Origin of the sequence: Rothia sp. HMSC065C03 (assembly GCF_001837295.1) — a bacterium.
Classification (GTDB): domain Bacteria; phylum Actinomycetota; class Actinomycetes; order Actinomycetales; family Micrococcaceae; genus Rothia.
Window position 1 is genome coordinate 141450 of sequence record NZ_KV831978.1, and the last position, 92136, is coordinate 233585.

Annotated in this window: 77 protein-coding genes, 3 tRNA genes and 1 pseudogene; 61 read left to right on the top strand and 20 right to left on the bottom strand. The window is 60.4% G+C overall.

What is annotated here, in order from left to right:
• Positions 1–130: 130 nt before the first annotated feature.
• A complete protein-coding gene (gene pta, locus HMPREF2605_RS00795) occupies positions 131–2221 on the bottom strand; it encodes a phosphate acetyltransferase (RefSeq protein WP_070846663.1) in 2091 nt (696 codons plus the stop codon).
• Between the two features lie 192 nt (positions 2222–2413).
• Entirely contained in the window at positions 2414–3037 is a 624-nt protein-coding gene (locus HMPREF2605_RS00800; RefSeq protein WP_070846664.1) for a GNAT family N-acetyltransferase, read from the bottom strand.
• A 92-nt stretch (positions 3038–3129) separates the two neighbouring features.
• On the opposite strand from HMPREF2605_RS00800, the gene HMPREF2605_RS00805 reads away from it, so the two are divergent.
• The 4 genes from HMPREF2605_RS00805 (at position 3130) to HMPREF2605_RS00820 (ending at position 7745) form a co-directional block, all read left to right on the top strand.
• Positions 3130–4026, top strand: a complete 897-nt coding sequence (locus tag HMPREF2605_RS00805) for a spermidine synthase (RefSeq protein ID WP_053090236.1) — start codon at positions 3130–3132, stop codon at positions 4024–4026.
• A 170-nt stretch (positions 4027–4196) separates the two neighbouring features.
• Complete coding sequence (gene pheA / locus HMPREF2605_RS00810) at positions 4197–5144, top strand: prephenate dehydratase (RefSeq protein ID WP_070846665.1); 948 nt, start codon at positions 4197–4199, stop codon at positions 5142–5144.
• Between the two features lie 104 nt (positions 5145–5248).
• A complete protein-coding gene (gene serS, locus HMPREF2605_RS00815) occupies positions 5249–6556 on the top strand; it encodes a serine--tRNA ligase (RefSeq protein ID WP_070846666.1) in 1308 nt (435 codons plus the stop codon).
• Positions 6557–6656: 100 nt separating this feature from the next.
• The gene (locus HMPREF2605_RS00820) at positions 6657–7745 is read left to right on the top strand and encodes a diacylglycerol/lipid kinase family protein (protein ID WP_070846667.1); all 1089 of its coding nucleotides are present in this window, start codon (positions 6657–6659) and stop codon (positions 7743–7745) included.
• Positions 7746–7834: 89 nt separating this feature from the next.
• Here the strand turns inward: HMPREF2605_RS00820 and HMPREF2605_RS09605 are convergent, their stop codons facing one another.
• Positions 7835–8656: a DUF8175 domain-containg protein gene (locus tag HMPREF2605_RS09605; RefSeq protein WP_246828143.1), complete on the bottom strand. Its 822-nt coding sequence runs from the start codon at positions 8654–8656 to the stop codon at positions 7835–7837.
• Positions 8657–9207: 551 nt separating this feature from the next.
• On the opposite strand from HMPREF2605_RS09605, the gene HMPREF2605_RS00830 reads away from it, so the two are divergent.
• The 11 genes from HMPREF2605_RS00830 (at position 9208) to HMPREF2605_RS00880 (ending at position 25141) form a co-directional block, all read left to right on the top strand.
• Positions 9208–10896 (top strand): RNA-guided endonuclease InsQ/TnpB family protein, encoded by a 1689-nt coding sequence (locus tag HMPREF2605_RS00830; RefSeq protein ID WP_070846669.1) that lies wholly within the window; start codon positions 9208–9210, stop codon positions 10894–10896.
• Between the two features lie 737 nt (positions 10897–11633).
• Positions 11634–12770 (top strand): acetate/propionate family kinase, encoded by a 1137-nt coding sequence (locus HMPREF2605_RS00835; protein WP_070542457.1) that lies wholly within the window; start codon positions 11634–11636, stop codon positions 12768–12770.
• Positions 12771–13009: 239 nt separating this feature from the next.
• The gene (locus HMPREF2605_RS00840) at positions 13010–14659 is read left to right on the top strand and encodes a M48 family metallopeptidase (protein WP_070846670.1); all 1650 of its coding nucleotides are present in this window, start codon (positions 13010–13012) and stop codon (positions 14657–14659) included.
• Between the two features lie 223 nt (positions 14660–14882).
• Positions 14883–15881, top strand: coding sequence for a bile acid:sodium symporter family protein (locus HMPREF2605_RS00845; protein ID WP_012902746.1), 999 nt, complete (start codon positions 14883–14885; stop codon positions 15879–15881).
• A 589-nt stretch (positions 15882–16470) separates the two neighbouring features.
• The gene (locus tag HMPREF2605_RS00850; RefSeq protein ID WP_070604924.1) at positions 16471–17817 is read left to right on the top strand and encodes a glycosyl hydrolase family 28-related protein; all 1347 of its coding nucleotides are present in this window, start codon (positions 16471–16473) and stop codon (positions 17815–17817) included.
• Between the two features lie 417 nt (positions 17818–18234).
• Positions 18235–19563 carry a glycosyl hydrolase family 28-related protein gene (locus HMPREF2605_RS00855; RefSeq protein ID WP_070846671.1) on the top strand — a complete coding sequence of 443 codons (1329 nt, stop codon included), beginning with the start codon at positions 18235–18237 and terminating at the stop codon, positions 19561–19563.
• Positions 19564–20063: 500 nt separating this feature from the next.
• Positions 20064–20876: an S-layer homology domain-containing protein gene (locus HMPREF2605_RS00860; RefSeq protein ID WP_070846672.1), complete on the top strand. Its 813-nt coding sequence runs from the start codon at positions 20064–20066 to the stop codon at positions 20874–20876.
• A 242-nt stretch (positions 20877–21118) separates the two neighbouring features.
• Entirely contained in the window at positions 21119–21919 is an 801-nt protein-coding gene (locus HMPREF2605_RS00865) for an exodeoxyribonuclease III (protein ID WP_049337791.1), read from the top strand.
• A 322-nt stretch (positions 21920–22241) separates the two neighbouring features.
• A complete protein-coding gene (locus tag HMPREF2605_RS00870; protein WP_070630068.1) occupies positions 22242–23204 on the top strand; it encodes a metal ABC transporter substrate-binding protein in 963 nt (320 codons plus the stop codon).
• A gap of 227 nt (positions 23205–23431) precedes the next feature.
• Entirely contained in the window at positions 23432–24256 is an 825-nt protein-coding gene (locus HMPREF2605_RS00875) for a metal ABC transporter ATP-binding protein (RefSeq protein ID WP_049346251.1), read from the top strand.
• A complete protein-coding gene (locus tag HMPREF2605_RS00880) occupies positions 24257–25141 on the top strand; it encodes a metal ABC transporter permease (RefSeq protein ID WP_070846673.1) in 885 nt (294 codons plus the stop codon).
• 160 nt (positions 25142–25301) lie between these two features.
• Here the strand turns inward: HMPREF2605_RS00880 and HMPREF2605_RS00885 are convergent, their stop codons facing one another.
• The 5 genes from HMPREF2605_RS00885 to dacB form a co-directional block, all read right to left on the bottom strand.
• The gene (locus HMPREF2605_RS00885; RefSeq protein ID WP_005504316.1) at positions 25302–26033 is read right to left on the bottom strand and encodes a metal-dependent transcriptional regulator; all 732 of its coding nucleotides are present in this window, start codon (positions 26031–26033) and stop codon (positions 25302–25304) included.
• A 195-nt stretch (positions 26034–26228) separates the two neighbouring features.
• Positions 26229–26849: a hypothetical protein gene (locus HMPREF2605_RS00890; protein WP_005507641.1), complete on the bottom strand. Its 621-nt coding sequence runs from the start codon at positions 26847–26849 to the stop codon at positions 26229–26231.
• A 241-nt stretch (positions 26850–27090) separates the two neighbouring features.
• Positions 27091–28332 carry an MFS transporter gene (locus HMPREF2605_RS00895; protein WP_070593038.1) on the bottom strand — a complete coding sequence of 414 codons (1242 nt, stop codon included), beginning with the start codon at positions 28330–28332 and terminating at the stop codon, positions 27091–27093.
• A 494-nt stretch (positions 28333–28826) separates the two neighbouring features.
• A complete protein-coding gene (locus HMPREF2605_RS00900; RefSeq protein WP_070846674.1) occupies positions 28827–31925 on the bottom strand; it encodes a DEAD/DEAH box helicase in 3099 nt (1032 codons plus the stop codon).
• 207 nt (positions 31926–32132) lie between these two features.
• Positions 32133–33713, bottom strand: a complete 1581-nt coding sequence (dacB, locus tag HMPREF2605_RS00905; RefSeq protein ID WP_070846675.1) for a D-alanyl-D-alanine carboxypeptidase/D-alanyl-D-alanine endopeptidase — start codon at positions 33711–33713, stop codon at positions 32133–32135.
• Between the two features lie 331 nt (positions 33714–34044).
• Between dacB and ppa the strand changes: the two genes are divergently transcribed.
• The 8 genes from ppa (at position 34045) to HMPREF2605_RS00945 (ending at position 42458) form a co-directional block, all read left to right on the top strand.
• Positions 34045–34530, top strand: coding sequence for an inorganic diphosphatase (ppa, locus tag HMPREF2605_RS00910; RefSeq protein ID WP_005504328.1), 486 nt, complete (start codon positions 34045–34047; stop codon positions 34528–34530).
• A 233-nt stretch (positions 34531–34763) separates the two neighbouring features.
• Complete coding sequence (locus HMPREF2605_RS00915) at positions 34764–35591, top strand: S-layer homology domain-containing protein (protein WP_049346262.1); 828 nt, start codon at positions 34764–34766, stop codon at positions 35589–35591.
• 261 nt (positions 35592–35852) lie between these two features.
• Positions 35853–36077 (top strand): helix-turn-helix domain-containing protein, encoded by a 225-nt coding sequence (locus tag HMPREF2605_RS00920; protein WP_049326751.1) that lies wholly within the window; start codon positions 35853–35855, stop codon positions 36075–36077.
• 32 nt (positions 36078–36109) lie between these two features.
• Positions 36110–37243, top strand: coding sequence for a tRNA lysidine(34) synthetase TilS (gene tilS / locus HMPREF2605_RS00925; RefSeq protein ID WP_070846676.1), 1134 nt, complete (start codon positions 36110–36112; stop codon positions 37241–37243).
• A gap of 197 nt (positions 37244–37440) precedes the next feature.
• Complete coding sequence (hpt, locus tag HMPREF2605_RS00930; RefSeq protein ID WP_005504342.1) at positions 37441–37992, top strand: hypoxanthine phosphoribosyltransferase; 552 nt, start codon at positions 37441–37443, stop codon at positions 37990–37992.
• Positions 37993–38288: 296 nt separating this feature from the next.
• Positions 38289–40463, top strand: coding sequence for an ATP-dependent zinc metalloprotease FtsH (ftsH, locus tag HMPREF2605_RS00935; RefSeq protein ID WP_070688723.1), 2175 nt, complete (start codon positions 38289–38291; stop codon positions 40461–40463).
• Positions 40450–41034, top strand: coding sequence for a GTP cyclohydrolase I FolE (folE, locus tag HMPREF2605_RS00940; RefSeq protein WP_005504347.1), 585 nt, complete (start codon positions 40450–40452; stop codon positions 41032–41034). The genes ftsH and folE overlap by 14 nt, the downstream gene beginning before the upstream one ends.
• Positions 41035–41492: 458 nt before the next feature.
• Positions 41493–42458, top strand: coding sequence for an Abi family protein (locus HMPREF2605_RS00945; protein ID WP_070846677.1), 966 nt, complete (start codon positions 41493–41495; stop codon positions 42456–42458).
• 161 nt (positions 42459–42619) lie between these two features.
• On the opposite strand, the gene HMPREF2605_RS00950 is transcribed toward HMPREF2605_RS00945, so the two are convergent.
• Complete coding sequence (locus HMPREF2605_RS00950) at positions 42620–42826, bottom strand: hypothetical protein (RefSeq protein WP_070674399.1); 207 nt, start codon at positions 42824–42826, stop codon at positions 42620–42622.
• A 217-nt stretch (positions 42827–43043) separates the two neighbouring features.
• Here HMPREF2605_RS00950 and folP point away from each other — a divergent pair, with 217 nt between their 5' ends.
• From folP to HMPREF2605_RS01005, 11 genes are all read left to right on the top strand, one after another.
• Positions 43044–44003 carry a dihydropteroate synthase gene (gene folP, locus HMPREF2605_RS00955; protein WP_070846678.1) on the top strand — a complete coding sequence of 320 codons (960 nt, stop codon included), beginning with the start codon at positions 43044–43046 and terminating at the stop codon, positions 44001–44003.
• 42 nt (positions 44004–44045) lie between these two features.
• Positions 44046–44447 carry a dihydroneopterin aldolase gene (gene folB, locus HMPREF2605_RS00960; RefSeq protein ID WP_070846679.1) on the top strand — a complete coding sequence of 134 codons (402 nt, stop codon included), beginning with the start codon at positions 44046–44048 and terminating at the stop codon, positions 44445–44447.
• The gene (gene folK / locus HMPREF2605_RS00965) at positions 44447–45067 is read left to right on the top strand and encodes a 2-amino-4-hydroxy-6-hydroxymethyldihydropteridine diphosphokinase (protein WP_070846680.1); all 621 of its coding nucleotides are present in this window, start codon (positions 44447–44449) and stop codon (positions 45065–45067) included. Before folB ends, folK begins: the two co-directional genes overlap by 1 nt.
• A 45-nt stretch (positions 45068–45112) precedes the next feature.
• Complete coding sequence (locus HMPREF2605_RS00970) at positions 45113–45631, top strand: DUF3180 domain-containing protein (RefSeq protein ID WP_005507616.1); 519 nt, start codon at positions 45113–45115, stop codon at positions 45629–45631.
• The gene (locus HMPREF2605_RS00975) at positions 45618–46430 is read left to right on the top strand and encodes a PH domain-containing protein (protein WP_070846681.1); all 813 of its coding nucleotides are present in this window, start codon (positions 45618–45620) and stop codon (positions 46428–46430) included. The genes HMPREF2605_RS00970 and HMPREF2605_RS00975 overlap by 14 nt, the downstream gene beginning before the upstream one ends.
• Positions 46430–48304 (top strand): PH domain-containing protein, encoded by a 1875-nt coding sequence (locus HMPREF2605_RS00980; RefSeq protein ID WP_070630059.1) that lies wholly within the window; start codon positions 46430–46432, stop codon positions 48302–48304. The genes HMPREF2605_RS00975 and HMPREF2605_RS00980 overlap by 1 nt, the downstream gene beginning before the upstream one ends.
• Positions 48305–48432: 128 nt before the next feature.
• Complete coding sequence (locus HMPREF2605_RS00985; RefSeq protein WP_070846682.1) at positions 48433–49395, top strand: Rossmann-like and DUF2520 domain-containing protein; 963 nt, start codon at positions 48433–48435, stop codon at positions 49393–49395.
• Positions 49392–50339 (top strand): pantoate--beta-alanine ligase, encoded by a 948-nt coding sequence (gene panC, locus HMPREF2605_RS00990; protein ID WP_070846683.1) that lies wholly within the window; start codon positions 49392–49394, stop codon positions 50337–50339. Before HMPREF2605_RS00985 ends, panC begins: the two co-directional genes overlap by 4 nt.
• 52 nt (positions 50340–50391) lie before the next feature.
• Positions 50392–51975, top strand: a complete 1584-nt coding sequence (lysS, locus tag HMPREF2605_RS00995; protein ID WP_083324832.1) for a lysine--tRNA ligase — start codon at positions 50392–50394, stop codon at positions 51973–51975.
• Positions 51976–52659: 684 nt separating this feature from the next.
• Positions 52660–53013, top strand: coding sequence for a histone-like nucleoid-structuring protein Lsr2 (locus HMPREF2605_RS01000; RefSeq protein WP_070846685.1), 354 nt, complete (start codon positions 52660–52662; stop codon positions 53011–53013).
• A gap of 1020 nt (positions 53014–54033) precedes the next feature.
• A complete protein-coding gene (locus HMPREF2605_RS01005; RefSeq protein WP_012902781.1) occupies positions 54034–56604 on the top strand; it encodes an ATP-dependent Clp protease ATP-binding subunit in 2571 nt (856 codons plus the stop codon).
• A 156-nt stretch (positions 56605–56760) separates the two neighbouring features.
• Here the strand turns inward: HMPREF2605_RS01005 and HMPREF2605_RS01010 are convergent, their stop codons facing one another.
• Entirely contained in the window at positions 56761–57801 is a 1041-nt protein-coding gene (locus tag HMPREF2605_RS01010; protein WP_012902782.1) for an HhH-GPD family protein, read from the bottom strand.
• A 92-nt stretch (positions 57802–57893) separates the two neighbouring features.
• On the opposite strand from HMPREF2605_RS01010, the gene HMPREF2605_RS01015 reads away from it, so the two are divergent.
• Entirely contained in the window at positions 57894–58685 is a 792-nt protein-coding gene (locus HMPREF2605_RS01015; RefSeq protein ID WP_070846686.1) for a hypothetical protein, read from the top strand.
• Positions 58686–58809: 124 nt separating this feature from the next.
• Here HMPREF2605_RS01015 and HMPREF2605_RS01020 read toward each other — a convergent pair whose 3' ends face one another.
• Positions 58810–59049: a phosphoglycerol transferase gene (locus HMPREF2605_RS01020; RefSeq protein WP_070633657.1), complete on the bottom strand. Its 240-nt coding sequence runs from the start codon at positions 59047–59049 to the stop codon at positions 58810–58812.
• Positions 59050–59148: 99 nt separating this feature from the next.
• The gene (gene disA, locus HMPREF2605_RS01025) at positions 59149–60225 is read right to left on the bottom strand and encodes a DNA integrity scanning diadenylate cyclase DisA (RefSeq protein ID WP_012902785.1); all 1077 of its coding nucleotides are present in this window, start codon (positions 60223–60225) and stop codon (positions 59149–59151) included.
• A 208-nt stretch (positions 60226–60433) separates the two neighbouring features.
• On the opposite strand from disA, the gene radA reads away from it, so the two are divergent.
• Positions 60434–61864 carry a DNA repair protein RadA gene (gene radA / locus HMPREF2605_RS01030; protein WP_070846687.1) on the top strand — a complete coding sequence of 477 codons (1431 nt, stop codon included), beginning with the start codon at positions 60434–60436 and terminating at the stop codon, positions 61862–61864.
• A 131-nt stretch (positions 61865–61995) separates the two neighbouring features.
• Here the strand turns inward: radA and HMPREF2605_RS01035 are convergent, their stop codons facing one another.
• From HMPREF2605_RS01035 to HMPREF2605_RS01060, 6 genes are all read right to left on the bottom strand, one after another.
• A complete protein-coding gene (locus HMPREF2605_RS01035; RefSeq protein WP_070846688.1) occupies positions 61996–63324 on the bottom strand; it encodes an FUSC family protein in 1329 nt (442 codons plus the stop codon).
• Positions 63325–63467: 143 nt separating this feature from the next.
• A complete protein-coding gene (locus HMPREF2605_RS01040; RefSeq protein WP_070846689.1) occupies positions 63468–65228 on the bottom strand; it encodes a polysaccharide pyruvyl transferase family protein in 1761 nt (586 codons plus the stop codon).
• A 2-nt stretch (positions 65229–65230) separates the two neighbouring features.
• A complete protein-coding gene (locus HMPREF2605_RS01045; protein WP_070846690.1) occupies positions 65231–66313 on the bottom strand; it encodes a glycosyltransferase family 2 protein in 1083 nt (360 codons plus the stop codon).
• A 142-nt stretch (positions 66314–66455) separates the two neighbouring features.
• Positions 66456–67490, bottom strand: coding sequence for an inorganic phosphate transporter (locus HMPREF2605_RS01050; protein ID WP_049337765.1), 1035 nt, complete (start codon positions 67488–67490; stop codon positions 66456–66458).
• Entirely contained in the window at positions 67490–68107 is a 618-nt protein-coding gene (locus HMPREF2605_RS01055; RefSeq protein ID WP_005504391.1) for a hypothetical protein, read from the bottom strand. The genes HMPREF2605_RS01050 and HMPREF2605_RS01055 overlap by 1 nt, the downstream gene beginning before the upstream one ends.
• Positions 68108–68503: 396 nt before the next feature.
• Positions 68504–69277, bottom strand: coding sequence for a histone acetyltransferase (locus HMPREF2605_RS01060; protein WP_083324833.1), 774 nt, complete (start codon positions 69275–69277; stop codon positions 68504–68506).
• Positions 69278–69364: 87 nt separating this feature from the next.
• Here HMPREF2605_RS01060 and HMPREF2605_RS01065 point away from each other — a divergent pair.
• The 11 genes from HMPREF2605_RS01065 to HMPREF2605_RS01110 all read left to right on the top strand — a co-directional run bounded on the left by HMPREF2605_RS01065 (position 69365) and on the right by HMPREF2605_RS01110 (position 77446).
• A tRNA-Lys gene (locus HMPREF2605_RS01065) sits at positions 69365–69437 on the top strand.
• A gap of 169 nt (positions 69438–69606) precedes the next feature.
• Complete coding sequence (locus HMPREF2605_RS01070; RefSeq protein ID WP_005504395.1) at positions 69607–70116, top strand: asparaginase domain-containing protein; 510 nt, start codon at positions 69607–69609, stop codon at positions 70114–70116.
• Between the two features lies 1 nt (position 70117).
• Positions 70118–70792, top strand: a complete 675-nt coding sequence (locus tag HMPREF2605_RS01075; RefSeq protein ID WP_070846692.1) for an amino acid transporter — start codon at positions 70118–70120, stop codon at positions 70790–70792.
• A 135-nt stretch (positions 70793–70927) separates the two neighbouring features.
• On the top strand, positions 70928–71731 hold the full coding sequence (locus tag HMPREF2605_RS01080) for an organic solvent tolerance protein OstA (protein WP_070846693.1): 804 nt from the start codon (positions 70928–70930) through the stop codon (positions 71729–71731).
• Positions 71732–71839: 108 nt separating this feature from the next.
• Positions 71840–72433, top strand: coding sequence for a flagellar type III secretion system protein FlhB (locus HMPREF2605_RS01085; RefSeq protein ID WP_070846694.1), 594 nt, complete (start codon positions 71840–71842; stop codon positions 72431–72433).
• A gap of 107 nt (positions 72434–72540) precedes the next feature.
• A complete protein-coding gene (locus HMPREF2605_RS01090; RefSeq protein WP_246828145.1) occupies positions 72541–73776 on the top strand; it encodes a hypothetical protein in 1236 nt (411 codons plus the stop codon).
• Between the two features lie 104 nt (positions 73777–73880).
• Entirely contained in the window at positions 73881–74228 is a 348-nt protein-coding gene (locus tag HMPREF2605_RS09610; protein WP_246828146.1) for a hypothetical protein, read from the top strand.
• Between the two features lie 91 nt (positions 74229–74319).
• The gene (locus tag HMPREF2605_RS01095) at positions 74320–75135 is read left to right on the top strand and encodes a multidrug ABC transporter permease (protein ID WP_246828147.1); all 816 of its coding nucleotides are present in this window, start codon (positions 74320–74322) and stop codon (positions 75133–75135) included.
• A gap of 9 nt (positions 75136–75144) precedes the next feature.
• Positions 75145–75675: a hypothetical protein gene (locus HMPREF2605_RS01100; RefSeq protein ID WP_141762258.1), complete on the top strand. Its 531-nt coding sequence runs from the start codon at positions 75145–75147 to the stop codon at positions 75673–75675.
• A 382-nt stretch (positions 75676–76057) separates the two neighbouring features.
• On the top strand, positions 76058–76711 hold the full coding sequence (locus tag HMPREF2605_RS01105; RefSeq protein ID WP_246828148.1) for a hypothetical protein: 654 nt from the start codon (positions 76058–76060) through the stop codon (positions 76709–76711).
• A gap of 132 nt (positions 76712–76843) precedes the next feature.
• Positions 76844–77446 carry a hypothetical protein gene (locus HMPREF2605_RS01110; protein WP_070615383.1) on the top strand — a complete coding sequence of 201 codons (603 nt, stop codon included), beginning with the start codon at positions 76844–76846 and terminating at the stop codon, positions 77444–77446.
• A gap of 132 nt (positions 77447–77578) precedes the next feature.
• Here HMPREF2605_RS01110 and HMPREF2605_RS01115 read toward each other — a convergent pair whose 3' ends face one another.
• Positions 77579–78235: a DedA family protein gene (locus HMPREF2605_RS01115; protein WP_005507588.1), complete on the bottom strand. Its 657-nt coding sequence runs from the start codon at positions 78233–78235 to the stop codon at positions 77579–77581.
• 337 nt (positions 78236–78572) lie between these two features.
• Here HMPREF2605_RS01115 and HMPREF2605_RS01120 point away from each other — a divergent pair.
• The 9 genes and pseudogenes from HMPREF2605_RS01120 (at position 78573) to HMPREF2605_RS01160 (ending at position 88767) form a co-directional block, all read left to right on the top strand.
• A pseudogene (locus HMPREF2605_RS01120) lies at positions 78573–80746 on the top strand (RecQ family ATP-dependent DNA helicase).
• 41 nt (positions 80747–80787) lie between these two features.
• A complete protein-coding gene (locus HMPREF2605_RS01125; RefSeq protein ID WP_049352318.1) occupies positions 80788–81315 on the top strand; it encodes a nucleoside deaminase in 528 nt (175 codons plus the stop codon).
• Positions 81316–81615: 300 nt separating this feature from the next.
• Entirely contained in the window at positions 81616–82350 is a 735-nt protein-coding gene (locus tag HMPREF2605_RS01130; protein ID WP_070846698.1) for an ABC transporter ATP-binding protein, read from the top strand.
• A gap of 2 nt (positions 82351–82352) precedes the next feature.
• Positions 82353–84959 (top strand): YhgE/Pip domain-containing protein, encoded by a 2607-nt coding sequence (locus HMPREF2605_RS01135; protein ID WP_070846699.1) that lies wholly within the window; start codon positions 82353–82355, stop codon positions 84957–84959.
• Positions 84960–85039: 80 nt separating this feature from the next.
• Complete coding sequence (locus tag HMPREF2605_RS01140) at positions 85040–85660, top strand: TetR/AcrR family transcriptional regulator (RefSeq protein ID WP_005504416.1); 621 nt, start codon at positions 85040–85042, stop codon at positions 85658–85660.
• Between the two features lie 167 nt (positions 85661–85827).
• Positions 85828–85914, top strand: a tRNA-Ser gene (locus HMPREF2605_RS01145).
• 185 nt (positions 85915–86099) lie between these two features.
• Positions 86100–86738, top strand: coding sequence for a uracil phosphoribosyltransferase (gene upp, locus HMPREF2605_RS01150; protein WP_005504417.1), 639 nt, complete (start codon positions 86100–86102; stop codon positions 86736–86738).
• Between the two features lie 579 nt (positions 86739–87317).
• Entirely contained in the window at positions 87318–88070 is a 753-nt protein-coding gene (locus HMPREF2605_RS01155) for a winged helix-turn-helix domain-containing protein (protein ID WP_070846700.1), read from the top strand.
• A gap of 151 nt (positions 88071–88221) precedes the next feature.
• Positions 88222–88767, top strand: a complete 546-nt coding sequence (locus tag HMPREF2605_RS01160; protein WP_070846701.1) for a SixA phosphatase family protein — start codon at positions 88222–88224, stop codon at positions 88765–88767.
• Positions 88768–88831: 64 nt separating this feature from the next.
• Here HMPREF2605_RS01160 and HMPREF2605_RS01165 read toward each other — a convergent pair.
• Positions 88832–88923 (bottom strand) — tRNA-Ser (locus HMPREF2605_RS01165).
• Positions 88924–89181: 258 nt separating this feature from the next.
• Between HMPREF2605_RS01165 and HMPREF2605_RS01170 the strand changes: the two genes are divergently transcribed.
• The 5 genes from HMPREF2605_RS01170 to HMPREF2605_RS09455 form a co-directional block, all read left to right on the top strand.
• Positions 89182–89619, top strand: coding sequence for a hypothetical protein (locus HMPREF2605_RS01170; protein ID WP_070846702.1), 438 nt, complete (start codon positions 89182–89184; stop codon positions 89617–89619).
• Between the two features lie 271 nt (positions 89620–89890).
• Entirely contained in the window at positions 89891–90250 is a 360-nt protein-coding gene (locus tag HMPREF2605_RS01175; protein WP_070593200.1) for a DUF4190 domain-containing protein, read from the top strand.
• 222 nt (positions 90251–90472) lie between these two features.
• Positions 90473–91093: a DUF4190 domain-containing protein gene (locus tag HMPREF2605_RS09700; protein ID WP_070846703.1), complete on the top strand. Its 621-nt coding sequence runs from the start codon at positions 90473–90475 to the stop codon at positions 91091–91093.
• 172 nt (positions 91094–91265) lie between these two features.
• Positions 91266–91700: a DUF4190 domain-containing protein gene (locus HMPREF2605_RS01185; protein ID WP_070846704.1), complete on the top strand. Its 435-nt coding sequence runs from the start codon at positions 91266–91268 to the stop codon at positions 91698–91700.
• An 83-nt stretch (positions 91701–91783) separates the two neighbouring features.
• On the top strand, positions 91784–92136 hold a 353-nt coding region (locus HMPREF2605_RS09455), incomplete at its 3' end, for a hypothetical protein (RefSeq protein ID WP_371441066.1).

The window sequence follows — 92136 nt, forward strand, 5'->3', positions numbered from 1 at the left end:
TTCGAAACACATGTGGCTTCTCGGCGCATAATTCTCGGCGCATAAAACAGCACAAAAAACCGCCCCGTCCACTGCCCCCACACGGGGGTGCAGCGGCCGGGGCGGCCTCATTCAGCGGTCAAAAACCGGCTTACAGGCTCTGTGCCTGAATTGCGGTAATCGCAACGGTGTTGATGATGTCCTCAACGGTGGTACCGCGCGACAGGTCGTTCACGGGCTTACGCAGACCCTGCAGAACCGGGCCCACAGCGGCAGCACCCGAAGACTGCTGAACAGCCTTGTAGGTGTTGTTACCGGTGTTCAGGTCGGGGAAGACGAACACGGTAGCCTGACCGGCAACCTCGCTGCCGGGCAGCTTGGTCGACGCAATGGACATGTTCGATGCAGCGTCGTACTGGATCGGGCCCTCAACCGCGAAGTCGGGGTTCGATGCGCGCACGAGCTCGGTTGCCTCACGCACAACGTCCACATCTGCGCCAGCGCCGGAGGTGCCGGTCGAGTAGGACAGCATAGCAACCTTCGGCTCCACACCGAACTGGCGTGCAGTCTCCGCGGATGCCTTCGCAATGTCGGCGAGCTGCTCTGCGTTGGGGTTCGGGTTCACTGCGCAGTCGCCGTAGACCAGAACGCGGTCTTCCATCAGCATGAGGAAGACGGAGGAGACGATCTTGGTGCCGGGGCGGGTCTTGATGAACTCGAGCGAGGGGCGGATGGTGTTCGCGGTGGTGTTCACAGCACCGGAAACCATGCCGTCGGCGATGCCCTTGTAAACGAGCATGGTGCCGAAGTACGAGGGGTCGGTCATGCGCTCGCGGGCAGCCTCAATGGTGACGCCCTTGTGTGCACGCAGCTCAGCGTAGGTTGCTGCGAAGTCCTCGGAGTACTCATTGTTCTCGATGTCGATGATGCGGATCGAGCTGGGCAGCTCAATACCCTCAGCCTGGCAGATCTCTGCGATCTTGGCGGGGTTGCCGAGCAGGATCAGGTCGCAGAAGTCGCGGCGTGCAATGATTTCGGATGCACGCAGGATTCGCACGTCGTAACCCTCGGGCAGGACCACGGAGCGGCGGTTTGCGCGTGCGGTCTCGATGAGGTTGTGCAGGAAGCGCAGCGGGGTCATGGATGCGGGGCGCTCAATTTCGAGGCGTGCGAGCAGTTCGTCCTTGTTGACGTGCTCGTCCCAGCCGCCCATTGCTGCTGCGAGCTTGCGCTGGTGGCCGCTTTCGAGGGTGCCGCGGACGCGGGAGACTGCGCGTGCAGACTTGAAGGTGTCCTTGGTGGTGGACAGCACGGGGAACGGTGCGTTGTCGATGAGGGAGCCGACTGCGGTGTTCTTGCCGGGCAGTGCGTCCAGGCCGCCGGTGAGCAGCACGCCGGAGGGTGCGGGGAAGGTCGGTGCCAGTGCGGATGCGAGGGTTGCTGCAACGATGTCTGCACGGTCGCCGGGGACGATGACGAAGTCGCCGTCAACGAACTGGTTGAGGAAGTTGGAGACGTTCATTGCTGCGACCTTGATGCCGTGGATGTCGCGGCCGAGGTCTTCCGCCTTGATGCCTTCGGTGTCGAGCTTGAGGGCTTCGGCAACTTCACCGACGGTGGGTGCGTTCAGTTCGGGGATTTCGGGCAGCACGTAGACGGGCAGGTTTGCGTCGCCGCGCTTGACGGAGTTTTCGATCTCGTCGCGCAGTTCGGGTTCTGCGCGGCCGACGATGATTGCGAGCAGGTCTGCCTTGGAGGCGAGCAGTTCGGTGCGTGCCACGTCGACTGCGGTGACTGCTTCTTCGACGGTTGCTTCCTGCGCGCCGACGATTGCGACGACGGGCAGGCCGAGGTCACGGGCGATCTGGACGTTCAGGTCGAATTCGACTGAGAGCGCGTTGGCGGGCAGGTAGACGCCGTCGACGATTACGACGTCGCTGTTTGCTGCGACCTTTTCGTAAGCGGAGACTGCGCGTGCGGAGATTTCTTCGGTGTCGCCTTCTGCGATGAGTGCGAGTGCGTCGGTCATGGAGACTGCGCCGCCGACCTGCTCTTCGGTCAGGCCGAAGTGTTCACGGATGAGGCGTGCCATGGGGTCGTCGGAGATGGTTGCGCCGTCGAAGACGGGGCGGAAGAAGCCGACGCGGTCTGCGCGCTTGATGAGGGAGTCTGCTAGACCCAGGGCTACGAGGGACTTGCCCGAGTTCTGGGACATAGCGGAGAGGTAAAGACCGGTGGTCATTGTTTTACTGTCCTTCTATGCGATGTTCGGCGCTGGGTCCCGCGGTTGCGCAGGGGTGTATGTGCTCCTGTGCGCGGGTGCGTCGAGCTTATAGGTCTCTTATATCTTAAGGCGTTGTGGGGGTGGTGCCTAACAGGGTGTGCGGTGCGCTGCGTCATGTGGGCGGGCTGTTTCCCTGTTGTGGTGTGCCGTTTAGGGGTTGAGGATGCGCGTGTATCGTACGCTGCGTCCGGGTTCCCAGGAGCCGCGTGCTTGGAAGTACACGCCTTCGTTGCGGTAGCCGAGCCGCTCGTAGAAGGAGAGCGCTCGTTCGTTTTCTGCCATGACCCACAGGTAGGAGTTTTCGTCCGGGTAGATGACGGACTCGTAGAGTGCCTGACCGAGGCCGGTGCCGTGCATGTGGTTGAGGGTGTACAGGTGCGCGAGTTTACGGGTGCCTGCAGGCAGTTCGGGGAGGGACTCGGCGCGTTCGAGTTCCCAGGAGGAGGGCTCACACAGGGAGAGCGCCAGGCCGACCGGCTTATCCCAGTCGATGCGTACGCCGATGGAGCAGGAGAGCCCGCCGTCGGGGGTCCAGCCGGGCACCTCATAGGCGAAGAAGCCGCGCACGGTGGGGGAGGAGAGGTGGCGGTGGAAGTCTTCGAGGTATTCGTTGCGTTCGGCGCGGTGGCGGGCGGTGAAGCTTTCCCCGAGCGCGTCGAAGTAGATCGGGTCGTAGGTTTGCTCCATGCAGTCCAGCTGCAGGTTGACGTATTTTTCGGCGTCGGTCGGTTCAATTGGTGCGAGCGCATAGCGGCCCTGACATACAAATCCCATGGGTTCTAGTCTACTCAGCCAGCCGCTGTGGAGGCGGTTCCTTGCGGGTGCGTACGCTAGGGGCGTGAGGGCTGTCGGCTAGTCTAGTGGGTATGGCGAAAAAGAGCAGGGCACCCAAGAAGTCCCAAAAGGCGCAGAAAGCCCAGAAGCAGCAGAAGAACCGTATCGACGATACCGAGAGCACCCCCGTGCAGGGTGCCGCCGCTGGCGTGTACCCGATTTCTACGGGTGAGGCGGAGCTGGTCCCCGACGGCTACCATGCTGACGGCTGGCTGCTGCTCATTAATGGTGTGCAGTCTTCCCACGTGATTGTGGGTGAGCCTCGCCAGCTGGATTTTGAGTACATGCGCTGGATTGCCGCGGTCGTTTCCTCGCATGTGGAGGAGCACCTGGACGCCGCGAAGCTGCGCATCACCCACCTGGGCGGCGGCGCGTGCTCGATGGCGCGCTATTTCGCTGACCTGTACCCGACCAGCCGCAACACGGTCGTTGAGCTGGATGCCAAGCTCGCCGAGTATGTGCGCGCCTGGTTCGACATCCCCAAGGCACCGCGCGTGAAGATTCGCGTGGGTGAGGCGGGCGCCGTCACCGCGACCTTCGCGCCCGCATCCCGCGACGTGCTGATTCGTGACGTATTCGCCGGGGACACCACGCCCGAGGCGCTCACCACCGTCGAGTTCACCCGCACCGTCGCCGAGTCGCTGGCACCCGGTGGCCTGTACATCCTCAATTGCGGTGACGGGCCGGCGCTGACCGGTGCCCGCGCGGAGGCGTCCGCCCTGCTTGAGGTGTTCGAATACGTGTGCATTGTGGCGGATTCGGCAATGTTGAAGGGCCGCCGCCGCGGCAACGTCATTATTGCTGGCTCGCACGCGCCCCTGCCCGAGGCTGGTTCCGTGCAGGCTGCCGCTATCGCCCGTGAGCTTATGGGTGGAGGCGTGCCCGCGCAGTACTGGGACACCGCGCGGGTACGCCAGTTCGTGAGGTAGCGGTTTCAGCTGTTGCCTGGGTTTTCGGTGGTGGCTTAGGTCTTTCAGTAATGACCTAAGTTTTTCGACCATAGGTTAGTGACTTTGGTGGGGTCTTTTAACTACCGCCAAAGACCGTAACCTATCACCGAATTCGGCGCCCCCTCCACAGCAGACGCTACTATAGTGGCATGCGATACACCTACCTTGGCCCCTCCGGCACCTTCACCGAATCCGCCCTGTTGAGCGTCCCCGGCGCATCCGACGCCGAACGGATCCCCGCCACCAGCGTGCCCGACGCGCTCGCACGCCTGAACGCGGGCGAGGCGGACGCCGCCATGGTGCCCATCGAAAACTCCGTGGAGGGCGGCGTGAGCGCCACCCTGGACGCTATCGCAGCCAGCGAGGGTGTACGCATTATCCGCGAGGTGCTCGTGCCGATCCGCTTCGTGCTGGTCGCCGCGAAGCCCATCAGCATTGAAGACGTCAAGACCATCTCCACCCACTCGCACGCCTGGGCGCAGGTGCGCGGCTGGGCGCAGGAGAACGTACCCACCGCCGCCTACCTGCCCGGCTCCTCCACCGCCGCGGCGGCTGTCGGCCTGCTCGAAGAGGGCTGCACCTACGATGCGGCAATCTGCTCCCCGGCGCTGCTGAACTACCACCCGGAACTGCACGTACTGCAGGACAACATCGGCGACAACAAGAACGCCGTGACCCGCTTCGTGCTGCTCTCCCGCACCGCCGACATCCCCGAACCGACCGGCTCCGATAAGACCACCCTGACCGTGCCGCTGCCCGCCAACCGCGCCGGCGCCCTGCTCGAACTGCTCGAACAGTTCTCAGTGCGTGGCGTGAACCTCTCCCGCATCGAATCGCGCCCCACCGGCGAAGGCATGGGCTCCTACTCGTTCAGCATCGACGCCGACGGCCACATCTACGAGGCGCGCATGCGCGACGCCCTGCGCGGCCTGCACCGCGTCTCCCCGACGCTGAAATTCCTCGGCTCCTACCCGCGCGCCGACCACGAAAACACCGAAGTCGACGCCATCCACTCCGACGGCTCCTTCGACGCCGCACACGAATGGGTTGAGTCGCTCTTCCCGAACGGTCGCCCCGCACAGCTGCAGCGCCACTAACGGCACCACCAGCCGCCCCGCCGCTAGACACCCCCGCACCTACCCGCGCCCCACCAGCGCAAACCCCGCCCACAACCCACCGTAAGATTAGGTAGGATAAAACAGTGATTGATATTAACCTCCTCCGCGAAAACCCCGACATCTTCCGCGCCTCCCAGCGAGCACGCGGCAAGGACGAAACCCACGTCGACCGCATCCTCGAAGCCGACACCGCACGCCGCGCACTCATCGGCGAATACGAGACCCTGCGCGCCGAACAGAACGCCTTCGGCAAGACCGTCGCAAAGGCACCCAAGGAAGAAAAGCCCGCCCTCGTCGCACAGGCGAAGGAACTCGCAGCCCGCGTCAACGAAGCAAAGGCAGCCTCCGAAGCGAAAACCGCCGAATACGAGGAACTGATCAGCAGCATCGAAAACCTCATCATCGACGGCGTACCCGTCGGCGGCGAAGACGACTACGTGGTCGTCAAGGAAGTCGGCACCCCCCGCGACTTCACCACCGAAGGCTTCGAACCGCGCGACCACCTCGAAATCGGCGAACTCGTCGACGGCATCGACATGGCACGCGGCGCGAAGGTCTCCGGCGCACGCTTCTACTTCCTCAAGGGCCAGGTAGCACGCCTCGAACAGGCACTCATGTGGATGGCGCTCGACCTCGCAACCGAGCACGGCTTCACCATGATGACCACCCCCACCCTGGTACGCCCCGAAATCATGAACGGCACCGGCTTCAACGTCAAGCACGACGACGAAATCTACCGCCTCGAACGCGACGACCTGTACCTGGTCGGCACCTCCGAGGTGGCGCTCGCCGGCTACCACACCGACGAAATTCTCGACTTCGAGAAGGGTGCGAAGAAGTACCTGGGCTGGTCCTCCTGCTACCGCCGCGAGGCAGGCTCCGCAGGTAAGGACACCCGCGGCATCATTCGCGTGCACCAGTTCAACAAGGCTGAAATGTTCGTCTACTGCCCCGTCGAGCAGGCAGAAGAGATGCACGCAAAGCTGCTGTCCCTCGAAGAGGAAATGCTGCAGCGCTGCGGCCTCGCATACCGCGTGATTGACACCGCCGCAGGCGACCTGGGCACCTCCGCAGCCCGCAAGTTCGACTGCGAGGCGTGGGTCCCCACCCAGGGCACCTACCGCGAGCTGACCTCCACCTCAAACTGCACCACCTACCAGGCGCGCCGCCTGAACATCCGCGAGCGCACCCCGGACACCGTGGACGAGGCAGGCAACGTGCGTAAGGGCCGCACCCGCTCCGTAGCGACCCTGAACGGCACCCTGGCGACGACTCGCTGGGTGGTTGCCATCCTGGAGACTCACCAGCAGGCTGACGGCTCTGTACGTATTCCTGAGGCTCTTCGCCCGTACATGGGTGGCGCCGAGGTCATCCCGGCTATCGCTGAATAAGGGAAACCCCGCCCGCTGAGTAATCTCATAACCAGCTGAAAAACCCGCTCACCGCGTAAACGGTGGGCGGGTTTTTGCGTATCCCGGTAGTCTAAGAACTATGCCTCTTTACCGTAAACTCCTTGGTGTTTCTGCGGCGGCGGCTCTGACCGCCTCCGTCACTCGTGCCCGCCGTGAAGCGCGCCGACGCGCTATCGAACTGGGCGCGCCCTTCGGCGTTCTGCCGACCCTGCCCACCGGTGAGGCGCAGCGCGTGGGCGTGGTGTACAACCCGAGTAAGCCCGGCGCCGCGGCGGCTATTGAGATTCTGGAACGTACCCTCGCGGCGAACGGCCACCCGCAGCCGCTGGTGCGCACCACCCGCGTGGACGAGCCCGGCTCTGAGGCGGCCCGCGAGCTAATCGCTGAGGGTGTTGACCTGCTGATCGCTGCCGGTGGTGACGGTACGGTGCGTGCTGTGGCGGCGGCGCTGGCGCATCATGAGGGGCGTAAGCCGCGCCTGGGTATTCTGCCGATGGGTACCGGTAACCTGCTGGCGCGTAACCTGTATATTCCAGTGAGTGACGTGGCGGCGTGCGTGAATATTGCGCTCAACGGTGCAGGTCAGAGTGTTGATGCGATTGAGATGACGACGACGAGCACCCCCGGCGAAGAAACCGAACACACGTTCTTTGTGATGAGTGGTGCAGGCTTTGACGCGCTTGTCATGAATGATACGAACGAGGAGATTAAGGCGAAGTTCGGCTGGGTTGCGTACGTGCAATCCGGCATGAAGCATATGCTGGGCAGGTCGCATCCGGTGCGTATTAGCGTGGACGGTGGGGAACCTCGTACTCTGCCGATGCGGTCGGTGCTGATCGCGAATTGTGGCCGCCTGCAGGGCGGTATTCGCCTGGCGGATATGACGGATGTGCACGACGGTAATCTTGAGGTGATTGTGGCGTCGCCGCGTGATTTGGTGGAGTGGGGTCTGCTGATGGCTAAGGTTACGCGCCGCACGATTTTGGGTTCGCCGCGCATTGAGCTGCCGGTGATTCGCCACCTGGTGGGGTCTGAGGTGGTGTTGGAGTTCCCGGATGGTGCGCAGCCTGTTGAGGTGGATGGTGACCCGGCGCCGTCGGCGTACCGTATTAGTGCGCGGGTGCTGCCTGCTGCCGTGGAGGTGGCGGTCCACCCGGACGTGCTCTAGCGGGCTAAACGTATAAACGCGGTGGGGCGCGACCTGTTGAAAGGTCGTGCCCCACCGCGCATAGTATGGCGTGATACGCAGTATCTGTACTAGCTCTTCTTAAAACCCCATGCTGCGTATTGATCCAGACCGATGGGAACGTAGTGAGCAGGTTCTTCAGTTGCGATTGAAGCTTTCATTTCTGGTTCTTCAGAATCAAGGCGCCAATCGCCCTCTTCCCAAACCATGCGGACAGGAACCCAACCAACGTTGCGTGAGCCCCCAGGTTTCTGAGCAATGATGTAAACCCTCACAATTGCGCGGTCTGCAGAGTATTCCTGGATGCTGTAGCCGTAGATAGCTACGCCACCCTCAATATGTTCGTCTTCCTTATCGGGCGCCCACGGGTCACCCTGACTTACAAGGCGGTTGGAAAGCATTGTCTTACGTTCTGCTGAGGATACTTCGTGGCTTCCAAGAAGGACTGTGGTATTCATTGCTGCGAAGGCTGCACCCGCTGGGGTATGCGCAAAACACTGGCCAAGACGACCCTGACGTTCATGCGGACCCAAGGAGATAGAAGTAGGGTAGTGGATACCCGTCTTAGTCTCTAACCAGCGATAATCGACCGGAACGTCCGCTGAAAGTTCTTTTCCTTGCGGGACTTTTACGTTGCAGATAGCACGCCCTTGGACGGTTACGTTTATCGTGGGAGCAGCGGATACTTCGGAGGTGAAGGATGCCGTGCTAGAAACTGACGGGGCAGTGACGGTTGCAGGGGGTTCGGCTACTGAGGAGGTAGAACCTGCGGCAGTAGTAGATTCTTTTCCTCGCGGAATCAGCACGATGACCAGTACAACGAGGAGGGCGACGACGGCTGCTGCCAGTCCGAAAGCCCAGCGGGGGATAGTTACTCCGCCCTTGTTCTCCATAACAATCTCCAAAATACGTAGACCCCGCGTCGGGGCGCGACAAACCCACCCCCAGCAGGAGGGCAGAGATTGAATGAGTGATGAGAAACTATGTAGCGCCGCAGGAGAAGCATCTGAGCCAGAACACAACATCGAGGACTGCAAGACGCAAAAACACGGCGGCACGTGGTTATCGGTGTTAGAAGTAACCCTATCATGCCGGTGGGTGCCCTGCGGATGCCCGCCAGTGAACTGCCACTATGTGACCTGGATTATGAAAAAAATCGCCGATTTTTTCACTATTTCCTGAAAATCAGAGGGGATAGTGAAAAAATTGGCGATTTTTTACACTATTTTTCTAGCCGTCCGCCCCGGCGCAGTCCTCGCCTCTAAAGGCTGCGACTCGGCAAAAATCCCACGTATCGGTTCTGTGGCTGTAGGGAAATTTATTTTCAAAATATTCTCGGGTACCCCAAAATACCCCCTTATCTTGTCAGGGGTATCCCCTATGGTCGTTACAAGAGATTTTCAAACAGGTTATCTCTATAGCTCGTAGAAGAGGAGGAAAGGCCATGGCTGAGAAAACCAGCACCGACGATGGTGCCCTGTACCGTGCCTACAAATTCCGCCTCGACCCCAATCAGGCACAAAAAGCTAAGCTGACGCAGTGTGTAGGTGCAGCACGCTACACGTACAACCTCTTCACTGACCATAACCGTAAGGTTTCTCGCGCCTGTGCAGAATACGTGGATACCCGCATTTCTGAAGGTGCTACCGAGGCTACTGCTAAGGCTGAGCTTGATGACATAAAAGAAGAGAACCCTGCTTATAAGTACATCGGTCATTTTGAATACGGAAAGCGATACCTAACCCCTGAGAGACAGCGTCATGAAGCTATCGCTCAGGCTATTGCTGACGGTGCTGACCCCGCCGTGGTCTGGCCTGAAACTGAACGGTCTTCTGAGCCCTGGATGCACACCATCGACCGACGTGTTCTAGTCTCTGGGATAAAGAATGCCCATGCAGCGTGGGGCAACTATTTTGAATCCCTCAAAGGGCTGCGTGCTGGTCCCCGAATGGGTGTCCCACGTTTCAAACGTAAGGGCATCAGCCACGACTCTTTTACCGTCGACCGTGACCCGCGTAAGAACGAGGTCGGAGCTTACGGCACCCCCTACAAGCAGGGCGAGCCTGAGTACGTGCGCCGTAAGGCACAGCTCAAGCGCCGTAGCATTACAACCACCCCGACTATTGAGGACTACCGCCATGTGCGCCTCTCGCACCTGGGTGTTATTCGTACTCATAACACTACGAAGCCTCTGGTGAAGGCCGTGCGTGCTGGAGCTGATGTCAAGTCCTACACTGTCTCCCGTGCTGCTGACCGGTGGTACGTCTCCATCCTTGTTAAGCTGTCCCGTACCCCGATGGCCCCTACCCGTGCTCAGCGTGCTGCCGGTGCCGTCGGTGTAGACCTGGGCGTACGCTACCTCGCCGCACTCTCTGACGAGCAGGCACCGCAGCGCTTCGCACAGTACCCCGCCCTGGAATTCACCGGTGACGGTACCCCCACCCTGGCTAATCCCCGCTGGGCTCGTGCTGCGGAGAAGCGCTTGGTGCGCCTGCAGCGTGCCCTCGCGCGCGCTCAGAAGGGCTCTAACCGTCGTGCCCGTATTGTGCAGCAGATTGCACGGCACCACCACCTGGTGGCTTTGCGCCGTGAGTCCGGTCTGCATCAGGTTTCTAAGCGCCTGACCACCGGGTACACCCTCATCGGGCTTGAAGACTTGGCTGTGGCGGGTATGACCGCCTCAGCTGCCGGTACCGTTGAGGCACCTGGTAAGCGTGTGCGCCAGAAGGCCGGGCTCAACCGGTCTATCCTGGATGCCGCTTTTGGTACGCTGCGCCGCCAGCTGGAATACAAGGCCAGCTGGTACGGCTCACAGGTACAAATTATTGACCGCTTCTTTGCATCCTCTCAGACGTGTAGCGCCTGCGGAGCACGAGCGAAAACCAAGCTCGGACTCCACGTGCGTGTCTTTGAGTGCGCGGCCTGCGGTGTGCGGATTGATCGTGACGTGAACGCGGCACGTAATATCCGTGCGGAGGCCGTGCGGATGCATGAGACGCAACTCGCCCCCGGCACGGGGGAGAGTCTAAATGGACGCGGAGTTGCTGACTCTGATGCCGCTGTTTCGGTGGTGTTGGGGGATGCGGCGTTGGATGCGTCAAGGCCAGCCGCCACGGGCGGCGGGTCACCGTAGACGAGTAATCGTCTACTCATCCCTTTTATATATGTGTATACGTGTGGAAACTGAATATTTTTAGGCTTTTCTCGGGTATTGCGACTTGCGGCTGAGTGTATTCCCCGTATGCGCGGGGATGAGCCCTGAATCAGTCCCGTACGCAGTGCGTAGGCGTTGTTTTCCCCGTATACGCGGGGGTGAGCTCCGTCCTCACCCTTGGATCCCTGAAGGGCGGCGGCGTTCCCCGTATACGCGGGGGTGAGCTCAGCCCGGAACTTCTGCACAGTGCCCCTGCAACGCGTTCCCCGTATACGCGGGGGTGAGCTCGGCCGCCTGGGCAGGTACCTGCTGGTGACCCAGCGTTCCCCCGTATGTGCGGGGTGAGCCCAGCTAGAAATGCTCTGGATGCTGGAGCGTGCGGCGTTCCCCGTATGCGCGGGGATGAGCCTCAGGCACACCCATTCCGTGAAGGTAACGGTCAGTGTTCCCTGCGTGAGCGGGGATAAATAGAGGGGTGCCGGGCTGCGCGCTCTTTATTCTGCATGCTTGCAGAAAGGAACTGGCGTGTGCCCAATTGCCTGTCCTCCAGGTAGGTTCTATGCCCCCACCAACCCCGCGCCTCCTGCCCCCGATAATGCCCTGATACCGCCCGCGATAAAAACCCCCGTTAAAAACACAGCCGGGGCCGTCTCGCACGCAGGCTCGAAAAGTGCGAGAATGGAGCAGAAAAGAAAACTACGAAAGAAGATACTTTCATGCTTATTCTCGTTGTGAACGCCGGTTCTTCCTCCCTGAAGTACCAGGTGCGTGACACCTCCCTGCCCGAGGCAGAGCAGATGCTGACCTCCGGCCTCGTCGAAAACATCGGCACCGACGTGCCCAACCACGAAGTCGCATTCGACATCATGTCCGAGAAGCTCGAGCCCGTCCTGGCAGGCCGTGAGCTGCAGGCAGTCGGCCACCGCGTGGTGCAGGGTGCAGAGAAGTTCACCCACCCCGCCCTGCTCACCGAGGAAGTTGTCCAGCAGATCGACGACCTCTCCCCGCTGGCACCGCTGCACAACCCCGCACACGCTCAGGGCATGCGCGCAGCAATGCACAAGTGGCCCTCCCTGCCGCAGGTTGCTATCTTCGACACCGCGTTCCACTCCACCATGCCCGAAGAAGCATGGCGCTACGCAATCCCCTACGACCTGGCTGACAAGTACAGCATCCGCCGCTACGGCTTCCACGGCACCAGCCACGAGTACGTCTCCCACGTTGCAGCTGACATGCTCGGCATTGCACGCGACGAGTTCAACGGCATCGTTGCTCACCTCGGTAACGGCGCGTCCGTGACCGCTGTGAAGGGCGGCAAGTCCGTCGACACCTCCATGGGCTACACCCCGCTGGCTGGCCTGATCATGGGTACCCGCTCCGGCGACATCGACCCCTCGGCACTGACCACCATCCTGATTCGTGAGGGCATTGACGGTGAACGCCTGGACACCATCCTGAACAAGGAGTCCGGCCTGCTCGCACTGGCTGGCTCCAACGACATGCGTAAGGTCGTTGAGGCTGCACAGTCCGGCGACGAGCGTGCACAGCTCGCACTGGACATGACCTCCTACCGCCTGATGAAGTACATTGGCGGCTACAACCTGGTTGTTGGCGGCGCGCAGGCACTGATCTTCACCGCTGGTATCGGCGAGAACTCCGGCGACTTCCGCAAGCTGGTCCTGGACCGCCTCGGCGCACTGGGCATCAAGTACAACGAGGAGGAGAACGCTAAGCGTTCCCCCGAGCCGCGCGTGATTTCCACCGAGGATTCCGCTATCAAGGTGCTGGTCATCCCCACCAACGAGGAGAAGGCTATCGCTGAGGCTACCGAGGAACTCGTCAAGAGTCTCTAAGCCCCACGCACCCCGCCGTGTAGGCGGCTCAGCGTAAAGTAATCCGCCGCGGCACCCGTCCTGTACGGGTGTTGCGGCGGATTACTTTATGCCCGCGAGGCGGCGCGCTCCTTACGCTGTGGCGTGCTGTAGCGTCGCGAATGGGCATTCTGTGAGAAAAAGCGCATTCACATTCACTAGTAAGTGCCCAAAAACGATAGAGTGGAATCAGATAACACTCGATACGAAGCGGACGAGACATGACTCAACCCCCTGAAAACCACCAGCAGCCCGGCGGACAGTTCAACGCCCAGCCCGGCCAGCAGGCATTCCGTGCCCCCGGTGAGCCCCTCCCGCAGGACCTCTCCGCCGGCTGGCTCCCCGAAGACGAGCGCCAGAAGCCGGTCAGCCCCCTGCCCCAGCCGAAGCTCTTCGCCTACCAGTCGATGCTGCCGCCGAAGGTGCTGCACGCGCTGCGTCACCCCTCCGAAATTCCGTGGCTGGTCGCCGCCTACGCGGTCACCGCGGTCGGCTACATTGTGCTGTTCATGGCGCTGGCTGACCTGTTCAGCTCGATGATGCGTTACGTCTTCAGCTCAACCGGTGAAGGCTCGGTTCGAGTACCTTCCGGCAGCACCTCCGCAAGCCTGGAAGACCTGATTTTCCAGACGGTTGGTCTGCTCATCCTGGGCCCGATTGCCATCTTCATTGTTCGTGCAATCTACTACGCGCAGCAGCGTGTTCGCGGTGTGCGCATCACCCCGACCCAGTTCCCTGAGGCGTACCAGATGCTCGCCGAAGCAGCGGAGGCGGCGGGCCTGCGCCGCGTGCCGGACGCGTACGTCATCCTCGGTAACGGCGTGATGAACGCTTTCGCGGCAGGTCACGGCTTCCGCCGCTACATCTGCCTGTACTCTGACCTGTTCGAGATCGGTGGTAAGTCCCGTGACCCGGAGGCGCTGCGCTTCATCATTGGCCACGAGGTGGGCCACATCGCCGCAGGTCACGTCGGTTATTTCCGTCTGATTTTCACCACGCTGTTCAACCAGATTCCGGTGCTGTCGAGTGCGCTGTCCCGCTCGCAGGAGTACACCGCCGACAACTTCGGCTACCGCTTCTGCCCCGAGGGCGCTGAGGGCGCTATCAAGGTGCTTGCGGCAGGTAAGTACCTGAACAAGCAGGTCAACTTCGATGAGCTTGCCGACCGTGCCGTGACCGACCGCGGCCTTGCCGTCTGGTACGTGAACCTCCTGGCAAGCCACCCCATCCTCACCTGGCGTGCGCATGCGCTGCGTGACCGCACCCAGCCCGGCCGCCTGTTCTGGCGCCCGACTGAGAACCCGGTCAAGGACGCCGCACCGCGCGTTCCTGTCCTGATTCCGGCGGCGGAGCCGGTGCACATGTGGCCCGACCCGATTCAGTCCACCGAGTTCATGCGTGAACACCAGGATGTTTGGGCAGACCACACCCTGGAAACCGTGGATGTGTACTCCAAGCCCGAGAACGCCCCCGAGTTCGACGCGAACTCTACGCTGTTCGCTGGCTGGCTCACCGAGCAGGCTCGTGCCTTCCACGGCCAGCGTTGGGATGCGTACGCTGCCGCCGGTGGCGTGCCGGCACCGGGCGCTCCCGGTGGCCCGCAGATGCCCGCACCGGGTCAGCCTGCGCCTAATCAGCCTGCCTACGGTCAGCAGCCCGGCTTCGGTCAGCCTGCCGCAGGCCAGAACAGTGCAACCCAGAACGGTGCAGGCCAGCCCGCACCTGAGCAGCCCTCTAATGGCCAGCCTAACGGCCAGTCTTCTAACGGCCAGCCTGCTCCCGAGCAGTATGGCTACGGCCAGTACGGCAACAACTCCTCTGAGGGTGGCTCGTACGGTCAGGGTTACGGCTTCGACGGCGATAAGAAGTAGCCAGTATCCGCCCGGGTGCGCTCTAAGCGCCCGCCTGAGCCGCACAGCTCAATAACCTTCACGAACCCGTCGGGGTGCCTGAGGCGCCCCGACGGGTTCTGCCGTTAACCGCCTCCTCACAGGCTCGTAGTCGGTTGCTACAGCCGCACATAACCTTCAACACCCCGCCTACAGCTGAGATGCACCCGGCACCCCCGACCCTTCACACAGACACAGGTCTAGAATGGACAGCATGCTCTCATCCCTTCGCTCTATCAAACTTGACCCGCTGCTGACCATGCTCATTAGCGCGGTTATCCTCGCAATTATTGTGCCGGCGCGCGGCGACTTCGCCGACTGGTTCAGCACCGGAACGAAGTTCGCGGTCGCCCTGCTGTTCTACCTGTACGGCGCTCGCCTCTCCACCGCGGAGGCTATTCGCGGCCTGACCCACTGGCGTCTGCACCTGATGATTCTGAGCTGCACGTTCGTGCTGTTCCCCCTGGTCGGTTTGGCGCTTTCACCGCTACGTCTTGTGCTCGGTGATGGGTTGTACATGGGCATTCTGTTCTTGACCTTTGTGCCCTCGACCGTGCAGGCGTCGATTGCGTTCACCTCGATTGCCGGCGGTAACGTGGCGGCGGCGATTGTGAGCGCCTCGCTCTCTTCGATTGTGGGTGTGGTGGCGACCCCGCTGCTCGCCATGATGCTGATGAACACGGGCCATATTGAGTTCTCCGGAACGGTCTTCCTGGACATTGCCATTCAGCTGTTCCTGCCGTTTGTGCTCGGTCAGCTGACGCGCCGCTGGGTGGGGGAGTTCGCCAAGAAGCCGACCACCAAGTGGTTGGATAAGTTCTCGGTCATGATGATTGTGTATTCGGCGTTCTCTGCCTCGGTGGTGCAGGGTGTGTGGACGCGCGTGGCGTGGTGGCAGATTGTGCTGCTGGTCGTGCTCATGGCGATTATTGTGGTGTTCATGCTGTGGCTGACCGACCAGCTGGCTAAGCGCCTGGGGTTCAACCGTGCCGACCGCATTACGATTCAGTTCTGCGGTTCGAAGAAGTCGCTGGCGGCTGGCCTGCCGATGGCGATCATTATTTTTGGTGCGGGCTCGCTGGGTCTGATGATGCTGCCAATCATGATTTTCCATCAGGTTCAGTTGATGATTTGTACCTGGCTTGCGGGCCGCTATGCGCGCTTGGATGTGGTGGGTGCCGCCTCCGCGAAGGAAGTTCAGTAGGGGCTTGAACCCTATCTGCCGGGGTGCTCGGCGGGTGCTATTGGGGGCCTCTGAGCCTGTGAGATAAGCCTCTGATGAGGGGTTTTAATGGGTTCTTTGGGACTGGATGACCTGTCTATGAAGTGATATAGCGCGCATTCATCGAAAAACTCTCTGACTAGTGCATATGCGTGCAAAATGTGGTATTAGTACTGGTCAGTTGGTTTTCTGTGGGTTATATGCACTCTATTGCATCAAAGTGACCGGCGAGACAATCAACACTATCGGGTGTTGAGCGGCGAAAAAGCCCCAATTTTGCCCTAGAATATTTTGTCGATGGGTTAGACAGATTTGCATCCTGTATGCAAGAATTTATGACTCATGTGGGAATGGTTGAGATTCACTCCCTCACACCGCCCACGAGCATTGATGCAGCGGATTCACTCCCCGCCCGCATCCCGCACCGGAAGAGACTCACTCACTCAACCGGAAGGAAGCTCAAAACCATTTATTCACTCAAACACAACTGGATACACTCAGCTTAATGACGCGCTTAGATTCCATCTATGCGCTAATCGCTGTCTGTATCCGCCAAGAAAGAGGACACTCCATGGCTACCATCATGAGCGTGAACGTATGCGATTCCAAGTACAACGCTGACCCCACCGGCGTACGAGACTCCACTAGTGCTATCCAGAAGGCTATCGATGATGTTGCTGCGCAGGGCGGCGGCTCCGTGGAGATTCCCGGCGGCATGTACCGCGTCTCCTACCCCTTCATCGAAATGAAGCACCGCGTCGAGATTTTCGGCCACGGTCAGGCAACCCGAATCGTCGCTTTCACTGACAAGAGCATCCCGTCGTCCAAGAATGGTAGCTACGAATGCACCGGCGTTTTCCACACCGGTAGCTACACCACCCCCATGAGCGGTGGCACCAACCAGAACAAGCCCATGCGTATGGGCGTGCGTGACCTGTTCATCCGCACCAACAAGTACAACCTGCCGCTGGATTCTAAGAGCAACCAGATTTTCCTGGAGAAGCACACCCAGCCCGTCGACAACGTTGCAGGCGTCATCTTCCACACCCGCATTGCGGACGCTAACCCCGGTGAGCCGGACGCAGTGCCCACCCTGTCCAACATCGAAATCTGGGACACCGCCATTGGCGTTGCGATCCTGGGCCTGGACGACCAGGGCATGAAGATTGACAAGCTGCGCATCCGCCAGACCCTGCGCCAGGGCCTGCTGGTCGGCAAGCCTGTCGGCCACCCGCTGCGCCCCCGCGAGGGTGACACCCCCGGCGCGGCAGATAACAAGTTCTCCATGATTGACGTCTCTGACGCAAACATGAGCTTCGGCACCTACGCGGGTATCGAGATTTACACTTCTCAGTCCAAGTTTGAGGCGTCCACCAGCTGGTTCAACAAGCGCAACCAGGGTAAGAACGCCCTGTACGAGGTGAAGACTCGCCACGTGGGCGCAGGCTGGTTCATTCAGGGCACCCGTAACATGTTCATTGGCTGCACCGCCCAGGAGAACGCCGGTCACGGCTGGCTCGTGGAGTGGGGCAACAACCAGTTCATTGGCTGCCTGGGTGAGTCCTCCAGCTTCCAGGACGCTGTTACTGGCGCTGCTCGAGGTGACGAGGCGGCGAACTGGTACATTGGCCGTAACGCACGCGGTAGCCGCTTCGTGGCTCCTCGTTCGCACAACCCTTACAGCTGGGCGAAGGCTTCCCTGTACGGTTTCTACATTGAGAACAACATTCGCGATATGCACATTACGACTGCGTCTGCGAAGGATGACCGTATTGGTGAGAACAACATGGTCGGCCGCCGTGTTCACGTGACCGGCGCTATGGGCGATAACGTGCTCATTGAGGTGGATCATATTCGCCACGCGACTTTCGCGCCGAAGCAGCTGGAGAAGCGCGGCAACGGCGTGTTCATGGGCTAACCCTCACGGGTTAGGTCCTGCGAGCTGAGGCTCGTGATCACAAAATCTTAAAACGCATACGTCTGAGGGGCGGGGAGTAATCCCCGCCCCTCGGCGTTTAACCCGCACCCAAAACAGCCGAAAAACTGTAGAAAAACGGGGTAGGGGAGCAGGCATCACAGTGCCCGGTCATCGCCTCCACACGCCCAATGCGGTACCCTTGAGCAGGGAGGCAGGTCTGCCGGTGCACAGACTCGCACACGCCAACACATCCGCAGAAATGCGCCCAACACACCGCACCACACAAACTCAACACTGCACCCACGCAGCACCGTATTCACCGCTGCCGTATTCACTTACAGCCGTATTCACTCAATTCACTCACCCGCGCCGCCTTCAGCACCGAACGCGGTACCCATCGAAAGAATTGAGCCCCTCATGCCCGATACGCCCATGAGCATCAACGCCATCAACTACGGCGCAGACCCCACCGGTGCCAAAGACTCCACCGCAGCCATCCAGAAAGCCGTCGACGCTGTCGCCGCACGCGGCGGCGGATCCGTAGAACTGCCCCGCGGCATCTACCGCGTCTCCTACCCCTTCATCGACATCAAGCACCGCGTCGAAATCTTCGGCTACGGCTCCTCAACCGTCGTCATCGCGCACTCCGACCGCGCCATCCCCACCACCACCAACGGCCACATCGAATACACCGGCGTGTTCCACGTCGGCAGCTACACCACCCCCGTCTACGGCAACTACAACGCCAACAAGCCCATGCGCATGGGCGTACGCAACCTGCACATCCGCACCAACGCCGCAAACACCCCCATCAGCAGCTACCCGCTCGATGCGCACACCGCCCCGCTGAATAACGTCGCCGGCGTCATCTTCCACACCCACCTGACCGGCGACATGCTCAACGAACCGGACATCGTGCCCGTTATCGCCGGTGTGGAAGTCTGGGACACCGCCATCGGCGTTGCCGTGCTCGGCCTGGACGACCAGGGCATGAAAATTGACGACGTGACCATCCGCCGCACCCTCAACCAGGGCCTGCTGCTCGGCAAGCCCGCCGGTCACCCCCGCCGCCCCAACGAAGGCCAGAACTCCGGCGCGGCAGACAACAAGCTGCGCGGCGTAGACGTTGCCGAAGCGAACCTCAGCGGCGGCTCCTACGCCGGTATCGAGGTGTACGCGGCGCAGGCTAAGTTCGAGAACTGCTCCAGCAACAGCAACCACCGCACCAGCAATAAGTACGCCCTCTACGAGCCCGCCACCCGCCACGCCGGCGCAGGCTGGATTGTGCAGGGTGAACGCAACATGTTCATCGGCTGCACCGCACGCTCCAACGCGGGTCACGGCTGGATCGTTGAGTGGGCGCACAACGTCTTCATCGGATGCGAAGCGGAAGGCTCCAGCTGGGCTGGCACCGTCAGCGGTGCCGCAGGTGCCGACGAGGCCGCCAACTGGTACATCAGCCGTAACGCGCGCGGTACCCGCATGGTCGCGCCCGTCTCCTACAACCCGCCGGAGAAGCCCGCCTCCCTGTACGGCTTCTACATTGAAAACAAGATTTACGACCTGCGCATCACTGAAGGTACCGCCAAGGACGACCGCATCGGTGAGGGTAATATGCTCGGCCGCCGCGTGTACATCACCGGCGAGATTGGCGCGAACGTGGTCATTGAGGTTGAGGAACTGCGCCACTCCACCTCGCCCGCCGGTCAGCTCACCAAGGAAGCTTATAACGTGATGCGCGGCTAGTAGAGGCTGACGGTCGCTACTAGACACGCCCGAACCGGTTCGGGACTTTCCTGTGAATCGCGGGGGAGGTGCGTGTGCCCTAGTGGGTGCGTTATACCGCTATATATCAGCTAAAAATCAAAGCAGCTGTGAATGGAATACATACCATTCGCAGCTGCTTTGTCATTTAGAACAATGTTTAATTTTTAGTTGATAAAAGTCTCAATTAAATATTGAATAAAATATCAATATGTACTTTAAACTTTCTATGGCGGTGTAAAACAGTCCATTCACTGTGCACCACCATAGCCGTGCGACAGCATGCGCAACACGCACATCATTGGTACACATCAAAACCGCGTATCGCCGCACGTCAGCTCCTATTCATTGCCGCTTCTCACTATTCCTCAACGACCACTACCCTTCCCCTTTTCTTATTCGCTCCATTGGCGACCCCGCGGTCGACCCAAAAATCGGTTCCTTCCGGCCGGTTCCCAACCACAATTACATAAGGACAGCCCATGCTTCCGGTTATCTCCCGAGTCCTCACACCCACCACTCGCGCACGCCGCACCTTCGCTCTCACCCTCGCCCTCGCCCTCGGTGCCCTGCCCGTAGGCACCTCCGCCATCGCCTCCCACCAGGCTGTAGCTCACGCCGCCGAACCTGCCGCAGCCAACGGCCTCATCAAACTTCACCAGCCCAAGGACGACCCCAGTTACGTTGAATGCGTCGCCAACTTCCTCGGCACCATGAGCGCCACCCCCGGCGTGTGGGCGGTCTGCCACGGCTACCTCGACAGCGAAGAATACACCGTCACCCGCCGCCACAGCAGCGCAACTGTCACCCGCGGCCAGCTCGTACGCATGCTCTACCGTATGGCAGGATCCCCGACCGTCAAGGACCTCCCGAAAACCTCGCCCTACAAGGACGTGCCCACCACCGACCCCAACTATGCTGCGTACATTTGGGCAGCGGATGCGGGCATCACCTCCGGCTGGGATGACGGGCTCTTCCACCCGGACGATTACGCCACCCGCCACACCCTCGCCGCGTTCCTGTATCGTGCCGCAGGTAGCCCCGATGGTGCCGCACGCCTGCGCCAGATTCGCCGTCCGCTACGTGCCGAAGTCAAGAAGACTGAGCAGTTCAAGGCTGAAAACCGCTGGGCAGCCCGCACGCTCGGCGCCTACCCCGAAGTGGACCGCGACGGTGACGGCGTGGCAGACGTGGTGAACCCTGCCAGCCCCCTGTACTTCTCCGATGCCCTGTACATGCTCAAGGCGTACGGTGATAAGGGCCTGAAGGTTGTGGGCACTCCCGCCGTTGACTAGGAAGCCGTTGACTAGGAAGCCGTTGACTAGGGGTAATACCGACTAGATGCAGTGCTGACTAGATGCAGTGCTGACTAGCGCATATATTCACCGCCCGCCGGTGCGACCCGAAGGTTGCGCAGGCGGGCGGTGCTCTGTTCCGGGTGCTGTGCTGTTCTGGCAGGTTGCGAGCGCCCGTGCCGCCGCGCAATCGCTTCCGTGCAATGAAAGGTGCATGCTCTGCACCCGCTAAGCTAGAAGGCATGAAGATTGCCACCTGGAACATCAACTCAATCCGCGCCCGTGAGAACCGCGTCGAAGACTGGCTCGACGAACACGACGTTGACGTGCTCGCCCTGCAAGAAACCAAAACCAAGGACGAAACCTTCCCCTTCGACCTCTTCGAATTCATGGGCTACGAGGTTGCGCACTTCGGCCTAAATCAGTGGAATGGCGTGGCAATCGCCTCCCGAGTTGGCCTCGAAGACGTGCAGCGCGGCTTCGATAATCAGCCGCACTTCGGTAAGACCGGCGAGCCCGAGGTGCTGGAGGCGCGCGCGATCGGTGCGACCTGCGGCGGCGTGCGCGTCTGGAGCCTCTACGTGCCCAACGGCCGCGGCCTGACCGACCCGCATATGGACTATAAGCTCCACTGGATGGAGGCGCTGTGCCAGAACGTGCACAACGAACTGGCTGCTAACCCGCAGTCGCAGCTTGCCCTGGTCGGTGACTGGAACGTCGCCCCCGAGGATGCCGACGTGTGGGATATAGACTACTTCCTGCGCAACGAAATGACCCACGTTTCCGAACCCGAACGCCGCGCCTTCGCCGCCCTACTCGAAGAGGGCATGGTGGACGTAGTACGCCCGCACACTCCGGGCGAGTACACCTACTGGGACTACCAGGCGGGCCGCTTCACCAAGGATGAGGGCATGCGCATTGACTTTCAGCTGTTCTCGCCCGCGCTCGCCGCACGCGTGGAACGTGCCTGGATCGATAAGGTGGAACGCGCCGGTGAAGGCGCAAGCGACCACACGCCGGTCGTGGTTGAGATTGCCGACTAATCCGAGCGTATAGCTTGCCGTAGAACCGCGTGCAGTAAGGAGGCGGGGGAGGGGTCCCCGCCTCCTTGCTGTATATGCCGGTGCTTCTGTCCTGTGTTTCTGCGCGCCTGCTCCTGGGTTTCTGCCAATATTTCGGGGTTTTCTGTGTGGCTTAGTTGAAAAGTTCGGCTAGCCGAACTATTGTTAAATTCCGCCCGGGACGACAGGCAAAAGCGCATTATGATGCCTGCGCAGACACAACCGTGTCCCTAGCGTCCCGGCGCGGCAAACTCCACACATCAACCACATACTCAAACCCGTGACTTCCAATGAAGGATACCTCATGAACGCTTTCACCCCCGCAGGCAGCAACGCACGCCGCCTCGTCCAGGCGCTCTGCGCCGCCCTCGCACTCACCCTGCTACTCGTGCTCACCGGCTGCGGTAGCACCTCCAGCACCACCGAAGGCGCTAAGAGCAGCAGCGGTAAGAAGACCGTGCTCACCACCTTCACCGTGCTCGCAGACATCGCCCGCAACGTGGCAGGCGACGACCTGAACGTTGAATCCCTCACCAAGCCCGGTGCAGAGATCCACGAGTACGAGCCCACCCCCTCCGACCTGAAGAAGGCGCACGCCGCCGACCTGGTGCTCGACAACGGCCTGAACCTCGAATCCTGGTTCGCGAAGTTCGTTGAAGAATCCCACGCTAAGCACGTGACCGTCTCCGAGGGGGTCACGCCCATCTCCATTACCGAGGACGCCTACGCGGGCAAGCCCAACCCCCACGCCTGGATGAGCCCCAGCAACGTACAGAAGTACGTGGACGTGATGATTCGCGAATTTAGTGCTCTCGACCCGAGCCACGCCGCCGACTACAAGACCCGCGGCGAAGCCTACAAGAAGCAGCTGCAGGGCGTGCGTGACGAGCTCGTCAAGGAAATCTCCACCCTGCCCGAGAACCAGCGCGCACTGGTCACCTGCGAAGGCGCCTTCTCCTACCTGGCGGCAGACGCGGGCCTGAAGGAAAAGTACATTTGGGCGGTCAACTCCGAACAGCAGGCGACCCCCTCGCAGATTTCCTCCGCGATCGACTACGTGCGCGAGAACCAGGTGCCCGCCGTGTTCTGCGAATCCACCGTCTCTGACAACCCGATGCGCCAGGTCGCAGACGCCACCGGCGCACGATTCGGCGGCGTGCTCTACGTGGACTCGCTCTCCGAGGCGAACGGCCCCGTGCCCACCTACCTGGACATGATCCGCTACGACGCACGCACCATCGTTGCGGGCCTCAAGGGCAACTCCTAAACCCGGCATAAACCCGGGCTAAACCAGGGTCAAATCCGACCTCGAAAACCCCGGGTAAACCCCAAACCCCCGATAGGATAGGAGGGGCGGTCGCCTTCTTGGCTTCGCTCCTCCCACGCCGTTAACACTCACTCACACAGCACCCGCCCACACGGCACCCACTCAGCAACACGCAAGCAAGTACACCCGCCCCACGCATACGGTGACCACCAGAAAGAACACAAGGAATGAGCACTCTTCTCAGCTGCGAAAATGTGCACGTGAACTACGGGCCAGTCCGCGCCCTCACCGGCGCATCCTTCACCCTGGACACCGGGCGTATCTGCGGCCTGATCGGCATGAACGGCTCCGGCAAATCCACCCTCTTCAAAGCCATCATGGGGGTCGTGCCCATGCACGCCGGTAGCATCACTCTCGACGGGCAGCCCGTCGGCGGTAACCGTGGCAGCCGCGGCAAGAACGCGCACCACCACCGCGCCGGACTCGTCAGCTACGTGCCGCAGAGCGAAGAAATCGACTGGACCTTCCCCATCTCCGTGCGCGAGGTCGTCAGCATGGGACGCTACCGCAACCTCGGCATCACCCGCCGCCTGCGTGCCGCAGACCGTGCCGCCGTGGATGAGGCACTCGCCCGCGTGGAACTGACCGACCTTGCCGACCGTCAGATTGGGGCGCTCTCGGGCGGTCAGCGTAAGCGCGCCTTCGTGGCACGCGCTATCGCCCAGGGCGCCCAGCTGCTGCTGCTGGATGAGCCTTTCGCCGGCGTGGACAAGCGCAGCGAGGCGATGCTCATTCAGGTCATCGAACAGCTGCGTGACGAGGGCGCGACCGTGCTGGTTTCCACGCACGACTTGGCGAGCCTGCGCCAGTTCGCCGACGAGGCGCTACTGCTACGCGGCGATATTCTGATGCACGACACCCCCGAGAAGGTGCTCGCCCCCGAGAACCTGGTGCGTGCCTTCGGCATGGAAGTGGACGCCGGCGCGTCGGTCGCTACCGGCGCTGCTACCTCCGGCACTACTACGATCAGCTCTGTGGAAGGGAAGAACTAAATGGACATCCTCAACTTTCTGGTGGAGCCGCTGACCCTGCCCTTCATGCTCCGCGCATTCGTGGTCACCGTGCTTGCCGCCGCCGTCTGCGCTCTGCTCTCCTGCTGGCTCGTGCTGCTCGGCTGGTCACTTATGGGGGATGCCATTTCGCACGCGGTGCTACCCGGTGTGGTGCTCGCCTATATTTTTGGTGCGCCCTTCGCAGTGGGTGCGGTGGTTGCCGCCCTCGTGGCGGTAACTCTTATCGGCGGGGTGCGGCGCAGCGGCCGCGTGCGCGAGGACGCCGCGATCGGCATCGTGTTCACGACCATGTTTGCGTTCGGTCTGGTGCTGATTTCGGTTACGCCGTCGAATACCGACCTGAACCATATTCTCTTCGGTAACGTGCTGGGCGTGTCCTGGTCGGACGTCTGGCAGGTCGCCATCCTCGCGGTGATTGTTGCCGCCGTGCTGCTGGTCAAGCGCCGCGACTTCGTGCTGTACGCCTTCGACCCGGGCTTTGCGCAGGCGGTGGGGTTGCGTCCGCGTCTGCTCGGCGCGCTGCTGCTCATTATGCTGGCGCTAACCTCCGTGGTGGCGCTGCAGATCGTGGGTGTGGTGCTGGTCGTGGCGATGCTCGTCATCCCCGGCTCCACCGCGCGCCTCATCACGGACCGGTTCGTGCCGATGCTCGCGGTGAGCGTGGGAGTCTCCCTGGTGGGCACGCTGACCGGCTTGTACGCCAGCTACTACGCGGACGTATCCCCCGGTGGTGCCGTGGTCGTCACGCAGGGCATACTGTTCGCCCTGGCGTACGTATTCGCCCCGCGCTACGGTCTGCTGGGCAGGATGCGCGCCCGCCGACTCAGCACTGCCGCAACGAAAACTGAGCCGGTAGCTTCCTAAGAAAGCCCACTGAGTACGCTCACCACATATAGCAATAGGCGGAAAGTCCCACCGTGGGGCTTTCCGCCTATTGCTGTCTTTTGAAGGTTAGGGGCGCGTACCCGCCCGGATTTCCGGGCTAGAAGTCCGCCTCTACCGCCCTGTATCTACCGCCCTGTACCTAGCGCACCGTGCGGGACACGAACAGGGAGGCGGTCGCCTCCGCACCCAACGGAATAATGGTGCCGCCGGGCTTCACCGCACCGGCCGCGTCCGTCTCGTGCAGGTTGCCGGAACCGGCACCGACCACGCTCACGTTCACCGCCTCCGAGAAGGGCGCACCCTCCTCAATGTGCAGGCGCACGCCGGGCACAAAACCGTGGCCCTGCAGGTAACGCAGCAGGCGCGGGTCGTCATCGTTAATGCGTTCGAGCACGACTGTTTCGCCGGGTTCGCACTGGCTCAGCGGCACGGTCTGCGGAAAACTAATGTGCCCCGAAGAGTCCGGAATCGGGTCGCCGTGCGGGTCGCGGGTCGGGTGCCCCAGCAGGGTGTCGATGCGGTCCACCATGAAGTCGGATACCGCGTGCTCCAGAACCTCCGCCTCGTCGTGCACACGGTCCCAGGTGTAGCCGAGCGTCTCCACGAGGAACGTCTCAATGAGGCGGTGGCGGCGGATCATCGCCAGCGCGTAGGAGCGGCCGGTTTCAGTGAGCTCAATAGCGCCGTAGGGCTGATGCTCGATCAGGTCGGCGGCGGCGAGGCGCTTGAGGCCGTCAGATACCGAAGAAATGCGCAGGCCCATGCGTTCTGCCAGGGCGGATGCGGTGGCAGGGGTTTTGGTCCATTCTTCGAGGCTCCAGATTTCCTTGAGGTAGTTCTGGGTGCTGACGGAAAGTTCTGAAAGAGGCATAAAGATAAGTCTACCTTTTCTCTGGTTTTGCCCGCCGAGTTGCAGGGTATTCAGCGCGGGCTTAAAAAGCGTCCCGCCCGGATAGTTCACCCCTGGCAGGGGGTGGCCATCACGGGCGGGATCAGGTGTTCGGTTCCGCGCTGGCAGGTATGAGAAGCTGGCAGGCGCGAAAGAATGAGGGATGCGCGGTGGCGGTTAGGTGGCGCGGCGGCGCGAACGGTCAATACGGGTCAGCAGTTCGATGAGCGCACCGCGTGCCGCCTGCTCCTCGTGCCAGAGGGAGCGGACGAGGGTGCGGCTGACCGCCTGGGTGGTGATGCCGAGCGCGGTTGCGGCGGCCTTCTGCTGGCCGCGCACGCCGGGTACAAGCAGGTTTACTACGCGCCATTCGGCGTCGGTGCGGTCGGCGCATACGCGGTAGAGCAGGCGTGCGGAGCCTGCGGCGAGGTCGGCGAGGTGGCGGTTGTCGGCGCTGACGCTGATGCAGCGTACGGGTGCGCCTCCCTGTGCTTCTTCGACGGCGAGGCGTGAGAATTCGAGGGCGTCGCCGGTGCAGTCGGTGGTGCTGACGGCGCCGAGTGCGCCTGCGAATCGGGGGATGTTGAGCTCGCCGATTCCGATGCCGACCCAGAAGCCGTTATCGCGCGCGGCAATGAGCGCCGCGTGGAGTGCGTCGCTGGCGCGGTCGAAGGCGCCCTGAATTTCGTCAGGGTATGTCTGGGCGAAGGCAACACGCGGGTTGAGCTTTGCGAGTTCGTCCGACAGTGCAGTGAGTGAGTGCTGTGCGGAACGTTGAATAAAGGTTAGAACGAACACCTTCCTATTATGCCGTAAAACCTTCAACAAGCGGCGTAAGGTTCGCCGTAATACCGGCAACATTTAAACCCCTAAAAATGCGCATTGATAAGGGGAATTATCGTGAGTATGCACTGTGTGCAGAAATCCTCGAAAGGACGTAGAACACCCCCGAAAGGAAAATAATTTTCATGCAAGTGCACGTTGAATTATTCGCTTTCGGGGGCGTTGAGTGGAGTTGATAGACGGGGCTACCGCGGAACTACTGTGCGTTCGTTACCTGCGAGATATGCGGCAGCTGACGCAGTGGCTTCTGGAATACCATCACCACCAGCGACAGGAAAATGAACACCGCGTAGAACAGCGCCGTGTACGTAATACCCCAATCAACAATGAGGAACCCAGCCAGCAGAACAGCCAGCGGGGTGAGCGCCATATTCGGGATGCCCTGCACCGAATGCACGCGACCGATCATGTGCTCCGGGGTGGATGCGTTAATGTACGCAATGATGCTCGAATTGAAGGAAGGGAGCACAATACCCGCCAGCACAATCAGCAGGCACACCGCCCACAGCATCGAATGAACCACCGGTAGCAACAGGTAGCAGGCCGACATGATGGCAAGGGAGGTGATACCGAGCGGGCCGAGCGCAAACTTCTCGGTCAGCGGGCCGACCAGGAACGAACCGAGCAACACGCCCACGCCGAAGGCGCTCGCAAAGATGCCGATGAAGAGCGGGTGTGCGCCCTCCAGGGTGTAGTAGTAGATGAAGGTGAGCGGAATGCCGACCGTTCCAAAGTTCGCGAGCGTTGAAACGAACGCAATGGACACCAGCACCTTGTTTTTCAGGATGTACTCGAAACCGGCTTTTGAGTCCTGCCAGAAGCTGGTTTTCTCGCCTTCCTCCTCTTCCGCGGGCTGTCGACTAGCGCCGTAGCTCTTGGGCGCGACGATGAACGCCAGCAGGTTGACAACCGCGTGAACTGCGGTCATGAGCACGGTCGAGAAGCCGATAATGATGCCGGCGACCGGGCCGCCCAGCAGGTTGGCGGTGGATTCTCGCGTCTCGCCCATACCGGAGGCGTAGCCCAGGTGTTCTTTGGGGACTACGCGGGTGATGATGGACTGCTCGCTCGGGTAGTCGAAGGTGGAAATGATGGCGGCGAGAGAAATCGTGATCACCAAAACGTAAATATTGGTGACGTTGAAAACGAGGTAGAGAAGAATCGCTATCCAGGACAGTGACTGGCCGATACAGGACAGTGCCAGGCACTTTGAGGGGCCGATTCTGTCGACCCATGTTCCAGATATTGCTCCGGCGCAGGTGGCGAGAACACCCGCGACGAAGAGGGTGATACTCGCGGCCTCGGGGGAGCCGGTCAGCGCCAAAATAATGATGGGCGTGGTGATATAACTCATCGAGTCTGAGAGCTGGTTGGCTCCAATGGCGAAGAGAGTATTTCGAAAATCTCTATTCTTGAGTAGCTCGGTGTTGACACTCATGGGGGACCTCCACGATGGGGTTGGGTGTCGCGCGGCGTGCAGTCCGTCGTGCGTAGTTCATTGTGCGCAATTCGTAGCGCGCAATCGTATGAGTGAATACCCCGACAGCCGGCTGTGCCTGCCTGTATTCGCTTGTTTTCGCTTGTTTTCGCCTGTGCCCGCCGGTCATGACGGGCCCGCCGGTCATCACGGGGTGGTTGAGGATGCACTGGGCGGCTCATCGGGAGCCACCCCCGCACAAGAAGTGTGTCGCGCGATACTTTAGATTCTATAAGAGATATGAATCATATACATGAACGCTAGTTGGAAAACTTTCCTCATTTTGAGTATTGACATTAGGGTTAGTTTGACTATAATTCATTCTTGGTGCTTCCACCCAACTAAACCTCGGCTGAACCTCAGCTAAACCCGATTCCGGGCGCACCAAAGACGCCCCCCGCAATGTAGCTGGCGGGGGAGTGTAGAAGAGCGCAGAATAAGGGCTGCACTAGGTGCTACTCCACCAGGCCCGCGAAGCCCGACAGAGCCAGCACCTCCTCAACATCCTGCGGCACCGAACGCGCCACCCACGGCGAATGCACCAACACCGCCTGCCACTGACCGCGCGACACCGCCACATTCAAACGATTCGGCGACAGCACAAACCCGGCACCGCGCCCAGAATCAACCCGCGACGACGCCAACGACACCAACACCACCGCAGCCTCCTGACCCTGGAACTTATCCACCGTGCCCACACGCACACCAGCACCCGAAGAATCCGCCAAACCAGCAGCAATCAGCGCCTCACGCACACAATCAACCTGCGCGTTATACGCCGCCACCACAATGCAATCCTCCGCCGCCAGAGGGCGCGGCTCAGCACCAGCCGCCGGAACCCACTCACGACCCAACAACTCGCGCACGCAATCCACCACCGCCTGCGCCTCCTGCACCGAACGCACCGAACAACCCGCATGCTCCACCGGATACGACACCACACCCGGCGCAACACCCCGCAGGGCGCGACCAGCCGTCGCCGCCGCGCTCGCCAATGCGCCATCATACGACAGCCACGAAACCCGCTCGCACAACGCCGAATCCATACGCCACGACTCACCCAAGAAATAGCCAAAACGAGGATCCAACGCCGCCGCACCATCAGACAACCAACCCAGCGCCGAAACATCCACCGGGTACGGGTGCACACCCGTCGACACCTGCGGCAACTGCTGCGGATCGCCCAACAGCAGCACCGAACGAGCCGCACGAGCCGCCGCCACCGTATTCGTGAGCGAGAACTGGCCCGCCTCATCAACCACCAGAACATCTAGCGACCCGGCAGGCACGCGACGCTCACTCACGTAATCCCACACCGTACCGCCAAACAGCAGGCCGCCCGCACCAGAAATCAGCTCCACCAGCTCAGAATCAGACACCTCAGACCACGGGGCGTCCGGAGTCACCGACTTACCGCGCAGACGCACCGCACGCGAAACATCAAAACCATCACGGGCACAGCACGCCAACATGAGATTCTCAATCACCGCATGCGACTGAGCCACCACGCCCACCTTCGCACCCTCAGCCACCAGACGCGCAATCACATGCGAGGCGAGGAAGGTCTTACCCGCACCCGGAGGGCCCTGAACCGCCACATAGGAATGGTCGAGAGCGCGAACCGCCGCGTGCACGGCATCCACCGTGGGCAGGTCAGAGGCGGAAAAATCAACCTCAAGGGGTAGATTTTCTGCATTCTTGGCGTTCGAGGCGCCCTTCTTCAGGCGCGGCGCGCGGCGGAACAACAAATCCGTGGAGGCACTCTCCACCCCCGTCAGCGAAGCCGCCGCATCGAGCACGCTCGGCAGGGTGCTGGGGGAGGAGGGGGTATTGGAGGGCTTGGAATCCTCGCCGGGCACGGGGCCATTAAGCACGGGGTCGCTCGGCATGAGGGTGCCGTTGAACAGCAGCCCGTGCACATCAGCCTGCAGAGCCGCCTCAATCGTCGCCGTAGACACCGGATCGCCAGGACCAATACCCGAAGGCAGGGCACCGTGCGGCTCATCCTTCACGCGGATGCGCTCCTGCAGAAGCACCTCCAAGAACTCGCCAGCCGACTCGCCGGTCGACTTGCCGGACTCTGGGGCAGCCTCTTCGGGGTCCACAGAATCCGCGGAACCGGCACGGAAACCGCCCTGCGCCACCGCCAGCACACGCATGCCAAAGAAACCCGTCGCCGCCAACTCGGCAGGCACACGCTCACCCGGATTCGACGCACGGAAATAATTCACCTGCGACTCCATACGGTCCAGCGCAATCTGCGGGCTCAAACCCGCCTCATACGCACAAAACACCGCACGGTCAGAGGGCGCAATCACCAGGCTCGGGTCAGCCTCAATTCGCGCACGCAACAGGCGCACCTGCGCGCCGCGCACACGATACCAGCCGGGGGCGTCTTCAACCTCGGTGGGCTCCTTCATGGCGGCGGCTAGCGCCTCCAGGTCTGCGGGGGTATTCAGAAGAGCATGCGCATGCTCCACCGAAAGCACCTGCACCCGATTAAGGTACGCGTAATCGCGGCTCGCCACCCACGCCGTCGGGCCGTCCTCCAGGCGGCGAATGTGCTCACGCCAGAACGGGGCACGCTCGCGGCGGTGATAATTCGTCATGGACAACAGCATCGCCGCCTCAAGCTCACCGGCACCCCAGCCGTGCTCCGCCGCGTGCTCCTCCAGGGAGGCGAGCTGGGCATCCAGCAGGCACTGCAGGCGGTACTGTTCGCTGTCGTTCTCGACGGCGGCGGGCACCCGGTACATGACCGGGTGCTCCTCAGTTTCGGGATTCTCGGCGGTATCTTCGGCAGTGTCTTCGGTGACGAGCTCCGGGGCATCGGTCGCGAGGGCAAGAGAAGCCGCCGCGTTCAGGCACGCCGGGCACTCGTCGCAGGTCAGAAAATAGGGGATGCGCTCGGCAAGTTCCGCCGGTTCTACACCCTCGTTCAGCGCCTGGGTGAGCAGCAGGAGACGTTGCTCTTGCAGGCGAATTAGCGGCAGAATACGCGCCGAATCAACCCGGTGAGGTTGAGGAACGGGGGAGGAATGCTCAGTGGGCTCCGAATCAGGTTCTGCGCCGTACTCATCCGCGCCGTGCCCCAGATGAAGGTCGAGGCGCGCGGCATTCTCGGCACTCTCGGTTGCACTAGCGGTCAGCAGGTGCGCCGCCAGGGCACCTCGCAATAGTGCCCGATGTGCCGCCTCACCCAGGTGCGGGGTGCAGGCGATTCGGGCGGTATTGCTCTCGGAGGTGCTGTTCTCAGGCGAGTACTCCAGACGGTCGAGCTCCACCGTGTAGGTCAGCCCCGCCGCGGAGGTCGCCACCAGCGGCACCGGGCGCGCTGTGCCGCCCGCGTGCTCACTGCTGCCTACTCCACAGCCGACCATTCCACCGGCGGTTAGCGCCCGCAGGCACTCGCGGTACGCTTCGCGGGCGCGCTCCAACTTCTCGTGGGTCGGGTGGGCAGACTGCTTCTGCGCACGCTCCCGAAGCTCGGTGTAGAGCCGCAGCTCGCAGGCGGAGGTAGCGGTCAGATCAGCGAGGGTGAAGGTAAGGTCCATGGTGACTTTTCTGCTGGAGGAGAGAAACAAAGCGGGCGTGAAACCCTGCCGGGTGAGCGGGCGCGAGTCCCGGTTGAGGAGTCTGTCGGCACCCCGTGCCCCTCTCACCCCGAGAGGTTGATTTTCAGGTTTCACGTGAAACATTACAGAAAATCAACCTAAGTGGGATGATTTAGGGGGGATTTCGGGGCTATCCGGGTGAACACACTAGGAGACTGCACTCGCCGCGGCCGCGGTAGAAACTGCCGCCGCGGGCGCCGCCGAAGCGCTCGCCGCTACCGCAGAGGGGCTGGCAGAAGCACTCGGCGCGGTCGAACGGTTCGCAATCGCCGCCGCGGCAGCGTCCACGCGTTCCTTCGCGGCGGGTAGCGCATCCGCACCGCCCAGATTGTTCAGAATAATCGCGAAAATCAGGCGGGTGCCGTCGGGTCGGGTCGCCACACCGCACAGCGAAGATACCGTGTACAGGGTGCCGGTCTTCGCCTGCACAAAAGTGCGTGCGTGCACGGCGTTCGCCGCACCAAAACGACCGGATAGGGTGCCGCTCACGCCCGCGACCGGGAACGTGCTCATCAGCTGCTCCGCATGCTCATCAGCATTCAGCAGAGCCACAACCTGCACGAGGGTTCGGGCGGTCACGCGGTCCGTTAAGGACATGCCGCACACGTCTGCCTGCACCAGGTTTTCAATGTTCACGCCGGCATCCACGAGTGCCTGGCGCACGGTCTGCTGTGCCGCTTCGCCGCTGCCTTCCTTACCTGCGGCAATGGCGGCGCAACGGCCGAGCACCTCGGCGAGGGCGTTGTCGGATTCGAGCATCATGTGTTGTGCCTGCTCCAGCAGGGTTGCCGATTCGACCGCGGCGATTTCAACTGCTTCCGCGGGGGCGGTGCGGCGCTCCGCGAGGGTGAAGCTCATGCCGGACTCCTTACCGGCGGTGTTGAGCGCATCCACGAACGCCTGCTGGGCGGCAACCGCCGCATCATCCGGGCGCACCGGGTTGCTTGCGGTGGACTTGCCTGGCACCGTGTGCGATTCGAGCGCAATCGGGTGAATGGGCGTGATCTGGCCGGACGCCACGTCGGCGGCATCCCAGCCGGGGTTCACGCCGGGGCCGCTGAAGAAGGTGCCGTCAAGGTAGACGGGTAGCGCCGCGGTCGGCTTCTCGCCCTCGTTCAGCGCCTTCACGGTCAGCTCGGCGAGGGTGGTTAGGCCTGCGCGTCCGACGATCTGCTTCGGGTCGGAGGCGCCCACACCGAGCAGAGTGTCGCCGCCTGCCATGAGGTACAGTCCTGCGGCGTCGCGGGTGACGCGTGTGCGCAGGCGCGCCTGCAGGTTCGCGTAGTGGTTGAGTGCGAACAGGGTCAGCACCTTAAAAGTGGAGGCGGGCACGCGCGCGGTGTCGGCGTTGGCGGCGTACAGGTCGGCGGGCGCGGTGGCCGCCTTGATGCTGGGCAGGTTGCCGTCCATGCCGGTGACGAGCAGGCTGTACTGCGGGTAGGTGCCGTCCGCGAAGAGCGCGGTGAGGGCGGCACGTAGCTGTTCCTGTTCCGCTTCGGGTAGTGCGGGTGCGAGGGTCGGGGTGGCGCTCGGGGTTGCGGAGGCGGTCGCCTCGGCGGTGCCGTCGGGGCTGCCGGTTGCGCTGCCGGTGGGGCTTGCGGAACCTTCGGGGCGTTTCTGTTCGGTTGCGGCGGATCCGCAGGCGGTGAGGAGGAGCATGCCGCCGAGGGTGAGGGCGGCGCGGCGGGTGAGGGTGGTGGTCTGGGCGTTGTGCTTGTTGGAAGGCATCTTTTGAGCATAGCGGGCAGATGGGGTGCCTATCGAATTTACGCGCCGGTGCTGGGATGCTCATGCCGTGCTCCTGCTGCCCCTTATAACCCCTATCTGACCTGTCCGGCATGGTGGCGGGGTGCGGCGGCGGGGTGTGCTGGCGGGCGCGGGACTAGGCGGAATGTTAACTGTGGTGTGAGCGTGGTAAATTACGCTGGTTTTGGCGCCAAATACGCGGTTTCGGTGTGCGTGAACGGGTTACAATGGGTGAGTTCAACACCTAACTTTCGCACCTTGCGCGCCGAAGTCGCCGCGAAAGTGACTCTAACTCACGAGAAAGAAGGTTCCGATGGAACTCGACGTCACTATTGAAATTCCCCGCGGCTCCCGCGTGAAGTACGAAGTGGACCACGAGACCGGCCGCCTGCGCCTGGACCGTGTGCTGTTCACCTCCATGCAGTACCCCACCGCTTACGGCTACTTCGAGAACACCCTCGGTGAGGACGGCGACCCGCTGGACGCAATGCTGATCCTGGACGTTGACGTTGTTCCCGGCGTGCTGGTTGAGTCCCGCCCGGTCGCAGTGTTCAACATGACCGACGAGGCTGGCGGCGACGCTAAGGTTCTGTGCGTTCCCACCGACAAGCGCTACGACCACATCAAGTCCCTGGCTGATGTTCCGGAGCAGCTGAAGGCTGAGATTCAGCACTTCTTCGAGCGTTACAAGGACCTGGAGCCCGGCAAGTGGGTTAAGGGTGAGGGCTGGGAAGACCTGGCTGCTGCTGAGAAGATGGTCCAGGAGGCTATCGACCGTTTCGCAGCTGAGGGTCACTAAGCTGCCGCACCGTTAGGTGCACCCGGTTTTTATCAGGGGGGCGTGTTCCCCGTGTCTGGTTTGTGCGAGTTTTCGTGCGTGCTGGAGGCGGTGGGCACGCCCCCTTTTTGTTGTGTCTTTCGCCGCATCTGCCTGCACGCCGGGCGTAGTTGATTGCGCGAGGTGCAGATTCCGGGTATGGTCAAAGGGATTCACTCTTCTTCTACTCTCACACCTTTCACCGAGGATAGAAAATGAAGAAAAACCTTTCGACCCGTGGTGCGGCGGCACTGTTGGCGCTGACTATGGGGTATATGGGTCAGGGCGTAGCCCAGGCGGCATACATTCAGCCGAAATCTGCACAGCCTGTTGAAGAGCTAGAGTTTGATGTTAATTGTTTTGGCATGCACTTCTATTACGGCGCAAACATGATGACCAATTTGCACTGGGCGGAGTGTACCGGCCTGATTACGAAGAAGCAGGTTGTTGGGCTGGCCCGAACCCGTGAAGATAAGTTGCCGAACGGGGTCATGACCATTTCGCGTGGTCGCTTGCTGGAGTACCTGTACCATCTGGCGGGTTCACCCGAGGTGAAGAACCTGCCGGAGAAGTCCCCGTACACCGACCTGACTCCGGGTGATGCTCGTTATAAGGTTGCTATTTGGGCGACCCGTGTGGGTTTGACCACCGGTTGGTCTGACGGCTCCTTCCACTATGACACTCCGGCGAGCCGTGGCGCCTACTTTACCTTCCTTTATCGTGCTGCGGGTAGCCCCAAGGTGGCTCTGGAATCTCTGGATAAGGCGAATGCTGTGCGTGCGGAGAAGGGTGCTGCCCCCATTAAGGAGGGTAGTGAGTTGCATCGAGCAATGAGCTGGATGTATCAGCATGCGCTGGCGAAGGGGGAAGAAGTCCGGGCGTATGACACTGGTTTCCTCACTAACGGGTACACGCCGTGGGATTTCAATGAAACACCAGATTTCTATTACGCTTCGTACCGCACTATTTTCACCCCTCTCATGGTTCTTGATTACCATGAAGAGCTGGCACCGATTGTGGCTCGTCTGCAGTCGCTGTCCTAGTGGCAGGTGAGCGGAGGGCTTGCTGGGGGCGTGTTTCCCGTGTCTGGTTCGTGCGATTTTTCGTGCGTACTGGAGGCGGTGGGCGCGCCCCTTTTTTTGTTGTACTCCTTGGCTGTGTTTAGGGGTACCGGAAGGGGCATGTGTAGCCGAACTATTCTTCGGAAAATAGCCTCAGGGTACCCCTAGGAGTGCTAATATATGCATATTACGAAGAATAGTTCGTATAACCTGAGGTTCTGCAGCGGTGAGGAGGAAACCCCTATGGCATTCGACGCAATGGGGTTCGCACAGGAATTTGGCGCCCAGGTTCGCGCCGTCCGCAAGTACGAAAAAATCACCCAAATGGAGTTGGCGTGGATGGTCGGGCTCAGCGATAAAACAATCCGCGATATTGAGCGTGGGCTACCCGGCCCGTCAATTGGTGCGGTCCTCAAGGTCGCCCAAGAGCTCGGCATCGAGCTGGCTATCACCAACCCCCTCACCTAACCCCTCCCGCACGCCTATATAAAGGAACCACCATGCAGAATGGACGCGCAGGACGCCTGCACCCCGCCGTCGGCACTGCTCGCCGCCACCTCGCCGCCGCCCTTGAAAAGCTCCTCGGCGCTGGAAGCATCAAAGCTACCGGGCGCTCCCGCACCGCCTCCACCGCGGATGCCGCCGACCTGCCCCTGCTCCTGGTCGCCTGCAGCGGCGGCCCCGACTCCCTCGCACTGGCAGCCATTGCCGCGCACTTCACACGCCGCAGCGACGTACGCGTAGGCGCCATCATCGTCGACCACGGCCTGCAAGAAGACTCCGCCGCGGTCGCCGCGCAGACCGCGCAAACCCTCACCGACCTGGGGCTTCACCCCGTCATCACCGAAAAAGTGCAGGTTCCCGTCGGGAACATGGGCCCCGAAATGGCGGCGCGCACCGCCCGCTACACCGCCTTCACGAAAGCCGTCGAAGCCACCGGCGCCCGCGCCGTACTACTCGGCCACACCCTCGACGACCAGGCAGAAACCGTGCTACTCGGCCTAAGCCGCGGCTCCGGCACACGCTCCCTTGCCGGTATGCCGCCCGTACGCGTCGAAAGGGGCGTCACCTACCTGCGTCCCTTCCTCGGTCTGCGCCGCACCGACATGCTCGACATCTGCAATGCCGAAACCCTCACCCCCTGGATCGACCCGACCAACACCGACGAAACCCTCATGCGTGCCCGTATCCGCCACAGTGTGCTGCCCTACCTGGAGGAGCACCTCGGCGGGGACGTCGCCCGCTCCCTGGCGCGCACCGCCTCCGTAGCTGGACCCGACGCCGAATACCTCGACGAGCAGGCACAGGTAGCCTACGAGCAGGCGCTCCTACCCGCCGGAACCGCCGTGCGCGGCATCGAACGTGAAGACGCCGTGCTACTGGACCGTGCGCAGGTGGCGGCGCTGCACCCGGCGCTTCGTCTGCGTGTGCTTGCGACCGCCTGCAAGACCGCCGGGGGAGAGAACCCGGGCTTCGAGCGACTGCAGGCGCTGGACTCTTTCACCGCCGAATACGCGGTGGCTGGGCCCGTTCAGATGCCCGGTCACGTGAGCGCGTACCGCCGCCGCAAAATTGTGCATCCGGCAACCGGTGAACGCCTGGACGTGCTCGTATTAGTGCCAACTCGACCCTAACTAGGTGCCCAGCTAGGTGCCTGTGGAGCCCCCTCAGCACACACTATCTGCGTGGTGAGGTGCGCCGCGGCGCCGTTTTAAGCCATACTTAAGGCGAACACCATCCACATTGTCCGCTGTGGGAAGGCATGAAACCCCCGCACCCGGGGCCCCCGGCGGAGGCGCAGAGCGTCTAAAAGAATACGAAGGAATACATCGTGCAGGCTATCGACGTGCAGGACGATATCAAGAACGTTCTCTTCAGCAAGGAAGAGATTAACGCGAAGGTCGCCGAACTGGCGGCGCGCATCGACGAGGACTACGCCGGTAAGGACGTGCTGTTGGTGGGTGTTCTCAAGGGCGCCATCATGATTATGGCTGACCTTTCCCGCGCTCTCAAGGGCCACTACACCATGGACTGGATGGCTGTTTCCTCGTACGGTTCCGGCACCAAGTCCTCCGGCGTTGTGCGTATCCTCAAGGACCTGGACACCGACCTGGTGGGCCGCAACGTCCTGATCGTTGAAGATATCATTGACTCCGGCCTGACCCTCGCATGGCTGCAGCAGAACCTGATTTCTCGCGGCGCAGCTTCCGTTGAGATTTGCACCCTGCTGCGCAAGCCCAAGGTCGTCAAGGCTGACGTTGAGGTCAAGTACGTCGGCTGGGACATCGAGCCTGAGTTCGTTGTTGGTTACGGCCTGGACTTCGCTGAGAAGTACCGCAACCTGGACTGCGTCGCAACCCTGCACCCGCACGTTTACTCCTAAGCCTTCGCCTCAGCAACCCTGCTGTAGGTGGTTACGCCCCGCCTCCTCACGCTTGTGGGGGAGCGGGGCGTTGCTGTACCCGCCGGTGGATGTACGTGGAGGCGGATGTATCCGCCGCGGAAGATGCACTTTCACCCCCGCCGAGTGCTACAACCCTTTAGCCCGCAGGTGAAATAGAGAAGCCCGGTACCTAGCCGCCCGCCGGGGTAGGGTACATTTAAGGTTGCATCGTTGGGTGTTCCGGCTGGCATGCCGCAACCCCCGACGGGTTACAGCCGCAACGTAAGGACAAAGCATTGGCGCAAACCCCCAATACTCCGCAGAAAGGCTCGGAGGGCTTCCTGAAGAAGCTGATTAACGGCCCCTGGTTCTGGCCGGGTGCAGCTCTCGTAATCATGCTGGCTTTCCTCATGGCCTCCTTCTTCACTCAGCCCTCGCGTCAGGTGGACACCAACGTGGGTCTTCAGCTGCTCAACGACCACCAGGTCAAGAGCGCAAAGATCTACGACGGCGACCAGCGCGTCGAGCTGCAGCTTAAGGACGACTACAAGAAGGGCAACGACAACTACGGTAAGTCGGTGCGCTTCTACTACGTGCAGCCCCGCGGCGACGAAGTTGCTAAGGCAATGGAATCCGCCGAGCTGGAAAGCTACACGGACCAGCCGGTTGAGCACAGCTTCCTGGGCTCCCTGGTGTCCCTGCTCCTGCCGATTCTGATCTTTGGTGCGCTCTTCTGGTTCCTGATGGGACGAGTCGGAGGCGGCTCCTCCGTCATGAGCTTCTCCAAGTCCCGTGCGAAGAAATTCACCAAGGACAAGCCAGAAGTCCGCTTCAGCGACGTCGCCGGTGTGGACGAGGCGCTCGCCGAGCTGGAAGAAGTCCGCGAGTTCCTGGCTGAACCCGAAAAGTTCACCCGCCTGGGTGCAAAGATCCCCAAGGGCGTGCTACTGTACGGCCCTCCCGGCACCGGTAAAACCCTGCTCGCCAAGGCTGTGGCGGGCGAGGCTGGCGTGCCGTTCTACTCGATTTCTGGCTCTGACTTCGTTGAAATGTTCGTGGGTGTGGGTGCGTCCCGCGTGCGCGACCTGTTCAAGGAAGCGAAGAGCGACCCCGCCGCCATCGTCTTCGTCGACGAGATTGACGCTGTTGGCCGCCGCCGCGGCGTCGGCATGGGCGGCGGTAATGACGAGCGTGAGCAGACCCTGAACCAGCTGCTGGTTGAGATGGACGGCTTCGACGGCAACTCGAACGTCATCGTCATTGCGGCAACGAACCGACCCGACGTTCTGGACCCGGCGCTGCTGCGTCCCGGTCGTTTTGACCGTCAGATTGGTGTGGACGCCCCCGACATGCAGGGCCGCGAACACATCCTGCGCGTTCACGCCGCAGGCAAGCCGATTGCTAACACCGTTGACCTTGCTCAGGTTGCTAAGCGCACCCCCGGCTTCACCGGTGCTGACCTGGCGAACGTCATGAACGAGGCGGCTCTGCTGACCGCCCGCGATAACGGCAACGTGATTGACGACCGCGCTATCGACGAGGCAATCGACCGCGTCATGGCTGGTCCGCAGCGTTCCTCGCGCATTATGAACGAGCACGAGCGTAAGGTCACCGCATACCACGAGGGCGGTCACGCCCTGGTCGCGGCGGCACTGCGTAACTCCGCGCCGGTCACCAAGATTACGATTCTTCCGCGTGGTCGCGCCCTGGGTTACACCATGGTCATGCCGCAGGACGATAAGTACTCCACGACCCGCCATGAACTGCTTGACCAGATGGCGTACGCGATGGGTGGCCGTGCGGCTGAGGAAATCGTCTTCCACGACCCGTCCACCGGTGCGTCTAACGACATTCAGAAGGCAACCGACACCGCCCGCAAGATGGTTACCGACTACGGCATGAGCGCTGTGATTGGTTCCGTGAAGCTCGGCGGCGAAGACACCGAACCGTTCCTCGGTGGCGGCGGCGCTTCGGCACGCAACTACTCCGACGCGACCGCGGCAAAGGTTGACGCTGAGATCCGCGCCCTGCTGGAGCAGGCACACGATGAGGCGTTCCAGATTCTGCTGGAAAACCGCGATATTCTGGACCGCCTGGCGTTCGCCCTGCTGGAGAAGGAAACCCTGCTCGAGAACGAGATTGCCGAAATCTTCAAGGATGTTCGCAAGCGCCCCGAGCGTGAGCACTGGTACTCCAAGCCGACCCGCGAGCGTACCGACATCCCGCCGGTGAAGGCACCGAGCGAGCTGGCTCAGGAGGCGCAGAAGGCTGAGGAAGCACCTGCCGAGGCGCCGACTGTTCCGGTAGCACCTACGCAGCCGTTGCCGCCTCAGGCGCCCCTCAGCGACCCGGACGCCGACCCGACCGTCGCAATGCCCACCCAGCAGTACCCGAACTACCCCGCCCCTCCGGCGCAGCGCCCGGAGAACGGCACCCCGAACCAGAATGGAGCAGAGAATGAGCGAGGCTAAGAACGCCGTCGACCAGCCGCGTATTGAGGCTGCCGTCCGTGAGATTCTGCTCGCGATCGGTGAGGACCCGGACCGTGACGGTCTGCAGCAGACCCCGGCTCGCGTGGCGCGCGCCTACGCGGAGTTCTTCTCAGGCCTGCACCAGGACGCCGGCGAGATTCTGGGTACGACCTTCGACATCGCCCACTCTGAGATGGTGCTCGTGAAGGACATCCCGTTCTACTCGACCTGTGAGCACCACCTGGTGCCGTTCCACGGCGTGGCGCATGTGGGTTACATCCCCGGCCCGGACGGTAAGGTGACCGGTCTGAGCAAGCTCGCCCGCGTGGTGGATATGTACGCTCGCCGCCCGCAGGTGCAGGAGCGTCTGACCACGCAGGTGGTGGAGGCTCTGGAGGAGCACCTGAACCCGCGCGGCGCGATTGTGGTGATTGAGGCTGAGCACATGTGCATGTCGATGCGCGGTGTGCGTAAGCCGGGCGCGAAGACCGTGACTAGCGCGGTGCGCGGTGCGCTGATGAACGGCGCAACCCGTGCGGAGGCGATGAGCCTGATCTTCTCGCAGCGCTAAGCGCATGGAATGAGCATATAGCTATGCGTGCGACAGGGGGGCAGGATTCTAAGGAATCCTGCCCCCTTGCGCTATACCCCTGTGCCGTGTAGCCGCTTTTGTTGGGTCGTATGACGAGAGCCCTTGCGTAGAGGGCGTCATCAGCTGTAGAGTAGTACCACTAGTACCGGCACCACTCCTTCGGGAGTACAGGACCGGTCTTCTTTTTGTTAACGCTATGTACAGCGCTCTTCACGTACCGTTGTTGATGAATGCATAACTGTTCCGCTCCTCATCAGGAGCGAAAATAACCGCGGCCGGTTCCGCCCATCAGGGGTCTGGAGCCGGTCATCGTTTTTAAACGATGACCTTAACAAGACAGAGATGACTTACATCCGTGTAGTTATACCCTTAATATCCTTATATTGATATTATTAAAGAGTTATGATGATGAAACGATATCAAGTGATGGATAGTGTATGTCTTCAATCATAAAACCATTTAAAACATATGAACAGCAGGTTGGAATCTTGCGCCAGCGAGGTATGCTCGTAGGTTCTCAGGAACATACCGTTCACGTCCTTGAGCGTGTTAGTTACTACCGTCTGAGTGGTTACTACTATTCGTTCCGGCGACCGGCGGGAAGCGGGCAACGCTCGGATACTTTCATACCCGGAACTGTCTTTGAAGATATCGTGGCCCTGTATGAATATGACCGTAATCTTCGGTCCATTGCGTTTTCGTATTTCTCGCAGTTTGAGGTGTATATGCGGTCCCGCCTAGGGAATTTACTCGGGGAAGTGGATCCACTCATATACGAGGATGAAACCCGATGTGACCTCCAAGGTAGTAAAAGGCGCACTGCTTGGAACAGATTCACAAGAAAAAGCGAACAACTTATTCGTACTTCTGAGGAAGAATTCGTGAAGCATCACCGTGAACAATACGGCGGGAAGCTGCCTGTATGGGTTGTGGTGGAAGTTCTAGATTTGGGGGCTCTACAGAATCTGTATTTGGTCTCCCCGCCAAATATTCGACGAGATATCGCGAAAGCCTTAGGGTGTACTGACCCTCAGTTGGAAACTTGGATTAACTCGCTGCGGGTAATGCGCAATATTTGTGCGCATCAAAGTAGGTTCTACAATAAGCTGCACCCAGAGCCTCGCCTGCCGCGTGTGTTGAGAGGTGGAAGAGTTGAGAGCCCTGAAATCCGTGAGGTTGTTGACCTATTTGGTGTGCCGCAGGCTGAAGAGAACCATAAGATGTGTAAGACCTTCGGCATGCTCACCCTCCTCAAATATCTGATGGACCAGGGCGGAATCGGGGATACGGAATCTCTGACTCAGATCCTGAAGGAACGGCCTAATATTTCCGTTCCTGGGGTTGATGTATCGCGGGCTATGGGCATACCGCAAGGTTGGGAAGAAACCCGTTTGTGGAGCTAAAATCTTCACAGCTTATGGACACGCTGAAAGGGGCGGAGGTGAAAGCCTCCGCCCCTTTTCGCATCGCCAAAGTGCTCTGAGAATGTGTTCTGAGCCGGTACCTTCCGCGGCCGTGGCGGCGCCGATCATGCCGCACCGCAGAAGCTAGAAGAGCCCCGCCGCTAACGCTTCAAGCTACCCTTCGCCTCGCTCGGATTATCCCAACCCAGGGCAAGAGTCACGATCAAGCCCACGGCAATGAAACCGCAACCGGTCGCGGTGCCGAAAGCAATCCAGCGCACGGCAGGAGCACCTTCAGCGAGCACAATAGTCACCAGCGCGGCAAGAGCTACCAGGGAGAGGATCCAAGCTCCAGTCTTCATATTCACAATGAGTCACTTCCTAGAGTATGTATGTGTGGGTGCGCGCCGCCGACCGGGAACGCGCTCGGCACGGTATGCGTGCCCTCCCAGCATACCTTTAAATAAGTATCTGTAATGCAAGTATTGCATGCCGTGTCCCCAGAATCGCCCCATCGCTGTCCCAACCCCCACCCCAATCACTGCGCCAAACTCCACCGCACCGCAGATTCGGTACGATAAACCCATGACTGAATCCACACACACCACCCGTGTAGCCCCCCTGCCCTGCGACGTGCTCGCCGCCGAACGCACCCTCGTGATGGGCATCCTCAACGTCACCCCCGACTCCTTCAGCGACGGCGGCCAGCACTACGCCGCCACCGACGCCATCGCCCGCGCCGCCCGCATGATTGCCGAGGGCGCCTCCATTATCGACATTGGCGGCGAATCCACCCGCCCCGGTGCCGTGCGCATCAGCGTGGAGGAGGAGCAGCGCCGCATCCTGCCCGTCATCGAGGCAGTCGCGCAGATGGGCACCACCATCAGCGTTGACACCATGAACCCGCAGACCGCTCGCGCCGCCATTGCCGCCGGTGCGCACATCATCAACGATGTGTCCGGTCTGAACGTGAGCAATGAAATGATTGAAACCGCCGCTGAACTGCAGGTGCCGTACATCCTCATGCACGCCCGCGGCACCTCCCAGACCATGAACAGCCTGGCGGAGTACCCGCGCGGCGTGGTCACCGAGGTTGTGGAGGAGCTGACCGGCCTGCGTGAGCGTTTCCTTGCCGCCGGTGTGCTGCCCCAGAACCTGATTCTTGACCCGGGTCTGGGCTTCGCGAAGGGCGGCATGCAGGATTGGGAGCTGCTCGCCGCCATTGACGAGCTACAGGGCCTGGGCCACCGCCTGCTCATTGCCGGTTCCCGCAAGCGTTTTATCGCCAACGCTCTGACCGCGGCGGATATGGCGCTGGCCGAGCGCCTGAACGCGAGCGGCTTCACCGCAACCGATGCGGGTGAGGCTGAACGCGAACTGTGGCAGCCGCTGTCGGAACCGCGCCCGGCTCAGCACCGTGCGGCAGCCTCTGCGGCGGTGACCGCCCTGGTGGCGGCGCGCGGCGTGTGGGCGGTGCGCGTGCATGACGTGCCCGCCAGCGTGGATGCGGTGACGGTCGCCTCTGCGTTGCGTTCTGTCAGCTAAACCTCGCTCGCCGACTACCCGAATACCCTCTAGGAGACCCCAATGACCCAGGCAGATTACGCACGCCACGACCGCATCACCCTCACCGGCATTACCGCCAAGGGCTACCACGGCGTGCTCGATTTTGAGAAGCGCGACGGCCAGCCCTTCGTCGTGGATGCGACCCTGTACAGCGATTTCTCCGCCGCAGCCGCCACGGATGACCTGACGAAGACCACGAACTATGCGCTGGTGGTGGACCTGATTCACCGCCACATTACGAACGGTTCGCTGGATCTGATTGAGACCCTTGCCGTGAATATTGCCGAGGGTATCCTCGCGATGTTTGAGTACGTTCAGGCGGTGGAGATTACCGTGTCGAAGCCGCAGGCGCCGATTGAGTTGCCGTTCGGTAACGTGGCGGTGAGCGCGTTCCGCGAGCGTGCTACTGAGGGCGGCCGCTAGTGCCGGGCACCCAGAAAACCGATACGCAGAAACTCAGCACGCAGAAGCACCGCGCGGTGTTGGCGTTGGGCTCGAACCTGGGCGAAAGCGAAGACACCCTGGAGCGTGCCGTCGCCGACCTGGTGGCGGGCGGCGTGCAGCTGGTGCGCGCCTCCGGGTTGTACCGTACCGCCCCGGTGGGTGGCCCGGCGGGTCAGCCGGATTTCGTGAACGCGGTCATTGAGGTGGCAACTGACCTGGGCGCCTACGAGCTGCTGAAGCTGTGTAATGCGGTGGAGGCGGCGCATCACCGTGAGCGCCTGGTGCGTTGGGGTCCGCGCACCCTCGATATTGACGTGATTGACTATGACGGCGTGATCTCTGAGGATCCGGTGCTGACTTTGCCGCATCCGCGGGCGCAGGAGCGTGCTTTTGTGCTGGTGCCGTGGGCGCAGATGGACCCGCAGGCGCGCCTGACGGTGACCCGGCGTGCGGAGCCTTCGGGGGAGCGGCCGGATGAGGTTCCTGCGCCGCTGAGCCGCGAGGTCGTGAACGTTGCGGAGCTGTCCCGCACGCTGCTTGGGGCGGATGAAGACGCTATTAGCTATATGCGTGAGATGCAGGTACCTGATCAGCCTTAAATGTGGCACTCTGGAAGGTAGAGGAACCTACCGAAAGGAAACACCATGAAGCCCCTGAGTTATCGGGCGATTATTGTGGCGGCTGTGTGCGGTGCCGCTGCCGCTCTTATGGTGAATTCCGTGATGATTGGCGCCGGTTTTGGTGAGCTGAATTTTTCGTGGATGCTCGGCGCGGTGTGCCTGCTGGTTGCGGCGGGTGCCGTGTGGCTGGGTGTGCAGGTGGCTCGTTATCGTCGTATTCAGACGCGTGAGAAGGTGCCGCATATGGGCCCGATTCTTGCGGCGCGTGCGGTGGCGTATGCGCAGGGTTCCATCATGACCGGTGCCCTGTTGACGGGCTGGTGTGCTGCGATTCTTGGCTACCATGTGGCGATGGTGTCTGTGCGCGGTTTTTCGGTGGTCTTTTGGGAGGTTCTTGTTAATTGTGTGGGCAGTGTTGCCCTGCTGATTGCTGGCCTGTGGGCTCAGCATTGTTGTCGTATTCCGCCGGAGGATGATGAGGATGCGGCCTCCTCTTCCGGTGCTGTCAAGCCGCGAGAGGGAGGAACCTATGTCGGCTCCTAACCAGAATAGTTATTCGCCGAATGGCCAGTATGGGCAGGGCGCCCAGCAGGGTCAGTATGGTCAGTATGGTCAGGGCCAGCCTGTGCAGAGCCAGCCTGTTCAGCAGAACCAGTACGGGCAGTACCAGCAGGCGGCTTACGGTCAGCCTGGTGCCCCGTATGGACAGCAGACCCAGAATAACCAGCAGACGCAGTATGGACAGCAGGTTCCGCCCGCTGCCGCGTACCCGAACGCGCCTCAGCAGGTTCCCGCGCAGCCGGCACCTTCTCAGCCGGTAAGCTCCCAGCCGGTAGCCTCTCAGCCCGTGCCGGAGCCGCAGTGGGTGCCCGCCGCCTCCGGCTACCTGACGGTTCGTTTTGTTCACACTATTTCTGCCTTGGCGCTCCCGATCCTTGCGGGTGTTGCCATGTATTGTGCGGGCACGTTCTTCGGCGGCCCGGAGGCGCTACGCATCGTCGGCCTGGTGGTGGTCGCGGTGTTTGGTCTGTGGGGTCTGTGGTGGATTCTGACCACTCCGCGCCGTACTCGCGCGCTCGGCTACGCGCTGGAGTCGAATCACCTGATGGCTCGCCGCGGTATCGTGTTCCGTTCGATGAGCTCCATGCCGTACGGCCGCATCCAGTATGTTGATGTGGATTCGGGCCCTCTGGAGCGCATGTGCGGTGTTGCCCGCCTGACGGTGCGCACCGCGGGCACGACCACCGGCACGATGGTGCTGTTCGGTATTCCGCTGAACGTGGCGGAGGAGCTGCGTGCAGATCTGGTGCGCCGCGCCGATGAGCGAATGGCGGCACTCTAATGAGTACCCCGGTTCCGCCCAACCCCGCGCCGCAGGCACCGCAGCCTCCTGCCCCTCAGGCGCCGCAGGAGCAGAAGTGGTGGCGCGCCGATATCCGCACGTTCATCATGAACCTCTGGTTCATTATTCTGCTGGCGTTCGGCTTCTTTCAGAGCATTATCCTGAATATTCTGACCACCCCGCCGAATGAGTGGGGTGCGCGCCTGACGCAGGCATTCGACGAGAACAGTAGTTACCTCAGCGCGACGTACTCGCAGCTCATCGGCTTCGCCGTGCTCGTACTGATTCTGGTCGGTGGCTCGATTGACTGGTGGTTTACCCGCTACAGCCTGGATGATTTAGCGATTCACCGCCGCAGCGGTTTTCTGTTCAAGAAGAACCGCACGATCCGTCTGGAGAGCGTGCAGAGCGTGGACATTTCGCGTCCTCTGGTGGCGCGCCTGCTGGGTCTGTCGGAGCTTCGTTTTGAGGTGGCTGACGGCTCTTCGGAGGCGCTGCACATCAAGTACGTTTCTGCCCGCAAGGCGGAGGTTCTGCGCCGCACCGCGATGGCGAGTATTAACCTGCTGCGTTCGGAGGCGGCTGGCCGCCCGGTCGACGTGCTGCCCGAGAGCATGCAGATTTCGGCTGAGCGCATGCCGGATGCGGATCAGCTGCACCAGCCGTTTGAGGCATCTTACGAGGCGTCCTATGGTGCGCCTCTGCAGGACGGTACCGTACAGGACGGCACTCAGCTGGTAGCGCCTCAGCAGGGCGCCCAGCAGCTCGCACCCGAGCAGTCTGCACCCCAGCGCCCCGGTACTCAGCAGCCCGGCGCATCCCGCCGCGGCGCTCGTATGCCGATGCCGGTCGCGGCTGACCCCTCGCAGCCGCCGATTTTCCGCATCTCGAATGTGCGTCTGATTGCCTCCATCATGCTGGAGCACCTGGTGTGGCTGGTGCCCGCCGTGGCCCTCATGGTTGGTGCCGCGGTCATTGCCGCGATCATGGATGGCGAGAGTCCGTTCCTGATTTTCATGGCGTTGCTACCCGGCACCTTCGTACCGCTGCTCGGTTACTTGGGTACGTTGTGGGCGCGTTTTGACGGTGCCGCGAACTTCAAAATCACCCCCAGCGGTCAGGGCGGCGTGACCCTGCGCTACGGTTTCACCGGCACGCACACGCAGAACGTGATGGTTGAGCGTATTCAGGCGCTCGCCGTGGAGCAGTCCATTCTGTGGCGTGCGTTCGGCTGGTACCGCATCAAGATGACCATTGCCGGTATTGGTATTGAGCAGAACGACAACCAGAAGCTGGTGACCCGCAATGTTGCCCTGCCGGTCGGCAATAAGCAGGAGACGCTGATGGCGCTGCGTCTGCTCCTACCCGCGCTGGATGAGGCGCAGGCGCAGGTGCTGCTGGATACCGCCGATGGTTCGCTGAAGAGTCAGAAGCCGCAGGTTCCGGCAATGATTGTGACGCCCTCTTCGGCGCGCTGGATGGACCTGCTCACCTGGAAGCGTAACGGCGTGACCACGGTCGGTTACACTGCCGGTTCGGTGCAGGCGACCACTCGCATTGATTCTGATGCGGCGCGTTCGAGCGTTGGTGAGCATACGCGCGGTGACCTGTTGCTGATTCGTGGCGGCTACTTTATCCGTACGCTGTCGATTGTTCCGGTCAGCCGTGTGCTGAGCGTGAGCCGAGGTCAGGGCCCGCTGCAGCGTGCCTTCGGATGCGCGAGCGTGCATTTCGGTACGGTGCCCGGCCCGGTGCGCACGCTCATGATGCACTTGCCGCCGCGTGTATGCGAGGATCTGGTGTGGTTGATGACGGTTCGGTTGGAGGGTATTGAGCCCTACTACCGCGTACCGGTGATGAGTGGGCGTCCCTAAGCCAGCCCGTCAGCTGAGCTTCCCCGCCAGGTTAGCGGGTAGCAAAACTACAGATCGCGCCCTGCCGTCAGTGTTCTTCGTGACACCGACGGCAGGGCCTGTGCGAAAGGGAGAATATACTTAAAGCCGTGATACAGCATTCAAAACCTGCGCGTTTGGGCATTGGAATTATTTCCGCCGGGAGGGTCGGAGCCGTCCTCGGCGCGGCTTTGCGCGCCTGTGAGCACACTATTGTGGGCGTTCACGCGGTGTCTGAGGCTTCTCAGGAGCGCGCCGCGATGCTGCTTCCCGATGTGCCGCTGCTGCCGGTGGAGCAGATTGCTGAGCGTAGCGAATTGCTGATTCTTGCGGTTCCCGATGATGAGCTGCCGGGCCTCGTCACCTACCTGGCGTCCTCGGGAAGTATTACCGCCGGTCAGATTCTGGTGCACACCTCCGGCCGTCACGGCACTGAGGTTCTGGCACCGGCGACCGCGCTGGGCGCTATCGGTTTGGCGATTCACCCCGCCATGACGTTTACCGGCATGTCCGTGGACCTGCAGCGCCTGAACGGCACCTGCTTCGCCGTGACCGGGCCTGCACCGTTCATCCCGATTGCTCAGGCACTCGTGGTGGAGATGGGCGGTGAACCCGTGCACGTTGCCGAGGCCGACCGAGCGCTCTACCACGCCGCTCTAGCGCACGCCGCGAACCACCTCGTGACCATCCTGGGTCAGTCCCAGCAGATGCTCGCCTCCATCGGTATTGAGGACCCGGCACGCTACATGGGGCCGCTCGTGCGAGCCGCCGTGGACAATGCGCTCGCCAGCGGTGAGGGTGCTCTCACCGGGCCCGTGGCACGCGGAGACGCCGGCACCGTGAAGGCTCACCTTCAGGCTCTGAATGAGTACTCAGAGCATGAGAAAACAGGTGATATTACAGACTCTTATGCCGCTCTGGCACACGCAACCGCAAAAAGAGCGCATAATAGAGGTTTGTTAAACGATGAACAACTGGGACGAATTGAGAATCTGCTGGGTGAGTCTTCGGACCGCAACCACCCCGGCGATATTGATGATTCAGCCCCCGAAAACAAGGAGTTCTCGTCATGACTGAGACTTCGATGCCCCGAGTCGTGACCACCATTGCGGAGTTCCGCACGGCAATCACCGAATCTCTTGCCGCAGCGCAGGAGGAACTGGACCGGGCAGCCCGCCAGGAGGCGGAGCAGAACGGCACCGCAGTTCAGTACAAGAACGCATCCCTGGGCTACGTGCCCACCATGGGCGCCCTGCACGACGGCCACGCAACCCTGTTGCGTCGCGCCGCTGAACAGAATGATGTAGTGGTCGCCTCCATTTTTGTGAACCCGCTGCAGTTTGGCCCCGGCGAGGATTACGAAGCATACCCGCGCACCCTGGAGGCAGACGCTGCCCTGGCTGGTGCCGCCGGTGTTGACATTATTTTTGCCCCCGAGGTTGAAGAGATGTACCCCGACGGTGACCCGCTGATTCGCATTTCGAGCGGCGAGCTGGGCACCAAGTTTGAGGGTGCGACCCGCCCCGGCCACTTTGACGGTGTGCTGACCGTGGTCAATAAGTTCTTCAACATTATTCGCCCCGCTGCGGGTAACCATCCGGTGAACGCGTACTTCGGTCAGAAGGACGCTCAGCAGTACATCCTGATTCAGCGTATGGTGCACGATTTCAACCACGACGTGACCATGCGCCCAGTGGCGATTGTTCGCGACGATAACGGCCTGGCGCTGTCTTCGCGTAATAGCTACCTGTCGGATGAGGAGCGCGAGTCTGCCCTGGTGCTGTCCCGCACCCTGGCGATGCTGCGTGAGAATTCGCTGAACCGTGGCTTCCACGAGATTGATTTGGACGGTGCGCGTGAGCGTATCAACTCCACTCCGGGTGTACGCCTTGACTACCTGGAACTGGTCGACCCGATGACTTTCGGTGAGCCGACTGAGGAGTCGGAGCGAGTGCTGGCACTGGTTGCCGCGTTCGTTGGCCCGACCCGCCTGATTGACAACATGGACCTGCGCTAAGCGTTCGTTCGTTTAGAAGAGTCCCCAACACACTACACAGATAGGTATCACTGTGAGCACTGAGCACACTGCCGCACCGGCGATTGCTGATATGTCCGAGCAGATGCAGATTCGCCTGGAGAAGCGCGCGAAGCTGATCGAGTCCGGTCGTGAGGCATACCCGGTGGGTCTGCTGGATTCTGAGGGTAACCGCGTGGAGCCCAACCACATTGAGGATTTGCGCGCCGAGTACGACCCGAAGCTGGAATCCGGCGAACTGAAGGCTGGCGACGAGACCGACCGTGTGGTGCACGTGGGCGGCCGCGTGGTGTTCGTTCGTAACACCGGTAAGCTGTGCTTCGCGACCCTGCAGGGTGGCACCGAGGGCAAGCGCATCCAGGCGATGCTTTCGCTGGCTGAGGTTGGCGAGGAGTCCCTGGCTGAGTGGAAGTCCCTGGTTGACCTGGGCGACCACGTGTTCGTGACCGGCCGCGTGATTGTTTCTCGCCGCGGTGAGCTGTCCATTATGGTGACCGACTGGAAGATGGCGTCTAAGGCTCTTCGCCCCATGCCGGTTCTGCACAAGGACCTGAACGAGGAAACCCGCGTTCGCCAGCGTTACCTGGACCTGATGGTTCGCGAGGAGGCTCGCGAGCTGGTGAAGAAGCGCGCCCTGATTACCCGCACCGTCCGCCGCGTGCTGGAGGATCACGGCTACATTGAGGTTGAGACCCCCGTTCTGCAGCTGGTGCACGGTGGCGCGACTGCTCGCCCGTTCCGCACCCACCTGAACGCTTTCGACCAGCCGATGACCATGCGTATTGCGACCGAGCTGCCGCTGAAGCGCGCTGTGGTGGGCGGTATTGAGCGTGTGTACGAGATTGGCCGCGTGTTCCGTAACGAGGGTGTGGACTCGACCCACAGCCCCGAGTTCACCACCCTGGAGTGCTACGAGACCTACGCAGACCAGTTCGTGATGGCTGAGCGCATGAAGGAGATTATCCAGTCCTGCGCGAAGGCTGTTGGTACCGAGCGTATTGAGACCGAGAACGGCACCATCGACCTGTTCGGTGAGTGGAAGTGGGTCGGGGTGTACCCGGGCCTGTCTGAGGCTGTGGGCGTTGAGATCACCCCTGAGACTGACGCTTCTGTGCTGCGTGAGATCGCTGAGAAGCACGAGGTGGACATCGACCCGAAGTGGGACGCTGAGAAGCTGGTGACCGAGCTCTTCGGTGAGATTGTTGAGCCGACCCTGGTGAACCCGACCTTCGTGTACGATTACCCGCCGAGCGCTCAGCCGCTGGCTCGTCCGCACCGTTCCGGTGAACCTCTGATTGAGGCGTGGGACCTGATTATTGGCGGTATGGAGCGCGGTACCGCGTTCTCCGAGCTGATTGACCCGGTCATTCAGCGTGAGCGCCTGACCGCTCAGTCGCTGCTGGCTGCTGCCGGTGACGATGAGGCGATGGAGCTGGATGAGGACTTCCTGCGCGCCCTGGAGCACGGTGCGCCCCCGATGGGTGGCCTGGGTCTGGGCATTGACCGTCTGATTATGCTGCTGGCGGGCGACCAGGATCCGGAGCGTCCGGGTACTGTGGTGCGTCAGCCCGGTATTCGTGAGACTATTCTCTTCCCCTTGATGAAGCCGGAAGCCTAAGCTTTAGCTTCACCTTGAGAGGCGATAATGCGGCGGGTGCCGCGGATACGGTTGTATCTGCGGCACCCGCCGTTTTTGCGTGCACTCTTTTGCACGGTGTATAGCGTGTGCTGTGGGCTTGGATTGGTATTTGCACAGGTCAGGGGCGTTTTTCGGTGCTTTTTTACTCTATTCTGGTGCTGATTTATGCTGCTCTATTCGTTCTGGCGGGGGTTTCTGCTCTTATACACGAATGTGTCGCATAGAAAAGAATGAGCTGTTGGGATAGGACCAGAATTTCGCTTTTGAATAGCCTGGGAATGCCTGGAGTGAATAGCGTATTGTGGGTGCCCGTGCGGGTGATGTAATTCCTGGGGATTGTTGGTGGTGCCGTGTTGTGCATTGTTCGATATTGTCCCCATAGTGTGTGCCGGAGGAATCCAAAGTATTTGCACTCTAAACTGCGCATTAATGTGTGCGGGGTGGGTGAGGATTTAACGGAGGTGAACGGAATGGATATATCGCTCAGGGCGATCAGCGCATTGTTTCAATATTCAGGAAGTTTTCGGAATCTTTAATATATTTCTGTTATTATGTGAAAGAAAATTAGTACATAAATATATCCGGCACACTATTTTCTCAATCTCCGATAGAGGCTTTTGGGTTTATCCACAGGATATATGCAACAGATGAGGAGGTGCCTCAATGGCACAGAAGGTTCGCATCATCCTTGAAGACGATCTCGACGGCGGCCCCGCAGACGAAACCATCCGTTTCGGCCTGGACAGCGCTCACTACGAGATCGACCTGTCCTCCGCTAACGCAGCTCGCCTGCGTGACGCTATCCGCCCCTTCGTGGCAAAGTCCCGCCGCGTGCAGGGTACCGCTACCCAGCGCACCCGTGCACCCCGCGGCACCGCTGCTCCGGTTAAGCGTAACCCTGAGACCGCAGCAATCCGCGAGTGGGCTAAGGCTAACGGCCACAAGGTCTCTGACCGCGGCCGCATCCACCAGGATATTCAGGACGCATACTACGAAGCAATGAAGGCTCAGGACTAAGGGTTCTACGCATTGCGTGTAGCCGGAGGGGTTGGTTCTTTAAGGTTCTAAACCTCCGGGTGCTTAGGGCGGACGGTGTTATCACCGTCCGCCTTTTGTTTTGCCTTCTTATGCGTGTTGTATGTTCTGTATATCTGAATGGGAGATGTTTTATGGCTAATTCCAATTAACTATTTACGTGTAAAATATATGGGGCTGGTTGATGGGGCAATCGGTGCAATACCGAGAAGGGTATTGGTTGAACGCAGGGGCATAGTACACATTCGGGTTCTGCGTTCATTTAGATTTCATGCATCGGCAGGAACACTAAAGGTGTTGGCGCATTAATCTCTTTGATGCTGTTGTTATTCGTCGGGATATTCCCCCTGTGTGGGGTGTGGGGTCTACCCTGAATAGAGCCGAAAATAATAAGCATGCCACCCGTGCGCTGTCGTGGAGATTTACCCTGATACTTCCCTGGTGCCGAGATGATTGTCGGAGGAAATTCTGCTGTAGATTGCCTGGGAATTATGTGGAAATATTCTGCCAATAATCGAGCCGTATATATTTTTGCGAATTATTGAAATTTCTCACGTAAACATATAAATTTTTAAAAATTTCTGCAATATATTCACGCGCGTGCAGAAAACTGGGGGTTCCCGTGTGGGTCTGCGTGGCTTCTTGTGTGTTCTGCTTTCCCGGGCATCCTCGTTTCGGCGCTACCTCCCCTCAGAGCCCACTCGTAGCCCCTCCCCGCAGTACATCCGGCGGTATTATGCGCACACTCTGCAGAGGCAACCCCTGCAAAAGCAACCACTATCGACCGGGCAGTGCTCATCTACCTTCAGGGTAGGTTCACCTGCGTGAGCTAGACCCCTCAAAACCACCCGCGGAACCCCCTCCTAAGCGCCCGAAAACACGCTCAAAACGCCCCGAACAGCTCATCTGTTCTCTTGATGGCGAACAGGCGCCCACACGCGGGGCATAAACCCGCAGCTCAACGTACTCTTGTATCAATAGGAAAATGCAAGGAGTGCGTAAATGTTTGAACGCTTTACCGATCGAGCTCGGCGCGTTGTGGTGCTTGCCCAGGAAGAGGCACGCATGCTCAACCACAACTACATCGGTACCGAACACCTGCTGCTCGGTCTGATTCACGAGGGCGAAGGCATCGGTGCTCGCGCCCTGGAATCATTGGGCGTTACCCTGAACGCAGTACGTGAACAGGTTCAGGACATCGTCGGCCCCGGCCCCCAGGCGCCTAACGGCCACATCCCCTTCACCCCCCGCGCGAAGAAGGTTCTCGAACTGTCCATGCGCGAGGCTATTCAGCTGAACCACGGCTACATTGGCACCGAACACATCCTGCTGGGCATGGTTCGTGCGAACGAGGGCGTGGCAAACCAGGTGCTGGTCAAGCTGGGCGCTGAGCCTGCCGCTGTGCGCCAGGCTGTTATGGACCTGATTTCCGGCTACCCCGGCAACAACTCCGGTGAGAAGGAAACCGCCGGCGTGGGTGCAGGTAACTCTCGCGAAGGCACTCCCGCGGGTTCGACCATCCTGGATCAGTTCGGCCGCAACCTCACCGCCGCTGCACGTGAGGGCGAGCTGGATCCGGTCATCGGTCGCCACAAGGAGATGGAGCGCGTTATGCAGGTCCTCTCCCGCCGTACCAAGAACAACCCCGTGCTGATTGGTGAGCCCGGCGTCGGTAAGACCGCCGTCGTGGAGGGCCTGGCACAGGCTATCGTGCACGGTGACGTCCCCGAGACCCTCAAGGACAAGCACCTGTACACCCTGGACCTCGGCTCCCTGGTCGCAGGTTCGCGCTACCGCGGTGACTTCGAAGAGCGCCTGAAGAAGGTCCTGAAGGAAATCCGCTCCCGCGGTGACATCATCCTGTTCATTGACGAGATTCACACCCTCGTCGGTGCGGGTGCCGCAGAGGGCGCGATTGACGCTGCCTCCATCCTCAAGCCCATGCTGGCTCGAGGCGAACTGCAGACCATCGGTGCCACCACCCTGGACGAGTACCGCAAGCACATTGAGAAGGATGCCGCCCTGGAGCGCCGCTTCCAGCCGATTCAGGTTGAGGAGCCCTCCCAGGAGCTCGCCGTGCAGATCCTCAAGGGTGTGCGCGATAAGTACGAGGCACACCACCGCGTCACCATTACCGACGAGGCAATTGAGACCGCCGTGAACCTCGCGGCACGCTACATCTCCGACCGCTTCCTGCCGGATAAGGCAGTCGACCTGATTGACGAGGCGGGCGCACGCCTGCGCATCAAGCGCATGACCGCACCCCCGGAAATCAAGCTGCTCGACGAGAAGGCCGCCAAGCTGCGCCAGCAGAAGGAAGACGCCATCAACTCCCAGGATTACGAGAAGGCCGCAGGCCTGCGTGATCAGGAGCAGAAGGTCCTGGCTGAGAAGGAAGAAGCCGAGAAGGCATGGCGCGAAGGCGGCGACGCATTCGGCACCGTGACCCCCGAGGTCATTGCTGAGGTTCTGGCTGCTTCCACCGGTGTCCCGGTCTACAAGATCACCGAGGAAGAGTCGACCCGCCTGCTGACCATGGAGCAGGAGCTCCACAAGCGCGTCATCGGTCAGGAGCACGCTATTGCGGCACTGTCCCGCGCTATCCGCCGTACCCGCGCAGGTCTGAAGGACCCGCGCCGTCCCGGTGGTTCGTTCATCTTCGCCGGCCCGACCGGTGTGGGTAAGACCGAGCTCGCTAAGGCACTTGCCGAGTTCCTGTTCGGCGATGAGGATTCGCTCATCACCCTGGATATGTCCGAGTACCAGGAGAAGCACACCGTTTCGCGTCTGTTCGGTGCGCCTCCCGGCTACGTTGGCTACGATGAGGGCGGCCAGCTGACCGAGAAGGTCCGCCGCAAGCCCTTCTCCGTGGTCCTGTTCGATGAGGTTGAGAAGGCTCACGCCGACCTGTTCAACTCGCTGCTGCAGATCCTGGAAGACGGTCGCCTGACCGACTCGCAGGGTCGCGTGGTGGACTTCAAGAACACCGTCATCATCATGACCACCAACCTGGGTTCGCGTGACGTGAACCGCCGCATCCCGGTTGGTTTCCAGGCGATGGATGACACCGCAGCCGACTACGAGCGCATGCAGGCACGCGTGATGGAGAACCTCAAGGAGCACTTCCGCCCCGAGTTCTTGAACCGTGTGGACGACATTATCGTCTTCCCGCAGCTCTCCGAGTCTGAGATTCTGCAGATTGTGGACCTGTTCGTGGGTCGCCTGGCTAAGCGCCTGGCGGAGCAGGATATGTCCATTGAGCTGACCAACGCTGCAAAGGTTCTCATGGCGGCTAAGGGTTACGACCCGTCCATGGGTGCCCGTCCTCTGCGCCGCGAGATGCAGCGCAACATCGAGGATGCCCTGTCTGAGAAGATCCTCTTCGGCGACATCAAGCCCGGTGAGAAGATTACCGTGGACGTTGAAGGTGAGGGCGACTCCGCGAAGTTCGTCTTCTCTTCGCAGCCGATGAAGGAGCTGGCTCTGGATTCGGTGCAGGAGCTGAACGAGGGCGAGTCTTCCGAGGCTCCCGCAGCTGAGGCACCTGCCGCTGAGGGTCAGGGCAACGACTAGGCTCTAGCGCAAGCCCTGGAATAAACCCTAGGTAGCTAGGTTTTAGCGCACTAAACGCCTGTGGGGCGGTACCGGAAGTATCCGGTACCGCCCCACAGGCGTTTCTACGTGTTTGGGAGGCTCTAGGGGCCTCTAGGAGCCTCTCTGTGGCGGGTACTAGAGCGAGACGAGCACAGTACCGCCCTGGGCGACTTCGCGGGCGAGAGAGTCCGCCAGAAGCCCCGCGTAGCAGCGCTGCAGCTGCTCGGTGGCGGGGGAGAGGGCGTACAGCGCCTTGAGCGGGCGGTGCACCGCGGCAGGTGCATTCGCCGGGAACGCCAGGTCGGGTGAGGTCGTGCCGCTGGCTGAGTCTGCGCCCGAAGATGCACCCAGGATGAGGTCGCGCTCCACTGGCTCATGCGCCGCACGCAGCACCGCCATCACCGCGCCGCGCACCTGACGGTCCGTGCCGTGCCAGCTCTGGCCCTTGGGGGTGTAGTCCGCCTCCGGCTTGCCTGCCGCAACCCAGGCGCACAGGTCCTCCACCGGGCACAGCTGACAGCTCGGGGACTTCGCCGTGCAGACCAGCGCGCCAAGCTCCATGGTTGCAGCATTCCACAGGCAGGAGGTGGGGGTATCGGCGGGCATGAGCGCCTCCGCCAGGCGAGTCTCAGCCGCCGTCAACGAACGGGAGGGCAGCGCCTTGCCGGAGACCGCACGCGCGTGCACGCGGCGGATATTCGTATCAATCACGGTGGCGCGCAGACCGAACGCGAACACGCTAATCGCAGCCGCCGTGTAGGAACCCACGCCCGGCAGAGCCAGCAGCGCCTCGTAGTCGGCGGGAACCTCACCGCCGTGCTGCTCCACAATCGCTACGGCGGCACCGTGCAGACGTTGCGCGCGGCGCGGGTAACCCAACCTACCCCAGGCGCGCACCGCCTCCGAGGTGGGCTCGGCGGCAAGGTCGGCGGGGGTGGGCCAGCGGCGCATCCACTCCTCCCACACGGGCAGAACGCGCTTGACGGGGGTCTGCTGCAGCATGAACTCGCTGACCATCACGCCCCAGGGGGTGCACTCGTCACGACGCCACGGCAAATCGCGTGCCTGGTCGAGGAACCACCCGTTGATTCGGTGGTGAAGCGCCTCGATATTGGTGCCTTCGGGCAGGGTGGGTTCGGGGCGTGTGCGTGCGGTGCGTTTGGGCTCTGAGGTCATCCGAAAAGCCTACGCCACGGGGCATATATTCCCAAAACCGCATGAACGGGGTTCACTGTGATTCTCAGGGTTAAACCCGGTATCCTTGAGGTATGTCTGAAAATGGTCCCGTTCTGCCTCCCGAAGTCTACCGCCGCCGTCGTATCGTGGCGGTCATTGCTCTGCTCGCTGTCATTCTGCTGCTGGTTGCCGGCGTGACCTCCATGGTCGGCATGATTAACGGCAAGAAGGACGCCACTGTAGCCTCCACCGCGACGCCTTCCGGTGCGCCCTTCCAGAGCTTCAGTGCTCGCCCCTCCGAAACTGCTTCGGCAACCCCGTCCGCTAGCGCGACCGCGTCTGCGTCGGCTACCGCAACTGCTTCGGCAACCCCCTCGGTGACCGCTTCTGCGGCACCCACTGCAAGCGTGACCACCGCCGCAGCAACCCCTGCGGCAACCACCCCCGCGGCGACCCCGACTACCCCCGCACCCTCGGTGACCACTGCGGCTGTTGTTGCGGCGTGCACCGCGAACGACCTGAAGGTGACCGTCACCCCCGCGAAGCGTACCTTCGCTGCCGGTGAGCAGGTGTCCTTCCACGTGACCTACACGAACTCCTCGAAGACCCCCTGCGCTGTGGGCGGCGAGGGTGCGAACACCGGCGTGGACCTGAACATCACCTCCGGTGCGGCTCAGGTGTACACCCGCAGCCTGTGCGCGGCGACCGCCGTTCAGAAGGCTGAGGTAGCCGCAGGTGCCGAGGCGGCAACCGACCTGGCGTGGGACCGTAAGATCAACGTCCTGGGTTGCTCTTCCGCTTCGACCGCTCAGAAGGGTTCTTACTGGGCGACCGCTACGGTGAATGGTGTGAGCTCGGCTCAGGTGAACTTTGTGATTCAGTAGTTCACCAACCTGATGTTCACAACGTCTGAACTTTCATAGTTTTTGCCCGTGAATGGGCGCGAAAAGCCCCCGTGCTGGATATTCTCCGGTGCGGGGGCTTTTTGTATAGGTCTATTGCGTGGCGCTATTTGGAGGCGCGCGGCTTGGCGAAGCGGCGCTCACCCAGGTACCCGAGCAGGCTTCCGAATGCGGTCCACTGTAGTGCCGCCAAAAGCAGGGTGGACAGGTCGGTCACCTCAAAGGAATTGGGGATGACCTTGAACCACAGCAGCGGCAGGTAAATTAGGAACAGAATGGGGGACGCCCACACGAAGAACGGGACGGGGTGCTTGGCCGACGGATACTTAGCTCGTGAGTACGACATTGTGACCTCCTTGGGGTGTCAAGGTGCGGAGAAAACTCCGCTGTCACTGCATCATAGCGCAAAAATATTCTCCGGGGGGGGGGATTACGCGCCGCTGACTTAGAGATATTTCTCCAGGCTGCTCTCCGCCATGCGGGAGAGCTGCTCACGCACCGTGCGGGCACGAGCCTCACCCACACCGTCCACGGCGCGCAGGTCCTCAAGGGACGCCGCCATGAGAGCCTGCAGGCTACCAAAGCGCTCCACCAGACGCTCAGAAATAGCGTTCGGGATGCTCGGAATGCCGGCAAGCAGGCGGAAACCGCGAGGCTGCAGGGGTAGCTCCAGGTCGGGGTTCTCACCAAAGCCGACAGTGCGGGCAATCGTGCGCAGATCCACGATGTCCATATCGTCCAGGTTCTGCAGAGCCTCAACGCCGGCGGTAATCAGCTCGTCGTTCACCTCGGGCAGGTAGTCGCGCAGAATCAGGTCGCTGGCGGTCATCTCGGGGGCGCGCAGCTCCTCCAGCTGCAGGGCAATCAGGCGGCCGTGCACGCCGAGCTCCAGCACGTAGTGGCTGACCTCGCGGATAATGCGGTTCACCATCTCCATGCGCTGCAGGGTCATCGCCACGTCGCTCAGGGAAACGTTCGATTCAATCTCCTGGGCAGACAGGTTGGAGAGCACCGAACGCAGACGCTTCTTGTAGCTTTCAAGGGTCTGAATCGCCTGGTTTGCGCGAGCCATCAGGTACTGGCTGTCCTCAACCATGTAGCGGGTGCCGTCAACGTACACCGAAATCACGGACATCGATGCACTCACCGAAATCACCGGGAAACCGGTCTGAATTGCGGTGCGCTCGGCGGTGCGATGGCGGGTGCCGGACTCGTTCGTTTCAATGGAGGCGTCCGGCATGAGCTGCACGCCGGCGTGCAACAGGCGGGTGGCGTCGCGGTCGCAGATGATAGCGCCATCCATCTTCGCCAGCTCGCGCAGGCGGGTTGCCGAGAACTCAGTGTCGATATTGAAACCGCCCGACGACAGGGAGGATACGGTGCGGTCGGATCCGAGTACGATGAGTGCGCCCGTACGGCCACGCATGATGCGTTCCAGGCCCTCGCGGAGCTCGGTGCCGGGGGCGATTCGGGCGATAGTTTTAAGCAATAGGTCACTATAATTCATCTGCACGAAAACCATTGTACCCGTAAGGGTGGTTATTGAGCCAGGTCAGGGGCGGAACAGCGGGCTAAAGTGCCTCAAAAACGAACGGATATTCTCGATATTTATACGGGAGTGCACCGGGCTAAACTATCTGCGTTTAAGAGTAAAAATGCGTTCTGTGGCACCCCATTTCGCCGTGACCAAACACTGCGCACCATATCGCCCCAGACCCTAAAATAGACCCATGACCGCGCGCACGAAAAACACCAAAACCGCACCCGCCTACCGCTGCACCGAATGCGGCTGGACCACCGCCAAATGGGTAGGGCGCTGCGGCGAATGCCAAACCTGGGGCACCGTCGAAGAAGCCGCCGGGGGCACCCGCGCGCGCACCCGCGCCGCATCCAGCGTACAGAAACCCGCCCAGCCCATCGCAGAAGTCGACTCGCGCGTAGCCGCCTACATGAGCACCGGAAACCCCGAATTTGACCGCGTGCTCGGCGGCGGACTCGTACCCGGCGCGGTCATCCTCATGGCGGGCGAACCCGGCGTGGGTAAGTCCACCCTGCTGTTGGATGTTGCCGCCACCTTCGCGCGCGGCACCGCCGGAATTGCGGGGCAGAACAACCCTGCACAAAGCACCCAGCCGCCGCGCCCGGTCCTGTACATTACCGGCGAGGAATCCGCCGCGCAGGTCAAGCTCCGCGCCGACCGCATCCGCGCCATCGCGGACACCCTCTACCTGACCAGCGAAACCGACCTCGGCACCGCCCTGGCGCACATCGAGCAGGTCAACCCTTCCCTGTTGGTCATTGACTCGGTGCAGACCCTCGCCTCCGCAGAAGTTGAGGGTAGCGCCGGTGGTGTCACCCAGGTGCGCGAGGTCGCCGCCTCCGTGATTGCAGCCGCGAAGGAACGCAACATGTGCACTCTGCTCGTGGGTCACGTGACTAAGGAAGGCGCCATCGCTGGCCCGCGCCTGCTTGAGCACCTGGTGGACGTGGTCTGCCAGTTCGAGGGCGATAAGCACTCGAATATCCGCATGCTCCGCGCGATTAAGAACCGCTTTGGACCCACCGACGAGGTGGGCTGCTTCGACATGCACGAGGACGGCATCGCGCCGGTGCTGGACCCCTCCGGCATGTTCGTCTCCAGTACCCCGCACCCGGTGGCGGGCACCTGCGTGACCGTCACGATGGAGGGCCGCCGGCCCCTGCTCGCGGAGGTACAGGCACTGCTGGATCAGGCGGTGGCACCCGCCCCGCGCCGTACCGTTTCGGGCCTGGATTCGGCGCGTATCCAGATGCTGTTGGCGGTGCTACAGCGCCGCGCCGGGCTGAACGTGGGTAAGCTCGACTGCTACGTCTCCACGGTGGGCGGTGCAAAAATTGCCGAGCCCGCCGCAGACCTGGCGTGCGTCATGGCGCTTGCCTCGGCGGCGCAGAATAAGCCGCTACCGCGCAAACTCGCGGTCTTCGGCGAGGTCGGCCTGGCCGGTGAAGTGCGCGCCGTGCCGGGCATCCGCCAGCGCATTGCGGAGGTGGGCCGCCTGGGCTTCACGCACGTGCTGGTGCCCGCCTCCCCGACCGGCGTGGGGGACGTGCCCGAGGGCGTGACCGTGCGTGAGGTAACCACCCTGGGTGAGGCGCTCGCGCTGCTCTTCCCGCAGAAATAGCCACCCGCGCATCAACAGCATAGAGATAGCAGAGGAGGGGGCTCCCGGCTGGCGTGAATGCCGGCCGGGAGCCCCCTCCGCTGTGTCTTTGTGGTTGCCACTGACCCCGCTAGAGCCCCACTAGAACCCCGCTAGGAGGAGCGGCTCTCCTCCTCGTTCTCGTGCAACATGATGTTGATCGAGCGGGTGTGGAGCTTGTTCGTGCGGTGGGTGTTCACCGCGCTATCGGTCACGTCGTCAACCACCTTGGAGTTATCCATGTCAGCGTCAACAATCGGGATTGCCGAGGTACGCGGTGCGTGCTTCGTGACCGCCTCGCCCAGGGGCACCAGAACCGCCACGGCGTCCTTGTGGGACATGCCGGTCGCCTCCAAAAAGTCGACTACAATCAGGCGGAGCATCAGCACGAGCGACTCGCCCTCAAAGGTCGCCACACCCATCGTGCGCGGCTCGAGGGTGCCGGCAAGCTTAATCATGCGTTCGCGTGCCTCCATCATGTAGTGCTCGCGTTCGCCTTCGGTCGGTGCAGACATGCCCAGGCCGAGACTCTGCGCCGCCAGCGACAGCTCGGTCAGCGCGTCACTAAGCGAGAGCTGCGCAGCAGTACGCAGCTGCACGTGGTGAATCGTGGACGCCATACGGCGGTTGAGCACGCGGTCGTTACGGATCGCCAAATCTACCGCGGCGAGAGTCTTCGCCATGCGCGCTAGCTCGCCCTTGCTCTTGCGGCTATTCCACGACAGCTCGCTCATACCCTGCGCGGTGATCAGGTCGCCTCGGCACGCATCATACAGCGGTTGCAGGGCGCGTGCATCAAGCAGGCTCTGGTACGCCTTGTTGTAGTCGTAGTAGCGGATTGCTTCGGAGGAAAGCTGGAAAACCTTCGCGAACGCATCCATGAGAGCCTGCGCGCGGGCACGCGGGTTCTTACGCGGGTCGCGCGGCATCAGGTACATGGCGAGGAACGCAAAGGCGCCACCAACGATACCGTCGAAACTGCGGGTGAACGCATCGTCAGGTACGGGCAGTAGCAACATGAAACAGGCCTGGAAGCTGAGCTGAATCGTAAAAATAATGCCCTTATCAATAAATCGGGCAATAATCACGGTCAAGAAAAGCACCACTGCCGCCTGCCAGGTGCCGTGACCGAGCAGAATCAGCAGAAGGTCGCCAATGAGAATGCCGAGGGTCACGCCGAAGGAGACCTCAAGGATTCGGCGGGAATGCTTAGCACCGCTTACATAGCCGAGAGATACGAGGGCGGCAACCGGCGCGAAAATGGGTTCCTGGTGGCCCAGGATGTGCTCAGCGAAAAGCCAAGCGCCCATAGACGCCGCAACAATCTGCACAGACTGAAAGAAGTCAGCCCGGACTCGGTGAATACCCTCATGGACGAACTGCCGGGTGTTCTGTTCAGTAGTGCGTAGAATCTCTGCGAAGCGTGCCATGAGCACCATCATACCGTCGAGCCGAGCGGGGCGAGGGGAGGCCGGGTCTCGCGGTTCTGTGACGTGCGACCTGCGCCCCCGGCCAGGTCGGGAGCTCCCCCAGGGGTTTGCTGATGCCCCGGAAGAGCGCCCGAGGAGGGGAGGGGCGCCGCGGCTTACCCGCGGATGCGGCGCGCCACCCTCGCCAGCAGACCCGGCTGGGCGGGATGCGCCTCGGCGGGTGCTTCAGAATAAGCCTCAACGGTGACGGGGCGCGTCTGTTCTGCACCGTGCGCCCCGTGAATACCGTGCGCGCTGTACCCGCCACCGATTGTGCGGGCGCGCTCGAGCTGCCGGCGGTGCTCGGCATCCCAGGAATGCGCCCGGTCAGACATCGCCCACTCGAACCCCGCGGTGAGGGAGGTTTCGGTGAAGAGCTCGCGGGCGGCACGGACGGTCGCACCCAGCGGCTCGGGGAGCGCCGGAACCTGCTCCACGGCGGGGAAGGGCGCGGGTGCCTCTACTTCGTCCAGCTTTTCTGCGCCAGATGCAAGAATCTGCGCCAGCAGGTAGGCACGTTCGGCTCGCAGAACCTCCAGCAGCTCGGTGCGGCGCGCATCCGATGTCACCGCCGCGTGTCGCAGGGCGGCGGCAACCATCAGCTCGGGAACACCACCGGCGAGCATGCCCAACGGCAGGGTGAACTCGCCCAGCCCGTACAGGCTCAGGGCGCCGCCCACGCGCATCTGCGTGAAGGCATCCGGCACGAGGGCAAGCACGGGAATACCCGCCGCGGCGGAGAACACCGCCGGGTGGTAGCGGCTGGTCAGAGTAAACGCCGCCGCACGGTGCACGGCGATGCTCTGGTCGGCGTGCAGAATCGGTAGCAGGGTCGCCGGGGTGGAGGGACTGAGCTGCTCGGCGATGCGATGGTGCGCCTGAATATCGCCGCTGGTCGGGTCCTGCGGGTCGCCAAAATGGCTCAGGAACACGGGGGCGTAGCCGTGCTCGCGCCACATACCATTGAGTAGACGCGCAATCTGCTGTGCCTGCTGTTCGGTGCACTCGTTGACGGTCACGCAGACGTAGTGTTCCGGCAGCTTGTTAAGCATCTGACCTGCGGAAATACCCTCTGCATAGCGCAGGGTGCGTGCCGGGGAGTCCACCAGGTAGTCGGTGGCGTCGTCCACGCTCAGGCGCGCATCAATACCCCGCTCACGGCACCAGGCAAGGGAAGAATGTTCGCGCACCGTCACCGAACGGGCGGTGCGCAGCATACGCTCCAGAACCTGCGCGTCCTCGGGGCTGAGCACCGGGCCCAGGGACTGACCGGTCACGTACACGGGCACGCCCGCATGCTCGGCGGCACGCACTGCGGCGGCGCGTTCGTAGAGCAGCCAGCCGTAGCGGGAATTGAGGTTGCCGCCGCCGGAGACCACGACCGCGTCCATGGCAGCGATAGCGTCCGCGAATTCCACCATGCGCTCAACGGTCTGCGCCAGCGGATGCAACACCTCCGGCAGCGCCTGCACCTGCGGCAGAGCTACCAGCTCAGAGGTGGAGGGGCGCTCTCGGTCGGCGTGCAGCTGCGTCAGGACGCACTCGAGCGCCGCGAGGGTCAGCTCGCGTTCAGCCGGCGCCCAGGGGAAGAGGAAAAACGGCAGGTACTCGTAGGGCGCGCCCGCCTCATGCTGTGCCGCCTCATGATTCACCGCTGCGCCAATATAGCGCGCCGAATGGCCCACATCGCGGGTCATGAGGGTGACCGCCGCGCCGCCTTCGGAAAGCGCTGCCGCGCTCGCGATGGTCATGGCTTCGTCGCCCACGTGGTAGGTGTGCTGGCCGATATCGCCGATAACGAGCACGCGCGGTGCTTCATTAAAGTGCGGTGCTTCAGTAACGGGCAGTGCTGTAGAAGAATGATTGTTCTCTGCCACGGCTATGCGTCCTTCTCACCGGTAGAACCAGTCTCAGTACCGCGACGAGCCTGAGAACGCTGATTGAGGGAACGCTGCGCGAAGGAACGCAGTGCACGGCCCGGTGCGCGCAGGTGCTTCAGAACCCGCAGGCGCTCCTCGATGGACTGCTGGCGGGACTCAATAGCCTGCTGACGAGCCTCAATACGCTCCAGGCGGCTCTCAATAGAGCGCAGAATATCCAGGGATTCGCGGGTCAGATCGTGCCCATCAATCACGCGGCGCTCCAGGTCAGCCGCCAGATGCGCCTGGTACAGGTAAGCGCCCGGTCGGGCACCCGCCTGCAGGTCCTCGCGGATAGCGCGGGCACGGACCATCGAATCGAAGCGGGCGTGATCAGCCTGACGCTTCACGCTATTCGCCTCGGAGCCCTCCGCGTCGGGGCGCAGCGACCAGTATGCCAGCGGCTCATCCACCAGCAGAATATCTGCAACAGAGGCGGCACGCATGTTGAACTCCCAGTCGCCGACCACCGGCAGGGACTCGTCGTAGAAACCGACCAGCTCGTGCAGGCTGCGGCGGTAGAGAATACCGATCGGCACGGCACGGTTCGTGCGGAACAGGAACTGCAAACCTACGCCGGGCAGGCCGTCGTGGAAAATACGCTCCTCGTACACCTCGAACTCGCCATCGGCGTTCTCACGCTCGTACCGCTCCACAATGCGGGTGGTACACATGAGCGCGCCGCTCTCTTCCAGCGCGGCGACGGTGCGTTCCAGGAATTCGGGTGCCCACAGGTCGTCGTCATCGTGAATCGCCACGTATTTGGAGGTGGTCGCCGCCAAACCGGCGTTGGAAGCCGCCTCCATGTTGCCGCCGGCGGTGGTCAGCAGCTGCACGCGGCCGGAACCCTGCGCATCAGAGCCCTGCAAGCCCAGCGGGGATGCCTCAATAACGGTGCGGGTTGCCTGCTCGTCGCCACCGTCGTTGATCACGCAGACCGTGTAGTCGGTGAAGGTCTGCTGCGCAATATTCTCCAGGGCGCGGCTCAAGAAGCGGGGGCGGTCCTTCGTGCGGACCAGAATAGCTACGGTGGGAGAAGACATAACCACAATCAGTCGAGGGTGAGTGGGCGCGTGCCAGCCCAAGAACTCAACCCATTATGAAGGTGTGCACTGTTCAGACTCAACCCGCCGCCCGGCTATCCCGCGGCAGTGGACACGGTGGGGCATGCAGCGTCCCCAAAATCTAGTGGATGGACTGTAGCGCCACCATTGCGAGCACTCCGAGCACAAAGCACGCCGGAATGGTCACCAGCCACACCAGAAGAATCTGCAGAACAATCCTGGACTTCAGCGCGTTAAAGCGCTGGTTCACGCCCGCGCCAAGCGCCGATGCGGTAGCGAGGTGCGAGGAGGAGAACGGCACCTGCAGCAGGAAGTAGCCGAGCACCTGAACCACGGCGGTGGTGCCCTGGGCGACCGCGCCGCGGAAGGGATCCAGACGCACCATCTTGTAGGCGAAGGTGTAGCCGATGCGGCGGCCACCGGTCAGCGTGCCCGCACCCAGGCTGAGGGCAATGATGAGGGCGCCCAGCAGCATCCCGCCCCTGGTGAGGGACTGGAGTAGCGCCGGGTCCATGATGCGCTCACTCAGCAGTGCCCACAGCAGCAGGTACAGGTAGCCGGTCTGCAGGCCGTGCAGCAGAGAAATTGCGGAGGCAGACACCGCCAGCACCTCGCGGGCGTGCTGATTCACCAGGCGCGGGTTATGCCCCACCACGAGCCGGTAGAACGGCACCACCATCAGCCAGGACAGCAGAAAAATGAGCGGCGGCAGGTAGAAGAGCGGCAGCAGGGTCGCCCCAAAAATATGCGGCAGGAAGGCGAGCGAACCGAAGGCTTCAGCACCGTCCTCGAGTTTCGTCTGGGTCCACCAGCTCACGCCGGCAAGGGCGCCCACCAGCGCGTGGGTTGAGGAGGACGGCAACCGCAGGAACCAGGTGAGCACACCCCAAATAGCGCAGACGAGTAGCGCTGCAACAATGCCGTTCAGACCGGTGATACCCTCCGGGGCACTCACCCACGAGGCGGAATACTCCCCGAGTAGCAGGAACGCACCGACCACGCCGAGCACGTTGAAGAGCGCGGCAAGGTACAGGGCGGAGCGCTCGCCGAGGGCGCGGGTACGCACCGGAACAGCGACGGCGTTTGAGGCGTCGTGTACACCGGTGACGTAGACCGCGGCAATGAAGGCGCAGCAGGCGAGAAGACCCAGGAGCATTAGGATTCCTGAACGATGATGCGGCCGATTTCGGCGGACACATCACGCATAGCGTTGGAGGCGGCGGTCAGCTGAGCCAGGAAGGTGGCGTAGCGGCGGTACCGTTCGGGGGTGTAGCGTTCGGCAATGTACGCGTCGTATTCTTCGGCGGTGCGCAGCGCCTGGCGGGAGATGCGCAGCATGTCCATCCAGTAGTTGTCGAGGCCGCGAATATCGGCAAGTTTGGGGATGACGGCGGCGGTCAGCACCGCCTGACGCTGAATAATGTCCAGGATTGAGGTGATGTGCGTAGCGAAGCCGTCGATGCTGTGCAGGGACAGCACGTGCGCGGCGCTGGTGAGTTTCTCAACGGCGTTGGTGAGCTTGCGTGCCAGCGTGTACAGGTCTTCACGCGGGATCGGCGGGGAGAAGGAGCTTCGCACCTCGGTGAGGGTGCGGAACAGCAGGTTGGTGGAGTCCGCCTCGTGGGTGAGCATGCGTTCGAAGAGTTCGGGGTACTCCGCGACGGGGGAGCCGACCATTTCGGAGAGCAACGCGGCGGCCTCACCGACCTGCGCTGAAATTTCAGCGAGGGAGGCGAGGGATTCGTTTGCGTGGGGGAAAAGTCGGTGCAGCATAGTTCCCAGTCTAACCAGTATTGGGTGGTGCGGGTGCGCATAGCCCGCGCGTATCTCATGAGCGCTCGAGCTTCAGACACAACTGCGTCGGGCTGACGGCGGCTTCTAGACGGGGTTTTAAGCAAAAAACGGTGGGGGTCGATTTCTCGACCCCCACCGGAACGTTTAGGGATGTCGGGTTGGGAGCGCCTCTCGGCGGAAGGCCGCTCGAAGCGGCTAAAGATTTGGAGCCCGGGGCTACCTATTAGCAACCCGACATCTTGTAATTATTATCCACCCGCACCCGGCGCAGAGTCAATTAGAAACAGGCTTTTCACGCCTTTGCGACCCAATGTGGAACCTGTGCCAATTCGCGGCACGAACCCGCATTTTTAGGCGCCCAAACGTTGCAGAAGACTAGAATGCTTCGAGGTTGGTCTGCGATTTTTCCTGCGCAGAATCACTCTCCGAACCCCCGTTAGCCTGCTGACTAGCCTCAGCGGCGCGCAGCTGGGCGGCGACCGCCTCCAAATCGTGCGCAATCTGCTCCATCTGCTGAGCCTGACGCGGCAGACGAGCACGACGCTCCACCGCCTCACGCTTCACCTCGTGGCTGCCCGGAACCGCACCATCCTGCCCGGCAGAGCGCGCATAATCGGTGCGAATACCCAACGCCACCACGTGCGCAAACGCCGCGCAACGTTCCATCGCAATGTCCATATCGCCGGTGTACAGGCCTGCCAGAATCTCATCAATCGTGCGGACCACCTCGTCGGCACTCGGCGGGTCGGGAACACCCGCCACCACGTGCGAACGGTAATCCTCCGCCATGCCCAGCTCAAAAGCGCGGCTCACCCCGCGCGGCGAACGGTGCACCGTATCCCGCAGCCAGTACATGCGCCACAGCGCACCCGGCAGGGAGTGGGCGCTCGCGTGGGACCAGAGTTCGGCGAGCATCTCGATACCGTAGTCGTCGGTGAAGCTGACGAGCCGCTCGGTCATCTGCTCGTCGGTGCCGCGTCCGCGCATCAGCAGGATGCGTGCGGAGGCGTGCGCCGCCTCTTCGCGTGCGGCGGGGTCCATGCCGCCTTCGTGGCGTTCAAACTTTTCGGCGGAGTAGAGGACGGGGCGGTGGTGGGTGCGGTGTCGTGCGCGCCCGGAGGCGCCGGTTGATGCTGCGGGTGTAGACATAGGATTTCCCAGTGTACCGTTCATTGGCTGGGAGCCGGTAGTGTATAGTATTTCTATCTGCACACTTTCAATTTTGTGTGGATAGGAGCGCCTTTAGCTCAGTCGGTAGAGCTACGGACTTTTAATCCGCAGGTCGTGGGTTCGAGCCCCACAGGGCGCACTAGCCGACCCGTCGCCTCCCGCTTTGCGGGGGTCGGCGGGTTTTTGCGTCTTCACCCTAGTGTGCGGGGTTTTACCCCGTGTTGATTCCGTGTGGTGGGGCGTGTTCTGCCGGGTTGGCCTGGCAGTTTTTGATTTGTGTACGTTGACCCGAAAAGATGAGGAAACCCGTGAGCGTCACCATTAAGAACCCCGAAGAGATCACGATTCTTGCCACTGGCGGCACGATCGATAAGTTCTATTCGGTGGCGGGCACCATGGATATTGGTGAGCCTGCCGCTAAGGACCTGCTGGACCGCGTCATCACTGACGTGCGCTTCGATATTCGTCCGCTGATTGGCAAGGACAGCCTGGACATGACCGATGAGGATCGTGCCGAGCTGACCGAGGCTCTGAACGCTGTTACCAACGACCAGGTACTCATCACCCACGGCACCGACACCATGCCGGAGACCGCCCGCTACCTGCTGGAGCACGCCGACCTGGGCAATAAGGTCGTGGTGCTGACCGGTGCGATGCAGCCCGCCGTGATGGCTCGTTCGGATGCCGGTTTCAACCTGGGTGCCGCTATTGCCGCCCTGAACCTGCTGGAGCCGGGTGTGTACATCAGCATGAGCGGTCGTATTTTCCCTGCTGAGAGCGTGCGTAAGGACCGTTCGCGCGGCATTTTTGAGGGCTAAGATGGCTGATTCCGCTCGTATGCGGCGGGGTGAACCGGTTTCTGCCGCTGAGCTTGCGCCGGTTGAGGGCTCCTCGGATCTTGTGCCGCAGGAGCATATGTCGCAGGCGCAGCTTATGCAGCTGCAGGCTATGGATGAGCTGGAGCAGCAGGCTGATGAGTTCTGGAATGTCACCAGTGATTACCCGCTACCGGCTAAAAACCTGTACCTGGTGCGTGTGCTGCTGCTGGTCGTACCCTCGCTGATTACTGTTTATTACTTCATTCGCGTCACGCTTTTCCCGATTGGTGCGGTGCCGCTGGTCTATCTGGTGATGCATATGTGGGTTGCCATGATTTACCGGGCGAACCGTTCGGTGAAGTTGGTGTTGCTGGCGAATGCGGCGTCCGGGGTCGCGGCGGCGATTATGACGGCGTTCTTTGCCTATGCGCTTGTGACGGTGCAGGGCCCGCAGACGCTGCTGGACCGTGTGGGCGTGTTCTATACGGTGGGCTTGCTGACGGTCATGGCGTCGTTCGCGTTGGAGGTTCTGTTCTCGCTGTTCTATAGCTTGGCGGTTCGCAGGAGCCTGCGCCGTAGCAAGCGGAAGAAGGCGGAGGAAGAGCACCAGAATGCAGAAGAGCAGAAGGTAGCAGAGCCGAATGCGGAGGTTTCGCAGGTGGCGGAGCAGGGCTAACCTGCGCCTCAACAGGGGCAAGTAATGATGCTGGGCGGCGTTGCCTGCGACGCCCAGCTACTGCTCAGATTCCCCTAAAGTACGCGTGATACGGTAGAGACAGAAACACGACCCGCACCTGCCAGGAGGCCACTCATGGGCGCTACACACCTGAATACAGATGCCGCTTCATCCGAGGAACGCCCGGATGAGGATACCGGTATGCAGACTCGCTTTCAGGCGCCTATTCGTCACGTGACTCCTGCTACGCCGGAGGTGTCTGTCCCGCTGAACGCACCCCCGGTGGTGACTGGTTCGCATCCGGTTATTTCGGCGACTTCTACCGTCATCATTCAGGATGGTACGAACCCGCCGATTGTGGTGCGTACGCACCCGACGGGTCCGCTGCCGCCGTTCCCGGGGCAGGGTCAGGTTCCCGCTTTTCTGCGCACTTACACCGCTGAAGAGGTGAAGGAACGCCAGCAGATGCTCAAGAAGAACCTGCTGGTCCGCGCGGTTATTCTGTGTATTTTGAGCCTGGTTGAGGGTCTCATTATTTCTCAGTACACGCAGCCGTTGGCGATTTGCTTTGGTTTTGTGGCGGCGCTTTACCTGGTGGTTCAGATGTGGCCACTGATGCGCCCTCCGCGTGATTCGGCGGACGCCTCCGTGTATAGCGTCTGGGCTATCTGCTCCCTGATTGGGTATGTTGCGGTGGGGCTGGTGCTTTCACCCATCACGTTCCTGCTGTTGATGCTTGACTGGGCTGGGGTTTCGATGGGGCTTGACCCCATGCTGGTGCTCGTCCTTTTGGGCCTGGTCTGGTTGAGCGAGGTCGGCTTATCGTTGCTGACCATTTACCGCTTCAATAACTTGCGGATTGCGATGGCGAATCAGGCAGATTCGCCGTCGTTACCTGACAGTATTTCCGCGACGGTTGACCCGTCCATTTCTGCCTAAAGTTTTTTGAGGCGGCGCGGTAGATGAATGCCGCGCCGCCACCCACACACCACACACTCGCTCATACATCTTCCGCACACTATCAGCCGACATCCGAAAGATTCCGCTATGTCCGCCGTCGAGTCCTCTCCGCCATCCACTCCGAACACCACGCATCCTACGAAGCCTGCCACTCCGACTCTCGTGTCGGTGGCGGGTTGGGTTCTGCTCGCTATTGCCGTGGGTTGGCTGGTGCTGATCGGGTACACGGGTGTCACGTATGCGACGACGCAGCTGTCGCATTTTTCGACTTGGCGCGCCCAGTCGCTGGTGGAGGCGCAGGCGTACTACCCGGTGATGTTCTTGCTGGTCAGCGCGTTCGGTAATGTTACTCTGCACGGCTTCTGCACTGTGGCGTACCTGCGCGGTTACCGGTGGGCGGCGCTGGTGCTGTCGGTGGCGTTGGCGTTGGGTGTGTTGGCGTCCCTGCTGATTATGCTGGCGGTTGCGGCTCTTCTGGGTACGTTGAATGGTGCGCCGAGCCAGGATGTTGAGCTGCTGCTCAGTAGCGCTTCACCGCTGTACACGCCCGTGTATATTGCTGCGCCGTACATGCTGGTGTGCGTGGTGGCGTTGGCGTTGGTGTGGTCTCGTCAGTCGCGTTCTTACATGGAGGCGCGCCGTGATTGGCGTCTGCGCCGTAGCGAGGACTACCTGATTTAGCCTTGCAGATTCTGGTCGTATAGATTCTAGCCGCGGGTTTCGGGCCTGCGGCTCACCGATAACATTATTCACCAACCACTATTCACCAACCACTGTTAGGATGACCCGTGCACCCTACTTCCGAACCTGCACACGAGTCCGTACCGCAGACGAGCCCCGGCGTTGCCAAGCGTACCTACGATGAGAGGGCGGCGTTTGAAGAGGCAAAAAGGAACCTCGGCATAGTTGGCGATAAGGAGCAACAATTCGACCGGGGAATGGCGATTCTCGGTAAAGCGTATTCCATTGCGATGATGCTCATTCTGGTGTACTTCCTCTTGGACGCGTACCAGATTCTCGTAACTGCGGGTCGTAGTTTGAACATCGGCTCGTTCATTGGCTATGCCGTGCCGAAGATTCTGCCTGACGCCGTCTTTGTGGTGCCGTTCCTCTGGATTGTTCTGGATTGGGTCAAGGACGGGTACATTAATCCGCGCCGCTTGATAATGCTGTACCTTCTGCTGTGCTCCTTGAGCGGTGTTCTTGCCTTTGCCGGTGTTTTTGGCCTGGCGCAGGTGCTTTTCCCTGCATTCACTGCTTTGGATCCGGTGTCGCATCCTGCCGCTGCTTCGTCTATGGTGTCGCAGGCTCTGGTCGCGGTCATTACGGCGGGTAGCGCTGTTCTCCTGTTTCTGCTGACTCGCCCGGCTGTGGGCGCGGTTCCGAGCTTTGCGGTGATTCGGAAACAGATGAGGGCTATCGAGGAAAGCACCTCGGGTGCTGAGGATGAAGAAGAGCTGACTCGTGAGGATGTTCTTCGTCAGCTTGAGAAGGAAGAAGGCCCGGTCAAGGACTCTACCGAGCAGCTGTTGCGTGAGCTTTCTGCCGATTATGCGCTCTCGAATGATCCGGCGGAGAAGAACCGCCTGCTGGATGAGATACAGCAGGTTCAGCGCGCCCAGAAGGCGGGTGTGAAGCCTAACTTCGGTGGCGCCTCCGCTGGTGAGTCGGGTAAGCCCCACGAGCAAGCACACGGGGCGAGAAGGCTACTGCTGGCTCTACCGCGCCTGCCGCGCCTCAGGTGGTGCTCCCGCCGCGCCCGAAGGCGTTACGCGGCGTCATGTGGCTCGCTACAGCGATTATTATTCTGTCCGCAATCCAACGTATCTATGTATCTATCCATAACGAGGTGCCAGATCGCGTTATGGAAAATATGCCGGGCATCATCATTTCAGGCATATTCGCTACCTTCATCTTCTCTCTCATACCCATTTTTGTCCTCCGCCGATTGTGGAAGGGCCGTAGAGGGGCGTACTTCCTCACCCTCTTCGGTAGCGCTTTTGCAGTTTTTGTTGGGGCGCTGAGTTTGCAATCTTTCATCTCGGCTGATTATTTCTCCAGGCTGGCGGATGAATCGTTAACGTCACGGCCCAGAGACTACGTAGTTTCCATTGTGGTGAGTGACATTATGGGAGCTTTTCTCACGGCTTTCTATCTGGTGATTGTTGTGTTGCTCCTGAGCCGTTCCACCAGGATGTACGTGGCTACTGCGCGGTTGGCGCGTCTGAATGCACGCGAACAGGTGAACGCCGGTGACGGTTGGATTGTTGTGCATCAGGACGCAGAAACGCGTGCTCACCTAGAAGAAGAGCAGACGCGTTGGGAAGAGAAGGAAGCTAACCGACGGGCTGAAGAAGCGGCCGCGCAGCAGTACAAGACGACCCGCCGCACGGATGCACGGAGGAACTCCCGCAGCGAACAGCGCGGCTATAAGGATACTTCCGTGTATACCGAGGAAGGCTACCGCCTCAACTAGGGCATGATGCCCCTCCTCATGGGGAAACTCTCTTCTGCACCCGCCCTGCGCTATAGCGTGCGGGGCTGGGCGCGAAGAGCAGAAAGGAACAATGATGTCAGAACGCACCCCAAAGCAACCGTTGAATGACCCGGAGTACACGGTTCCCGAGTACAGCGTGCTGTTGCCCTCCGACGAGGCTGAAAATAGCACGGTGGAGAGTAGTGCGGCAGAGGACAACGCGCTCGGCGCCAGCACCCCCGAGCAAGCCACTACCGGCTATCGGGAGGCGACCGCCGACTACACCGCGCCTGTCGCCTCCGAGCAGGTAATTCCGAAGCGCCCGCAGGCTATGCGCAGCGTCATGTGGTGCGCTGCCGCCATTATCGTGCTGGGACCCCTGAGTAACTTTCTGCCGATTCTAAGCTGGTCGTATATCGATTTTGAGATGGTGGTGAGTGTTCTCTTCTCTGCCTTGGTGGTTACCCTCATCATCTCCGCCATCCCGATTTTTGTTCTCTGGAAGATCTGGGATGGCCGCGAGTGGGCGCGCATTCTTACCATCATCTACTGCGCTCTCGCGGCTGCTAGCGGTGTGCTTATTCTTGCGGATAATTTCTCGGGGTTAAGCTCTAGAGCGGCTGCGGCGTCCAGCCTGGTGCGTATCGCGAGCGGCGTTCTTACTCTCGTTCTTTACCTCCTGATGATTGTGCTGCTGACTCGTGCTCCTATTAGGATGTACACACAAATCGTTAGCGGGGCACGTGCGCTAGAACGCCAGCAGATGATGTCTGAGACGAGACAGGCTGCCGGTCAGGTCCCGGCGGAACTTCGAGAGCTTTTCGCTGATGATGAGGACGGCGAACGCACCTCATCAGGGGAGAACACCCCTCGACCCCCGCACCGTAGCGCGGGATGGGGAACATAGAAAGGAACAATGATGTCAGAATATGGATCTCCGGGGCTAGCCCCGCACTATCAGCAGAACCAGCCGTATCAGCCGCATTCTAACGGCCGCCCCGCTGCTCTGATATGGGTAACGGTGCTTACCGTGCTAGTTATTCTGATTGGGGCAACCCAGTCTACTGTGAGTGCTTTGGAATCGAACCACACCTCCATGAATTCAGAGGCGCTGGTGCAAGTAACGATCCCTGCGCTGGTCAAAATTATCCTGATGGATGCGGTGACCCTCATTGCCCTGTTGTTCCTCTGGCTGAGGCGTAATTGGGCGCGTATCGTCAGTATTATTTTGAGTGTTCTCGGTGCGCTGGGCGGTCTTTTTTCTATTTTTGGTTCCGTCATACTCTTCAACTCTGTTGATGTGCAGGCGCTGAGCGGCGCCGAGCTGGCGCACTTCATTTTTGTCCTTGTGTTGGTGAATCTACCTACCGTCTGCCATGCGGTGATAGCGGTATTGCTGTTCACTCCAGGTATGCGCCGATACACGTACGCGGCTGGCTCATACTAAAGGCCTGTTGGCGTGAGAAGGCTGTGATAGAGCCCGATGCGTGAGCATCAAACAGAGCTTGCTGTGGGTGGCAAATTTCTGCGCCTCTTCCGTCGGACTTCTAAAGGCGAAAAGGTGGGGATGCCAAACGGTATCCCCACCCTTTCGCGTTAAATATCGAAATCTTCTAGCTGGTAAAACCCTTTGAGTTACCTAAAAGGTTCGAGGCTTCGTATAAAAACTCTACAAGGCTCGAAGAGCTTACCCTATACTGAAAAAGTATTATTCTCTCAGCTAACTACATCAAATAACTCTTTTAGGTACGTTTAGGACAAATCTACCTATACGAGCACAACAATCACCGACTGACGCACCACAGTGCGAGCATACGAGAGAAAGAACAATGATGTTTAACAATACTTCCGGTGCCTCCGCGGGCACACTGGCACCTCAACCTAATACCGCAGGATCGAACTTTCCGGCACCGAACTTCGCGGCACCCGCCGCAGTGGCGCCTCAGCTTCCGGTTCCTGTAGGTGCCCGCCCCGTGCATGGTGTGCCGGGTACTCAGCGCGCTATTACTCTTCCGTCGCGCCCCATTGCCATCTGGACGGTAAGTATTTGCGTGATGTTGCTCCTGCTTACATACCCCCTGCAGCCTCTTGTGGGTCTAGAGTTTATGTTTGCGTATGTACTGGCAGGCGCAACCATGGGGCTTACGATGATTCTCCCTATTGTGCTTGGAGTAGTCTCTGCCTGGTACCTCAATGAGGGTTATGAGTGGGCGCGAGTGGTGATTATTATCGAGGGCGCACTGCGTATGCTTCTGGATATTTTGGTTGTAGCTGGCTCTTCCCGATTCTTCCTGAGCAATGACTATAATTCGCAAGCGTTCAGGTTTATGTTTTTTGGTCCGTTTATGACCCTTGAGGGTATGTATGTGAAGCTCGCTTTTGATTTCATCAGCCGCATCGTGATTATTGTTCTTCTCTGCCAGCCGCAGGTGGGGCGGTACATCCATATGCGTGGAGACCTGCGACGCATGGGCGCACGCTAAACATAACCAACCGGGGTACAGCCCCGCCCGCCTCTTGAGGCAGGTTTCGCATGAGCCTGCCAGGTTTGAACAATCTCTTGAACAATCACCGACTCACACATCAGTGTGGGGCACATACAAGAAAGAAAAACGATGTTAAACAATGCCCCCAACTCGTCGACTGTTGACCCGGCACCTCAGCCTAACGCCGCAGCACCGAACTTTCCGGTTCCGGGCACACCCGCTCCTTCATACAGCATGCCGGGCTCCTACGGAGTCGTTTACGTCCCTTCGCAGCCTGTCGCCCTGCGTGCGGCGATGGGTTGCGCAATCGCTGTGATGGTATTGGGCGCCCTATCATCCCTGTACGTGATGGCCTGGCGTGGTGTGGAATTCGCTGGTCTTTCATGGATTGGCTTTACCGCTATCGGCGGGCTCGTCATCTGGCAGCTCTGGCAAGGAGCCCGTTGGGCGCACATACTGGTCATCGTTGACTGTGCGCTATACCTTGTCCTTAACCTATTGGGCTTGCTGTTGCTTCCTCTTTTGAGTCAGATTGGTGTACCCGTCCTAGAAGTGATTGGGCTAGCAGGCGCATACCACTATGGAGATCCTAATGTCTTCTTTGTGCTGGCTCTAGGCAGGACCGCACTTGATGTTGTCTTGCATATTGCCATCATTATTCTTCTGGCTCAACCGCAGGTATTGCAGTACTTCAAAGCTCACGAGGACCTTCGAAGCATGTGCGTAAAGTAACCTCGCGGAGGTGTAGCTGGCTTCCGGGGCATCACCTCCACCGGGTTTGAGAGAACGCAAAAAGGTGGGGATACCAGACGGTATCCCCACCTTTTCTCATCCCCGGCTCAGGAGCCGAGAAGGACTCACGTATTACTCAGCAGATTCCTGCTTCGCCTTCGAACGGCCACGCAGGTACTCGATAATAACCGGTACCACAGAAACCGCCACAATAATCACAGCAATGTACTCAATGTTGTTGTGCACGAACGGGATACCGCCCAGCAGCACACCCGCCAGACCAATCAAACCAATCCACGCAACCGCACCAACGATATTCCACAGGTGGAACTTCTTACGGTCGTACGAAGAAATACCAGCCGCAAGAGACACAAAAGTACGAACAATCGGCACGAAACGACCCAGAACCAGAGCCAAACTACCGCGCTTCTGGAAGAACTCCTCAGTAGTGTGCAGGTTCTTGGTGCTCAGAATCTTCGCGTCATCCTTGAAGATCTTACGGCCGTAACGGGCACCAATCTGGTAGCCAACCTCAGCGCCAGCAATGGCAACCAGCACCAGGACCGGGAATGCAACCCACAGGGACAGGCCCATCTGCTCATGCAGCATACCCAGAGCAAAAATCAGGGAGTCACCCGGAAGAACCGGGAAAAGAACACCGGACTCAATAAATACGATAATTGCCGAAACAACCAGAACCCAGGGGCCGGTATCGAGCAGGAACTGCTCAAGGTCGAGGCCCAAGAGCGCAACCGGAAGATGCGCCAAAGCGGTGGCAAGAAAAGTCATGAAAAATCCTGAACTGTGAGTGGACCGCACGCACGGATCGGCGGCGGAGTAACACCAGCATAGAAAGCGTACCTATGGTGAACATTGTGCAAAACTATGCGGAGGCTGTGTATTACTGGCACAATTCTACCGGCATTTACGCCGGACGCACGGGTGAGCGAGGCGTAAATCTCCCCACCATCTCGGCTAAACAGCCGGAGGTGACGCGACGCTCGCACGCCTCCCCAAGAAATGACCATCCGCAGAGCCGGAGGATACGGGGTGTGACATGATGGAAAGAGAGCACGGCGCGTCGCGGCGTAGCGATTGCCCCAACCACCCACCGTTGGAGAGAACCATGAACCCCGAACAGCCAGCTTCCAGCCCCGCCGATCTCCTGCACACGGATCCCCTGCATGCTGAAGCCCGTGAAGTGTTGCGCCGCCTCACCGGCGTCGCTAATGCCGAGTTCCACGACGGCCAGTACGAGGCGATTCGCGCCCTCGTAGCCGACCGCGCCCGCACCCTCGTCGTGCAGCGTACCGGCTGGGGCAAGTCCGCGGTCTACTTCATTTCTTCCCTGCTGTTGCGTGCCCGCGGTATGGGCCCGGCTCTTATTGTCTCCCCGCTGCTTTCCCTCATGCGTGATCAGGTCGAGGCGGCATCCCGCGCGGGAGTGCGCGCCGCCATGGTGAACTCCGCGAACGTCACCGAATGGGATGAAATCCGCACCCGCCTCGAAGCTAACGAGCTCGACGTACTCCTGGTGGGCCCCGAACGCCTCAATAACGCGGCGTTCCGCGAGCAGTGGCTACCGTACCTGCTGTCGCGCCTGGGCCTGCTCGTCATTGATGAGGCGCACTGTATTTCTGACTGGGGCCATGACTTCCGCCCCGACTACCGCCGTATTGGTTCGCTCATTAGATCTCTGCCGGTGGGCGTGCCGGTGTTGGCGACTACCGCAACCGCGAATGACCGCGTTAGCCGCGATATCGCCGAACAGCTCAGCACTGATACCACCGCACCTGTACATGTGTTGCGCGGTCCGCTGTCCCGCGAGTCCTTGCGCCTGGGTGTTCTGACCCTGCCTGATGAGGCGCAACGCATCGGTTGGCTGCTCACGCACCTGAACAGCCTGCCCGGTTCGGGCATTATCTACATGTTGACTGTCTCCGCGGCAGAAGATACCGCAAACGCTCTGCGTGCCAGCGGCTACGAGGTGCTTGCCTACACCGGCAAAACTGACCCGGATGAGCGGCTGGTTGCAGAGCAGGCGCTCAAGGAAAACCGGGTGAAGGCTCTTGTGGCGACGAGCGCCCTCGGTATGGGTTTTGATAAGCCTGATTTGGGTTTTGTCGTGCACCTGGGCGCGCCGTCGTCTGCGGTGAGCTACTACCAGCAGATTGGCCGCGCCGGACGAGGTGCCGTCAACGCTGATGTTCTGCTCCTGCCCGGTCGTGAAGACCGCGCCATTTGGGAGTATTTTGCGACCGCCTCCATGCCCAATGAGGAGCAGGCGCTGGCGGTGCTGGATGCCCTCGCCCACTCCCCGGAGGGGTTGAGCGTTACCGCGTTGGAGGCGCGCGTTCAGTTGCGCCGCTCCACCCTGGAGCTTCTGCTGAAGGTGCTAGATGTTGAGGGTGCCGCCGTGAAGGAAGGCAACTATTGGCGTCGAACCTCTTCGCCGTGGCAGTACGATAGTGCCCGTTACGCGGCGGTGGCGCAGGCGCGTGTGGTGGAGCAGAACGCCATGCTCGAGTATGAACGCACTAGTCAGTGCCGTATGCTTTTCCTAGCCCAGCAGCTTGATGATGATTCCGCGACTGCTTGCGGTCGTTGCGATGTGTGTGCGGGCCCCTGGTACCCGGTTGAAGTTCCCGCTGAGGCGCAGCAGGCGGCGCAGAGCAGCTTCAATACGGTGGGCGTGCCCCTGCAACCACGCCGCATGTGGCCGAGCGGGCTGGATCAGCTGATGGGTGCGGATGCGCCGCGCGGTCGTTTGTCTAAGGACGAGCAGGCTGAATCCGGTTACGCTTTGGCACGTCTGAGCGACATGGGGTACGGTACACGTCTGCGTGAGCTTCTGGCGACGAATGAGCTGGGTGAGCCGGTTGATTCTGAGGTCCCTGCCGAGCTGGGTCGCGCTTGTGTGAAGGTGCTTGCCGCTTGGGAGTGGTCTGAGGCAGGTCGTCCGGTGGCGGTGTTGACTTTGCCTTCGCCGGTGCGTCCTCGTTTGGCTCAGTCCCTGGGTAGGGGATTGGCGTCGGTGGGTCGTCTGGTGGATTTGGGCCGGGTGTCTCTGGTGGGGGAGCCGCGTTTCTTTGGCGGTAATAGCGCATTCCGCTGTGCGGATGTGCTGCGCTCGTACCGGGTGCCTGCAGAAGTTCTGGACTATGTGCGTGAGCATCGGTGCCCTGTTCTGTTGGTTTCTGATGTCGTGGATTCGCGGTGGGCGTTCACGGCTGTGGCGCGTGAGCTACGGCTGGCGGGGCTTCTGCGGTGTATCCTTTCTCTTTGGCTGCCACCCACTAGTTGCGCCCATTAGTGTTTATTTATTCCCCTGACGAGGTTGTATGTCATATTCGGAATATTCAAAATTGACGGTCACAGACGGTTCTTCCGCTGTGCTCAGCGATATTCCCGCTCGCCCCGAACACGGCGAGTGGATGGTCCGCGCCCTCGCCGAGGGTGCCGCCGCGGGTGAGCGTGGCGAGATCCCTATCGGTGCTGTGGTGGTGGATGAGCAGGGCGTCATTATTGGTTCGGCGGGTAATACCCGCGAGCGGGAGCATGACCCCAGCGCCCATGCGGAGGTGAACGCGATTCGTCAGGCGGCGGCGCATCGTGGTCAGTGGCGCCTGGACGGGTGCACGCTCGTGGTGACGGTTGAGCCGTGCCTGATGTGCGCCGGCACGATCCTGGCGTCGCGCGTTTCGACGGTGGTTTTTGGAGCTTGGGAGGAGAAGACGGGGGCTGCTGGCAGTCGTTACGATGTACTGCGTGACGGCAGGGTTGCTCCGGCTCCCGAGGTGTATGCGGGTGTGTGTGCTGATGAGTGTGCGCAGCTGATGGTGGACTTCTTTAAGGAACGCCGCCCCTGACCTGCTCTAGGCCTCACCCCTAAAGATGGTTTGTATAACGCGAAAAACCACGCAGAGATTGCGTGGCTTTTCGCGTTATTTGTACGAAAAACCCCATTTATTTGAAAAATACTTCAGAAATTTCAAAAATGACCCATGTTTTTTCATGAAAAGCCCACCACATCACACATAACCGGGTCTACCATATATAGGCATTGGAGCCTCCGCCTGCCTGCGCCTGACGTTCTACACCCCGCGTGGTGCCCGCGGATGACTCCCAGAAACTCACCCGAACCATCCATTCTCTGAGGGGATCTAACCGTGTTAAGCGTTGACAATATTTGGGCGAAAGGGCGCCACACTCCGCTTTTTGACCGCACCACCTTCTCAGTGGGCGAGGGAGAAGTCATTATTGTTCAGGCGGATAGCCAGTTGGAGCGTACCTCTCTCGCGTTGGCGCTGACTGGTCGCCTTCCCCTGTCCGGCGGAACGATTAGCTGGAGCGAAGGCGATGATGAGCCTCGCCGTATTTCGATGAAGCGTCTGCGTGCTCTCAGCAGCGTGGTGGACTCTCCTGATGTGACCGCTCCCGAGCAGCATATGCGCGTGCATGATTACGTGTCGGAGATGCTCTCCTATAACCTGCCGATTTTTGGCCGTTCCCGTGCGAGCCGCTGGTTGGCCGAGCGCGGTCTTGAGGAGCTGGACGGCCTGTGGATGGATGAGATTAGCGGCGAGATGAACATTGAGCTGATGGCTGCTTTAGCGCAGCATAGCCCCTCTGACCTGCTGGTTTTCGATACTCCCTCCCGCCACCTGAACCACACGTACATGTGGCTTCCGTATCTGGAGGAGCTTGCCGCCGATGAGGACCACCCGCGCACGGTGGTGGCTGTTGTTCCGCATATTTCTGAGTCCTGGCATGGTGCGCGTGCTGTGGTCGGTCGTGCCTCTGAGGAACAAGCCCCTGGGGAAAACGTGCCGGCTCTTGTTGAGGGCGAGATTGAACCCTCCAATGATTCCCCCGAACATGGCGAAAACGCTGAGAAGGAGTAAGAATGACTGTTCTGCGTGTTGCGCTCGTTGAGCTGAAGCGCCTGACCAGCGGTGTTCTGCCGGTTCTGGTGCTGCTTGCGATGTCCTGCATTCCGCTGCTGTACGGCGCCCTGTACCTGTACGGTAACTGGGATGCTTACGGCCATGTGAATGGCATTGTGGGCGCCCTGGTGGTTGAGGATGAAGGCGCGATGGATTCTGAGGGTCAGCAGGTGAATACCGGTGCGGACGTGAAGAAGAACCTTCTAGACGCTGGCACGTTTGATTGGCGTCAGGTGCAGACTCGCACTGAGGCTGTTGAGGGTGTGGAGAACGGCACCTATGACTTTGCGATGGTGATTCCGAAGGACTTCTCCCGTAATTTGCAGAGTGCCGGTTCGTTCAAGCCTGATGCTGACGGTAAGACGGGCACTATTGATGCGCGTTCGGCGGGTATTGAGGTCATTACGAATGACGCGAACAACTATGTGCTGACGAATATTGTCACGAAGGCGGGCACTGCGGTGCGTGATTCGGTGGCTGAGAAGGTCGGTAATTCTACGGCGAATTCGCTGTTGGCTAGCTTCACGACTATTCATTCGAAGATGGGTGAGGCTGCTGATGGTGCGTCGAAGGTGAATAGCGGCACGGTGAAGCTGGCGGATGCTATCACTCAGCTGAAGGACGGCACTGCCACGGTGAATGATGGTGCCGTGAAGCTGAAGAATGGTACTTCTTCTCTGGCTGATGGTCAGTCCCAGTTGTTGGATGGTCAGAAGCAGTTGGCGGAGGGTGCCGCGAAGCTTGCTGATGGTGTGTCGACTTTGGATTCTGGCGCGGCGAAGCTGGATTCTGGTGCTGCGAAGCTTGCCGATGGTGCTTCGAGTTTGAAGGATGGTTCGTCGACTTTGGCTTCGGCTGCGGCGTCTGCTTCTGATGGTGCGTCGAAGCTGAAGGACGGCTCGGCGACTCTGGCTGAGGGTACTGCGAGCTTGAAGGATGGCTCTGCGGCGGTTGCGAAGGGTGCTAATGATTTGGCGTCGGGTATTCATCAGTTGCGTGAAGGCATGGATCAGGCTGGTATTCGTGAGTTGCCGGCTGAGCTGAACGCGATGTGCATGCGTCTGCATGAGACGGATACTTCTGCCGGTAGTGGCGATTTTGGTCGTGACTTGTCGAATACTGTGGTGTCTGCGAGTGCGCAGAAGGTGCGTGCTCGGGTGACTCCGCTGGTTGAGGCGGGTACGTTGACTCAGGAGCAGGCTGATCAGCTGGTCGCTGCTGTTGATTCTGAGGAGACGAAGAATGAGGTTGCTGAGCTGAATCAGAAGGCTCTGCAGTCGCATCTGGCTACTCGTGATGCTGCCGCTGCTGATGCTCTGTCGAAGTTGCGCGCGTTGAAGTCGAGCCATTGTGTTTCTGATGGTTCGTCGTCGACTGCGGTGAAGATTCAGACTTTGGTGACTGGCGTGGATTCGCTGGATTCCGGTGCGTCTTCGCTTGCCAAGGGCGCTTCGTCGGTGGCTGATAGTGCCGCTCGTGTGGATGCTGGCGCGTCCTCGTTGGCGTCGGGTTCGGCGAGCCTGGCTGATGGTAATTCCAAGATCGCTTCGGGTGCTTCGAGCCTTGCGAGTGGTTCTGCGACTCTGTCGGGTGGTGCTTCTGAGCTGAAGGAGGGTACTGATTCTTTGAAGAGCGGTACCGCCGAGCTGAAGGATGGTAGCGGTACTTTGGCGGAGAAGGAGCAGTCTGCGGTTGAGGGTCAGCAGAAGCTGGCTGATGGCGCGAATGAGCTGAAGGATGGTGCGTCGAAGCTTTCTGACGGTACGGCGAAGCTGTCTGATGGTTCGACTCAACTGAATGATGGTGCTTCCGAGTTGAAGGATGGTACTTCGTCGCTGGAGAGCGGCCTGGCTTCTGGTGCTAAGCAGGTTCCGAGTCTTGCGCCGACTGATCAGGCGAAGGTTGCGGATACGATGTCGAACCCTGTGACTTTGTCGCAGGAGTCGCTGGCGTCGGCTCGTAACTATGGTGAGGGCATGGGTCCGTTCTTCATGTGCTTGGCGTTGTGGATTGGCGGCTTGATGCTGGTTCAGACGTTGCGCGTGATGAATAACCGTGCGTTGGCTTCGCATGCTCCGTCGATTCGTGTGATGCTCGGTAGCTGGATGCCGTTCGGCCTGGTGGGTATTGCTCAGGCGACTCTGATGTTTGCCGCGATTAAGTTTGGTTTGGGCTTTGAGATGGCTCATCCGTGGCTGGTGTGGCTGTTCCTCTGCTATGTGGCTTTGGTCTTTACCGGTTTCATTCATGGTTTGACGGTGATTTTGGGTGCGCCGGGCAAGCTTGTTGCTTTGGTCATTCTGATTCTGCAGTTGATTACTGCGGGCGGCACGATGCCGTATGAGACTTTGCCTGAGTCGATTCGTTGGATGCATGATTTCTTCCCGATGGGCTATGCGGTGGCGGGTACGCGTCGTTTGGCGTATGGCATTAATGAGTCGAGCCTGTGGGGCATCATGCTGGTTTTGACTCTGTGGGGTCTGGCTGGTCTGGTGTTGGGTTACATTGGCACGCGTCGTGATCGTACGTGGTCCCTGAAGAAGCTGGCTCCGGAGATTACGGTGTAACAAACCCTGTTTAGTCGCACCGGGGGAAAACTGTCTAATAAAATAGAGATATATCTGCAAAAAGGGAGGGAGGACTGCTGATGTTGCAGCGCCCAGTCGCTGAAGCTTCAAGTCGTCGTCCCGGCCGTACAGGTAGAACTCAGTTGAAGTTGTTCAACGCTGCTATGGAAATCATGACCGAAAAGGGGCTTGAGTACGCCACTGTTGAAGAGGTGGCTGCCCGGGCGGGTGTTTCTAAGGGAACCGTGTATTACAACTTCGGTTCTAAGAAGACCATGGTGGATCAGCTGGTTCAGTACGGCACGCAGTTGCTGCTGAGCGATGCGCGTCGCGCGGCGTCGGTTCATTCTGATCCGCGTGAGGCGTTGCGGAGTGCTGTTCGCGCCGCGTTCCAGTATCTTGAGGACCGTCCGGGTTTTACTCGGATGTGGCTTTCGGAGGCATGGAAGGGTGCGGATGGTTGGACTGAGGCGATGAGCGATAACCGTCTGAATCTTCTGGATTTTTTGGAGGAGATGACGGAGGCTGTGGCTCGCCGCTATACGGTTGATACCGCTCAGAATCCTCGTGCGATTGCGATCTCTATGTTCGGCGCGATTTACATGTTTGCTATGGATCGTGAAGTGCATCAGGCGGAGCGCAATGCTGAGGATGCAACGCGTGCTGTCATGCTGGTTGTAGATGGGTATATCCGTCATTAGGCGGACCTGTTAGGGTCTGTAGACGTAGCCGGGACTTCGGTGTCGGGTGTCGAAAAGGGCACGGTGAAAGGGGCCGTGAAAGGGGCGACACCCGGCTGCCGTACGCGCACGATATGTAGGCTCATTCTTGCCCTCCTGTTGGGGGTGTGCTATAGTTTTCCACTGTTGGTGGTGTGTCCGAGCGGCCGAAGGTGCATCACTCGAAATGATGTTTGGTGTAAAAGCCAACGGGGGTTCAAATCCCTCCACCACCGCACCAACGAAAACCCGTCGAGATTCGTCTCGGCGGGTTTTTGCATGCCTGGATTGTTCTGGGGTGCTGCTGGCGGGTGTGTTGGTGGGTGTTTGTGCGGGGGTACTTCGCCTCGTTTTATAGGTTGTGTGCCACTTCCGGGGCTTTGCCGGTGCTTGCTGATTTGGGGGTGGGTAAAATCGTATTATGCGTATTAAGATTCTTGACCACCCGCTGGTCTCTCACAAGATTAGTGTTCTGCGTGATAAGAACACCCCGTCCCCGATTTTCCGTCAGCTGGTTGATGAGCTGGTGACCCTTCTTGCCTATGAGGCGACTCGCGAGATTCGTGTGGAAGAGGTTGAGGTTGTGACTCCGGTGGCGACTACTACCGGTGTTCGTATTGCTGATCCTAAGCCGCTGGTTGTTCCGATTCTGCGTGCTGGTCTGGGCATGCTTGAGGGTATGACTCGCATGGTGCCGACCGCTGAGGTGGGCTTCCTGGGTATGGCTCGTAATGAGGAGACCCTGGATATTGTGACTTATGCTGAGCGTCTGCCGGAGGATCTGACTGGTCGTCAGGTGTACCTGCTGGATCCGATGCTGGCTACCGGTGGCACTCTGATTGAGGCCATTAAGTTCCTGCGTGAGCGTGGTGCTGAGTCTGTGACTTGCGTGTGCCTGATTGCTGCTCCTGAGGGCATTGCTGCTCTGGAGAAGGGCATTGAGGGTATGGAGAATGTTGACCTGTTCCTGGCTGCTCGTGATGAGCGTCTGAACGAGAAGGCGTACATTATTCCGGGTCTGGGCGATGCTGGTGACCGCCTGTACGGTCTGGCTGAGTAGTTTTTCAGCGTTATTCACGTGATGTGAGTGGGGCGCCTCTGCATATGTTTAAGCATGTGCGGGGGCGCTTTGTTGTGTCTGCTGGAGGCCGTGTGCAGGTCATATGGTGTGGTGTTGGGGGATGTGTGTCTAACGGTCTGCTGTCTTGGGTGTTTATGGTGTTGTTGGGCGCTTGTGTGGGTTTATGAAACACCCTTGATAATATGTGATGAGGAACACTATAGTGCCTTGAGGGGCTTAAAATATATTGAGTATATTCACAGCTTCACATGAAAATACAGGGTGAAACCAGTAAATAAAAGAAGCTATGAATATTTATAAGAGAAAAAATACTGAAAGCTTCAGGTAGTCCCTGAAACCCCAAAACACGAGAGGGGGTATTGTACTCCTCTCGCCCATAAAGATGAATCCACTATGCTGAATCCGCTTGATTTATCCGTCAAATAGGAGAAATATTAAGTAAGAGGATTGAAGCTCGAACAGGTATTGGGGACTGTTTTAGCTCCGCGTCACTTCCGGCGCACCCCACACTACGTACGACAGGGATCCCGTACACAGACTTTGAGAGAAGGTTGAATCATGTCAGGCGCTGTACCTGGATATGTGCACATCTCCCAGCGCGGCCGCGCCGCTAAGCGCCAGGTCGTGCAGCCTCAGCGTCCCGTTGCGCAGGCCGCAACGTTGCGTCCGATGACTTTCTCAGCCGGTGACTCTACCCATAAGCAGGCTCAGGAAAATGAAGCACGCGGCTTCGTGCTCTATGTGGGTTTGAATGAGGAGCTTGCCGCTGCGAACGGCACCTCCCTGGTGCGTATCGTTCAGGATTTGCGCACTTATGCACACCACCTGGCTCCCGAGTCGGAGTCGTACGCCGCTGTGGCGTTGGCTCCAGTGAATGCTGAGGGTAGCGACCTTGAGGTGGTGCGTAATGCGCTCGGTGATCCGACCGCAATGTACATGCACCCGGAGGCGAATGTCGCCCGCGAAGCAGAGACCACGAATAGCCACTCTTCGGGTGTGCTGATTGATTTGGCACGCCGCGAGGTGTTCCTGGATGGTGAGCCGCTCATGCTGACCTTCAAGGAGTTCGAGCTGCTGGCACACCTGGTGGAGAACTCTTCCCGCACCGTGGGTCGTGAGGAGCTGCTGAAGGCGCTGTGGAGCTCCGGTGACGAGCATCCGCATGAGCGTACGATTGACGTGCATATTCGTCGTCTGCGTTCGAAGCTGGGTCGCCTGTCGGGTACCGTGCGTACGGTGCGCGGTCAGGGTTACCGCTTCTTTGAGCACCCCGAGGTTGTTGTCTGGGCTGCTCCGGAATACTCGATTTAGCGTGTACAGAATTTAGCTTCTGTAGAGTGCACCCCGGTGTGCTGGCATGATGCCGGTGCACCGGGGTTTACTTGTGCCCGCCTGGGGGTGTTAGTGTGCGTGCTGTGGCGGTGTGCGGCATGTTCCGGCGCCCTCTAGATAGAATGGGTGTATGGCTGAAAATTCTTCCAACACTGCATCTGGCTCGCACCGCAGCGGGGTCAAGCGTCTGATTATTATGCGCCATGCGGAGGCTGATTGGGGTCTGAATGATTTTGATCGTCCGCTGACGAAGCGCGGCCATGAGCAGGCTGCCGCTGCTGGCGCCTGGCTGGCGGCTCGCGGTTATGTTCCGGAGCAGATTATGTCGTCATCGGCTTTGCGCACTCGTCAGACGACGACTTGGGTTTCGGATGGTTTGGGGGCGAAGGCGCCTACCGCTCATCTGGATGAGGGGCTGTACGAGGTGTCTGCGTCCCGCATTATTGCGCGCATTAACAGCGTTTCGGAGAATGTTCATTCTCTGATGGTGGTGTCGCATCTACCCGGTGTGCAGGATGCCGCGCAGCGCCTGATGAGCCCGGATTCCGACCCGAACGCGTCCATGGATGTGTACTACGGTTTCCCGCCCTCTTCCATTGCGGTGTTTGAGGTGCTGGGGGAGTGGGCTCTGCTGGATGGTGCGGATGCGCGCCTCGTGGACTTCAAGAGCTTCTAGACTTCGCGCCTGAAACGAAATGGGTAAAGCAAAAGCCCCGTACCGGTTGGTACGGGGCTTTTTGTGGCGGAGACGGGGGGATTTGAACCCCCGGTCGAGTTTAACCCCGACCCTTCATTAGCAGTGAAGTCCATTCGGCCGCTCTGGCACGTCTCCACGGTGCGCTCGTGAGCGCATCCCTATAAGAATATAGGCTGTTTTGCGCTTGGTCAATTCGACCCGTGAGGCGCGAGAGATATATGTGGGTGGGATGGTGTTAGTTTCTTCGCGACCGTGTTTTCTTTACCTGCGAGAAACGTGTGAATAAGGCTGTTTAACCTTTAAATACCCTGAATTTAGGCGTTTGAGGTATTTAGGTGATGTAGTTTTGAGGGTAGAAGCGACATTGCAGTCCAGATAGAAAGGCTCCCTCCCGTGACTACCACCGTTCCTCAGATGCCCCAGGTTCCTCAGAAGACTCAGCCTCCTCAGGGTGCTCCCTCCTCTGTGAATAACCCGGCTTTCAATAGTCAGCAGGTTGCGCAGTCTGCGGTGCATCCTGCGCAGTTTGCGCAGCCGGTGTATGTTCTTCCCGAACAGGAGAACACACACACTCAGGGCTGGATTATTGCGATGGCCTCGGTCATTATCGGTGTTCTTGGGCTGATTAGTGTTTTTGTGCTGAATTATTTGACGGGCGGAGGCGCTTCCCTTCTTCTGGGTCTTACGGGCTGGGTTCTAGCGATTGCTTCACGCCACCGCGGTCATATGCGTGTGGCTGGTGTTGCGTTGGGAGTTATGAATATGTTGCTTGGTATCCTGACTGTGCCTTTCGAGATGCTGCTATTGATTCTGGTCATGATGCATGTTTAGACAATATCGTTCATAGCTACTGGTCAGAGAAAGTCCGCGAGCGCCCCGTGTGTCCGCGGGCTTTTGCGTGTCCGCCTGCTTAGCTGTAGCAGTTTTTATGGTCACCTGACGCGGGTTTTTCGTCGTGGACTATGGGCTAGGGGCTTTGAGGTTCATAAGCATGTTCGGTACACTGCATGAGTCCCAACCGATAAATAGAGGGCATCTCTGACGTTTTATCTTCCGATACAGCACATCAGAGGCACCTCATCACTCAGCAAAGCGAGAAATCATGTCTGAAAACCCCAACAACCCCCAGCCCCAGTTCAACCAGGACCCCCAGTTCAGCCAGCAGGCACCCCAGTATGGTCAGCAGGCTCCGTACGGTCAGCCGGTCCCGACCCCCGAGCAGCAGGCTCAGATGAAGAGGGCGAAGATTCTGTCGATTCTCGCTATTGTATTTGGCGCTATTGGTCTGGTCCTTCTAAGCCCGCTTTTCAGCGCACTGGGCCTGGCTTTTGGTTTGGCGTCTCTGCGTGTCCCTGAGCTGCAGTCCCGTGGTCTGGCACTGACTGGTTCCATTATCGGTGGTACTGCTCTGGTCCTGAGCATTATTGTTGTCGCGCTGGGTGCTCTCAAGAACCTGGGCTAGGACCTTATAGCGTTTTAGCCAGCATCCTCCATGGAGATTGGCTACAGAAAGCCCGCGAGCGCCCTGTGTGTCCGCGGGCTTTTGCATATCCGTTAGAGCGGCTAGCTAATGCATTGCGGTGCATTGTGGGGGCTTGGATAGCGGATGTAGTTGTACCCGTTCCATTCATGGGTTAGGGTGAATTAGGTTTAACGCACACCAGCCGTACGAAAGTGAGATGCCGTGTCTCAGAATCCTCGGGGTTCAGACCCCTACGACTACAACCCGGACTACAACCGTCTGAACGAGCAGTACAACCAGAACACTCAGTACGGGCAGAACACTCAGTACGGTCAGTATGGCCAGTACGGGCAGAGCTCCTACGATCAGTATTCTTATGACCAGTACGGTCAGAATTCGTACGGTCAAGACCCATATGGTCAGAATCAGTATGACCCGTACGGTCAGCAGTACCAGCAGCCCGACCAGTACGGTCAGCCCATGATGGTTCCTGTGGGCTTTTTGCAGAAGACTCCCGAGCAGCTTGCCGGTGAGAAGGCTGCTCAGACTTCCACGGTGCTGGGTATTATCAGCTTGGCGTGTATAGTGACTCTCAGCTGGTGGCTGTTTGGTCTGCCTTCCCTGATTCTGGGTGTTATCGGTATTCTCAAGGCTAATGAGGCAGAGCGTTATGGTGTGGCTGCTTCAGCTGGTCGTATCTTGAACTGGATTAGCGTAGCCATTGGTGGCATGTTCCTGGTGCTTTTCGGCGGAGGTCTTCTGCTGGCGATTATGCTGGCTCTTTCTGATTCTGCCGCAAATTCTAGTCTCGTGGAGACTGTGCAGATACTGGCATTCTTCTAAACACTTTCACCCTCATTGGAGGGTACGCAAAAGCCCCGCTCCTCAATACGAGGAACGGGGCTTTGCTGTGTATATGCCGTATATCTCGTGGATTGGTCCTGACATGCTTGTTCCCGCGCGGGGGAAGGTCTAGGGTGGGCTTAACACCCGGTATTGAAAGGTCGTGGATACAATGTCGTCCTACTACCCGCAAGAGCCCAACCCCTTCGACCGGAATTTCGGCTACAAGGGGCTAAAACAGAATAAAAACACGAGCGAACACTATGACGACTACAACCCGAATGAGCGCTACGACCCTGATAGTCGGCCTCCGCTGACATCGGTTCTGAACAAGAGAAGAGAGCCTTCTGAATGGGGTCTGGGGGAACGAGCCTCGCAACTCTCACTTGCCTTCGGTGTGCTCAGTCTTGTCAGTGTTTCGGTATGGGGCTGGTGGCTTTTCGGTACCCCTTCTGTAGCTCTGGGTGCTCTTGGTCTATGGAAGGCTAAGGAAGCAGATCGCTACGGTGCGATTCCTGCCGCGGGCCGCGTGCTGAGTTGGGTGGCTATTGTCAGCTTTGTGCTCGTGAACCTCTGGACACTGTGGGTGTGGATACGCAGTTATTAGGCGTTTTTGTCAGGTGTAGGAGCCTTCGATAGTAGGTGCATAGGGTGAAGCTAATATCTATTGTGTGTGGAATATGAAAGGTTATGATGCCCCAAAATAATGAAGTTTTTGATTACAATCCCGAATATGCCAAGCTCTACCAGGGAAATGGCAGCCCGCAGTCTGACGCTGACAACACGGACGATTGGACGCAACATGCGAGCAAGCAACCTTCCGACGAGCAAAGGGCACAAGACGGTAAAAAGGCAGCGAACGTATCCCTGCTTTTCGGCGCCCTCGGCCTCCTATTTTTCTTTCTAGGGTGCTGGTTGTTTGTCCACGATTTTGACAGTGGTGGTCTGCAGATAGTTGTTGTTGCACCGTTGCTGAACGTCCTGGGTATTTGGCAGGGGCGAGTAGCGAAACAGCACGGTGTACCTGCCCTAGCGGGTCGTAT

Excerpts from the sequence above, each read along its gene's own strand:
- HMPREF2605_RS01010 (WP_012902782.1), bottom strand. The coding sequence starts at position 57,801 with ATGACCTCAGAGCCCAAACGCACCGCACGCACACGCCCCGAACCCACC.
- disA (WP_012902785.1), bottom strand. The coding sequence starts at position 60,225 with ATGGTTTTCGTGCAGATGAATTATAGTGACCTATTGCTTAAAACTATC.
- HMPREF2605_RS01005 (WP_012902781.1), top strand. The coding sequence starts at position 54,034 with ATGTTTGAACGCTTTACCGATCGAGCTCGGCGCGTTGTGGTGCTTGCC.
- HMPREF2605_RS01045 (WP_070846690.1), bottom strand. The coding sequence starts at position 66,313 with ATGTCTTCTCCCACCGTAGCTATTCTGGTCCGCACGAAGGACCGCCCC.
- HMPREF2605_RS01035 (WP_070846688.1), bottom strand. The coding sequence starts at position 63,324 with ATGATGGTGCTCATGGCACGCTTCGCAGAGATTCTACGCACTACTGAA.
- HMPREF2605_RS09605 (WP_246828143.1), bottom strand. The coding sequence starts at position 8,656 with ATGGAGAACAAGGGCGGAGTAACTATCCCCCGCTGGGCTTTCGGACTG.
- HMPREF2605_RS09610 (WP_246828146.1), top strand. The coding sequence starts at position 73,881 with ATGGGAGCTTTTCTCACGGCTTTCTATCTGGTGATTGTTGTGTTGCTC.
- folE (WP_005504347.1), top strand. The coding sequence starts at position 40,450 with ATGAGCGAGGCTAAGAACGCCGTCGACCAGCCGCGTATTGAGGCTGCC.
- HMPREF2605_RS00915 (WP_049346262.1), top strand. The coding sequence starts at position 34,764 with ATGAAGAAAAACCTTTCGACCCGTGGTGCGGCGGCACTGTTGGCGCTG.
- HMPREF2605_RS01175 (WP_070593200.1), top strand. The coding sequence starts at position 89,891 with ATGTCTGAAAACCCCAACAACCCCCAGCCCCAGTTCAACCAGGACCCC.
- HMPREF2605_RS00865 (WP_049337791.1), top strand. The coding sequence starts at position 21,119 with ATGAAGATTGCCACCTGGAACATCAACTCAATCCGCGCCCGTGAGAAC.
- dacB (WP_070846675.1), bottom strand. The coding sequence starts at position 33,713 with ATGCCTTCCAACAAGCACAACGCCCAGACCACCACCCTCACCCGCCGC.
- HMPREF2605_RS00945 (WP_070846677.1), top strand. The coding sequence starts at position 41,493 with ATGTCTTCAATCATAAAACCATTTAAAACATATGAACAGCAGGTTGGA.
- folB (WP_070846679.1), top strand. The coding sequence starts at position 44,046 with ATGACCCAGGCAGATTACGCACGCCACGACCGCATCACCCTCACCGGC.
- HMPREF2605_RS01160 (WP_070846701.1), top strand. The coding sequence starts at position 88,222 with ATGGCTGAAAATTCTTCCAACACTGCATCTGGCTCGCACCGCAGCGGG.
- HMPREF2605_RS01020 (WP_070633657.1), bottom strand. The coding sequence starts at position 59,049 with ATGTCGTACTCACGAGCTAAGTATCCGTCGGCCAAGCACCCCGTCCCG.
- HMPREF2605_RS01095 (WP_246828147.1), top strand. The coding sequence starts at position 74,320 with ATGATGTCAGAACGCACCCCAAAGCAACCGTTGAATGACCCGGAGTAC.
- HMPREF2605_RS01055 (WP_005504391.1), bottom strand. The coding sequence starts at position 68,107 with ATGCTGCACCGACTTTTCCCCCACGCAAACGAATCCCTCGCCTCCCTC.
- folP (WP_070846678.1), top strand. The coding sequence starts at position 43,044 with ATGACTGAATCCACACACACCACCCGTGTAGCCCCCCTGCCCTGCGAC.
- HMPREF2605_RS00860 (WP_070846672.1), top strand. The coding sequence starts at position 20,064 with ATGCTTCCGGTTATCTCCCGAGTCCTCACACCCACCACTCGCGCACGC.
- HMPREF2605_RS00850 (WP_070604924.1), top strand. The coding sequence starts at position 16,471 with ATGGCTACCATCATGAGCGTGAACGTATGCGATTCCAAGTACAACGCT.
- HMPREF2605_RS01050 (WP_049337765.1), bottom strand. The coding sequence starts at position 67,490 with ATGCTCCTGGGTCTTCTCGCCTGCTGCGCCTTCATTGCCGCGGTCTAC.
- upp (WP_005504417.1), top strand. The coding sequence starts at position 86,100 with ATGCGTATTAAGATTCTTGACCACCCGCTGGTCTCTCACAAGATTAGT.
- HMPREF2605_RS01185 (WP_070846704.1), top strand. The coding sequence starts at position 91,266 with ATGTCGTCCTACTACCCGCAAGAGCCCAACCCCTTCGACCGGAATTTC.
- HMPREF2605_RS00870 (WP_070630068.1), top strand. The coding sequence starts at position 22,242 with ATGAACGCTTTCACCCCCGCAGGCAGCAACGCACGCCGCCTCGTCCAG.
- HMPREF2605_RS00895 (WP_070593038.1), bottom strand. The coding sequence starts at position 28,332 with ATGAGTGTCAACACCGAGCTACTCAAGAATAGAGATTTTCGAAATACT.
- HMPREF2605_RS01080 (WP_070846693.1), top strand. The coding sequence starts at position 70,928 with ATGGGCGCTACACACCTGAATACAGATGCCGCTTCATCCGAGGAACGC.
- HMPREF2605_RS01135 (WP_070846699.1), top strand. The coding sequence starts at position 82,353 with ATGACTGTTCTGCGTGTTGCGCTCGTTGAGCTGAAGCGCCTGACCAGC.
- HMPREF2605_RS01060 (WP_083324833.1), bottom strand. The coding sequence starts at position 69,277 with ATGTCTACACCCGCAGCATCAACCGGCGCCTCCGGGCGCGCACGACAC.
- HMPREF2605_RS01100 (WP_141762258.1), top strand. The coding sequence starts at position 75,145 with ATGATGTCAGAATATGGATCTCCGGGGCTAGCCCCGCACTATCAGCAG.
- HMPREF2605_RS01015 (WP_070846686.1), top strand. The coding sequence starts at position 57,894 with ATGTCTGAAAATGGTCCCGTTCTGCCTCCCGAAGTCTACCGCCGCCGT.
- HMPREF2605_RS00845 (WP_012902746.1), top strand. The coding sequence starts at position 14,883 with ATGGACAGCATGCTCTCATCCCTTCGCTCTATCAAACTTGACCCGCTG.
- HMPREF2605_RS01155 (WP_070846700.1), top strand. The coding sequence starts at position 87,318 with ATGTCAGGCGCTGTACCTGGATATGTGCACATCTCCCAGCGCGGCCGC.
- ppa (WP_005504328.1), top strand. The coding sequence starts at position 34,045 with ATGGAACTCGACGTCACTATTGAAATTCCCCGCGGCTCCCGCGTGAAG.
- HMPREF2605_RS00900 (WP_070846674.1), bottom strand. The coding sequence starts at position 31,925 with ATGGACCTTACCTTCACCCTCGCTGATCTGACCGCTACCTCCGCCTGC.
- HMPREF2605_RS01110 (WP_070615383.1), top strand. The coding sequence starts at position 76,844 with ATGTTAAACAATGCCCCCAACTCGTCGACTGTTGACCCGGCACCTCAG.
- panC (WP_070846683.1), top strand. The coding sequence starts at position 49,392 with ATGACTGAGACTTCGATGCCCCGAGTCGTGACCACCATTGCGGAGTTC.
- HMPREF2605_RS00840 (WP_070846670.1), top strand. The coding sequence starts at position 13,010 with ATGACTCAACCCCCTGAAAACCACCAGCAGCCCGGCGGACAGTTCAAC.
- pheA (WP_070846665.1), top strand. The coding sequence starts at position 4,197 with ATGCGATACACCTACCTTGGCCCCTCCGGCACCTTCACCGAATCCGCC.
- HMPREF2605_RS00855 (WP_070846671.1), top strand. The coding sequence starts at position 18,235 with ATGCCCGATACGCCCATGAGCATCAACGCCATCAACTACGGCGCAGAC.
- HMPREF2605_RS01115 (WP_005507588.1), bottom strand. The coding sequence starts at position 78,235 with ATGACTTTTCTTGCCACCGCTTTGGCGCATCTTCCGGTTGCGCTCTTG.
- HMPREF2605_RS00970 (WP_005507616.1), top strand. The coding sequence starts at position 45,113 with ATGAAGCCCCTGAGTTATCGGGCGATTATTGTGGCGGCTGTGTGCGGT.
- HMPREF2605_RS00805 (WP_053090236.1), top strand. The coding sequence starts at position 3,130 with ATGGCGAAAAAGAGCAGGGCACCCAAGAAGTCCCAAAAGGCGCAGAAA.
- HMPREF2605_RS01140 (WP_005504416.1), top strand. The coding sequence starts at position 85,040 with ATGTTGCAGCGCCCAGTCGCTGAAGCTTCAAGTCGTCGTCCCGGCCGT.
- HMPREF2605_RS00920 (WP_049326751.1), top strand. The coding sequence starts at position 35,853 with ATGGCATTCGACGCAATGGGGTTCGCACAGGAATTTGGCGCCCAGGTT.
- HMPREF2605_RS00820 (WP_070846667.1), top strand. The coding sequence starts at position 6,657 with ATGCCTCTTTACCGTAAACTCCTTGGTGTTTCTGCGGCGGCGGCTCTG.
- HMPREF2605_RS01085 (WP_070846694.1), top strand. The coding sequence starts at position 71,840 with ATGTCCGCCGTCGAGTCCTCTCCGCCATCCACTCCGAACACCACGCAT.
- HMPREF2605_RS00975 (WP_070846681.1), top strand. The coding sequence starts at position 45,618 with ATGTCGGCTCCTAACCAGAATAGTTATTCGCCGAATGGCCAGTATGGG.
- HMPREF2605_RS00835 (WP_070542457.1), top strand. The coding sequence starts at position 11,634 with ATGCTTATTCTCGTTGTGAACGCCGGTTCTTCCTCCCTGAAGTACCAG.
- HMPREF2605_RS01125 (WP_049352318.1), top strand. The coding sequence starts at position 80,788 with ATGTCATATTCGGAATATTCAAAATTGACGGTCACAGACGGTTCTTCC.
- HMPREF2605_RS01075 (WP_070846692.1), top strand. The coding sequence starts at position 70,118 with ATGGCTGATTCCGCTCGTATGCGGCGGGGTGAACCGGTTTCTGCCGCT.
- pta (WP_070846663.1), bottom strand. The coding sequence starts at position 2,221 with ATGACCACCGGTCTTTACCTCTCCGCTATGTCCCAGAACTCGGGCAAG.
- HMPREF2605_RS00875 (WP_049346251.1), top strand. The coding sequence starts at position 23,432 with ATGAGCACTCTTCTCAGCTGCGAAAATGTGCACGTGAACTACGGGCCA.
- HMPREF2605_RS01105 (WP_246828148.1), top strand. The coding sequence starts at position 76,058 with ATGATGTTTAACAATACTTCCGGTGCCTCCGCGGGCACACTGGCACCT.
- HMPREF2605_RS00830 (WP_070846669.1), top strand. The coding sequence starts at position 9,208 with ATGGCTGAGAAAACCAGCACCGACGATGGTGCCCTGTACCGTGCCTAC.
- tilS (WP_070846676.1), top strand. The coding sequence starts at position 36,110 with ATGCAGAATGGACGCGCAGGACGCCTGCACCCCGCCGTCGGCACTGCT.
- radA (WP_070846687.1), top strand. The coding sequence starts at position 60,434 with ATGACCGCGCGCACGAAAAACACCAAAACCGCACCCGCCTACCGCTGC.
- HMPREF2605_RS00880 (WP_070846673.1), top strand. The coding sequence starts at position 24,257 with ATGGACATCCTCAACTTTCTGGTGGAGCCGCTGACCCTGCCCTTCATG.
- HMPREF2605_RS00980 (WP_070630059.1), top strand. The coding sequence starts at position 46,430 with ATGAGTACCCCGGTTCCGCCCAACCCCGCGCCGCAGGCACCGCAGCCT.
- HMPREF2605_RS00885 (WP_005504316.1), bottom strand. The coding sequence starts at position 26,033 with ATGCCTCTTTCAGAACTTTCCGTCAGCACCCAGAACTACCTCAAGGAA.
- HMPREF2605_RS00800 (WP_070846664.1), bottom strand. The coding sequence starts at position 3,037 with ATGGGATTTGTATGTCAGGGCCGCTATGCGCTCGCACCAATTGAACCG.
- HMPREF2605_RS01000 (WP_070846685.1), top strand. The coding sequence starts at position 52,660 with ATGGCACAGAAGGTTCGCATCATCCTTGAAGACGATCTCGACGGCGGC.